Genomic DNA, 113,679 nt, shown 5'->3' on the forward strand with positions numbered 1-113,679 from the left:
GCTTCGCTCCACGCTTCCTCCCCACATTCGGTCGCCCTCGTGCAGTTGCGCTTCGCTTCGTTCGCTGTGATCAACTTACGGCGGGACTTGCACCCGCAAGAGTGCGCTCATGCTGAGCGCACAAGGAGAAAGGGCGCACGCGGCGCCCTTCGTCACTGCTACAGCGCCCTGTTCAATCGAGCTTGAGCTTTTGCTGCTCGACCACCTTTTTGTAGACTTCGAACTCAGCCTTGGTCTGGGCTGAGAACTGCTCGGGCGTGTTGGCCACGATCAGCGAGCCGGTGTCCTCGATGCGCTTTTTCACATCAGGCATCTCGACCGTCTTCTTGACCGCAGCGGCGACCTTGTCGATCACCTCCTTGGGCAGATTCTTCGGGCCATGGATGCCGTAGTAAGCCATGCGGTTGACAGGTTCCAGGCCCACTTCCTTGAAGGTCGGCACATTGGGCAACACGGCCAGGCGGTTAGGCGCCGCCACGACGATTGGGATCAGCCGACCGTCCTTGATAAACGGCAGGGCCGAGGGCAGGTTGTCGAAAATCATCGGCACCTGGCCGGCCACCGTGTCATTGAGCGCCGGGCCGGCGCCGCGATAGGGAATGTGCAGCACGAAAACATTGGCCAAGCTCTTGTAGAGCTCCATCTGCAGATGGCCGATGCCGCCGGTGCCCGAGCTGGCGAAGCTGTACTTGCCGGGGCTCTTCTTGAGCTCGGCGACAAAACCCTTGTAATCGCGCGCCGGGAACGAGGGGTGCACCGCGATCACATTGGGCGTGGCCGCCACATTGATGATGGAGGTGAAGTCGGTCAGCGGGTTGTAGGGGATCTTGGGGTTGATCGCCGGGTTCGACGCGGTGGTCGACACCGTGGCCATCCCCAGCGTGTAGCCGTCCGGCGCGGCCTTGACGATTTCGTTGGCGCCGATCGAGCCGCCGCCACCGGCGCGGTTGTCGACGAGCAGGTTCTGACCCAGATGCGCCTGGATCTTCTCTGCCAGCACGCGTGCGACGATATCGGTGGTGCCGCCCGGTGCAAAAGGCACGATCAGACGCACCGGCTTGGCCGGGTAGCTCTGCGCCAGGGCCAGCGGAGCGACCAGGGTGGCGGCGCTCAAGGCCACACAACGACGTATCCAGACTCGACGGCTCATCAGCGGTCTCCTTTTTGGGTCAATTCATTGATGTTTCTGGCGCGATGCTAACCACGCCCACCGGGGCCTATGCTAGCGGAACTACGTACAGCAACCGGCCATCACTCGCTCGCGCCGCCCAGCAAGCCGGCCTTGAGCCGCTTGTCCACCGGTCGCTCGCCGAGAAACACCTTCAGCAGGGCCAGATAGAACTCCGGCCCGGCAATCGCCGCACCGATGGCTTTACCGTTCAGGCTGATCACGGTGCCCTGGTCGGGAAGGTAGTCCATATCGATCAGGTCCTTGCTGCGCACCTTGGCGACTGCACGCAGCTGGGCGTTGAACTGCTCGATCTTGTCGGGCAGCGCGGCCTGCTCGGCCTCGCTGCAATTGCGCCGCACGCCCTTGGCGATGGCCTTGACGAACTCCTCGGTGCCGACGTCCAGCAGCATGCGGATGCGGATGCGCTTGGGGCCAGGTGTTGCATAGACCGCCGCCGGCGTGCTGGCGCTACGGCCCAGGTAGAGGGCCGCCAGATAGCCCTTCAGCACCGCCACCGCCCGCATGCCGACGCCGTTGAGCATCAGCGCGCTGCCTCCGAGCTGCAGCTTGTCATCGAAGTCATAGCCCTCGTAGCGGCGTGCGAGCGCAGGCGCATTGATGCCCAGGCACAGCAGCGCGGCCATGACCAAGCGGCGCTGTCGGTTCGGCACAGCCTTGCTGTGCGAACCTTCCTTTCGGGGAACCCCAGGGAAAAAAGCCATATCACTCTCCTTGCCTCAAGCCTAACGCAGCCGGCACATCACAGGCCGACAGCGCCCCGATGGCACACTGCCGGCCATGCCTGCCGTTCCCGCTGTTCCCGACTTTCTGCTTCTGTTGCCCGACGCGCTGCTGATACTTTGCGGTTTTTTACTGTGCCGCTATACGGCGCTGAACAGGCCGATCTGGGAGGCCACTGAGAAGCTGGTGTACTACCTGCTGTTCCCGGTACTGCTGTTCAACTCCATCGTTCGCACCCCGCTGGAACCGGCGCAGACCCTGAGCCTGGCGGGTGCCGGTGTGGCTGTGGTGCTGGCCGGCGTCGCGCTGGCCTATGGGCTCAGACTCTGCCCCGGTGTGGATGCTCGCGCCCATGCCTCTGGCGCCCAGGTGGCCTTTCGCTTCAACTCCTATATCGCGCTGGCGCTGGCCGAGCGGCTTCAGGGCGCGCAGGGCGTGGCCTGGGTGGCCCTGCTCGTGGCGCTGTGCGTGCCTATCTGCAATGTGGCCGCCGTCTACCCGCTAGCTCGTCACGGCGGCCAGGGCCTGCTGCGCGAACTGGCGCGCAACCCGCTGATTCTCAGCACCGTGGCCGGCCTGATCGCCAATCTGATGGGGCTGAAACTGCCCGATACCGCAGCACTGACCTTGAACCGCATCGGCCTGGCAGCCCTGCCGCTGGGCCTGATGGCGGTGGGTGCCGGCCTGCGCTTTGGTGCACTGCGCGATGCACCGCGGCTGGCCGCCGCGCTGCTGGCAATCCGCCATGCCGCCCTGCCCTTGCTGGCCCTGGGCCTGGGCCACTGGCTGGCGCTTCCGGCCGGCCAGCGCGTCGTGCTGCTGACCTTCGCGTCCTTGCCGACCGCCTCTAGCGCCTACGTGCTGGCCGCTCGCATGGGCGGCCATGCTGCCTTCGTGGCCGGCCTGGTGACTCTGTCAACTCTGGTTGGCATGCTCAGTCTGCCGTTCTGGTTGAGCCTGCTGTAGCGCCCACTCGATGTGCTCGGCCAGCATTTCGCTGGCGCTCGGCAGCGCGTCCCGCAAGGCCAGGCTGATGCCCTGGTCCGAGCCGGCCCGAAGCGCATTGCCCATCGCTACGGCCAGATTGCGCCGCCAGCGCGCATGGCCGATGCGGCGGATCGCCGAACCCTCGGTGAAGCGCAGAAACTCGGTCTCGCTCCAGGCCCACAGCGCCAGCAACCCGGGCGCACGCAGCGACTCGCGCTCGTCGAAGTCTGCCAGCGTGCTTTTGCCAGCGAATTTGTTCCAGGGGCAGATCAGCTGGCAATCGTCGCAGCCGTAGATGCGGTTGCCGATCAGCGGGCGCAGCTCGATGGGGATCGCGCCATCATGCTCGATGGTCAGATAGGAGATGCAGCGTCGCGCATCGACCCGGTAGGGCGCAACGATGGCGCCGGTCGGACAGGCGTCAAGGCAGGCCGTGCACTGGCCGCAGTGCGCGTTGACCGGCTCCGACTCGGGCAGCGGCAGGTCCAGATAGATCTCGCCGAGAAAGAACATGGAGCCACGTTCACGGTGCAGAGTCAGCGTGTGCTTGCCGCGCCAGCCGATGCCCGAGCGCGCGGCCAGTTCCACCTCCAGCACCGGCGCCGAGTCGGTGAAAACGCGGTAGCCGAAAGGGCCGATGGCCTGCTCCAGCCGGGTTGCGAGCTGCTGCAACCTCGCGCGCAAGACCTTGTGATAGTCGCGGCCCCGAGCATAGATCGACAGTTGTGCGCGCTGCGGATCGCCCAGGCCCTGCCACTCGACGGCTTGCCAGTCCTGCACACTGGCACGTGGCCGGTAGTCCATGCGCACGGTCAGCACGCGCAGTGTGCCGGGCACCAGTTCGGCCGGCCGTGCGCGCTTGAGGCCGTGGGCCTCCATATAGTGCATCGAGCCGTGAAAACCAGCCGCCAACCAGGCCGCCAGACCCGGCTCGGCGCTCGCGAGATCGATGCCGGCCACGCCAATCTGTGAGAATCCCAACTCAAGCGCCCAGGCGCGCAACTGCAGCAGCAGCGCTTGCGCATCCTTGTCACCGATTTTCTGTGGAGCCTCGTTCATTTGCGCATTCTAGAAAGCCGCCACCTGCTGTGGCCCGATGAAGCCGCCACCGAGGCCTTTGCCGCCCGGCTGGCACAGGCACCGGGCCTGATGAATTCCAGCATCGAGCTGCACGGCTCGCTGGGCGCCGGCAAGACCAGCCTGGTGCGCCATCTGCTGCGCGCGCTGGGCGTGACTGGCCGCATCAAGAGCCCCAGCTACGCAGTGCTGGAGAGCTATGAGCTACCGCAAGGCGAGGTCAGCCACTTTGACTTCTACCGCTTCGCCGACCCGCGCGAGTGGGAGGACGCCGGTTTTCGCGAGATCTTCACCCGGCCCGGTCTGAAGCTCAGTGAGTGGCCGGAGAAGGCCGAGGGCATGCTGCCCACGCCAGATCTGCGCATCTGGCTCGACACTCAGGACGACGACAGCCGCCGGGTCGAGCTGCAGGCCTGCACCGCCGAAGGTCAGGCCTTGCTGCAAGGGCTGCCGGCATGAGCCGCCGTCAGGCACTGCGCCATATGGGCGCCCTCGTCTTGCTCCTGCAGGCGCCTACCCTGCTGCGCGCCGCGCCGGGCAGCGCCAGCATCGTCGCGGTTCGGGTCTGGCCGGCGCCCGACTACACCCGGGTGACGCTGGAATCTGACCGCCCGCTGGCCGCCAAGCACTTCCTGGTCGACAGCCCGCACCGGCTGGTGATCGATATCGACGGGCTGGAACTCAGCGCCGGCCTGCGAGAGCTGCTGGGCAAGATCAAGCCGGACGACCCCTATATCAGTGCAGTGCGGGTCGGCCAGAACCAGCCGCGCGTCGTGCGCATCGTGCTGGACCTCAAGCAGCCGGTGGCGCCGCAGATCTTCACCCTGGAGCCGGTGGCAGCCTACAAGGACCGCCTGGTCTTCGATCTCTACCCTCAGCAGGAACGGGATCCGCTGCTGGCGCTGGTCCGTGAGAAGGAGCAGGCCGAGACCCAGGCCGCGCAGGCAGTACAGGATGCGCTGGGCGAGCTGATCGGCAAGATCGAGAAGCCGGCCGTGCTGCCCCCGGTCGCTGCTGCGCAGTCACCCGCGCCGCCCCCCACTCCCGCCACGCTGTCCGCCTCGGCCCCGTCGCTGCAGACGCCCGCGCCACCGCCAGCGCCGGGACCGATTGACCGCACCAAGCTGGACCGGTTGATCGTCATCGCCCTGGACCCCGGCCATGGCGGCGAAGACCCCGGCGCCATCGGCCCCAGCGGGCTGAAGGAAAAGGATGTGGTGCTGGCCGTGGCGCTGAAGCTGCGCGACCGGCTCAACAGCAACCCCAACATCCGCGTGATGATGACGCGCGATGCCGACTTCTTTGTGCCGCTGCAAGAGCGGGTGCGCAAGGCCCGCCGCGTGCAGGCCGATCTGTTTGTCTCCATCCATGCCGACGCCTTCTTCACGCCGAAGGCGCGTGGCGCCTCGGTGTTCGCGCTGAGTCAGGGGGCGGCCACTAGCACGGCGGCGCGCTGGATCGCGGCCAAGGAGAACCGGGCGGATCAGGTCGGCGGCGTCAACGTCGCCTCAGTCAAGGACCGCGAAGTACTTCGCGCGATGCTGGATATGAGCACCAGCGCCCAGATCAAGGACAGCTTAAAACTCGGCTCCGAAGTGCTGGGCCAGATCGGCAAGGTCGGGCGCCTGCACAAAAAGGCAGTCGAGCAGGCCGGCTTCGCGGTACTGAAGGCGCCGGATGTGCCCTCCATCCTGGTCGAGACTGCCTTCATCTCGAACCCGGAGGAAGAGGCCAAGCTGCGCGACCCTGACTACCAGGCACAGCTCGTGAATGCCTTGGCCACTGGCATCGCGCGCTACTTCGCGAAGAACCCGCCGCTGGCGCGGCACCGCTCGCTGTAGAGCGCCGGGCTCAGGCCGCCTGCTGGCGGCTGGCCTTCCAGCCGCCGTAGATCGCGATCAGGCCCGGGATGATGATCATGGCCCAGATGATCTTGCTCAGATGGGTCTGCACAAAGGGGATGTTGCCGAATATATAGCCGGCCACGGTGATACCGACCACCCAGATCAGGGCGCCAACCACGTTGTAGAGGGTGAACTTGCTACGGCTCATCTCGGCCACACCGGCCACAAAGGGAGCAAAGGTGCGGATGAAGGGCATGAAGCGCGCGATGATGATGGTCACGCCGCCATGTCGTTCGTAGAACTCGTGCGCCGCATTGAAGGCGCGCTTATTGAAAAAGCGCGACTGCTCCCACTGGAACACCTTGGGACCGAAGTAGCGCCCGATCAGATAGTTGGTCTGGTCACCAAGAATGGCCGCGATCAGCAAGACGGTGATGGCCAGCGGCAAGCTCATGACGCCGGTGCCGCACAGGGCGCCGACCACGAAAAGCAGCGAATCTCCCGGCAAAAAGGGCATCACCACCAGACCGGTCTCGACGAAGACGATCAGAAACAGCAGGGCATAGACCCAGGCGCCATAGGCCTGCACGAACGCAGCAATATGCTTGTCCACATGCAGGATGAAGTCGATCAGAAAGCTCGCGAATTCCATGGCGGCGGATTATGACCGGGCTTGATCCCGCCTCGATGACAGGACTTCTTACAATCAGCCCATGGATTTGTCTTCTCCCAGCGCGCCGGCGGCCCAGCGCCGCGCCATCCGCGAACTCCCCGATGAACTGATCAGCCAGATCGCCGCCGGTGAGGTGGTCGAGCGCCCGGCCTCGGTGGTGCGCGAGCTGGTGGACAACGCGCTGGATGCCGGGGCGGCCCAAATCACCGTCAAGCTGATGGCCGGAGGCGTGCGCAGCGTCGTTGTCGAAGACGACGGCCTGGGCATCCCGGTCGAGGAGCTCCCGTTGGCGCTCAAGCGCCACGCTACCAGCAAGATCCGCAATCTGGACGAGCTGGAATCGGTCGCGACGATGGGGTTTCGCGGCGAGGCGCTGGCCGCCATTTCCTCGGTGGCCGAGATGGCCGTGTCCAGCCGCTGCGATGGCGCGCCCCACGCCCACCGGCTCGACGCCCGCTCCGGAGAGCTGGCGCCGGCGGCGCGCGCCCGCGGCACCAGTGTGGAGGTGCGCGAGCTCTTCTTCAGCACGCCGGCGCGCCGCAAATTCCTAAAGACCGACGCCACCGAGCTGGCCCACTGCCTAGAGTCAGTGCGCCGCCATGCGCTGGCCCGACCCGATGTCGGCTTCACCGTCTGGCACGAGGGCAAGCTGGTCGAGCAATGGCGCATTGCCAGCTCCGAGCAACGCCTGGCCGATGTGCTGGGCACCGAGTTCATGGCCGAGAGCCGCGCGGTCTTCGCCGAAACCGGCCCGCTGCGCGTCTACGGCCGCGCCGGCCTGCCGGAGGCGGCGCGCAGCCGCGCCGACATGCAGTACGTCTATGTCAACGGTCGTTTCGTGCGCGACAAGCTGATCGCCCACGGCATCCGCTCGGCTTATGAGGATGTCTTGCACGGCCACCGCCAGCCTTGCTATGTGCTCTTCATCGAGATCGCGCCCGACCGGGTCGACGTCAATGTGCACCCGACCAAGATCGAGGTGCGCTTTCGCGATGGCCGCGAGATGCACCAGAAGGTGCGCTATGCGGTGCAGGACGCGCTGGCGCTCTCACGCAGCACCGAGGCCCCCGCCGCGATGGTCCAACAAGCCCAGCAGGCGGCGGCCGACGCGGCCGGTTTTCGCCCCGCGCCCGGCAATCCGCCGGCCTGGTTCGCTCAGCCGGCCGCCGAGCCCAGGCCGATCCATGGCGGCAGTACACCGAGCTGGCGCAGCCCCATTGCCAACAGCGCGCAAGTCTCGCTGGCCCTGGCCGAGGTGGCGACGCTGTACGGCCAGTCAGCAACACCTGCCCCCACCCCTGCGCCATACGCTGCAGCCCCTGCCCTGCCTCAGCACGACTGGCCGCTGGGACGTGCCATCGCCCAGATCCAGGGCGTCTATGTGCTCGCCGAAAACGCCCAGGGGCTGATCATTGTCGATATGCATGCCGCCCATGAGCGGGTGGTCTATGAACGGCTCAAGGCCAGTCTCGGCGCGGCCGCCATTGAGTCGCAGCCGCTCTTGATCCCGGTCACGTTCGCCGCGACCCCGCAGGAGATCGCCACCGCCGAGGCCCAGGGCCCTACGCTGGAGCGTCTGGGTCTTGATATCGCGCCGCTGTCGGCCAAGGTCCTGGCAGTGCGGGCCAGGCCGGCGGCGCTGGCCGGCGGCGATGTGGTGGAGCTGGCACGCAGCGTGTTGGCCGAGCTGGCTCAATTCGACGCCAGTCAGGCCATCGAGCGCGCACAGCACGAGATCCTTGCGACCATGGCTTGCCATGGCGCGGTGCGCGCGAACCGCCAGCTGACGTTGGACGAAATGAATGCCCTGCTGCGCGATATGGAGCGCACCGAGCGCGCCGATCAGTGCAATCATGGTCGCCCGACTTGGCGCCAGCTGACCATGCGCGAGCTCGATGCGCTGTTTATGCGCGGTCGCTGATACACAGCCGGCCGCCACCCCGAAGGAGCCGTCATGGCCACATTGAAACTGAACAAGAAAAACAGCAAACCCGGCCCCGTCGACAAGCCAGAGGGCGAGCGCCGCGGCCCCTTGCGCGGCAAAGGCGTCTCACGGCCGCGCCAGAGCCTGGCGGCGGCCCAGACCGAACGCGCCGAACGCCAGGCCGCTTTCGAGCAACGCCGGGCTTCCGAGGAGGCTCAGCAGCAACGACCCAACGCCGCTCGCCCGCCACGCCGCGACGAAGCGCCGCGCTTCGAGGATCGCCGCCCGCAGCGGCGCAGCGAGGGCGCACAACCGCCATACGAGCGACAGGACCGCCCCGTGCGCGGCGCCAGGCCCGAGTTTGCCGGTGAGCCGAGCCGACGCGACCCGCGTCAGGAGCCGCAGCGCTATGAGCAGCGCCCGGATGCCCGTCAGGACAACCGCCAAGAGCCGCGCCGCGATCAGCGTCGGGCCACCGGTCCGCGCCCCAATGTCCGCCCGCCCGAGCCGCGCGCCTTCTCGCAGCGCCCGGTGCCGCGTCACCGGGACGACGACGACGATGACGACGACAACTACCGCGATCCGAGCAGCGAAGGCGAGCGCCTGTCCAAGCACATGACCGCGCTGGGCATGGCCTCGCGCCGCGAGGCCGATGAGTGGATAGGCGCGGGCTGGGTCAAGGTGGACGGCAAGATGGCAGTGTTGGGCCAGCGCGTGCAGCCTGGGGTGAAGATCGAGATCGACCCGCGTGCCCACAAGGAGCAGGCCAAGCAGGTCACCATCCTGCTGAACAAGCCCATCGGCTATGTCTCCGGCCAAGCCGAGGACGGCTATGAACCGGCTTCGGTGCTCATCAAGAGCGCCAACCAGTGGAGCGAGGACCCCTCGGGCCTGAAATTTCACATCGGCCATAGCCGCGGCCTGGCCCCCGCCGGCCGCCTGGACATCGATTCGACGGGTCTGCTGGTGCTGACCCAGGACGGCCGTGTCGCCAAGACGCTGATCGGCGAGGACTCCAAGGTCGAGAAGGAATACCTGGTGCGGGTGGAGCTGGCCGGCGAAGGCGCGCCGATGGCGCGCTTCCCCGCGCAAGACCTGGCCCTGCTGAACCACGGGCTGGAGCTCGACGGTGTGCAGCTCAAGCCCGCCAAGGTCAGCTGGATCAACGACGACCAGCTGCGCTTCGTGCTGCGCGAGGGCCGCAAGCGCCAGATCCGCCGCATGTGCGAGCTGGTCGGGCTCAAGGTCGTCGGTCTGAAGCGGGTACGCATCGGCCGCATCAATCTGGGCCATCTGCCGCCCGGCCAATGGCGCTTTCTGTCGCCCTGGGAGCGCTTTGATTGAAAACAGCCCTTGCACCGACGCTGGGCTGGCAGATCGCCGCGCTGGCCCTGTTGCTGGGCCTGCAGCCGATCAGCACCGATCTCTACCTGCCGGCCCTGCCCGCGCTGCGTGCGGATCTGGCAGCGCCGATGGCGGCCACCCAGCTGACCCTGTCGGCGCTGATGCTCAGCTTCGGCTTCGGCCAGCTGCTGCTAGGCCCCCTCAGCGACCGCATCGGCCGCCGGCCGGTGCTGCTTGGCGGCCTTGCGCTGTATGCGGGGGCTGCAGTCGCCGGCGCGCTGGCGGCCGACATCTGGCTGCTGGTGATCTGCCGGGCTCTGCAAGGCCTTGCCTTGGCTGCGGCCGTGGTCGGCGCGCGCGCGATGTTGCGCGACTGGTTCGAGCCGCAGCAGGGCGCACGCGTGATGGCGCGGGCCCTGGGTGGCCTGGGTGTGCTGGCGATGCTCGCGCCTCCGCTGGGCGGAGCGCTCGCGGGCGCCTTCGGCTGGCGCTGGGCCCTGCTGGCCATTGCGCTGGCCGGCGCGGCGGCCCTGGCCCTGGTGGCACTGCGCATTCCTGAGAGCCTGGCAAGACCCGACCCCGAAGCGCTACGGCCGCGCCGGCTGCTGGCCAACTGGTCTTTGGTGCTTGCCCACCCCTCGTTTCGCGCCTACACCCTGCTGACCAGCCTGGCCTACGGCACGCTCTACACCTTTCTGGCAGCTTCGGCCTTCGTCTTCATCGACGTGCTGGGCTTGTCGCGCGGCCATTACGGACTGCTGGTGGGTCTGGGGGCGGCCATCTATGTGCTGGGCACCCTCCTGTGCCGGCGCTGGCTGGCACGGCTGAGCCTGGCCCGCACGGTGAGGCGCGGCGCATTCTTCACCTTCACCGGTGCTTGCGGTCTGGGTCTGGCCGCCTGGGTCTGGCCGCCCTCGGTCTGGGCGCTGATGATTCCCCATGTCTTCATCATGCTGGGCCATGGCGTGCTGCAGCCCTGCAGCCAAGCCGGTGCGGTCGGCCCCTTCCCCAAGCAGGCCGGCGCGGCGGCGGCGCTGTCGGGCTTCGCCTCGGCCCTGGTGGCCTTCGCACTGGGCGGCTGGCTGGGCCTGAGCCTGGACGGCACTGTGCGGCCGATGGCCGCGACGATGATGGTGCTAGGCCTGGCCGCTGCCGTCTGCGGCTGGACCCTGGTGCAGTCGCAGGAGCGGCACTTGCGGCCGGTGGTGCCTGCATGAGGCTCAGCCCGATCTGCCTGGCCGGCCCGACCGGCTGCGGCAAGACCGCCGGCGCGCTGGCGCTGGCCGAGGTGCTGCCCATCGAGATCATCAGCGTCGACTCGGCCCTGGTCTATCGCGGCATGGACATCGGCACGGCCAAGCCCACGCGGGCCGAGCTGGCCGCCGTGCCGCACCACCTGATTGACATCCTCGACCCGCTGGACAGCTACAGCGCCGCTCAGTTCGCCAAGGACGCGCAGCGCTTGGCCACCGAGATCCTGGCGCGCGGCAAGCTGCCGCTGCTGGTCGGCGGCACCATGCTTTATTTCAAGGCCTTGTTCGACGGCCTGTCGACCTTGCCGCAGGGCGACGAGACCCTGCGCGCGCGACTCGATGCCGAGGCAGCCGCGATCGGCTGGCCGGCCATGCATGCGAAGCTGGCGGCGGTCGACCCGGTCACCGCGACCCGCTTAGCGCCTGGAGATTCGCAGCGCATCCAGCGCGCGCTGGAGGTCTGGCATCTGGCAGGAAAACCAATGTCAGTGCTGCATGCCGAGCAGGAGCGCAGCGCCGGCGTCGACTGGCCGCTGCTTTCGCTGGAGCCAAACGACCGCGCCTGGCTGCACCAGCGTCTGGCGCGGCGCTTCGAGCAGATGCTGGACCAGGGCCTGATCGCAGAGGTCGAGCGGCTGCGCGCGCGCGGCGATCTACATCTGGGCCTGCCTTCGATGCGCTGCGTCGGCTACCGCCAGGTCTGGGAGGCACTGGACGCTGGCGACATGAAGACGCTGCCCGAGCGCGGCATCGCCGCGACCCGGCAGCTGGCCAAGCGCCAGCTCACCTGGCTGCGCAGCATGCCGCAGCGTCAGGTGATCGCCTGCGAGTCGCCCCAGGCGCCGCTGCATCTGCTGGCCGCCGTCCACCGGCTGCTCCATGATGGCCGTTCTTGACGCCCGGGGCCTGGCCAAGCGCTACGGCGACACCCCCGTGTTCGCCGGCATCGACTTGGCGCTGCAGGCCGGCGAGCTGGTGGCACTAGTGGGTGAGTCGGGCTGCGGTAAATCCACACTGCTGAACTGCCTGGCAGGGCTGGACAGGCTGGATCAGGGCCAGGTCTTGCTGGCCGGCCGGGACATTGCCGCGCTGCCCGAGCAGGCCCAGGCCTTGCTGCGTCGCCGCCATCTGGGCTTTGTGTTCCAGGCCTTTCATCTGCTGCCTCATCTGACGGTGGCAGACAACATCGGCCTGCCGCTGCTGCTGCTCGGTGCGCCCGACGCCGGCCGCGTGCGGCAGATGCTCGCGGCCGTGGGGCTGGACGGGCTCGATGCCCGCCTGCCGCGCCAGCTCTCCGGGGGGCAACTGCAGCGCGTGGCGATCGCCCGCGCGCTGGTGCACCGCCCGGCCCTGGTGCTGGCCGACGAGCCCACCGGCAATCTGGACCCGCGCCATGCCGCCCAGGTGCTGGACTTGCTGCGCAAGCAGTGCAAGCAGGAGGGTGCGGCCTGCCTGTTGGTGACCCATTCCGAACGCGCTGCCGCCGCTGCCGATCGCGGCCTGGTGATGAGCGATCAGCCCGGTCTGCAGCCATGGCACGCTGGCTGATCGCGCTGTCCTGGCCGGCACTCAAGGCCCAGTGGGGCCGGCAGCTGCTGGCCTTGCTGGCCATCGCGCTCGGCGTGGCCCTGGCTTTTGGCGTGCAACTGCTCAACAGCTCGGCTCTGGCCGAGTTCGGCGCGGCACAACGCAGCCTGGCGGGCACGCCCGATCTGCTGCTGCGCGGCAGCGACGGCCGGCCGATGGACGATGCCCTGCTAGAGAGGCTGATGCAAGAGCCCCAGGTCCAGCTGGCGGCGCCGGTCATCGAAGGGCAGGCGCAGGTCTTGACGGCAGGACGCTTCAATTTACGCCTGCTCGGGCTGGATGCCTTGCAGACCGCCCAGTTCAATCCGGCTTTGCTGCCGCGAGCATTCGACGAGAGCCAGACCCTGCAGTCCCTGCTGGCGCCAAACGCCGTATTTCTGAACGAAGCGGCGCTGCGGCGCCTGCCCAGCCCGCGCCCGCTGCACTTGCGGTTGCGGCTTGTGGGCGAGGATGGCCAAGCCCGCGATGCCGAGCTGCGCTTGGCCGGCAGCGTCGCCGCCCCCGGCGCACCACTGGCGGTGCTGGATATCGCAGCGGCCCAAGCCCTGCTCGGCCGGCTCGGCCGGCTCGACCGCATCGAGCTGCGCCTGCAACCTGGGGTCCAGGCCCAAGAGCTGACCCTACCGGACGGAACCATCTCCGCAGCGCCGCAAGACGAGGAAGATCAGATGGCACGGCTGACCCGCGCCTACCGCGTCAACCTTGGCGTGCTGTCGTTGATGGCCTTGTTCACCGGCGGATTTCTCGTGTTTGCCGTGATCTCACTGTCGGTGGCCCAGCGCCTGCCGCAGTTGGCGCTGCTAGGAGTGCTGGGCATGAGTGCGCGCGAACGCATGCAGCTGGTGCTGGCCGAGGCCGCGCTGCTGGGCGTGTTGGGCAGCGGACTGGGCCTGGCGCTGGGCGCCGGGCTGGCCGTGCTGGGACTGCGCCTGCTGGGCGGCGATCTGGGCAGCGGTCTGCTCGGCGGTGGCACGCCGGCCTTGCGGCTTGACCCCTGGCAGATGCTGTTGTTCGGCGCACTGGGACTGGCGGTCTGCCTGCTCAGCGCGCTATTGCCGGCCTTGGCCGTGCGACGCATGGCAGTGGCGCAGGTGCTCAAAGGGCTGGGCGCGGAGCTCCAGGCGCGGCTGCCGCGCTGGCTGGCGCCAGCCCTGCTGCTGGCCGGCGTGCTGCTGGCACTCTTGCCGCCGCTTGGCGGCGTGCCGCTGGCCGCCTATTTGGCGATGCTCTGTCTGCTGACGGGCGGTATCGCGGCCATGCCCGGCCTCGTGCGCCTGCTGACACGGCTGCTGCCGAGCCGGCGCAGCGCCGCTGTGATGCTGCTCAAGGAGCGCGCCCGCGACCAGGCCGGCGCGGCCACGCAGATGCTGGCCGGCGTGCTGGTGGCGCTGGCGCTGTCAGTGGCGATGCTGGTGATGGTGCACAGCTTTCGCGCCTCGCTGCAGGACTGGCTGCGCCAGATGCTGCCAGCGGACCTGTACCTGCGCAGCAGCTTGCAGAGCAAGGGAAACACAGCCCCGCTGGCGCCTGACTTCATCGAGGCGGTACGTGCCAGCGGCCTGGCACAAGACCTGGCTGCGCAGCGAAGCCGCCGCACCTGGGCCGTTGACCAGACCGAGCTGAGTCTGATGGCCCGACAGATACGCGATGAGCGCCGCCTGCCGCTGGTCGGGCCGCTGGCCGAGCCGCCGGCGCCGGGTTTGATGCCCATCTACATCAACGAGGCGATGCGCGACCAGCAGACGCTGCAGCCCGGCGCGCAGCTGGCGCTGAGCCTGAGCCCCGGTTCAGCGGCGCAGTCGACCCTGCAGTTCTTTGTGCGCGGCGTCTGGCGCGACTACAGCCGCCAAAGCGGCGCGCTGCTGATGTCGCTGGCCGACTACCAGCGCTGGAGCGGCGACACCCGCATCACCGAGCTGTCGCTGTGGTTGGCGCCCGGTTCTGACCCCGTACAGGCCCAGGCCGCGCTACGTGCGATGGCCGCCGATCCGGCCGATCTCGAGCTGGCCGCCACCGGCGAGCTGCTGGCTCTGTCGCTGCGCCTGTTCGATCGCAGCTTTGCGGTCACCTACTGGCTGCAGGCGGTGGCGCTCGGCCTGGGCCTGTTCGGCATCGCCGCCAGCCTGTCGGCCCAGTTGCTGGCACGCAAACGCGAGTTCGGCCTGCTGCGCCATCTGGGTTTCACCCAGGCCCAACTGCTGCGCTTGCTGGTGCTGGAGACGGGCCTGTTCACCGCAGCCGGCGCACTCGCCGGCCTCGCCCTGGGCCTAGGCGTCAGCGGGGTGCTGGTCTGGGTAGTCAACCCGCAGAGCTTTCACTGGAGCATGGAAATGAGCCTGCCCACTGCCCGTCTGGCCGCCCTGCTGCTGGCAGTGATCGCCGCCTCGCTGCTGACCGCCTGGCTCAGCTTTGCCAAGGCCGGCAGGGTCGATGCGGTGCAGGCGGTAAGGGAGGATTGGTGAGCGCCGCAACGCACCTGTCGGAGGCTTGTGCAGGTCAAGAGGGCCGTGTCGCAGTTCGTCATTCAGGCCGGCTGGCCAGGACAGCTCGCCCTGATACTGCGCGGCAGCCCTCACCGCTTCAAGGAGCATAAGAATGAAAAACATGCTGGCCACCTCCCTGCAATCGACACCCAATCCCTCTCCCGGCCCCGAGGCCAGAGTGTCGCTGCTGGCCCGCTATGCCTTGCTGAGGGTACTGCTGGGCGCCTTGATGGTGATCGCAGCGATGTCGGTCGTGATGGTGCTGGCCGAGAACCTGCCCAAACCCGCGCGCCTGCTGTGGCCCCAGTTGCTGGCGGCGGTGCTGATGGCGGCCGCCTTCCGTTTCTATGCTTTGCGCATCGATCGCCGGGCCGCCACCGAATTCGCCGGCGCCGGCGCAGCGCGCGAGCTGGGTCTGGGTCTGCTGGGCGGCGCGCTGCTGGTGGTCACAGTGTTTGGCGCTTTGTCACTGCTGCAAGTCTTTCATCTGCAGGGCGTTCATCCGGTCGGACTGGCCACGTTGAGATCATTCGCAGACATGACCCTGGTGGCCGTGTTTGAGGAGCTGCTGGTGCGCGGCATCCTGTTCAAGGCACTGGAGAGGGTGCTGGGCAGTGTGCCGGCCTTGCTGGCTTCATCGCTGGTCTTTGGCCTGGCGCATTTACCCAACGACGGCGCCACCCTGCTGTCGACACTCAACGTCACGGTCGCCGGCGTTATGTTTGCAGCCGCCTACCTGGCAAGCGGGCGGCTATGGCTTGGCATCGGCTTGCACCTGGCCTGGAACTTCTGTGCCGGCCATCTGTTCTCGGCGGTCGTGTCGGGGCACAAAGCCGAAGCCGGCCTGCTTTATGGCCAGCTGGCCGGACCGGACTGGTTGACCGGCGGCGCCTTCGGGATCGAAGGCTCGGTCATCACTCTGCTCACGCTGCTGAGCGCCTGTGCCTTGCTGTTGGCGTTGGCACGTCGTCGCAGCCGGCTGCTGCCACGACCATCCAAGCAGGCTGTGCTGTGACAGGCAGGCGCGGTTTGCTGCTATGGGCCCTGGCCACGATGCCGGTCATCGCCGCGGCCGCGCCGGCCGTGTCGGGTGTCAGCCGCCGTCCGCTGCAGTTCCCGCGCGACTTCGGTGCGCACCCCGAGACCGGCATCGAGTGGTGGTACCTGACCGGGCTGCTGGGCGCGGACGAGACGCAGCCGCTGTTCGGCTACCAGCTGACATTTTTTCGCCTGCGCAACCGCGATCCTGCCGTGCAGGCCCATCCCAGCGGGCTGGCGCCGCGCCAGTTGCTGCTGGGCCATGTAGCGCTGAGCGATCTGCGCGCCGGACGTCTGCACCATGACCAGCGGCTGGCGCGCATCAGCGCTGGTGGCATCAAGGCGACCGAGGCCGATTGCGATGTGCGCCTGCGCGACTGGAGCCTGCGGCGCAGTGCGGATGACGACCGCTACCGCGCCCGCTTTGGCAGTGCCCATGCCGGATTCGCGCTCGACTTGGACCTGCACAGCGCGCTGCCACCGCTGCTGCAAGGCGATGCCGGCTACTCGCGCAAAGGCCCCGAAGAGAGCCAGGCCAGCCACTACTACAGCCGTAGCCAGATGCACACCCGCGGCCGGCTGAGCCTGGACGGGCGCATGCTGACGCTGCAAGGCCACTCTTGGCTGGACCATGAGTGGAGCGACAGCCTGCTGGCGCCCGAGGCGGTGGGTTGGGACTGGCTGGGGCTGAACCTGCTGGACGGCAGCGCGCTGACGGCGTTTCGGCTGCGCCGCGCCGACGGCAGTAGCCTGTGGACCGGCGGCAGCTGGCGCGAGCCCGCAGGCCACGTCCGGAGCTTCGGCAATGGCCAGCTGCAGTTGCGGCCCGGCCGGCGCTGGCGCAGCCCCGTCAGCCAGGCCGAGTACCCGGTCGAGTGGGCGCTGAGCACGCCTGTGCAAGCCGGACTGCAAGTCAAGGCAATGTTTGATGCCCAGGAGATCGATGCCCGCGCCAGCAGCGGCCTGCTGTACTGGGAGGGCGCCAGCGAGCTGTTCGATGCCGGCGGCCGGCTGATCGGGCGTGGCTATCTGGAGATGACCGGCTACACCCGGCGCATGGTCTTGCCCTAGTAGGGAGCCCCTAGCCGCTGGTCACGCTGGAGCGGCCCGGCAGCAAGCCAGCGCCTGCCCGCACGCAATTGCGGCCGGCCGACTTGGCCACATAGAGCGCCTCGTCAGCGTCAGAAATCAGGTGGTCCAGCGTGATGTGCTCGGCATGCAGGGCTGCCACGCCGAGGCTGGCACTGACTGGCACCAGTTCGCCGCGCCAACTGAAGTCCAGCGCCTCGATGCGCTCGCGGATGCGTTCGGCCACATCCAGTGCTCCCAACGGATCGGTGTGCGGCAGGAACACGATGAACTCCTCGCCGCCGAAACGCGCCAGCACATCAGGCTGGCGCAGGGTCTCGCTGCTGACCTCGGCAATCTCGCGCAGCAGCTGGTCGCCGCACAGATGGCCGAAACGGTCGTTGACCTGCTTGAAATGGTCGACGTCCATCAGCAGCAGCGCGCAAGACATCTCGTAACGCTTGGCGCGCGACCATTCGCGCTCGACCAACTCAAGAAAATAGCGGCGGTTGAAGGTGCCGGTCAGCGAGTCCAGCGTGGCGTGGCGGGTCATGTTCTTGTGCGCCTTGTCCAGGTGCTGGACCAGGCTCAGGAATAGGTAGCCGAACACGCTGGTGATGCTGATCGCACAGGTGCTGGCGGCCAGTGTGGCGATCAGGCGGTTGCCCTCGCCGAGCATCGTGATGGCCAGCTGAGAGATGCCCACGGCCATCAGCCAGACCGCCCCCACCAGCAGGGCCAGCGCACGCCATATGCCCAGCTTGTGCACCCACTGGTTCAGGGCCGGCAGCCAGGCGGGTGCTTCGACATCGTATTGCTGCATCGCGGGCCCATCATTCTCGACAACCCCGCTATTCGAACACAGGCCGCCCCATCCGCAGCGCCCCACCCCCAAGAGCGGGGGCCCAATATTGGCTACACTGCCGCCCCATGCGCCGCATTGTGCTGATTCTGATGCTGACCTTGCTGCCGCTTCAGTGGACCTGGGCGGCCGCGGCCAGCTATTGCGAACACGAAACCGAGGCCAGCGCCGCCGCCCATTTCGGCCACCACCAGCATCAGCACCAAGACCCACATCATGGCGACGCGCTGGTCGATGTCGATGTCGATGTCGACGAAGGCGGCAACGGGATCGATGCCGATTGCCCGAGCTGCCATGGCGCGGTGGCCGGCATCATGATGGTGCATCCCCCCAAGCCGCATGACTGGCCAGCCGATGGCCAGGTCACGCCCTACCGGCGCTCGGTCACCGACGGCTTGCCCGAACGGCTGATACGCCCCCCTCACACGTCCCCGGTCTGACGCTACGACCGGGGCTGATCCAGCCCCGCGTCGACATCTGTTGTTGACCGGGCGGGCCCCTGCGCCCGTCCCAGACGAGGGACACCATGAAGATCACAAGACCCTGGATCACCCAGGGGGCGGGCTGTTGCGTCATCGCGATGGCCCTGAGCCTGCCCGCGCATGCGCAGACCGGCCTGGCCGAGTTGTTCTCGGCCGCCTGGCAGCGCCAGCCCGAGGCCCTTGCGGCTGCGGCCCATCGCGAAGCCGCCGAGGGGCGCCAGGCCAGTGCCCGTAGCTGGACGGCCGAACCCGCCAGCCTGCAAATTGGCAGCAAGACCGACCGGCTGCACCGCAACGACGGTGCACGCGAACTCGAGCTGGGCATCGCCGCGCCGCTGTGGCGGCCCGGCGAACGCGGCCGGGCGCAAGCGCTGGCCGTCGCCGAGCTCGGCGCACTGGACAGTCGCGTCGCGGCGGCCCAGTGGCGCCTGGCCGGCCTGCTGCGCGAGGCCTGGTGGGCCTGGCAGCATGCCGCGCTGGACCTGGGGCTGGCGCAGGCCCGGGTCGAGCAGGCCCAGCAGCTCGGACACGATGTGGCCCGACGCGTCGTGGCGGGCGATCTCTCGCGCGCCGACCAGCACCAAGCCGAGGCGGCAATCGCCGCCGCCCAAGCGGACCTGGCCGAGGCCAAGGCAGGGCTGGCCCAGGCCCGCTTCGGCCTGCAGGCCTTGAGCGGCAGAGTGCCCGAGGCTGCCAGCGGCGGCGAACCCGCGCCACCCGGTGAGGACCACAGCCTGGAGGCCCATCCGGCGCTGCGCGAACTGCAGGACCGCGCGCGCCTGGCCCGCCATGCCCGCGAACTGGCCGGCACGCAAGGTCGCGCCAGCCCCGAGCTGAGCCTGTCGACCGCGCGCGAGCGCGGCGCGCGCGGCGAAGCCTGGGGCCAGACCGTTACGCTGGGCCTGCGCATCCCCTTCGGCAGCGAGGGCCAGCGCAAGACGCAGCTGGCCACGGCCGCCGCCGCGCAGATCGAGGCCGAGGCCCTACTGACACTGGAGCAGCAGCGCCTGGCGGCCGAACTCGCCACCGCCCGTGCGCGACTCGATGCCTCCGAGGCCCAATTCCGGTCCGCAGCGCGGCGCGCCGAGCTCGCCCGCGAGACCCTGGGTTTTGTCGACAAGGCCTTCAGCCTGGGCGAGACCGATCTGCCCAGTCGCTTGCGCGTGGCCCAGGAGGCTTTTGAGGCCCAGCGCCAGAGCGAGCGCGCCCGCCTCGGCCAACAGCAAGCCCTGTCCACGCTGCGCCAGGCCCTGGGCCTGTTGCCGCAGTGAACGCCAAAAACACTCAAGGATTTACCATGTTTTTCACTTTCATCAGTCATCGCGGCCTCATCGCTGCGATGACCCTGGCACTGACGCCAGCCCTGTGGGCCGACGAGGGCCACAGCCATGATGCACCCGCCGCTGCTACTGGTACGGCCCTGCCCCGTTTCCACGCGGTGTCCGAGGACTTCGAACTGGTCGGCGTGCTGCAAGGCAAGCAGCTGACGCTCTATCTCGATCACGCGATCGACAACCGGCCGGTTAAAAACGCATCGTTGGAACTGGAACTCGGGGCGCTGAAGCTGCGCCCCAAGCCGCATGGCGAGGACGGCGAGTTCGAGGCCACGCTGGCCGAGGAGCTCAAGCCCGGCACGATCCCTGTGACCGTCACCGTCAGCGCCGGCGAGCAGAGTGATCTGCTCGCCGGAGAGCTCGACTTGCATGCGGACGAGCACACCACGGATGAAGCGGCACTCGCCTGGAAGCCCTGGGTGGCCGCCGGCTTGGTCACTGCGGTCCTGGCCGCCGTGCTGCTAAACCTGCGCGCACGCCGCCAAGGAGCTGCGGCATGAGCAAGAAGCATCTGTTCTTTTTGGCCCTGCTCGCGGCCTCACTGCTGGCCCAGGCCGGCCCCGGCCATGACCATGGCGACGCGCCGCCGGCCGCCAGCGGCAACGGCCCGCAGCGCCTGCCCGATGGCGCGGTCTTCCTGCCCAAGCCGGCGCAGCGCCAGATCGGCGTGCGCACCCAAGTCAGCAGCGCCGAGGCGCTGCCGCGCGTGAGCGCGCTGGCCGGCACCGTCGTGATGGACCCGAACGCCGGCGGCAAGGTGCAGGCCTTGATGGCCGGCCGCCTGGAAGCCGGGCCGCGTGGTCTGCCTTCGCTCGGACAGACCGTGCGCAAGGGCGAGGTGCTGGCCTGGGTGCGCCCGGGCGGGGAGGCGCTGGAGCGCGCCAGCCAGGCGGCGCAGATCGCCGAATGGCAGGCCCAGCGTAGCCTGGCCGAGCAACGCCTGGCGCGGCTGAATCAGCTGGCCGACAGCGTGCCGCGCAAGGAGATCGAGGCGGCCGAAAGCGAGCTGGCCAGCCTGCGCGCACGCATCGCGGCGGTCGGCGCAGGCCTGGCCTCGCGCGAAGCGCTGCTAGCCCCAGCCAGCGGCGTGATCGCGTCGGCCGCAGCGGTGGCGGGTCAGGTCGTTGACGCACGCGAGCTCTTGTTCGAGATCGTCGATCCGGAGCGGCTGCGTGTCGAGGCACTGGCCTACGACGGCGCCGCAGCGCAGGACATCGCCGGCGCGGCCTTGGCCGTCAGCGGCGTCAAGCTGAACTTCATCGGCGCCGCGCGCGCGCTTCGCGAGCAGGCGATTCCCTTGCTGTTCCGCGCCCAGGGCACGGGCCTGCAGGACCTGGCCCTGGGCCAGCCGGTGCAGGTGCTGGTGCACAGCCGCAGCACCGTGCAGGGCGTGCGCCTGCCGGCCGCGGCGCTGGTGCGCAGCGCGTCGAACCAGACGATGGTCTGGGTCAAGGCCGCGCCGGAACGCTTCGAGCCGCGAGTCGTGACGAGTACGCCCCTGGACGGCGCCACGGTGGCGGTCACTGCGGGGCTCAAAGCGGGCGAGCGCGTCGTCTCCGAAGGCGCTTTGCTGATCAACCAGATCCGATAACCGAGGCCACCAATCATGTTCAAGTGGCTACTCGACTACAGCCTGGGCAACCGGCTGCTGGTCATCATCGCCGCGCTGGCGCTGATGGCCTATGGCGCATTCACCTTGTCGCGCACCCCGGTGGATGTTTTTCCCGATTTGAACAAACCCACGGTCACGCTGATGACCGAGGCCGGCGGCATGGCCGCCGAGGAGGTGGAACAGCTGATCACCTTCCCGCTGGAAACGGCGATGAACGGCCTGCCCGGCGTCGAATCGGTGCGCTCGACCTCCAGCGCCGGTCTGTCCTTCGTCTACATCACCTTCGACTGGAACGCCGAGATCTTCCGGGCCCGCCAAATGGTATCGGAGCGGCTGGCAACGCTGGAGCAGGGCCTGCCCGACGGCGTGGTCGCGCACATGGGGCCGATCAGCTCCATCATGGGCGAGATCATGCAAATCGCCTTGCCCATCGAGTCCGATAAGGTCTCGGCGATGGCGGTACGGGAGTATGCGGACTGGGTGCTCAGGCCGCGCCTGATGGCAATTCCCGGCGTCGCCCAGGTGATCCCGATTGGCGGCGAGGTGCGGCAGTTTCAGGTTCAGCCGCAGACCGCGCGCATGGCCGAGCTGGGCATCACGCAGGACCAGCTCGCGGCGGCGCTGGAGCGTTATGCGGCCAACAGCTCGGGCGGCTTCCTGGAGCTCAATGGCCGCGAATACCTGATACGCCATCTCGGCCGCAGCAGCAGCCTCGATGATCTGCGCAGTCTCGCGCTGGGCGCGCGCAATGGTCAGCCGCTGCTGCTGCGCCAGGTCGCCGAGGTCAGTTTTGCGCCGGCGCTCAAGCGCGGCGATGCCGGCTTCGAAGGCAAGCCCGCAGTGATTCTGGGCATCCAGAAGCAGCCCGGCGCCGATACCGTGGCGCTAACGCAGACCATCGAGGCCGCGCTGGGCGAGATGAAGCGCTCGCTGCCATCCGGCATGGCTGCGCCCCAGGTCACCTTCCGCCAGGCCAGTTTCATTGAGTCTTCGATCTCAACCCTGCAGGGCAAGCTGATAGGCGCCTCGGTCTTTGTCGCGGTGATTCTCTGGGTCTTTCTGGGTAATTTGCGCACCACGGTGATCGCGCTACTGGCGATTCCGGTGTCCATCTTCATCACGGCACTGGTGTTCCGCTACTTCGGCCTGTCGATCAACACGATGACCTTGGGCGGGCTGGCCATCGCGATCGGTGGCCTGGTCGACGATGCGGTGGTCGATGTCGAGAACATCATCCGGCGCCTCAAGGAGGACCGTGCCCGCCATCCGGAGCACCGGCTGAACCCGCTGCAACTGGTGGCCAAGGCCAGCATGGAGGTGCGCTCGGGCATTCTGTATGCGACTGCCATCATCGTGCTGGTGTTCCTACCACTGTTCGCGCTGCCGGGCATGGAGGGACGGCTGTTCGTGCCGCTGGGCATCGCCTTCATCGTCTCGACCCTGGCCAGCCTGCTGGTCTCGGTGACGGTGACACCGGTGCTGAGCTACTACCTGCTGCCCAAGATGAAGTCGCTGGACCATGGCGACACCCGCCTGCTGGCGTGGCTGAAGGCGCGCTATGCAGTGGGGCTGCAGACCGTGCTCAGGCATCCCAAGCGCGCGCTGGCGGCAGGCGCCTGCGCGGCGCTGGCCGCGGCGGCGGCCGTGCCCTTTTTCGCCACCACATTTCTGCCGCCCTTCAATGAAGGCACGTTGCTGATCGGCCTGCGACTGAACCCCGGCGTGACGCTGGCCGAGAGCTCGGCGCTGGCACGCCAGGCCGAGCTGCTGGTGATGCAGGTGCCCGAGGTCGCGCATGTGGGCCGGCGCAGCGGCAGGGCCGAGCTGGACGAACACGCCGAGGGCGTGCATGTCAGCGAGCTTGATGTGGGTCTGAAGCCGCAGGCCGAGATCACGCGCTCCATGGACGAGATCAAGGCTGATATCCGCGCCAGGCTGGTCAATCTACCGGCCGCAGCGGCCATCGGCCAGCCGATCTCGCACCGTATCGATCACATGCTGTCCGGCGTGCGCTCGCAGATCGCGATCCGCATCTTCGGTGAGGATCTGGACACTTTGCGCGGCCAGGCCGATGGGCTGCGCGCGCGCCTGGCAGCCATCCCGGGCCTGGCCGATCTGGAGATCGAGAAGCAGGTGCTGGCGCCGCAGATCAAGGTGCGCATCGACAGCGCGGCCGCCGCGCGCTATGGCGTGCCGACGCCGCAGATTACGGCCGCCTTGCAGGCGCTGGTCGAGGGTCAGCAAGTCAGCCAGATCGTCGAGGACGGCCGGCGCTTCGCGCTGGTGCTGCGCCTGCCCGAGTCGGCGCGCTCAATGGAGGGCCTGGCGCAGATCATGATCGCCACCCCCTTGGGCCCGGTGCCGCTGTCCAAGCTGGCCAGCATCGAGGACGGCGACGGACCGAACCAGATCAGCCGGGACGACGGCAAACGCCGCATCGTGCTGTCGGCCAACGCGCAGGGCCGCGCCCTGTCGGACATCGTCGCCGACATCCGCAAGGCGGTGGCCGAAACGCCGCTGCCCGAGGGCTACTTTGTGACCTTGGGCGGTCAGTTCCAGGCCCAGGAACAGGCCTCGCGCCTGGTGGGGCTGCTGTCCCTGGTCTCGGCGGCGCTGATGTTCGTCGTGCTGTTCAGCCGCTACCAGAGCATCCGGCTGGCGCTGATCATCATGGCCAATATCCCGCTGGCCCTGGTCGGTGCCGTGCTGGGGCTGTGGCTATCGGGCCAGCCGTTGTCGGTCGCTGCCCTGGTCGGCTTCATCACGCTTGCCGGCATCTCGGTACGCAACGGCATCCTGAAGCTGAGCCACTACCTGAACCTGATGCGATTCGAGGGCGAGAGCTTCGAGCCCCAGATGATTGTGCGGGGCTCTCTGGAGCGGCTCAGTCCGGTGCTGATGACGGCCCTGGTAACCGCCTTCGCGCTGGCGCCACTGTTGTTCGAGGCAGAGCGCCCCGGCACCGAAATCCTGCATCCGGTGGCCGTGGTGATCTTCTGCGGCCTGATCAGCTCGACCCTGCTCGACACCTTTCTGACCCCGGCGATGTTCTGGCTATTCGGCCGCCGCGATGCCGAGCGGCTGCTGGACGACCGCGACGCTCAAGCTTTCTGATCAACACACCAACCCAAGTGAGAGGACTTCAACAATGATGACCATCAAGACTTTGGCCTGCGCTGCGGCGCTGAGCCTGGCGAGCCTCGCCGCCCATGCCGCCGGCGATCACAGCCACGCCCATGAGCACAAACCGCTGCACGGCGGCGTCGTGGTCGAGGCCAGCGATATCGACTTTGAGCTGGTGGCCAAGGCCGAGCAGATCACCCTGCATGTGCGCGACCATGGCAAGCCGACCCCCACCGCCGGCGCGGTGGCCAAGTTGACCCTGCTCAGCGGCGCCGACAAGAGCGAGATCGCACTGAGCCCGGCCGGCGACAACAAGCTGGAGGCCAAGGGCAGCTTCAAGACCGGTCCGGGCACCAAGGTGGTGGCCACCGTGACCTTGGCCGGCAAGAAGCCGGTCAATGTGCGCTTCAGCCTGAAGTAGGCCGGCTCGTCGGTCTGCGGCAGCCCTGCCTGAGCCCCTATAGTGGGGCCCATGCCGCAAGACCGTACCCTGCTGCACACCGGCGACCGCCTGCGTGTGGAGCGCGTTGTCATGCAAGCGCTGCCCGCGCAATGGAGCCCTCACTACCAGGTGGCTTCCGCGCGGCTGGTGCTGCCCGCCCAGGGTGCCACCGAATGCCGTCTGGCCGATCAAACATGCATGCTCGACGGCATGACCGTGCTGCGCCTGCCGACGGGCCAAGCCTATCGACTCAAGCCCTTCGGCGCCGCGACGCGCGCCAGCATCGTCGTCAGTGCTCAAGCGGACATGGATGACGGCTTGGCGCCGACACCCAGCGCCTTCTTGCTGGCGCCGCGCGCGCTGTGGCTGCTGCGCCGGCATTGGCGCGCACTGGCCCGCGATCCGCAGCGCGCCGGGCCGCAGACATCGGTGCTGCTGCAAGACGCCTTGCAACAAGCACTGCCTGCGGATCAGAGCCCGACGGCTGTGCTGCGCGCGCAGCGCTTCATCGTTGCGCGCACCGACACAGACGCACGCTGGCACTTGCAGGACGTGGCCGATGCGGCCTGCTGCTCGCTGTTTCACCTGGCCCGCTCATTTCGTCGGCACACCGGCCTGAGCCTGCATGGCTATCGCCAGCGACTGCGCCTGGCCGTGGCGCTGCAGCGCCTCGAAGACGGCGAACGCGACCTTGCCGGCCTGACCCATGATCTGGGCTTCAGCAGCCAGAGCCATCTGGGCGCCGCCTTTCAGCGGGGGCTGGGCGTGACACCAGCCCAGGCACGGCGCGAGCTCGGCTGCTGAGACCAAAGCTGCGCATCGACAGCGCAGGATTCTGATAGTCGCGCCCGGTCCTGCCGAGCAGACTCGGACCTCATGATGAATCGCCCATTCATGCTTGGCCTGCTGGCCGCACTGGCTGCCGCGCTGATCGCCAGTGTCTGGCAGCTCGCTTCGCGCCATGGCGTCAGCACCAGCCTGGGGCCGCTGGAGCTGAACGCGCTGCGTTACGGCCTGCCGAGCCTGGTGCTGCTGCCATTGCTGCTGAAAACGGGCTTGCTGCCGGCCGGGCTGCCGCGTCGTCGACTGGCCCTGCTGGTGATGGGCGGCGGGCTGCCGTTTGGTGCACTGGTAATGATGGGCGCGCAGTGGGCGCCGGCCTCTCATATGGGCGTATTCATGGCCGGCAGCATGCCGCTGTTCACCGCCCTCGGTGCCCGGCTCTGGCATGGCGAGCGCATCGGCGGCCAGCGCCTGTGGGGGCTGTTGCTGATCTTGCTGGGCCTGCTTCTGTTTGCCGCTGGCGGCCTGGCCGACGCGGCGCAGAGCTGGCGCGGCGATCTGCTGTTCATGATGGCGTCCGGGCTGTGGGCCATGTACACACTGGCCTTCCGGCACAGCGGCCTGACACCCTGGCAGGGCGCGGCCGTGGTTAACGGCTGGTCTTGCCTGCTGATGCTGCCGCTCTTGCTGAGCATCGGTGCGCCAAAGCTGCTGAGCGCGCCCTGGAGCGATATCGCCTGGCAGGCGCTGGGCCAGGGCCTGCTGGCCGGCATGCTAGGCCTGCTGGTCTACATGGCAGCGATCGAACGGCTCGGGGCGGCCCGCGCCTCGCTGTCAGCCGCCCTGGTGCCGCTCTTGACGGCCGGCGGTGCGAGCTGGCTGCTCAAGGAGCCGCTGGGCGCCGTAACACTGCTTGCCTGCGCCGTCGTCGCCGGCGGCGTGGCCTTGGCCAGCGGGGCGCTGCGGTTCAGGGTAGGCAAAAGAGACTTCAGCGCCCCAGCTTGAACACGCTGACCACCTCGGCCAGCTGTGCGGCCTGGTGCTTCAGGCTCTCGGCGGCCGCGGCGCTCTGTTCGACCAAAGCGGCGTTCTGCTGCGTGACCTGATCGAGCTGGTTCACCGCCTCGCCGACCTGGCTGATGCCGGTGGTCTGCTCGCCGGTGGCGTGCGAGATCTCTTCGATCAAGTCATTGACCTTGCGCACCTGGGCGACGATGCCTTCCATGCTCTGGCCGGCCTCGCCGACCAGGCGCGTGCCGGCCTGGACCTTCTCGGCGCTGTTGACGATCAGGCCCTTGATCTCCTTGGCCGCGTTGGCCGAGCGCTGCGCCAGGCTGCGCACCTCGGCGGCGACGACCGCAAAGCCACGCCCCTGCTCGCCGGCCCGCGCCGCCTCAACGGCGGCGTTCAGCGCCAGGATGTTGGTCTGGAAGGCGATGCCGTCGATCACGCCGATGATGTCGGTGATCTTGTTGGAGGCAGCGGAGATGTCCTGCATCGTCGCGACCACCTGGCCCACGACGCTGCCGCCCTGCACGGCCGACGTCGAGGCGGCGTTGGCCAGCGCTGCGGCCTGGCGGGCGGTGTCGGCATTGTTCTTGACGGTGCTGGTCAGCTCCTCCATCGAAGCCGCCGTCTGCTCCAGATTGGCGGCCTGCTCTTCGGTGCGCTGGCTCAGGTCGGCATTGCCGTTGGCGATCTCGGACGAACCGGTGGCGATGCTGTCGCTGCTCTGACGCACCGCGCCGACGATGCGCACCAGTGAGCTCTGCATGCGCTGCATCGAGCGCAGCATATCGGCCACCTCACCGCGCCCCTCGGCCCGGATCTCGCGCGACAGATCGCCCTCGCCGATGCTGGCCACCGCCTCGCTGGCCGCTGCCAGCGACCGTCGGATGCCAGCCACAACCACCCAGGCCAGCAGGCACAGCAGCGCCAATCCGGCCAGGCCGGCGCCCAGCACCGTCAGCCGGTAGGCTTTGATCATGCCGGCCGCCTCGGCGGCCTGCTCGGCTGAGCGCCGAGCCTGGAACTCCACCATCTTGTCGGCCGTCGCGATATAGCGCTCCATCAGCGGCGCAAAGCTGCTGCGGCCCAGCGCGCGCGCCTGCGCCATATCACCCTGCTTCTTCAGGGCCAGCGCCTTGTCACGGGCCTCCAGATAGGCTTTGCGCACACCGCCCAGTTCCTCCTGGATGCGTAAGCCCTCGGGGCTGGTTTCCAGTTCGGCGTAGCGCTTTTGCACGGTGCTGGTATCGGCGGTGACGGCGGCCATGCCGTCCTTGAAATAGTCCTGCAGGCTGTCGCCATCCGACTCGATGATGGCGAAGACCCGGGTCGCGTTGACGGCGATATTGCCGCGCCAGCGCTGCGCCAGCTGCAGCCGCTCGACCTGGTCGGTGGCCAGTTGTTCGACCGTCGCGCCCAGCGCCTGCACGCGCAGCAGGCTCAGCCCGATGATGCCCATCAGGATGGCGACGGCAACACCGACGATCAGCGAGAACTGCTGGGCAATGCTCAGCTGCGAACGCCATCCCAGGCCTTGGCTTGCTTGTGTCATATCAAGAGGTCCCAACACCAGACACTGGCTCCATTGCTGTATCGACAGCAAGCGGCGAAATCTTGAGCGCTGTTCGCACGCGCATCCAGGACAGGCCAGCCCGTGCTGCATGCGTTTTTGATCGTTGCCGGCCAAAGAGGCCACAATGCCTGCGCCACCACCCGCCTTGCCACGCATGCCCGCAGCCGATACCGCTCCCAAAGCCTCCCCCCGCGCCCTCTCCGGCCTCTGGCCCTTTCTTGCGCCTTATCGCGGCCGCATCCTGGCTGCCCTGATCTTCCTGCTGCTCGCCGCGATGGCCACGCTGGCCTTTCCCCTGGCGCTGCGCGGTCTGATTGATCAGGGCCTGGTGGCCAGCGATCCAGGCGAGCGGCTAATGGCGCTGCGCGGGCACTTTCTGGCGCTGTTCGGCGTCGGCGCGGCCTTGGGCCTGTTCTCGGCAGCACGCTTTTATGCCGTCACCTGGCTGGGAGAGAGGGTCAGCGCCGACCTGCGCAACGCGGTCTACAGCCATGTGCTGCACCAAAGCCCGGAGTTCTTCGAGCACACACAGACCGGCGAAGTACTGAGCCGCATCACGACCGACACCACCGTGGTGCAGACCGTCGTCGGCTCCAGCCTGTCGATGGGCTTGCGCAACAGCGTGATGGGCATCGGCGCGATGGTGATGCTGATCATCACCAACCCCTGGGTGATGACGCAGGTGCTGGGGCTGCTGATTCTGGTGGTGCTGCCAGCGGTCTATTTCGGCCGGCGCGTGCGGCGCCTGTCGCGCGCGAGCCAGGACCGCGTCGCAGACACCAGCGCGATCGCGGCCGAGGTGCTCAATGCCGTGACTGTGGTGCAGAGCTATGTGCAAGAAGGCGCCGAGACCCGACGTTTCGCCGACGCCAGCGAGGCCGCGTTCGACACCGCCCGCAAGCGCACCCGGGTGCGATCGATGCTGGTGGCCTTCATCATCACCGCCACCTTCGGCTCGATGCTGTGGGGCCTGTACCAGGGCACCCAGGCGGTGATTGCCGGCAATATCAGCGCCGGCCATCTGGGCCAGACCGTGGTCTACGTCATCCTGCTGGTCAGCAGCGTTGCGGTGCTGGCCGAGGTCTGGGGCGATGTCTTGCGCGCTGCTGGCGCCACCGAGCGGCTGATGGAGCTGCTGGACACCCGCTCGACCATCGCCGAACCGGCCGCGCCGCTGCCACTGCCGGCCACCTCCGGCGGCTCCGGACTGACGCTGCGCGGCGTGCAGTTCCATTACCCCTCGCGCCCGCAGCAACAGGCCCTGGCCGATTTCGATCTGGAGCTGCGCCCCGGCGAGACCGTGGCCCTGGTCGGCCCTAGCGGCGCCGGCAAGAGCACGGTGCTGCAACTTCTGCTGCGCTTTTATCAGCCGCAAAGCGGCACGATCGCGCTGGACGGCGTGCCCATCGATCGCGTATCGCTGCAGACGCTGCGCCAGCGCATCGGCCTGGTGCCGCAGGACAGCGTGATTTTCTCGACCAATGCGCTGGAGAACATCCGATACGGCCGCCCCGAAGCCAGCGACGAGGAGGTGTTCGCGGCGGCGCGCGCCGCCTTCGCTCACGACTTCATCAGCCAGTTGCCGGAGGGCTACAACACCTTTCTGGGCGAGCGCGGCGTGCGCCTGTCCGGTGGACAGCGCCAGCGCATCAGCATCGCCCGCGCGATCCTGAAGAACCCACCGCTGCTGCTGCTCGACGAGGCCACCAGCGCGCTGGACGCCGAGAGCGAGCGCGCGGTGCAGGCGGCGCTGGAGGTCGCCATGCAGGGTCGCAGCACTCTGGTGATCGCACACCGGCTGGCCACCGTGCAACGCGCCGACCGCATCGTCGTGATGGAGCATGGCCGCGTCGTCGAGACGGGCACCCACGCCGAACTGGTGGCCGCCGGCGGGCTGTATGCGCGGCTGGCGGCGATGCAGTTCGAAGGCTGATCAGCCCTCCCCGCTGCCGTCCCCCTGCAACACCTTCAGCACCTCGGAGCGGAACTCACGCTGGTAGAGGATGTAGATCACGCCGACGGTGCCGCCGATGAAGGCCCAGGGCGAGAAGAACCAGGCAATTGCGGCAAAGGCCAGGTAGTAGGCGCGCAGGCCGTCGTTGAAGGTCTCGGCCGCCAGGCCGACGACGCGGCCGGCGCGGTCGGCGAAGGCCTCGCGCGACAGACCGCCGCTCTCGAACAGCTTGTGGTCCGGGGCCGAGGCCACCAGCAGCGCGCCGAAGGTGTACTGGCGCATGCTCCAGGTGAAGCGGAAGAAGGCATAGACAAAGATGCCGGCCAGCAGCACCAGCTTCAGATCGAAGACCAGGGTCGAGGTGCGGGCCGCGAACGGGATCTCGCGCACCAGCTCGCTGGCCTGGTCGCTGGCGCCCAGCACGGCCAGCAGGCCGCCGATGATCAGGATGGTGGTGGAAGCGAAGAAGGAGGGGCTCGTGGACAAGCTTTGCACGACAACCCCGTCGATCACTCGCACCTCGCGGTAGGTGACCTGCAGCATCCAGAGCCGGCGCTCCCGGTTGGTCGCGGCCAGCACCGAGCCCTTGCTGACCGCCTGGTGCTTGGCGAACTGGGCATACCCGACCCAGCCGCCAAAGAACAAGACAAGCGCCAGCCAGTCGATGGCGGGCAGAAAGGTCAGCACGGTCCACAGTTTTTCCATGGCCGTGAGTCTATCCAGTCTCAGGGGGCGAGATCGAAGACGAGAACCTCTGCGTCGCTACCCTGGTCCAAGACCAAGCGCTCGGTCCCGGCCAGCTTCAGCGCGTCGCCGCCGGCCAGGGTTTGGCCGTTGACGAGCAAGCTGCCGCGCACCAGGTGCACATAGGCCAGACGCCCGGGCGCCAGCGTCAGCTCGGCCGATTCATCACCGTTGAACAGGCCGGCATAGAGCCTGGCGTCGGCGTGGATGGACACCGAGCCCTCGGCACCGTCGTTCGAGGCCACCAAGCGCAGGCGGCCGCGCTTGTCCTCGGCCGGGAAATGCAGCTGCTGGTAGCTTGGCGCCACACCACGCTGGTCGGGCATGATCCAGATCTGCAGGAAGTGGGTCTGCCTGCCCTGCGCGTTGTTGAACTCGCTGTGCATCACGCCGGTGCCGGCACTCATGCGCTGCACGTCGCCGGGCTTGATGACGCCCGCATGAGCGCCGCCCTTCTCGCCGTTGCCCATGCTGTCCTTGTGGGCCAGTTCGCCGTCCAGCACATAGCTGATGATCTCCATATCGCGATGACCGTGGGTGCCGAAGCCGGTGCCCGGGGCGATGCGGTCCTCATTGATCACGCGCAGCGCGCCAAAACCCATGCGCTCGGGGTTGTAGTAGTCGGCGAAGGAGAAACTGTGAAAGGACTTCAGCCAGCCATGATCGGCATAACCGCGGTCAGAGGATTTGATCAGTTCAAGCATCGTGAGCTCCTGTTTGTTGAGCGCCTCGTCGGCGCCATGGATCCAATGTAGGAGCCGCGACCTTCAATAAAGCCCCCTCTCCGATGAAGTCAACATTCAAATAAGATGAAGTCCCACGCCTTTGCCCTCTGCACATGCACGCCAACCACGACAAACGCCGCGTCCTGACCCCGGAGGCCTTGACGATGATGGACACCATCGCCCGCACCGGCAGCTTTGCTGCCGCCGCGCGGGCCATGGGCAAGGTGCCCTCGGCGCTGACCTATAGCGTTCGCCAGTTGGAGGAGGCGCTGGACGTGCTGCTGTTCGACCGCCGCTCACGCCAGGCCGAGCTGACCGCCGCCGGCCAGGAACTCCTGGTCGAGGGCCGGCGCCTGCTGCAGGAGATGGACGCGGTGGCCAACCGGGTGCGGCGCGTCGCCACCGGCTGGGAGAGCGAGCTGACCATTGCGATCGACGATGCGGTGGCGCGGCGCGCCCTGTTCGATCTGATGGAGGCCTTCTACCAGCTGCCTGTCGATGACACGCCCGATGCGGATGGCGCGATCGCCAAAGGGCCGCCGACCCGGCTGAAGTTGCGCGTGGAGGTGCTGTCCGGCACCTGGGAGGCCCTGCTCTCGGGCCAGGCCGATCTGGCCATAGGCACCTCGGCCCAGCCGCCGGGCAGCTCGGTGTTCTGCGAGCTGCTGGGCGATATGGAGATGGTGTTCTGCGTGGCCCCGCATCACCCTCTGGCCCGTCACGACGGCCCGCTGTCGGCCGCCACGATCTCGCAGCACCGCATCATTGCGGTGGCCGACAGCGCTCGGAGCCTGGCGCCGATGACGGTGGGCGTGATGCCAGGTCAGGAGGTGCTGACTGTGCCCTCGATGGCCACCAAGCTGGAGGGCTTGATGCGCGGTCTGGGCTGCGGCTCGCTGCCGGTGTCCATGGTGCGGCGCCACGTCGAGGCCGGCCGCCTGCTGCAGCTACCGACCTTCCAGGAAAAACGCGTCTTCCCGATGCACTACGCCTGGCGCAACACCGGCCAGCCGCCCGCCAAGGCCCTGTCCTGGTGGCTGGGCCAGTTGCAGAGCGCGGCGACGCGGCGTTCGCTCCTGGAGCAGCATGAGGGGCTGCTGCTCTGATGGCTGTCGACCATCGCGGCCCTTACGTCGGTCGGTTCGCACCCTCGCCCACCGGAGCGCTGCATGCCGGCTCGCTGGTCGCGGCGCTGGCCAGCTGGCTCGATGCGCGCGCCCACGGTGGGCGCTGGCTGCTGCGCATCGAGGATGTCGACACGCCGCGCTGCCAGCCGGGTGCCGACCAACTGATCCTGTCCCAACTCGCCGCCTTGGGCCTGCTGCCCGATGCACCGCCCGTCTGGCAGTCGCAGCGCAGCGCGATGTATGCGGCCGCGCTGCAGCGCCTGATCGAAGCCGGCCAGGCCTACCCCTGCGCCTGCTCGCGCCGCGATGTCGCGGCCGCCGCCGGCCCGCAGCCCCGCCACGCCGAGCTGGTCTATCCGGGTACCTGCCGCCCCGCCAGGGGCGGACTGCATGGTAGATCGGCGCGAGCCTGGCGAGCGTTGACCGAGGGCGCGGGTCGCATCGAATGGCAGGACCGGCGCCTCGGCGCCCAGACCCAGCAGCTGGAGACCGAGGTCGGCGACTTCGTGCTCAAACGCGCCGACGGGCTCTGGGCCTATCAGCTGGCCGTTGTCGTTGATGATGCCGACCAAGGCGTCAGCGATGTGGTGCGCGGCGAGGATCTGGCCGACAACACGCCGCGCCAGCGCTGGCTGCAGCGACTCCTGGGCCTGCCAACGCCGCGCTATCTCCACACCCCGCTGGTGCTGGGTGCCAACGGCGAGAAGCTGTCCAAGCAGAGCGGCGCCGCCGCGCTGGACCTGAGCGATCCCCTCGCCGCGCTGCGCGAGGCGGCCGCCCATCTGGGTCTGAGGCTGCGCGCCGGCACGCCGGCCGATGCCCTGGCCGAAGCCGTGTTGCTCTGGCGCGATTTATGATGCCGGCCATTCCAATTCAAGGATCCATCATGATCACCACCGCCAGCGGCTTGCAGTTCGAAGACACCGTCGAAGGCAGCGGCCCCGTCGCCAAGTCAGACCAAGAAGTCACCGTCCACTACACCGGGTGGCTCTACAAGGACGGCCAAAAGGGCAGCAAGTTCGATTCGAGCAAGGACCGCAATGACCCCTTCCAGTTCGATCTGGACGCCGGTATGGTCATACGCGGCTGGGACGAGGGCGTGCAAGGTATGAAGGTCGGTGGCAGCCGCACGCTGATCATCCCGCCCGAGCTGGGCTATGGCGCCCAGGGCGCCGGCGGCGTGATCCCGCCGAACGCTACGCTGCTGTTCGAGGTGGAGTTGCTGGGCGTGGCCGGCGGCGAGGAGCCGGTCGAGCTGACCCTGCAGACCACCGCCAGCGGCCTGCAGTACGAGGACGTGGTGGTGGGCGACGGTGCCGAGGCCAAGAGCGGCGCCAACGTCACCGTGCACTACACCGGCTGGCTCTACAAGAACGGCAACAAGGGCAAAAAGTTCGACTCCAGCAAGGACCGCCGTGACCCCTTCAAGTTCAAGCTCGACGCCGGCATGGTGATACGCGGCTGGGACGAAGGCGTGCAAGGCATGAAGATCGGCGGCACCCGCGTGCTGATCATCCCCTCGGAGCTCGGCTACGGCCCGCGCGGCGCCGGCGGCGTGATCCCGCCGAACGCCACGCTGATGTTCGAGGTCGAGCTGCTGGGGGTCTAAAGCCGTAGTGCGGTGGCGGCCGCAATGCCGCCCAATCGAAAGACTGCCCCAGGCGCCCGCCTTGGCTCACCCGCCACTGGCAAGTGGTGGCAGCAGAGCCTTTGCGCTCGAATCGGGGCATTCCGTGTCTATGAGGCTTTGTTCAAGTTTTAGGAAACTTTGAGGCTGGGCCGCGCCACGGTCCTGATGATGGCGGCACCGCTGATCCGACAGCGCGATCAGCGGCGCTGAGCCGGCGGTCCAAACCGGCAAGCGCCAACCACCCTCATCAGGAGCCTTTCATGAACCCTACTTTGCGTCGAGCCATCCCCCTCGTTGCCGCTCTCTTCGCCACCGCCATGTCGGGCCAGGCCTCGGCCGCGCTCGTCACGATGACAGGTCAAGCCCTCAGTTTCGTGGGCGTCGGGCCGGCAGCAGGCACGCCCGTGTCCGCCACTTTCGACCTCGATTTCGACGGCGAGGCCAACGTGTTCGTGCGCCGGGACGCGGTGCGCTCGTTCTCGGTCCAGTTCTTCGACATCAACTTCACCAGCAACGACCTCACGAACTGGGATTTCGTGATGTTCACCAACGCTTCTGGCCAGGTAGGCGGGTTGCAGTTTCTGGCGAGCTTCGGCGGCGCCACGCCTGACGACCTCGGCGTCTCGGTGGATCTGCGGGCGGACCAGTGGTGGACGTCCTACAACGGGATTTGCGACAACAACGCAGGTCTCAGGGGGCCTTGCGCCATCGACCAGACGGGGGCGTTCAGCTCGTATGGCAATTTCCAATGGGGCAGTGCTGCGTTCACCGTGACGCCGCAGGCCGAGGCCGTGTCCGAGCCGGCCTCGCTGGCGCTGGTCGGCGTCGGGCTTCTAGGGGCGATCGCGCTGTCTCGCCGCTCCGGCAAGTCCGGCCGCAAGTTCTGAGATAAAACGCAAACGCAGGAAACGGTGCCAGCGGCGATGACGCTACGGCGCCTAGCCGACGATCAGCGCCTGCGCCGCCTCGTCATCCAGCATCCGCCCCTGATCTACCAGCGCCTGCGCGCGCCCCGAGCCCAGCGCCGCGCTCACTGCATTCAACACCTGCCCCAGTCCGATTTCCTCCGCGGGCTCAAACGCCATGTTGCGAGACTCGTAGCCCTGGCGCGCATAGCCGAGCAATTGCGCCGCGGCGACGAAGCGTTGCTCGGCCGCCGCCAGCGCGCCGAACTGGATCGCCAGCGTCGGCGTGGCAAAGCGCCGCGCGGCAGCGAACATGCGCGGCAGCAGGGCCCGTGCCTCAGGGAGTCGGCCCAGCACCACCAGCGCATTGAACAACGCGCCAAGCACCCACGGCAGGTTGCCGTTGCGGCCGCTGCCGTCGGCATCCAGGCGCGCCAGCAGGGCCAGTCCGCGCTCGGCCGCTTCGGCATGCCGGTGGAGGTCGGTCAGGGCGCTGGCGATGTTGGACTCGGTCACGTCTACCATGTCGCGGTCGCCAAGTTCGCGCGCCAGTACAAGTTCGGCCTCGCGGCCCGCCAACACCGCCACAGCATCACCGCGAACCGTCGCGGCTCGAATCAGGGCGCCCAGCACGCCCAGGCGCTGGCGCGGCGCCAGGTCGGGCATGGCGTCCGCCAAGGCCTCCAGTTCGGCGCACGCCTCGTCCAGCTCGGGGCCGGCTACCTGGATGCTGCGTACCCAGGTCAAGGTGGCACGAAGCGACTGCTGCGGCTGCCCCAGGGGCCGCCACAGCGCCATCGCGCGCCGCCCGGCGACGTGCGCGTTAACGTCGCGTCGGATCGCGCCGATGCGCGTGCGCTCCGTCCACCACTCGGCTTGCACCAACGCCGGCAGAGCCGCGCCCGCGGGCTGGCTCATCAGTCCTTCGAGCGCCAACAGCCAATTGCCCGACTCGTACCGCCACACGCTGAAGGTCGTGGCGGGCGTGACCTTGGCGGTCAATTGCGCGGCCATGGCGAGGTCGTGCTCACGTGCCCACGCGATGGCGTCGCGAGCGTTCTCCATCTCGGCCAGGCACAGCGCCCCCGTTTCGGCATTGCCCACTGTGTGGCTGGAGAAGAGGGCAAGAGCGGATGCGGCGTGGCGCTGCCGGGCGCCATCCAGTTCGCCCTGCTCCACCAGGTGCTCCAGCGCGAAGGCGCGCATCGATTCGAGCAAACGGTAGCGCGGCGGGTCCTGCGGGCCGACCACGAGCAGCGAGCGGTCGGCCAGCGAGGCCAAGCCGTCTATGACGTCCCAGCGCGCCGCAGGCTCGTCCGTCATCTGCGCGACCGCCAGGTCTAGCGTGAAGCCGCCGGCGAATACTCCCAAAGCGCGGAACAGCCGCTGCTCGGTGAGGCTGAGAAGCTGGTAGCTCCACTCCAGCGCGCTGTACAGCGTACGATGGCGCGTGGACGCGTCCCGGTGGCCGCGAGTGAGAAGCGCAAAGCGCTCGGCCAGCGCGTCGTGCACGCCGCGCAGGCCCAGAAGTGGCACGCGTGCCGCCGCCATCTCCAGCGCTAGCGGCAGACCGTCGAGCTGCGTGCAGACTGCGCGCAGCAGCGGTAGCGCGGCCGGCACCACCGCGAAGCGGTGATCGGCGGCCACGATACGCTCCACCAGCAAGGCCAACGCACCGTTCGCGGCCGCGGCCTCCAGGCTCTCCTGCGGTCCCGGCAGGGCCAGGGGCGCCAGGCGAAGGACACGCTCGCCAGCCACCGCAAGCGGAACCTGGCTCGTCACTAGCAACTGCGTGCCTGCCAGCGGGCGCAGCAGCGTTGCCAGCGCCGCACTGGCCTGGATAAGATGTTCCGCGTTGTCCAGCACGAGGAGCAGGGCCTCGCCGCGCAAAGCGGCTAGCAGCTGCGCGGGTGCGTCGACATCGCAGCCGGTCAGCTGCAACTCCAGCGCCCGGGCCAACGCGCCGGTCATCTGGCTTCCATCGGCCAAAGCGGCCAGGTCTACCCAAACGCACCGACCTGGCCAGCGCGCCGCTGCGGCGCGCGCCAGCATTGTCTTGCCCACGCCAGATGGCCCCACCAGAGTAACGCTGCCGCTGGCCAGTGCCTCCTCCAGGCACCTGAGGTCCTCATCACGACCAATCAAGGAATGCGGCGCGGCGCGCGGCGCGGCGGGCGGGGCCGCCGCGGCGGATGACGGCGCCGCATCGGCCGCACCCACATCCGCCGTAAAGCGGTAGCCGCGCCCGGGCACCGTGGCGATTGCGTCGCCCCCGAGGATCTTGCGCAGGTTGCTGACCTGCATCTGCAGGTTCGCCTCCTCCACCACCAGGCCGGGCCAAACACGCTCGAGCAACTCGTTCTTCGTCAGCAACCGGTCAGGCCGCTCAGTCAGTGCCACCAGCAGATCGAAAGCCCGCCGGCCCAGCGCTGCAGGCCGGCCGTCCACCAGCAGGCGGCGCTCGGCAGCTTGCAGCTCGAAGCGCTGCGCCGGGCCAAAGCGCAGCGCAGAGGCGATAGACGGAGGGGGCTCGGTTTTGGACAAAGGAGGGTCTCGAGGGCGGCGGGGGCCAAGGCGTCAGAAGCCGCGCGCGGGCTGTAGCTTAACCGCACGGCGGCAGCCCCCGTACACCGGGACTGCACTGCAACAGCTCAGCGTGAAGAACCCGTCAACAGCCTTCGGTCATCGAGGCCGACGCGTAAGCACCGGGCCGCCGGCGCAGCGCAGGCATTGGCCGAGGAACGCTTGTGGCGGGCGCAGCGGGGACCATCGGCACGCTAGGGTCGCGGCGGCACGGCTTTTGGGACAGTTTTAGGGCCGATTGGGGACGGCAAGGCAGTCGGGGCGTGACAGTCACCGCTCCAACAACTCCCGGAAGCTCCCCATGATTGACGTCAACTGGACGCTCTTCGTCACCGCGTCACTTGTGCTCATCGTGGTACCTGGACAGGACATGATCCTCGTCATGTCGCGTTCGATCGCGCAGGGCGCTGCAGCCGGCGTGGCCACGGCCACCGGAATCTGCAGCGGCCTGGTGGTCCACACCCTCGTGGCCGCGCTTGGCGTGGGCGCGCTGATCCAAGGTTCGCCCTGGCTCTACCTCGGGCTCCAAGGGGTCGGTGCTGCGTACCTGGCCTACATGGGTATGCAGTTGTTGCGAGCACCGCAAGGCCCGCTGCGGCTGGCCGGGGCGGTCCACCAGCGGCCGACGCGGATGTTCTTCGATGGCGCCCTATCCAACATCTGCAACCCCAAGATCGCCGTCTTTTACCTCGCGTTTCTGCCCCAGTTCGTGGCTCCCGACGCCACGCATGCCACCTTGTCGCTGCTGGTACTGGGTCTGACGTTCGCGGGGCTCGCCCTGCTGGTGAAGGGCCCTATCGGGCTGGGCGCTGCGGCGCTCTCCGGATGGCTGCGCTCGCATCCCCAGGCCCTCGTGTGGCTGTTCCGCGCCAGCGGGATTGTGCTGCTGGGTCTGGCGCTGCAGTTGGCACTGCAGCAGCGGTTGGGTCAGTAACTAGCGAGCAGCACGAAGGTCAGCTCTGTGCGAGGGTCAGCACCGATGGCAAGAAGGACAGAAAACTGGCCGGCAAAGGGCACTTGGGGCTGAGGATTGCGCACCAGTCAGACAGGGCTTGTCGCCTGACCCGATGACTGCCTGATGTCGGCGCTCAGCAGCAGCGCACGCCGCCCATCACGGGCCATCCCCGGCTCGACTCGCCCCAAGCGCCTATCCCGCTTATCGCCCAGCATCCGAGAGTGCCGGCGCCCGCTGCAAACCCAGGCGCACCATGCCGAGCAACTCATTGCTGGGATACTCCAACAGCTGGTCGAGAACGCGACGCAGGGCGTCGTGGTCTCCAGGATCAACCCTCGCGCCCCTGCATCCCGCCCTCGCCAGGCCCCTGATGGAACAGCAGATCCTCCACTGGGCGGCCACCGACCAGGTGCTCGGTGATGATGCGGTCCAGGTTATCGCCGCGGGCGTTGTAGTACCAACTGCCGTCGGGCTGCACGCACATGACCGGTCCGCCCTTGCAGGCCGCGAAGCAGCTGACGCGGCTGCGCTTGACACGCAGTTCTCCTTCGTGGATACCAGCCGCCTTGAACTTCTCGCCCAGGCTGTCGAAGATGGCCTGGGCCTCGCCGTCTTGAGTGCAGCGCGCGCCAGTGCAGACCAGCAGATGGCGTCGGTAGGGCAGGATGCTGGGCTTGATAATGGTGTTGCTGTGGTCTTCGCTCATGAGGGTTTCCGTTCGTTCCGACGCCCGCTGCTTTGCAGGCGCCGCCAGGCCAGCACACAGCCGGTCAGCGACAGCGCCACGCCCAACGAGCTCAGTCCCGTGACCACCACATCGCGAACCAGCACCGAAGCGGCCAGCGGCGGGAAGTCCCAGCGATGCAGCGCATTGAAGAGCCAGCGGTTCCAGCGCCCGGCCTGGTCCACGCGCAGCGCCACCCGGGCCGTGCGCGGCTCCAGATAGTAGACGCTGCCGGCGGCATCGTCGAAGGCCACACGATAAACGGGAAATGCACGGGTCTGGTGGCGCAGCGAGTAATAGTGCAAGTCAGGCTGACGTAGCCAGCCGGCCTCGACAATACGGGCCGCCGGCTGCAGTCCGGCGGCGGCCGCGCGCAGCCGCGCCTCGTCCAGCCCCTGGGGCAAGACCTGGCCCTGCATATCCAGCAGCAGGCTGCCGGCCGGAGCCGAAGCCAGCCACAGATGCTGCCCCTGGAGCCGCTGCGCGGCCAGCTCGCCAACGCCGTCAGGCACGCTGAGGGGCAGCACAAGCGAGCCCGGCTGCAGCGCGCCGCCGCGCCAGCGCTGCTGCTCGCCGGCCGCTGCGCGCTCGCCGCCGGGCCAGCCCCAGGGCGCCATCGACAGCCAGCCGCTGAACAGCCAAGTCAGCAGCACCAGGCCGCCCCCCAGCCCCAGCAGATGGTGCCAGCGCTGCCAGCGCCAGCGATAAGGGCTGACACTGCCGCTGGCATAGCGCCCGCGCAAGCGCAGGCGCTGAACACCCAGCACCAGGCCCAGCAACACCAGGGCCAGGGCGGCCCCGCTGCTCCACAGCACCACACCGCGCCACAGCCCGCCGTTGGCGCGAAGCGGCGTGAAGTAAAGCCAGTGTGTCACTGTGCCCAGCCAGTTCCAGCCGCGCTCCCAGGCGCGCGTGTCCAGCACCAGCTCGCCGCTGCCTTGGCCGATATAGAGCTCCAGCCCCTCGTCGGCATCGGCCAGGGCCACGCGGTACAGCGGGCGCTGCGCATTGAAACGTCCGTAAACGCTCCACTGGTCGCGCTGCAGCAGCTCGACTTCGGCCACCGCAAACGTGCGGCCACTCAGACGCTGGGCTTGCTCGATGGCCAGCGCCCGCGCCTGGGCCACGGTCAGCGGCGGGCGCCGCTGACCGGTCAGGCCGTCGACCGCGTGCCAGGTCTGTCCAGCCTGCAGCAGCCAGACCGGCCGGCCCAGCTGCTGCTGCAAGCGCAGGCCCTCGGGCGCACCGGCCAGCGCAAGCGCAGCCCAGGCCTGGGCCGCGCTGACCGGCGGCGGCTCGGCGGGCAACGCAGCGAGCGCCTGCAGCCGCTCGCGCTCGTGCAGCGCCGGCCGGGCCACGAACAGCATCACCAGGCCCGAGATCAGCCACAGCAGGATCAGCAGGCCCAGCGCGATGCCCAGCCAGCGATGGAGAAGATGGAGCCAGCGTTTCATGTCGCAGCCACCCTTACTGGACGCGGTAGTCCAGCACCAGATCGGCGCTGCGCGGCTTACCCAGCATCGCCTGTGTGGCCGTGTAGGTGCCAGTGGCGTAAAGCTCGTCGCTCAGATTGCGCAGATGCAAACGCAACGTGGCCCGGGCATTCAAGCGCCAACCCAGCGAGGCGTCGATGACCCGGTAGCCGGGCAGGCTTTGGCTGTTGGCCGCCGCAGTGTAGCGGCGGCCGACATGGCGCAGGCCAGCGCCGATGTCGTAGGCACTTTCGCGGTAGCCGAGCCAGAGATTGGCCAGGCGCTCAGGCACATTGGCCGGCCTGTTGCCGGCCAGCGACTGACCCTGGCTGTTGAACAGCGTCGTGTAACGCGCCTGCAGCAGCGTGGTATTGGCCTCGACACGCCAGCCCGCCGCTGGGACCCAGACAGCGCCCAGCTCGATGCCGCGCGAACGCTGGCTGCCGCCCTGCACGCTCTCACGCGGGCGCAGTGGGTCGGGCGTCAGGATGTGGTCCTTGTCGATCTGGAACAGCGCGGCCGTCCACTCCAGCTGCGCGCCGGCGCGCTTATAGCCGAGCTCGACCTGGTGGCCCTCGGTCAAGCGCAGCCGGGTACTGGCCTTGCTGAGCGTCGCGATCGTGCCGACCGGGTCGGTGCCGCTGCTGGCCTGGGCATAGAGGCTTTGCCGCGCATCGGGCTGGAACACCGCCCCCAAGCGCCAGGAGCTCGGGCGGTAGCGCGCGTCCCAGCCATCAGGCTTGGGCGACACAATCTGGCGTGCGACCCGGTTGCGGTCATGGCGCAAGCCCGCGCTGAACTGCCATCGCGGCGCCGGCTGCCACACCGCCTCGGCGAACAGGGCGTGCTGGCGGGTCTGCGAGCGGCTGCGCGGCTGCAGCGGCGCGGCGGCCAGGTAGCGGCCCGGGTCGAAGCCGTGCAGCGGCAACTCCGTCACGGTGTCGTACTCGTACAGGTCGTTGGCATGCTGGAACTGCAGCGACATATGCTCCAGCCCGGTCGACCAACTGAGCGCCCCCGCCTTGCCGAGCAGCTCAGCGCGCAGGCCCGACTGGCGCAGCCGATGGGCGATGCCCAGATAGCCCTGGCGCAGCACTGACTTCTCGTCGGCGGCCAGCGCGTACTCCTCCAGATTGCGCCACTGCCGGTCGGCATGAAAGCGGTAGGCCACGGCACGGGCACTCAGGCCGTCGCCGAGCTGCCAATCGAGCCGGGCGCGGGCACGCTCCTGGTCCATGCGCCACAGCGCATCGGCCACGTTGTAGTTCTCGCGCTGCAGATCACGCCACAGGCTGCCGTCACTTCTCAGCGGCGTGCCGAAGTAGGCGGTCGGCCGGTCGCGGTGGATGTCCAGGCTCAGGTCTAGGCGCACATTGGGGCTCGCCTCCCAGCGCCACGTGCTCAACAGCTTGCTGTTGCGATGCCGCCCGCGCTCGACGAAACCGTCGCCGCCTTTGGTCAGTGCATCGATGCGCAGCGCGCTACTCTCGCCCAATGGCCGATTCAGGCCCATGCCCAGCCGGTAGTCGCCATAGCTTCCCAAGCCAGCCGTCAGCTCGCTACTGGCCAGCGGGCCCGGTGCCTTGCGCACCAGATTGATCAGGCCGCCGATGGCGCCATCGCCATAGAGCACCGAGGCCGGGCCGCGCAGCAGCTCGATACGCTCGTAGCCGAAACTGTCCGAGGGGCTGGACTGGGTGCCCGAGGCGGTGGCCATGCGCAGGCCGTCCTCGGCCTGGGCCACCGAGTCGTTACCCGTGAAGCCGCGGCTGGAATAGGTACTGCCCGAACCGGGCGAACCCATCGCGCTGATGCCGGTGCCGCGTGAGACCAGCTCGGACACCAGCGCATCACCCCTCGCTCGCGCCCGCTCGACGTCGAGTAGCTCGATGCTGGCCGCCGTGTCCAGCGCACTCAGCTCAAGCCGAGAGGCGCTGCTCTGGATGGCCTTCAGGCCCAGGGACTTCTTGTTGATGGCCGAGCCTTCGACGGTGATGCGCTCGAGGCTGGTCTGGGCGCTCTGCTGCCCATGGGCGAGCGGAGCGAGCAGCAGGCAGGACAGCAGCAGCGGGAGACGGGGGGTGGCTGAGCGAAACGTCATGGTTTGCAAACACAACAGGACGCGCGCGGGCATGCAGCGGCCACGGCCGGTGGCGGCGCGTCAGAAAACAGGTGGGCAGGCGGCCCAGGCGATGTATGGCAGGCGCGGTCGAGCGCGCAGCAGCAGGCTCAGTGAGCTCCGGGCGGGGGATGAATCATGATGAAGAACACCAGCAGTCGTGCCCGTCCGCCTCCCCGCAGACACGCACCTCATGACTCAGCAGCAATCCCAGGGGTTGCTTGCGAGTCGCCTTGTTGGCCGGTATCCGGGCTGACGGCGCGACTCATATGCCCTTCCCAGACGCCGGGGCATCCAGTGGGCTGCGTATATGAGCTGCAGGTTTCTTGCGACGAAACCTGCGCCGTTTGACCGTTGCGGGGGCAGCTCAGGCAAGGATGGGGCCGCGTGGCCCTGCTCCCTCCTGATTCCCGTTTAACTGCGGCATCAATGACTGATCCCGCGAGCACCAACAGCGTGCATTCTATGCGAGGCCGGCCCGCCGCGAGGGCTCGCGGGCAAGACCTGGCCCCGGCCGTTCAGTCGTAGATTGACTTCTCCGGGCGCCGCGTGATCACCGCGATCGGCGGGGCCCAGCGCTCGCCGCGCGGCTTCTTGCTGGTCACCAGGGTGATCTCGCTGGGCTCGAAGACCTCGACGTTATGCGTGATAGGCGTGGTCAGCAGGTACTGCGCGCGGGTTGAGCGCAGGAAGTGGCCCACCAACTGGATATTGCGCACGTCCAGGTGGGCGAAAGGCTCGTCGATGAACACGAAGCCGCCTGGGGTCTCGTCGTCCTTCATCAGGCCCACCAGCAGGATCAGGCTCTTGAGCACCTGCTGGCCGCCCGAGGCCTCGCCGTCGTTCAGGCCCACCTCGCCCTTGCCGTCGAAGTTGAAGCGCACATGCAGGCCGGCCTGGGCCAGCACCATATCGTCGTTGTCCAGGTGCGGCAGCTCGGCCTGGGCCATCACGCCGGCCAGCTCGCCGAGCTCCTGGACATTCTTCTTGTAGCGCCGCACCGTCGCGCGCAGCACATCGATATAGCGCTCGCGGGCATTGAAGGCGGCGATGCGCGCCATCTCGTTGCTGGCGCGCCGGTCCTCCAGCTGGCTGCTCTGCTCCAGCACCGAGACGTTCATGCGCGCATGGCGCTCCTGCACCGCAGGATCGGTCTCCCACACCCCGGTGTCCAGCTCCTGCTGCACATGGCGTGCCGCGATCTCGGCCTGCTTGGCGTTCTCGAACTCGTCGCGCAGGGCCTGGACTTTGGCCGGCAGCGTCCAGCTGGGCGGGAAGCGCTCGCGCGCCTCGCGCGAGGCCTTGGCCGCCAGGGCCAGGTCTTGCCGACGCGACTCATGCTCGCGCAGCACGCGCAGCACGTTCTCCTCGCTGGCCTTGAGCCCGCCCTGGGCGGCCTCGTAGTCGCGCTCGCTGCGGGTCGCGGCGGTCAGCGCGCGGTCATGCTCGGCGTCGAGCGCGGCCATGCGGGTGGCGGCTTCGATGCGGGCCTGGCGCAGGCCGGCCAAGCGGGCCCGGCCTTCTGCGAATTCGGCCGCCCGCTCAGCCAGCTCGCGCGCGGCCTTGTGGCCTTGCGCGGCACGCTGCACGTCCTTGAGCTGGCGCTCGACCTCGGCCTGCTCCTTGACAATACGGCTGAGCTCGCTGTCGTAGCGACTCAGCTCACGCTCAAGCGAGGCGCGGCGCGATTCCAGCGCCGAAGTGCCGAACTGGTAGTCGCGCGCCTCCACCCAGAGGCTGCGGCCACCACGGCCGTCGCGGTAATAGGCTTCGGGCGTGATCCATTCGCCACCGGCCTTGGCACCTGTCTCCGTGTCCTTGACGCAGCGTATCGTCGCCAGCTGGCGCAGCAGCCAGCCGGGCAGCTTGGCATTGATCTTCAGCGCCGCCAACAGCGAGTCCTTGGGCGCCTGGGCCGGCGCGTTCTCGCCGTCGGCGACAACGTAGTGGCGGTAGCGCTCTTTCGCCGCCAGGCCGAAGGCGCGGCCCTCATCACCGCTGTGGGCCAGCACCACCACCCATCGCGAGGGCCGCAGCAGGCCCTCGGCGGCAGCTCGCCACGCCTCGTCGGCGATGTCGATGCAGTCGGCCAGCACATGATGGGCGATGCCGGCCTCATCGAGCGCGCGCCGAAAGCGCGTCACCTCGGGCGGCGGCGGCGGCAGGCGCTGGCCGCTCAAGGCCTCCATAGCCGCCTGGGCCTTGCGGCTCTGGTCGTTTTGGCGCGTGAAGCTCTCGCGCAACGTGTGCTGGCGGCTGCTCAGCTCCTCCAGGCGCTGGGTCAGCTCCTGGCCGTCGGACTCCACCGCCGCCAGCGCCTTGAGCTCCTCCTCGCGCTTGGCCAGCAGCTCCACCGGGCGCTCAGCCTCACGGGCCGCATCGAAGGCGCTGCGTGCCAACTTGCGCTCGGCCTCCAGGTCCACCAACTTCTGTTTGGCGGCCTCATGGCCCAGGTGCAGCGCATGCAGCTCGGCGCGCTTGGCCGACATCTGGCGCTTGTCGCTGGCAGCGAACAGGCGCTGGCGGTGCAGATCGCGCAGGTTCTGCGCGGTGCGGGCGCGCGACTCGGCCCATTGCAGCACCGGCACCACCTCGGTGGCCAAGCGCTCGCGCTCCTTGAGCCGCAGTTGGTACTGCTGATAGCTGTTGACGCGGTTGGCCAGGTCCGACAGCTGGGCCTGGGTGTGCGAGAGCTCGTGCGCGGCCTGCTCGACCTCCTTGAGAAGGCTCTGCTGGTGGCTGCGCGCCTGGTCATAGCGGTCCAGCACCTCCTGGTCGCCGAAGACCTCGAACACCAGGCGCAGCAACTCCTTGGGCGAGAGCTCGCACAGCCGGTCGGTCTGGCCCTGCTCCAGCGCCAGAACGCGGCCGATCGCGCGGGTCAGGCCGGCGGCCTCCAGGCGGCGCTTCCAGGCCTCGATGCCCAGCCAATCCTTCTCCGCCTTTTCGGCCAACGCCTCGATCTCGTGCACGCCGTCCAACATCACATAACGGCGCTGCCAGTCGCCGCCGTGGCGCTCGATCCGGCAGGCCAGCGTCACCTGGTCGGAGTACAGCAGCGAGCTGGCGAAGGGGCGCGAGCTGTTCTGGCGGCCGCGCGCGCGGTTGTCCACCAGCGCGCGCAGCCATGCCGTCTCGGCATTGGCGTGCCGAGCGTAGGTCTTGTAGGTGCGCCCGCCCGAGCACTCCAAGCCCAGAAGGGTGCGCATCGCGTCTAGCAGCGTGGTCTTGCCCGAGCCGTTTGGGCCGGCAATCGTGATGATGGCACCGTCCAGTGGCATCGAGACGCGCTGGCAATAGTCCCAGTGCAGCAGTTCCAGAGATTGCAGATGAAACATAGATAGGGTCAGGTCTCGCTGTCGAGTTCGGCTTGTTCGCCGGCCTGCAGCCGGGCAACCAGCGGCGCGGCGGCCGGGTCGGTCGAGCGGGCCAGTACATCGGCAAGCGCGCCGTCGAGGATGCGCGGTGCCAGCGTGTCGTAGTCCAAGAGCAGGTCCAACAACGGCCCTTCGGCGATGTCCTCGCCGCGGCGGATGATGAAGCCGTTGCGCTCCAGCAGCTTCAGGTTCGAGTCCAGCCGCATCTTCTTGCCCAACTGGTTGCCGAAATCGGCAAGCAAGCTTCGATAGGACACGGTGGGCGAGACGCTGGCGGCCAGCGGCAGCGGTTTGTCGGTGGCAAAGAACTCGCCCTGCCCCTCTTCTTTGGCCTCGGCCCGCGCCACCTGGCGCTGGCGCTTGGGCAGCACGATCAGCGACCACAGAACGATCAGCAACGCGACGCCGTCGCGCGGCAGGTCCAGATTGTTGTTGGCCGCCAGGCCCGTCTCTCCGAACACCGAGACCTCGGCCGGGCGCAACATCGCGACACTGATATGGTCGGCGTAGAGGTTGTCAATCACTTTGAGCCCGACCTGGGCCAGCCGGTCGCCCAAGGCGGCCCACAGCTCGGTGTCGATCAGCGCGCGGCGCACCAGCGCATGGTTGCGGGGCAGCCAGCGGCGCGCGATCAATTGCGCCGCCAGGTGGGCGGCATCATCCAGGGCTTGGCTCATGAGGAAGAGGCTTCTTTCGGGGAATCGGGGGCCGGGTTGTAGAGCACACCGCGGCTCATCCACTTGACGAATTCATCGCTGGTCTCGCCCTGTTCGGCCGACCAGCGCACGCGCCAGGGCTGGCGCGCCATGTCGCCGGTGGCGCCGCTGAGGTGCTGGGCCTGCGGGTCGCCCAGCAGCGGCAGCAGCTGGGCGCGGTAGGCGCTGCGCGCGTAGCTGCCGCCCAGCACGGCCGGGGCCACATCTTGCTCCAGCGCCTGGCCCGGCTCGCCGGCGGCCAGCCAGCGCGTCAGCAGGGCCTGCAGCTCGCCCATCTCGGGCGGCAGGCTCAGCACTGCCAGCTGGCCCGGCGGCGCAGCCTGGCCCGGCGGCAGCGGCTCCAGCTCCTTGGGTTTGGGCCGGTCGCGCTCGAACTCGGCCTCGGCCAGGTCCAGCAGCTCGTGCTGGGACACCAGCACCGGGTGCACCGGCCTTGACAGCGCGCCCAGCGACAGATTTTCGAGGAAGGGCACGTTCTGCAGCCAGCGGCGCACATCGGTGGTCGTGATGCCGGTAGAACCCAGAGTGACGCGCTGGCGGTCGGCCTGCTGAAGCGCGCGGTTGAACTGGCTGGCCATCGCCAGCAGCCGCGCCTGGGCCAGGCCCAGCTCGCGCGCCAGCCGTTCCAGACGCGCGTTGCCGTCGGCCTCGGCCTGCTCGATGATCGCCTTCAGCGCCTCGCTGGCCCGCTCCACCAGTTTCAGCGCGCGCTCGAAGCGCTGGCGCGCACGCCGCAGATGGAACTCCGAGCCGCTGGCGATCGCATCGGCGAATTCGTCGTAAAGCCGTGAGAGCTGGGCCTGCAGATGGTGCAGTTGGGCCGGGTCCAGAGTGCCCATCTGGTGGGCACCCGCCACATTCGCCAACAAGGCCGCCAGGTCAGCATCCTGCTCGGCCGCCTGCGTCAGCGGCGACAGCAGGCCCAACAAGCGCTGCGCCAGCGGCGTCACGCTGTACTGCTGGTTCGAGCCATCCCAGGCCAGCAGCTCCGCCTCGCGCAGGCGCTTGAGCACCAGCTCCAGCGCCTCTTCGCGCAAGCTGTGGAAATGGCGGTTCAGCGTGTCGCGCGCCACACGCGACTCCGGCAACGCCATCAGCTCCATGAACACCCAGATCCGCAGGCGCACCAGAGCCGCCGGCCCATGGCACAGCGCCCGCAGCGCGGCCAGCAGGCTCTCGTTGCGCTCGAGCTGCCACCACAGCAGCGCCTCGGTCGGCGCGGATCCCTCGCGGAAATAGTCTTCGAAGCGCAGCTCGACGGTGTCGTCGGCGGCGCTTGCCTCGTGATCGGTCATGGGGGGATTATCCCAGGGCGCAAAAGCCCCCTGCCGCAGAGCAAAGAACATCAGCCCATCGGGGAGAGCTCGCCGAAATACCGCGCACACGGTCTGCCGAACAGACCGGCGCTGCGCTCCACATCAGACGGACGCACCTGTGCCTGTAGAGTCCAGCGGTCCGTGTCAAAGTCTGATTCAGATGTCACGGCAACACGGACCTACTCAGGAGGCCAATGTCATGGGATCTGGCACCAATAACGGCACGAAGAAACCAACGCCGGAGGAAGTAGCGAAGCTCTGGATGAACGAGAACTCGGTGGTCAATACCAAGGTGGCCTATTTCACCGCGGTGAATGCAGCGCTCGGGGCTGCACTGACCCAGACCAAGAACGATCTTCCGCCGGTCCTTGTGGCGATTGCCGGCCTTCTCGTCGCGCTGGCTGCCTTCTTTTCCATTGCCCGCACTTGCGCTTACCGACGCCACTTCAGGCAGTTGCTCGATCAGGATCCGGATTACAAGCGCCTGTTCGTCGTCGAGTTTGCGTTCTACGAGAAGTTGAAATCCAACAAGCTGCTGACATTGGCGCCATTTGCGGCGATCGCGGGGTGGCTGCTCGTTCTCGTGCTCGCTATCAACTATGGTGCACCCCATCGCTGGTAGCGCCTGCCGCAATCAGCGCTGATTGCGGCGCAAGCCGTCGTGGCCCACAAAACGCGGGGCCTGGTCCTGGCCGCCCATCAGACCACCCAGTCCAGCTTCGCCGCCTCCTGCGCCGGCGTCGCCACCGGCTGCCGCGCCAGCGCCATTCCCTCGCGCAGCTCCAGGGTCGCCATCTGGTACTTGCCGGCCGGTCTCAGCCTCGGCTCGATCTGGCGCAGGCGCTGGCCCTGCCAGAAACCGAACAGCAGGCGCTGCGGCTCGATGAGTATGAGCACCACCGGTTCTCCGGATGCATTGAAGTAGACCAGGCGGCCCCACTTCAGCCGCTCCTGCAGCTGCGGGGCCGCTCTGGCGCACCACCTCGCGCACCACCTCGCGCACCACCTCGCACACCACCGCGCACAGCGCCTTGGCATAGGCGGCTGCCAGCTGCCGGGCTGATGGCAGGCGATGTCCTCCTCGGGCGTCCGCGCTGCGGCCCGTATCATTTTCCTGTGAGTCAGCGATGTGGTCGCGGCCTCGTCGGCAGCCGATTTGGGCCGCTCGGTTCTTCCTCAAGTCGGGCAGCGTGCGCCCCGGGCACCGCTGCGCCGCTGCTATCCTTCCGCGATGAAATCGCCCGACCAACACAATTCCCAACTCAGCACCGACAACATCCACGCCGATCGCCGCTTCGGCGTCGAGCACGGCGGGGTGCACAAACCCATCCACACCTCGGTGCAGTACGGCTTCGATCGCGTCGAAGATCTGATAGCCGTGTTCCAGGGCACGCTCAAAGGCGGCTTCAACTACGCCCGCCAGGGCACGCCGACCACGGCCGCGTTGGAGGCCAAGATCACCGGTTTGGAGCAAGGCATTGGCACAGTGAGCTTTGCCACCGGCATGGCAGCGATCACCGCGACCTTCATGACCCTGCTGCGCGCTGGCGACCACATCGTCTCCAGCCGCTATGTGTTCGGCAACACCAACAGCCTGCTCGGCACGATGCAGGACCTGGGCGTGGCTGTCAGCAAAGTCGACGCCGGCTCGGTGGCCGCCGTCGAGGCCGCGCTGCGGCCCGAGACCCGCTTGGTCTTTGTCGAGACCGTCTCGAATCCCGGCACATTGATTCCGGACCTCGAAGGCATAGGCGCGCTGTGCCGCAAGCGCGGCCTTGTCTATGTGGTTGACAACACCATCACCTCACCCGCGCTGTTCCGTCCATCCGCAGTGGGCGCCAGCCTGGTGATCAACTCGCTGACCAAGACCATTGCCGGCCATGGCGACGCGCTGGGCGGCGCGGTCACCGACACCGGCTTGTTCGACTGGCAGACATATCCCCATATCTTCCCCGCCTACCGCAAGGGCGACCCTAAGCAATGGGGCTTGCAGCAGATCCGCAAGAAGGGTCTGCGCGATATGGGCGCAACGCTGTCCTCGGACAACGCCCACCGCATCAGCGTCGGCGCCGAGACCCTGAGTCTGCGCGTGCGCCAGAGCAGTGCCAGCGCTTTGGCGCTGGCGCAATGGCTGCAGGCCCATCCCAAGGTTGCCGCCGTGCACTACCCGGGCCTGACCACGCACCCGCATCACGAGCGCGCGGCGAAGCTCTTCAAGGCCAGCTCCTGGCTGCTGAGCTTCGAGCTGCGCGACAGTGCAGCCCTCAACGAGGTGCTGAACCGCCTGCAACTGCCGATCAAGGCCACCGGCCTGGGCGACACCCGCACATTGATCATCCCGGTTGCGCCGACCATCTTCTGGGAAGCCGGCGCCGCGGTGCGGGCCGAGATGGGCATTGCAGACGGGCTGGTGCGGCTCTCGGTCGGCTTGGAGGACGAGGCCGACCTGATTGCGGACTTCGCACAGGCGCTGGGCTGAATCGATGCCAGGCCTGCGCAGCGTCTCGCTTGTGGCCGCCCTGCTGCTGGGAGCCTGCGCCCACGCGCCGGCGCCACAGACCGCGCCGATGAGCTTCTTCATCACCAGCATCGGCCCGGGCCGGGGGGCGGATCTGGGCGGCTTGGCGGGGGCCGATGCGCATTGCCAGGCGCTGGCCACGGCGGCGGGTGCGGGCCAGCGGAGCTGGCGTGCCTATCTGAGCCAGCAGTCCAACCAGCGCCAGCCCAGCATCGACGCGCGCGAGCGCATCGGTGCCGGCCCCTGGCATAACGCGCGCGGCGAGCTGATAGCCGCCGATCTGGACGCGCTGCATGGCGGCGGCAACCGCATCAATCGCGACACCGCGCTGTCCGAGCGCGGCCAGCCCACCCCGGGCCGCTGGCACGACATCCTGACCGGCACCCGCGCCGACGGCACCGCCCCCTCGCCGCTGGACCCCGATCTGACCTGCAAAAACTGGACGAGCGCGGCCGACGACGGCGCCGCGCTGGTCGGCCACCACGACCGCGCCAGCGCGATCAAGGAATCCTGGGCCACGTCTTGGCTGTCGGCCCACCAGAGCCGCGGCTGCAGCGCCGCCAAGCTGGCAGAGCTCGGCAGCGGCGGGCTGTTCTACTGCTTCGCCAAGTAGGCGGGCATGAAAACCCTGCTGCTCTTCCTGGCCACCGCGCTGGCCGAAATCGTCGGCTGCTATCTGCCCTGGCTGTGGCTCAAGCAGGGCCGCTCGGCCTGGCTGCTGCTCCCGGCAGCGGCAAGCTTGGCGCTGTTCGCCTGGCTGCTGAGCCTGCACGAGACGGCGTCCGGGCGGGTCTATGCCGCCTATGGCGGCGTCTACATCGGCGTGGCCATTTTGTGGCTATGGGCAGTGGACCAGATCCGGCCGACCGCCTGGGATCTGGCCGGTGCCGGTGTGGCGCTGCTGGGCATGGCCCTCATCATGTTTCAGCCGGCACGCTGACCCAAAAGAAGAAAGACGGTAAGTCAGGCAAACAAAGTATCTTGCAATTAAATCGCACACGATTTAATATTCGTCCCATGGCACGCAACACCACTTCCACGGCAGTCATCAAGTCGGCGCAGCAGCAGCCCAAGGCCGTGCTGCTCGACCAGCAACTGTGCTTCGCGCTGTACTCGACGATGCTGAGCTTCAACAAGGTCTACCGCGAGCTGCTGAAGGCGCTAGACCTGACCTATCCGCAGTATCTCGTGATGCTGGTGCTGTGGGAACGCGACAGCCTGACTGTCGGCGAGATCAGCGAGCGGGTGTTCCTGGAGTCGCCAACGCTGACACCGCTGCTCAAGCGCCTGCAGGCCGCCGGCCTGATAGACCGGGCCCGCTCGGCCACCGACGAGCGGCAGGTGCTGGTCACGTTGACCGAGCCAGGCCGGGCGCTGCAAGCAACGGCGCAGGTGCTCCCGCAGTGCATTGCGACAGCCGCCGATACGCCGATGGCCGAGATCAACGAGATGCGCGACCGACTGCTGGTGCTGCGCGGCCGCATGCTCAAGGCCGGCGGCTAAGCCCGCCACCCGACTTTCTTCCTCTCACCCCAAGCACCACGGACGAAGCTGACCGATCCAAAATCAAATCCATTACATCGCACACGATTTACTTGTTTGCAATCAATAACACATCCCTGTCCCTCCACCTCAACCACCGTCCACCTCAAAAAGGAACTGCTATGAAAGCCTTCGCCAAGCAACTGATCGCCCTGTCCACGCTGAGCCTCGCCGCTGGCGCCGCGCTCGCCGCCAGCACGCCCGCCAAGCCGGCTGCGGCCCAGCCCAGCGGCAGCTACGTCACGACCCAGCAAGGCGTACAGCTGTACTACAAGGACTGGGGCCCGCGCAGTGGCCAGCCCGTCGTGTTCAGCCATGGCTGGCCCCTGAACTCGGACAGTTGGGAATCACAAATGCTGTTCCTGGCCGACCAGGGCTACCGCGTGATCGCCCATGACCGCCGCGGCCATGGCCGCTCCAGCCAGCCCTGGGAAGGCAACGACATGGACCACTACGCCGACGATCTGGCCGCCGTCATCGACGCGGTGGATCTGAAAGGCAAGAAAGCCGTGCTGGTGGGCTTCTCCACCGGCGGTGGCGAAGTGGCGCGATACATCGGCCGCCATGGCACGGGCAAGGTGGCCAAGGCCGTGCTGGTCAGCGCCGTGCCGCCGCTGATGCTGAAGACGGCGGCCAATCCGGGCGGGTTGCCCATCGAGGTGTTCGACGGCATTCGCGCCGCGCAGACGGCCAACCGCGCCCAGCTCTACAAGGACATCCCGTCCGGCCCCTTCTACGGCTTCAACCGCCCCGGCGCCAAGGTCTCGCAAGGCCTGATCGATGCCTGGTGGACGCAGGGCATGCAAGGCGGCCACAAGAACACCTACGACTCCATCAAGGCCTTCTCCGAGACCGACTTTACGGCTGACCTGAAGAAGTTCGATGTGCCGACTCTGGTCATCCACGGCGACGACGACCAGATCGTCCCGATCGACGCCTCCGGCCGCGCCTCGGCCAAGCTGGTCAAGAACTCCAAACTGATCGTCTACCCGGGCGCGCCGCACGGCCTGACAGACACGCACAAGGATCGCGTCAACCAGGATCTGCTGAACTTCATCAAGAACTGAGGCTTATAGACGGCCCGTCGAGCCGGCGCTGCGCCTTGTGCGGGCGCCGGCTTTCTTTTCGGCAACAGCGTCTTGCGCCACCACCCAGTCAAGGAACTCTCGGTACCAAAGTCTTGAGTTCTGCGGCTTCAGTACCCAGTGGTTCTCATCGGGGAACCACAGCAGTCGGGCATCGACACCGCGCGCCTTCAGGGTGTTGTAGTAGGCCAGGCCGTTGCAGTCGGGCACGCGGAAGTCACGGGCGCCGTGGATCACCAGCGTGGGCGTTTGCATCTGCTGAGCGAAGTTGGCCGGGCTCTGCGCGAGCACGCGGGGCAAGTCTTCCCAATAAAGCGCGCCGAGGTCGCGCGGGCGCTCGGGGTAAGAGTCGGCACTGAAGGTCGCGACACGGTCGAACACGCCAGCATGGCAGACATAGCTGCGGTAGCGGCCGGGCTTGATGTGGCCGTTCATCCACGCGACCATGAAGCCGCCATAGCTGCCGCCGGTGGCCGAGAGCCGCCTGGCATCGGCCCAGGGCTGGGCCAGCAGCCAGTCGCTGCCGGCCTCAATGTCCTGCAGCTCCAGTTGGCCCTGGCGGCCCATGATGCTGTTGCGGAATTCGAAGCCGAAGCCGCTGGAGCCGTGGTAGTTGACCTGGGCGACAACATGGCCGCGCGAGCTCAGCACATGGGGGTTCCACCGGTAGCCAAAGGTGTCTCCGGCGGCCGCGAATGGGCCGCCGTGGATGACCTGCATCAGCCCGTGCTTGCGGCGTGGATTGAAGTCCACCGGCAGGGTCAACCACATCTGCACCGGCTCGCCGAGCGCACCGATGACAGACACCTCGCGCACCTCGCCAAGCCTGCGCCGAGCAAGCAGCGCATCGTTGAAGGCATCCAAGCGCTGCGGCAGCTCGCGGTTGATCGAGAGTCGGTGCGCATGCAGTCGCACCGGATGGCGGGCGCTGTCGCTGGCCGTGACCAGCCGATCGCCAGCCACATCGAAGCCCTGCACCCAGCCGCCCCGGGCAACCACGCTGGCCTCCCCCCCGGCCAAAGGTTGGCGCCATAGATGGCAGCGGCCGCGCTGCTGGGCCGTGAACAGCAGTGCCGCACCGTCACCGGTCCAGCGCAGCGGCGCGTCGACGTGCAGGTCTGGGCCCGATTCATCGTCGCCGAGCAGGCGCCAGCCCGGCTGGGTACGGCCACCGCAGTCCACCAGCGCCAGCTTGGCCAGCGCCTTGTGGCTGCGGCCGATATGGGCGGCGGTGCAGGCCAGGGTCCGACCACCGGGCCCGTAGCGCGGCGCGCCGAAGTCCCAGGCCGGGTCGTCAGCCAGCGACTTGACCCGCCTGCTGGCGACCTCGATCTCGGCCAGGGCTTGGCGGTTGCCCAGCAGCTGGACGTCGGCTGGATCATGGGCGAAGGCAATGCGGCGGCCATCGGGACTCGGGTCATAGACTTCGTTGCCGCTGGCATCGCGGGGCAGCTCCAGCGCCGTACCCTCGAACAGATCGCTGATGCGGCCGCTGCCGACATCGAGCAGCAGCAGGTGCAGCACGCGGCCCATCGGCAGATTGTCGTCCCAGTAGCGGTAATAGGCCTCGCTCGTTGCGTAGCCGCTCTCCTTGCGTTCGCTGACCTCGGTTGTGTAGCGGCGGGCCTGGGCGGCTGCGCCCTTAAGCTCGGGCCAGACCCAGGCCGCGAAAACGATGCGCCGCCCGTCAGCCAGCCATTTGAAGGACTCGACGCCCGGCGCGAAATTGCTGATGCGGCGGGCCTCGCCGCCGTCGGCGTTGATCAGATAAAGCTGCGGCGTCAGGTCTTTGCTGCCCTGCTGCTCGCGGCGGGCCAAAAATGCGACTTGCCCGCCGCTGGGCGACCAGGCGGGCGCACCGTCCTTTTCGCCGCATTGCGTCAGCGCGCGCGGCGGGAAGCTTGCGTCGGTGGACACGAGCCAGAGCTGGCTGGCGGACTTGTTCGCCGTCATATCGCCCTGCGTGACGGTGCAGACCAGGCGGCGGCCGTCGGGCGCAAGGGTGGGCGATCCGATGCGCTGCAGGGCCCAGAGGTCGTCGGCGCTGAGCGCGGGAAGAGATGAGGATGTGGCGGCTTGTCGCATGGCCCAAGTGTCGCAAACACGAGAGCCTGTCCTGCAAGCGCCGCAGCCGTGGTATTTTAGATCGCATGCGAAACGCGAGGGCTTGAAGCGATGAGGCTGACAACACGGAACGTGGTGGCCGCGACGGTCAGCCTGGGGGTGCTGGCGGTGGCCTTGATTGCCTGGCAGGTTGCCAAGCAAAGTCCGGCCAGCGATGGCACCACGACGGCCTCGGGGGTCGTGACGCGGGCGCCTTTGCGCGAGGCCGCGCCGACCGCTGTTGCAGCCGCAACCCCGGCCAGTCCAGCCGTCTCGACGGCGGCCAGCGAGCCAAGCCCCCCAGCGAGCCCCATAGCAGCCGCGCCCGCGCAGACGGCGCCCAAGGTCCCGGTCGAGTCCCGCACCGTCGCCGCGCCGAGCGCCCCGGCGATCAAGCACAGTGTCAGTGCCCGGGCCACACAACCGCCCATCCTGCCCAATGAGGTGGACCGCGTCGTAGCTCAGACCCTGGGCCCCAAGACGATGGCGCGCTACTTCTACCTGGAACCGCTGGCGCGCCGCTTCGTTGCCAGCGTGGACCAACTGGGCGAGCGCACCCCGGCCACCTCGCAGTGGCTGCTGAAACCGGCCCGCGGCGAGCTGTTGCTGGCCAAGAACCGGCGCGCCCAGAACGGCCAGCCGATCGCGGCCGCCAACAGCCAACGCTATGCCGACTTCCTGCGTTGGTTTGAGCGCACCGACAACGCCCGGCTGCTCTCTTTGTATGCCCGCATGTATCCGCTGCTGCAGCAGACCTATGTGGAGCTGGGCCATCCACAGGGCTATTTCAATGACAGGCTGATCGCGGTGATGGACCAGATGCTGGCCACGCCGGTGCAAAAGAGCGCGCTCAGAGTCAAGCCGGCCAGTCCCGAGACCTTGGCTGCCGCCGCGCAAACAAGCACCCCGACCACGCCGCGTTACGAATTCGCCGATCCCGCATTGGAAGCACTGAGCACCGGGCAGAAGATGATGCTGCGCATCGGCCCGTCTCAGGCGGCGCGGCTCAAGATCAAACTCAAGACCTTGCGCGCCGGTCTGGTGCGGCTGGGACGCTGAATGCCAGGCTGGCGTACCCTTGCCCTGCTGCTGGCCGTCTTGCTGCTGCAGGCCTGCAGCACGGTCAAACTGGCCTACAACCAGACGCCCACGCTGCTGTACTGGCGCCTGGACAGCTATTTGGACTTCAGTGACGAGCAGGCGCAGCAGGTGCGCGAGAGCCTTCAGCGCCTGCAACTGCGGCATCGGCGCGAGCAGCTGCCGCGCTATGCCGAGCTGCTGCAGCGGGTTCAGCCCCTGCTGGCTGAGAGCATCTCGGCGCAACAGGCCTGCGCCGTCGTCGAGCAGGGGCGCAGCCTGCTGGGCGAGCTGGCGGATCCGGTGCTGCACACGCTGCTGTGGTTGGCCGGTGATCTGAGCACCGAGCAGCTCAAGCATCTGGAGCGCAAGCAAGGCACGGCCAGTATCGAGTGGAAGCAGAAGTGGGTGGACATCAGCGCCGAGCAGCTCGCGCGCCTGCGTTATGAGCAGGTGCTGTCGCGCAGCGAGATGCTGTATGGCAGCCTGGACGAGGCGCAGAAGAACGCGATCCGCGCCGGGCTGGCCTCGGCGGTGTTCGATCCGCAGCGCAGCTATGCCGAGCGGCTGCGCCGCCAGCAAGACCTGCTGCAGCAGCTGCGCCGCATCCAGGCCGAGCTGCTCGGCCCCGAGGCAGCGCGCGCGCTGTTGCAGGCCTGGCTGCAGCGGGTGATGGTCTCGCCAGACCCGGCCTACCAGCGCTACCAGCAGGCACAGATCCGCGAGGGCTGCTCCACCTTTGCGCGGCTGCACAACGCCACGACACCGGCCCAGCGAACCCGAGCGCAGCAGACACTGAAGAGCTACGAAGAGGACTTCCTGCAACTTGCCGCACAACCCTGAAACGGCAGCATGAACCTTGTTTGGGGCTCGCCGAATCGATGCCGCTTTCCGTATGCTCGCACCAGCACATCAACAGGGAGCCTGCAGATGGCCACTCGCCCCGGCTACGACAGCGCACAGCTGGCAATCGAACTCGACGGCAAGGTCGCCGGCCCGGTGCAAAGCCTGCAAATGCCCGCCTACCGGCTCGAACCGGTGGTCGCGCCGATAGGCCCGGACCGCCGGCCGGCGTTGGGCAACAACACCCGTATCGAGCCGATGCAGGCCGAGTTCGAGCCGCTGCAGGCACCGGCCCTGCTCGATTGGGCGCTCTCGCTGCCCGAGCACAGGCCCACCGAGTTTGCCGGTGCCGCGCTGGTGCTGGACCACAGCGGAAAGCTGCAGCGCCGGGTCGAATGGCGCGAGGGCTTGCTCACCGAGCTGCGGCTGCCCATCCTGGACGCCGCGTCCAAGCAGGGCTTTGGCATCGGCATCAGCTGGCAGCCCGGCAGCGTGGTCTATGCGAAGCCGGACGGCTCGCCCAGGCTGCCTGCCGCTGCGCGCGGCAAGGGGCCAACGCTGGCCAACTTCCGCGTCTTGGGCCTGCCTTTCGACGCCAGCTTCATCACCCGCGTCGGGCTGCCAACGGTGAGCAGCCGTAGCGTCGACGAGCGCCACCGCTTTTACGAGCGCATTGATCTGGGCGAGCTCACGCTGGAGTTCTCGGCGCGCTCGCGCGACGCGGTACTGGCCTGGGCGCAGAAGATCATCGATGACGGCCGCATCCTCGAGGAGGAGTATCTGGACATCGTCATCGACCTGCTCGATACGGCGATGAAGAAGGTGCTGCTGAGCCTGCGCCTGTCGGGCTGCGGCCTGCTGGCCTATGAGGAAGCCCGGCTGGAGAGCATGGCCGACCAAGCAACGACCGTGACGCTGCGCCTGAGCATCAGCGAGCTGCAGCTCAAGCTCGGCGGCTGAGCCGGCGGTTCAGCCCAGACACTGCCCGCTGCGCCGCTCGGTGGCCGGCAGGGCCAGGCCGGGCAGCTCCAGCGCATAGTGCAGCGACAGCAGCTGCCAGCCTTCCGGGCCGAGCTGCCACTGCATGCTGTTGACGCCGCTGTAGTCGGGCCGAGCCTGGGCCGGATCGCGACGAGTCTCGACCACGCTATAAACCTGGGCATGTGCGCCGTAGCGGCGCTGCTCGCGGTGGATCTCGCACTCATGCATGGCCGGCCCCGGCCGGGGTTTCAGCAGGGCCAGAAATTCCGCGGCCGACCAAGCCCGGGCCCCGGTGCTGGCGGCACGCAGGCTCTGGCCGAACACCATGGCCTGCGGATGCAGCAAGGTGCTCATGCGAGCGACATCGGCGCCCTGGTCCGCACCGTGGCCGAAAGCGCGCCACAGCGCGCCGACCTGGGCGTCCAGCGCCGCCTGGCTGTGGGCCTGCGAGGCCGGGCCTAGCGCGGCCAGCACCGCCGGCCAGCTGACCCGGTACATATGGGCCAGGCCCGGCGCGCCACCGGCCAGCGGCCGGGTCGAGGCGAACAACAACCACTGGCCATCGGCGCTCACCGAGGGAGTGAACTCGAAATCGGGCCCGTTGATCGGCGCCGGCAGGCGCATCGCCGGGCCGAAGCCGGCGCCGACCCGCTCGGCCAGGTAGAGATCGCCACCTTCGCTGCCGGCGCGGCGGCTCCACCACAGCGCATGACGGCCGTCCGGCGTCAGGCTGAAGTCGCTGTTGAGTTCGCCCTCGTTGATCGGCGCCGGCAGGGCCACGGGCGCGGCGCTGCCGGACTCGACCGCATAAACACTCAGCTTGGCCGGCCCGCCGGCGCGGTAGGAGGCGAAGTACAGGCGCTCGCCATAGCGCTCCGGGCCCAGCTCATAGGCCGGGCTCTGCCAGGCCTCGGCCAGCCGGGTCGGCGGGCCGGCCCAGCGGCCATCGACCAGGGAGACCTCGTACAGATCGAGCTGGCCCAGCGCAGCGCCGGTGCCTTGCGTCGGCCGGTCCGAGACTAAGCTCAAGGTCTTGCCATCGGCGCTTAGATGGGGGTCGGAGTCGCGCCAGCGCGGGTCGGCAAACGGCAGGGGCTCGGCAGCCAGCCAGCGCTCCACATCGCGCTTTTGCGTATAGATCTGCGAGCCCTTGAAGCCGGCGGCCGAGCGGGCGAACACACGGGTGTCGCCGCGCTCCTGCAGGTTGTAGGCCTGCAGGCCGCTGCTGCCCAGATCGCCCAGATCGATGATCTCGACGCTCAGCGTCTGGGCCTGTACGCCGGCCAACGCCAGCCAGGAGGACAACACAAGGAAGGCGTAGCGTGACATCGGGATGATCAGAGAGTGGGCCAGCGCGCGATGCTAGCCAGGGCCGCAGGCTCGGCCGGCGCCATCCGACCAAGCCCGGCCGGCGTCGGATGAAGCGGGCTATCGCAACGACGAAAGCGTCTTGGCCGTCGCCGCCGGCACGGCCAGGCAGCCCAGCCCCGCCAGCGTGGCCTCCACCGCCTGGTCCAGCGGCGTGTGCGGCTCGTGGCCCAGCACCGCGAGCAGTCGGGCGTTGCTCATGCGCACCGGTTCCCGCCACAGATAGCGCATCTCGCGCAGCTCGCGCAGAAAGCCGACGAAGGGGGTGGCCAGCGCGACCAGCCACCAGGGGAAGGCGCGCAACCGCGGTGCGGCGCCGCCGTGCCGGACCACCGCCGCGCGGATCGCTTCGCCCATCTGCCGGCCGTCGCCGTCCCAATGGCCGGCCATATGGAAGCTCGCAAACGCCGGCAGCTCGGCGCGGCGCTGCAGCAGCTCGACCATGGTCGCCGCAACATCGGGCACATAAGACCATTGGTGACCGACACCCGCTGCACCCGGCAGACTGACGGTTGTGACCGTACGGCCTGGCTTGATCAGCCCCTGCGCGAACCAGCTGTTGCCGACCCTGGGACCGAAGAAATCGCCGGCCCGCACGATGATGACGCGACAAGGCCCACCCTCGCTGGCCGCCTGCAGCCGCCGCTCCAGCTCGACACGGATCGCGCCCTTGCGCGTCTGGGGACGCTGCGGTGCATCCTCGGCCAGCGTGGAGGAAAAGGCATCAGGGCCGTAGTTGTAGACCGTGCCCGGCAGCACGATGGTGGCGCCCTGGGCCTGGGCGGCGGCGATGGTGTTGTCCAGCATCGGCAGCACCAACTCGGCCCAGCGGCGGTAGCCGGGCGGATTGACCGCATGGACGATCACCGCGCAGCCCTGCGCGGCGGCCATCACGTCCTCGCGCTTCATCGCATCGCCGCGCAGCCAGGTGATGCCATCGCGCTGCTCGCTCGCCTGGGCCGCGCCGCGCTGCAGCGCCCGCACCTGCCAGCCCCGGTTGCGCAGCTGGCGTGCCAGCTCGCCGCCGATGCCACCGCTGGCGCCCAGCACCAGCACCGTGTTGTTCCTGTTGCCCTTTTGCATACCCATCTCCTGAAAGCCTGTTGCGATGGCCGCAGTCTCGGCGGCGCGCCGCTTTAATGGAATTAGCGAACACAAGCGAGCGGCTATACATTTATGTATGGATCAAGAGATTGGCTGGGAGCTTTACCGGACTTATCTGAGCGTGCTGCAGCAGGGCTCGCTGTCGGGCGCAGCACGGGCGCTGGGCATCGCCCAGCCCACCGTCGGCCGGCATGTCGAGGCGCTGGAAAAAGCCCTGGGCCTGCCGCTGTTCACGCGCTCGCAGCTGGGCCTGCAGCCCACCGAGGCGGCGCTGGCGCTGCGGCCCCATGCCGAGGCGATGAGCAGCCATGCGGCAGCGCTGCAGCGAGCGGCGGCCAGCCAGGGCGAAGGCATCCAGGGCACGGTGCGCATCACGGCCAGCGAGGTGATGGGCGTCGAGGTGCTGCCGCCGATCCTGGCGCGGCTGCAGGCCCAGCATCCGGCGCTGACCATCGAGCTGCTGCTGAGCAACCAGTTGCAGGACCTGCTGCAGCGCGAGGCCGATATTGCGGTGCGCATGACCGCGCCGCAGCAGGCGCAGCTGATCGCGCGCCGGGTCGCGCCGATCGAGCTGGGCCTGCACGCCCATCCGCGCTATCTGGACGCCCAGGGCACGCCGGGCTCGCTGGCCGAGCTGGGCCGGCACCGGCTGATCGGTTTCGATGTCGAGACGCCCTTCGTGCGTGCGGCCCGCAAAAGCGTCGGCATTCCCTGGCAGCGCGAGGCCTTCCGGCTGCGCAGCGACAACGATCTGGCCCAGCTCGCGCTGATACGGGCCGGTGCCGGCATCGGCATCTGCCAGGTGGCGCTGGCCCGGCGCGAGCCGGCGCTGCAGCGGGTGCTGCCCGATCAGCTGTCTTTCGTGCTGGAGACCTGGGTCGCGATGCACGAGGACCTGCGCGCCAGCCCAGCCTGCAAGCTCACGTTCGAGGCCCTGTGCCAGGGCCTGGCGCCGCCTGCGCAATCTCCTGTGCCGCCGCATTGAGCAGCTCGCGCAGCCAGCGCTGGCCCGGATCCAGCTCGTGGCGGGCGTGCCAGACCTGGCTGATATCGATGCCGACCAGTTCGAAAGGCAGCACCCGGCTGGCCAGCTGAGGCAGGAAGCCGGCGGCTGGCACGAAGCTGCTGGGCAGCACGGTCAGCAGCTCGGACTGGCGCACCGTCAGGCCGGCGGTGAAATAGCTGTTGACCGTCATCACGACCTCGCGCTCGCGGCCGATCAGAGCCAGCGCATCGTCGACGAAGCCGCGCGCGCGGCCGGCAAAGCTGACGCGCAGATGCTGGGCCTGGCAGTAGGCGTCCAGCGTCAGCGCGCCGGGCGCGGCCAGTGGGTGATCGCCGCGCATCACGCAGATGTACTCGGTGGCGTAGAGCGGCGCCAGCCGTATCAGCTCGGCCTCGCCTTGAGAGGCCAGCAGGCCCGGCAGCTCGGGAAAGAAACCGACCGCGACATCGGCCCGGCCCTGTTCCAGCATCTCGCGAGGGTCGCGCGAGGTCAGCGGCACGATCCGCAGCGCCACCCGGATGCCCTCGCGCTGAAAGCGTTTGGCCAGCGCCGGCACGAACAGCGCCGCGGTCGCGTCGGCCATCGCCAGCGTGAAGGCACTGCCAGGCTCGCGGGGATCGAAGGTCTGGGGCTCAAAGGCGCGCTGCAGATGGCCCAGCGCGGTGCGCACGATGGGCCACAGCACCTCGGCATGCTCGGTAGGCACCATGCCCGAGGAGCTCGGGATGAACAGCTCCTCGTTGGTGGCCTCGCGCAGGCGCCGCAAGGCATTGCTGACCGCCGGCTGGGTGATGGACAGCCGCGCGGCAGCCCGGGTCACATTGCGCTCTTCCATCACCACATCGAATACCCGCAACAGGTTCAGATCCAGGGTACGGAAGTTCAGGGGGCGTGGATTCGACATGTCCGGATGCTAAATCCATCACGGGTCATTCGCGACAGTGATACCGCGATTCGGATTCGCAATTGGCGGGTTCTACGTAAAAACCGCAATATCCCACCCATGGATACGGAGCGCTTGTGCTCTGTCCATACGCAAGAAGGGAAACACCATGTCCACCACCAGCCTCAACCTCCCGCTTCATGTGATGCCGTCCGACGTCGCCCGCGCCAACAGCGCCCAGGCTTCCGGAGCCCGCCTGATCGCGGCCGGATCGGCGGTGTGGCGCTTCCTGAGCGCCATCGGCGAAGCCCGCGGTCGCCAGACCATCGAAGAGCTCATCAAGAGCACCGAGATCACCCGCCCCGAGCTGTCGGCCGCGCTGCGCCGCGCCAACAACGGCAACTGGTCCTGAGCCTCAGCGCCTCACGCCTTGCAGCACATGGTCCAGCAGGGCCGTGCTGCAGGCCTGAACGGATGCGGTTTCGGTGTCCAGTGTCAAGGAGGGTGCCTCGGGCGCCTCATAGGGCGCCGAGATGCCGGTGAACTGCGGGATCTGGCCACTGTTGGCCTTCTTGTAGAGGCCCTTCACATCGCGGGCCTGGCACACCGCCAGCGGGCAGCGAACAAAGACCTCGACAAACTGCTGCGCCCCGACGATGTTGCGCACCATCGCGCGATCGCTGCGCAGCGGCGAGATGAACGCGGCAATCACCAGTTGCCCCTGCTCCAGCAGCAGCCGGCTGAGCTCGGCGGCGCGCCTGAGATTCTCGCGGCGCCCCTGCGGCGAAAAGTCCAGATCCGCGCACAGCCCCTGGCGCAGCCGATCACCATCGAGCAGCACGACAGGCCATTGGGCCTCGCGCAATTGGTGCTGAAGGGCCAGGGCCAGCGTGGACTTGCCCGCACCGGACAGGCCGGTCAGCCAGAACAGCCGGGCGCTCAGCGGCGAGGGCGTGCTCATCGCTCCCCCATTGACTCGGCCAAGGTCTTGCGCAACGGCTTGAGCAAATAGTCCATCAGCGAGCGGTCGCCAGTCCGGATATCCACCTGGGCCGTCATGCCCGGCAACATCTCCAGCGCCCGGCCAGTGCTGCTGCGCAGCGGAAGCTGCTCCGGCCTAATGCGCACCCGGTAGAAAGTCTCGACGCCTCGGCTGCTCTCTTCCTTCAGGCTGTCCGCGCTGACATAGGCGACGCGGCCGGCCACCGTGCCATAGATCGTGTAGTCGAAGGCATCGAAGCGGACACTGGCTGCCAGACCGGGTTGCACCCGGGCGATGTCGGCCGTGCTGACCTTGGCTTCAATCAGCAGATCGTCGTCGACCGGGATGATTTGCATCAGTTCCTCGCCGGCACGCAGCACACCGCCCACGGTGGTCACGCGGATGTTCTTCACGATGCCGGGCACGGCAGCGGTGAACACGCTGTCCTGCTGTTCTTGGCGGCGTCGGTTCAGCACCTGGCTCACCTGGGCCATCTCGTCCTCGGCCTTGGCCAGGTCCACCCGCGCGTCCTCGAGAAACTTGTTGCGGCGGTTGATCAGACGGGCTTCTGCCTCATTGAGGTTGCGCTGCACCCGGATCAGATCGCTGCCGCTGGCATCGCCGTCCTTGTGCAATTGCTCGATCAGATCCAGCTCGCGCCGGGCCAGTTGCACCGCCACCGACAGGGTGCGCAACTCCTCGCCCAGCCCGGCCATGCGCTGCACAAACAGCGCACGCTCAACCCTCGCAGTCTCGGGTGCGCGGGTCGGCAGTTCGGCATCGAAGTCCGGCGCCTTGGCGCCGATGACCTCGGCGCGCAAGCGCGCCGCCTTGGCGCGCAGCCCATAAAGCCGTGCTTCGGTCTCTCCCACCGAGGCGCCCAGGCGGCTCGGGTCCAGCCGTGCCAGCACCTGACCGGCCACCACCTTGTCGCCCTCTTTGACCAGCAAGGCCTCCACCACGCCGCCGTCCACCGCCTGGATCAGTTGCACCCTGCTGCTGGCGATCACCTCGCCGCGCGCCTGCGCCACCTCATCGACCCTGAACACCGCAGCCCAGACCAAGAAGCCCAGCACGGCAAGCAAGGCCGCGATGATCAAACCACCAGAGCCTCGCCGGTGATAGTTCTCCAGCTTTTGTTGCTGGCTCTTCCCCTCAAACCACATCAAGCTCTCCTCCACGCCGGATCGGCCGCAGCTGCGCGCCGGCCGGCGCCAACAAGCGCGGCAACACGGCAGACGGCGGCCCGTCGGCCTCGATGGCGCCTTGCCTCATCAATAGCACCCGGGTGGCCAGCTGGGCCGCCTGCAGGGGCCGGTGCGTGGCGACGACCAGGATGTCCTCGGGCCGCAGCAGGCGCTGCAGTTGGGCCCACACGGCCGCTTCGCTCTGTGCGTCCAGCGCGGCCGTGGGCTCGTCCAGCAGCCAGATGCGGGGCCGCACCAGCATCACCCGCGCCAGGGCCACCAACTGGCGCTGGCCGCCCGACAAACCCTCGCCGCCCTCGCTGATCGGCAACTCCATGCCCAGCGGGCTGGATGCGGCCAAGCGGTCCAGACCCAACTCGCGGCACAGCGTCAGTAGCTCGGTATCGCCGGCCGCACCGGCCAGGCTCAGATTGCTCAGCAGGCTGCCCTTGAACAGCTGGGGTGTCTGCGGCAGGTAGCCCAACACGCCGGCCAGCACCTGGGGATCGAGCTCCCACAGATCGGCGTCGCCCAAGCGCACCCGACCCTCGCTGGGCCGGTAGATGCCGGCCAGCACCTTCAACAAGGTGGACTTGCCGCAGCCGTTAGGGCCAACGAGCAGCACCCGCTCGCCGGCCTGCAAACGCAGCGCGCTGGGCTGCAACTGGCGCTGCGGCGAGTCCGCATAGGCAAAACCGGCCTGCTCCAGCTGCAGCGAAGCACGCTCCAGAGCCGGCGCCAGCAGGCGCGCGTCGGGCCGGCGCTCGGTGCGCAGTGCCAGCACCTGGTGTACCAGCTTGAGCGACTGGGCCACCGACTGCCACTGGCTCAGATACTGCACCGCATGGGCGATCGGCGCGATCACCCGGCCGCCCAGCAGGCTGCAGGCGATCAAGCCGCCCATGCTGAGTCGGCCGGCCTCGATCTGCCAGACCCCGACGACGACCGCCGCCACATAGGCCAAGGTCGAGAGGCTGGCCGTGGCGATGGCGCTGCCGCTGCTGATGGCTTTTTGCCGGATGTTGTAGCCGTCGATCGCAGCGGTAATGGACTGCCACTCCTGCGCAAAACGCCAGCCCGCATGGCTGGCGCGTATGGTCTCCGCGCCGCGGATGGTGTCCACCAGCAGACCTTGACGTTCGTGGCCGCGCTGCAGCTGCAAGCGCATCAGCTCGCGCAAGCGCAGCTGGGTCACCCAGCCCAGCAGCAGCGCCAGCGGCAACAGCGCCGCATAAACCCAGCCCACATGGCCGCCGACCACGGCGATGAAACCGAGGAACAGCAGCACGAAAGGCAGGTCGGCCAGCGCGAAGACGATGCCCGAGGTGAAGAACTGCCGCACCGCGTCGAGCCCGCCGATCTGGGCCGCCAGCGTGCCCAGGCTGCGCGGCTGCTGGTCCAGCTGCAGGCTCAACACATGCTCGAACACCTGCTGGGATACCTGCTTGTCGACTGCGCAGGACAGGCTGTCGATGATGCGCGAGCGCAGGTTCTTCAGCAGCCAGTCCAGCGCGATCACCAGCAGCATGCCGACCACCAGCGTGGTCAGCGTCGCATACGCCAGGGTCGGCACGACACGGTCATAGACCTGCATCGCGAAGATCGAGGTGGCCACCGCCAGCAGATTGACCAGCACGGTGGCCACGACCACCTTGAACAACCAGCGCTTGTCGCGCATCAGTGCCTGCCAGACCATGCGGGCAGCCAGATTGCCGGCCAGCGGCGCCCTGCCCTCGGCCGCGCGAGCCGCTGCGGCCTCGACCCGCAGCCACAGCACCGGCGCGTCGGCTGGCAGCGCGTCGGCCACGCCCGCAACGGCGCCCTGGGCGTCGAGCAGTTGCACCTGGCCGTCGCCACCGCGCAGGGCCAGGCACCAGCGCTGGCCGTGGCAGACCAGCACCGGCAGGCGGCGCGGATCGAGCCGTCCCCAGCTCAGGCGCACCGGCGCCACACCGCTGACGCGCGCGCGCTGCAGCTGCTCGCGCAGCGCCTGCGGGCTGGCATCCACCGGGCCTAGCGCGGCCGCTGCCTGAACAAGTTCAGGGGGCAAGCCCAGCGCCTGCAACAGCCGGCCCAACACAGCCGCGTCGACCGGCGCTTCCTGTTTCATCGTTTCATCCCTCATGCAATGGTGCGCCGCTCTGTGCAAGGCCGGCCAGCGCATCGAGCGCACCGGCGATGGCCTGGATCTGCAGCGCCTGCGTCAAGCGCTCGGAACGCACCTGGGCTTGCTGCAGGCGCTGCTCGAACAGCTCGCGCTGGATGTTCAGCACATCCAGCCAGCTCTTGGTGCCGGCTTCGAACTGGCGTTTGTACGACTGCAGCAGGGCCGCGAGCTCGGCCACCGACTCAGCCTGCAGGTCCAGCAACTCGGTCTGCAGGCGATGCTGGGCCAGCAGGCGCTGCAGCCGGCGTTGGACCTCGCTGCGCGCTGCCGCCAGATCCTGGCGCGCGGCTTCCAGCTGGGCCGAGGCCTGAGCGCTGCGGCTGCGCGTGGTCAGGCCCATGCCGTCCAGGCTGGCCTCGAACACCAGGCTGAGCTGCTGGTCGTTGCGCCCTCCTGCCGGGCGGGCGGCCTCGGCCTGCAGATAGATCGTCGGCATGGCGGCGCTGCGCGTTTGCAGCATGGCTGCTTCGGCACGGGCGATCTGGGCCTGGCGCAGGCGCAGATCGGCACTGGCCGACAGGCCTTGGGACAGCAGCTGCTCGGCCGGTGCCAGCTCGGCCAATTCGGCTGCGGGCGGCAGCTCCGCAGCGATCTCGTCCTGGGTCAGTGCGCTCAACTCGGTACGCGCGATCGCCAGCTCGGCCTGCTGGGACTGCTCACGCGAGCGTGCCTGTGCCAGGCGGGTGGCAGCCAGGCCGACATCGGCGCGCGAGGCCAATTGGCCCCGCTCGCGGCGCTGGATCTGTTCGTGCAGGGCCTGGTGAGCCTGGGTGTTGTCGCGCGCGATCTGCAGGCGTTCACGCTGGCCCAGCACCAGCGCATAGGCCGCCGCCGTCTGCTCGAGCAGCTGGCGCTGCACGCGCAGCAGGTCGGCCCGCTCGCTGTCGGTGCCGGCATCGGCCAGGCGGATGCCGTCCTCGATGCGACCGAAGCTCCATACCGGCTGGCGCGCCCGCAGGCTGTAGGGCAGTTGGCCGCCGGCATTGCCGCGCCCCTCCTGGCCCTGGGCCTGCAGCGTGAGGCTGGGGAAACGCTGCGCACGGGCAGCGTCGGCTGCATGGCCCTGGGCCTGAAGCTCGGCGCTCTTGCCCGCCACCGAGGGGTGTCGGCTCAGCGCCAAGCGCAGGGCCTGCTCAAGACCGTCGGGACCCAGGGGCTGTGCCATTGCGGGCGCGCAGCCCAGCGCCGCCGCCAGAATCAGCCACAGAGCTCTCATGCCTCGTCCTCTTGTTTGGGCACCGGCTGGCGCCAGCGCTCGGCGCGCTGCGCATCTCCAGCCAACTCGCAAGCGCGCAGCAGATCGCGGCGCCAGTTCTTGTTCCAGGGGCAGCGCTGCAGGGCCTTCTCCATCAATGTAATGCCATCGGGCAGATGGCCCTTGCGCACATAGATCAGCCCCACCATGAAATTAGCGGCGGCGTGCTCTGGCAGGTGGTGCAGCAACTGCTGGAAGCGGTACTCGGCCTCGTCGAGCCGATCCTCGCGATACAGCGCCACGCCGCTGTCGAGCAGACCGGGCTGCGGCAGCGTCACCATGTCGGTGATCGGCTGCCACTCGATCTTGGCATTGGTGCTGCGGATCAGCGGCCCGAGATGCTCGCGATAGCGCTCCCACCGGGCCTTCGATGTGGCGTAGATCGGCTGGCGCACCTGCCAGACGCTGGCGGTCTTGACCGGCCGCTCCAACTCGCTGAAGTTCAGCACCTGCGGCTCCCATGCCACGCCGATGTAGTCCAGCATGCGCCGCGCCTGGGCCTGGGCATCGGCGACGACATCCTCGTAGTTCACCTCCAGGATCTCGCCGGGGAACAGCTGTTGCCAATGGTGCATCAGCAGATTGTGATCGGCGAGCTGCTCGCCGATCCAGCCCAGGTCGTAGGCGAAGCCCATGCCGCCGTGCTTGGCGGCGTAGTCGGTGAAGAAGTTGGAGATCGCGATATCGCGCGGATCGCGCCGTACAGAGATGATGCGAGCCTTCGGAAACAGCAGCTTGATCAGGCCGATGTTCTCGAAGTTGTGCGGCAGCTTGTCGATCACATGGCGGGCTTCAGGCGCGTAGTCCTGCAACTCCTTGAGCATATTGGCGCTGATGCCTTTGACCACCTCGACGCTCAGGTCGTCTACACAGTCCGGGTAGTGCCGGCCCGAGCCGGCGCGGCGCTCCCAGCGCTCCAGCCCGGCGATCACGCCGGGGATCAGGCCCAGCTCACCGGCGCCGTGGATCTGGCTGTGGCCGGCGAGGATCTGCTCGACCAGTGTGGTGCCTGAACGCGGCATGCCGAGCACGAACACGGGCAGCGTCGAGCTGTCGCCCAGGCCAGGGCGGTCGTCGTACAGCGTGCGGCTGAAGGCATGGCGGATGCGAGCGCAGTACTGGCGGTGTGCTGCAGGGTCGTAGCTCAGCAACGCACGGCTGGCGGCATTGGATTCATCGGCCAGGGCGAAGGCCTTGGCATGTTCCTGCCGTTGTTCCCAGGCTGTGGCCAGTTGCAGCAGTGGGCCCGGCTGCACCGGACCCTCTGCGCTGGGGCGGCGGGCCAGCGCTTCCAGCCGCTGCAGGGTCGCCTCATCTTCCGGAAGGCGTCGCGCATTGATCAGCGCCGAATACCCGCGCGCCGGATCCAAAGCCTTGACCTGCTCGAACAAGGCCACGGCCTCGTCAATGCGCCCCAACTGCATCTGCAACTGCCCCAGCCCTTGCAGGGCAGACAGCATCTGCGGTTGATCCCGCAGTGCCTGGCGATAACTCGCCTCGGCCTGGGCGAACTGCTGCTGCTGCGCCTGTACGGCCGCCAGTGCCACCTTCACCTGCGCCTGCCAGTCTCGGATTTGCCCGGCCTCGGCATCCTCGCCGGGCCTGAGACCGTTCAACTCGTCGAGCGCCTGCTGTACCACCTGTTGCGCCAGCGCCGCATCGGTCGGGGTGGCCATGCCGGCCAGTCGCAGACGCAGCGCCACGCTAGGCTGCTGCGCCTTTCTGGCCGCAACGATGGCGCGGCGCAATAGGCTCATGGCCTGAGATGTTCGGCCTTGCAGCATGGCCAGTTCGGCCAGTTGCTGGCAAGTCCCCAGGTGATCGGGGTAAAGGCCAAGTGCGCGCCGCAACAGGTCCTCGGCCTGCACATGAAGGCCGCGTTCGGCCAGACGCAGGGCGGTGCCCGACACCAGGGCGCACCAGGCGTCCTGGTGCAGTTGCGGCTGCTGCTCGTCCAGCCACATCTCGGCCGCGGCCAGATTGCCTTGGGCCAGATACAGATCAAGGCGCACACCGCCCAGCCGCTGGGTGTGCACGCCGGCCTGCGCTTGCGGCCAATCGTTACGCTCGCCTGCCCAGAACGCATCCGCCTGAGCCAAAGTGCTTTCGGTGCGCTGAAGATCGCCCGCCTGCAGGTAGATGCGCAACAGCTGCTCGAATACCAGCATGCGCGGTTGCAATGCCAGACTCTGCTCGTACAGGTGCTGAGCTTCCGCGAGGTCGCGGCGCTGCAGATGGCAGGCCGCCAGACGGGCCAGCAAAAGTGCATGCCCGGGCGCCTGGGTGCAGGCGTGCGTCAGCAGGGACTGGGCCGCATCCAGGTCCCCCATCAACAGGTGAACGGCGGCGAGATCAACGCGGGTGTCCACATCCAGCGCGTCAACGTCGGGCACTGCCGCGCCCAGCGCCGCAAGCACATCCCGGGCCGCCTGTACGTCCCCGAGATGGGCACAGGCCATCGCTAGCATCACCTGCTCGGCCGGGCTTGGTGCGGTGGCCGCGTTACAGGCTTCGCGCAGAAGTTCAAACTGCCGTTGTTCAGCCCAACGGCGCAGCAGAAGCATGGGAGTCACGGCGGGCGCAAGTGTCGGCAGGGTTCGGCCGGCAGGCGTCAGGCCAGGCCTTGAGAGGTCAGTACATTGGGAGCGCCAGCGGCGGCAAAGGAATGGAAATAGACCTGGTTGAGCGTATGGTCCAAATTGGGGTTGGCGCCCCAGACGCCGTTCCAGAGGTCGATTGCCGAAGTCACGAAGTTCGGCGTGACGCGACCGAGTCGTCCTGTATTCCAGAGCGTTGCGGCAAAATAGCCGCCAGCCGCCCAACTGCTGATGTTGGCGCGCTGGAACAACGCATCGACGGGACCACTGGCCCCAATCACGGCGGAGCCTGTTCCCACCAGCACGATCTTGTCGTCAGCGCCCAGGTTGTTCGCGCCCGACCAGAGGCCCCAACTGTCACTCGCGCCCGGGCCGTTGCCGTCGGTACTGAGCGCGTTGCTGTTGCTCTGGACCCGAATGTAGATGGTGTACGCGGTGCTCGCATCGAAGGCGCGCCCGCTGTGGCTGGAGTTCACCCCTTCCACCAGATCAAACACCACGATGCTGGTGTTCACGGGCGGTGCCGAGGTGTCGATCGCAATGGCCTCATTCGCCCCCAGCGAGCCGGCCGCGCCCGGGCTAGGCAGGGTCAGGGTGGCGTTGTTGCCGGCCGCGTCGCGGATCGAACCGCCGTTCAAGGCCAGCGCCCCGGTGCTGAGGTAGTCCAGATCGGCACTCGTATCGCCGGCCTGCACCGTGTAGCTGAAGGTCAGCGTGTTGGTGCCGGAACCGCCGCTGTAGTTCACGGCCCGGTCGGTCGTGCCGGTTTCCAGGGTCAGCTGCGGCGTGCCGGTCACGGTCACCGATTCACTGAAGACGACCTGGATGCTGATCACCTGGCCGACGCCATAGGAGCCGGCCGCGGTCGTGCTGCTGACGCTGCTGACCGTGGGCACCACGCCGTCGACGGCCAACGCTTCGTTGGCACCCAGCGAGCCCGCCGCACCCGGCGTCGCCAGAGTGAGCGTGGCGTCATTTCCCACCGCATCGCGGATACTGCCGCCGTTCAGGCTCAGCGCGCCGGTGCTCAGATAGTCCAGATCCGCGTTGGTGTCGCCAGCCTGCACGGTGTAGCTGAAAGTCAGCGTATTGCTGCCCGAGCCGCTGCTGTAGTTGACGATGCGGTCGGTCGTGCCCGTTTCCAGGGTCAGCTGCGGCGTGCCGCTGACGGTGACCGCTTCGCTGAAGGCGACCTGGATGCTGATTGCATCACCCACCTTGTAAATGCCGGCGGCCGTGCTGCTGGTGACGGCGGCGACCGTCGGCCCAGTGGTGTCGATCACGATGGCCTCGTTTGCTCCCAGCGAGCCGGCCGCACCTGGTGTGGCCAGGGTCAGCGTGGCGTCATTGCCCACGGCATCACGGATGCTGCCGCCGTTCAGGCTCAAGGCGCTGCCGCTCAGATAGTCCAGATCAGCGCTTGTGTCGCCGGCCTGCACGGTGTAGTTGAAGGTGAGCGTGTTGCTACCCGAGCCGCTCGCGTAGTTGACCACCCGGTCAACGCTGCCCGTTTCCAGCGTCAACTGCGGTGTGCCGGTCACGGTCACAACTTCGCTGAACGACACCTGGATGCTGATCACATCGCCCGCCTTGTAGCCGCCGGCGGCGGCGGTGCTGCTCACGCCGGTGACCGCCGGCAAAACACCGTCGATCACGATGGCGCTGCTGGCGCCCAGCGAGCCCGCGCCGCCGGGGCTGGCCAGGGTCAGTGTGGCGTTGTTGCCGGCGCTGTCGCCGATGCTGCCGCCATTCAGACCCAACGCAGCGGTGCTCAGATAGTCCAGGTCCGCGCTCGTATCGCCGGCCTGCACCGTGTAGTTGAAGGTCAGTGTGTTGCTGCCCGAGCCGCTTGCGTAGTTGACCACCCGGTCGATGCTGCCGGTTTCCAGCGTCAACTGCGGCGTGCCGGTGACGGTCACCGATTCGCTGAAGTCAACCTGGATGCTGATCACATCGCCGACCTTGTAGCTGCCCGCTGCGGTGTTGCTGCTCACGCCAGTGACGGTGGGGACGGTGCCGTCGATGACCACGGCTTCGTTGTCGCCCAGCGAACCGGCGCTGCCCGGGGTGGGCAGCGTGAGCACGGCGGCATTGCCGGCCAGGTCGCGCAGGGTGCCGCCGTTCAGGCTCAGGGCGCTTGTGCTCAGATAGTCCAGATCGGCCGTGGTGTCGCCCGCCTGCACCGTGTAGTTGAAGCTCAGCGTGGCGGTGCCAGAGCCGCTGCTGTAGTTCGCGACCCGGTCGGTCGTGCCGGTTTCCAGGCTCAGCTGCGGCGTGCCGGTCACATCCACCGCTTCGCTGAAGGTGATCTGGATGCTGATCACATCGCCCACCTTGTAGCTGCCGGCAGCGTTGCTGCTGCTCACGTTGAGCACCGTGGGCGCGGTCTCATCGACGAGGTCGTTGATCGCCAGCGTCACCGCCTGCTCGCTGGCATTGCCGGCCGCATCCGTAGCCACGACGGTGAAGCTGTAACTGCTCTTGGTCTCGAAGTCGGGATTGCCCGTCAGGCTCACCGCGCCGGTGCTGGTGTTGATGCTGAAGGCCGCATGATCACCCGCCGCCTTCAGGCTGTAGCTGGTGCTGCCCGTGGCGATGTCGCCCGCATCGGTACTGGTGGCCGTGTAGACCAGCTGACCTGCGCCGCTGTTCTCGTTGATCGCCGCTGCCACCGCGCCCGAGGTGATCGTGGGCGCCACCTCGTCCAGGTCGTTGATCGCCAGCGTCACCGCCTGCTCGCTGGCATTGCCCGCCGCGTCGGTGGCGATCACCGTGAAGCTGTAGCTGGCCTTGCTTTCATGGTCCGGGTTGCCGGTCAGCGTCACCGCGCCGGTGCTGGTATTGATGCTCAGCAGCGCATGGTCGTCCACCGCCTTGAGGCTGTAGCTCAGCGCCGAAGCGTCGGTGGCGGCGGCCGTGTAGACCAGTTGGCCCGCACCGGCGTTCTCGTTGAGCGCAGTCGCCACCGCGCCCGAGCTGATCACCGGCACGCCGTTGTCGACCCGGTAGCTGGCGTTGTCGGCCACCGCCCCGTGGCTCAACAACGCGTCGTTGTTGTCGACGTCCTTGAGCGTGCCGCCGTTGAGCGCCAGTGCGTCGGCTGCGATGCTGATGCCATTGGCGTCGGCATCGCCCGCTTGTACCGTGTACTGGAACACCAGCGCCGTGCTGCCGCTGCCAGAGACATAGTCGGCCTGCACCGTGACACCACCCACGTTCAGCGCCAGGCGCGGCGTGCCCGTCACAGTAGTGGCCTCGTTCATCGTCACCGTCACGCTGACGACATCCCCAGCGTTCAGATGGTTGTTAAGCGCTCCTGTCGCGCCGCTGATGGCCACACTGCTGATCGCCGGGAAGCCATCGGCCACATCGGTGATGGCCAGACTCACCGCCTGCTCGCTGGCGTTGCCCGCCGCGTCGGTGGCGATCACTGTGAAGCTGTAGCTGGCCTTGCTCTCGAAGTCAGGGTCGGCAATCAGGCTCACCGCCCCGGTGCTGGCGTTGATGCTGAAGGCCGTGTGGTCGCCCACGGCCTTCAGGCTGTAGCTGGTGCTGCCCGAGGCGATATCGCCCGCGTCGGTGCTGCTGGCCGTGTAAACCAATTGGCCCGCGCCGCTGTTCTCCGCGATGGCCGCGGCCACCGCGCCAGAGGTGATGCTCGGCGCGACCTCGTCGAGGTCGTTGATGTTCAGGCTGACATCGCGCTCGCTGGCCAGTCCGCCCGCATCGGTGGCGATCACTGTGAAGCTGTAGCTGGCCTTGCTCTCGTGGTCGGGGTTGCCGTTCAGACTCACCACGCCGGTGCTGGCGTTGATGCTCAGCAGGCCATGGTCGCCCACGGGTTTGAGGCTGTAGCTCACACCACCGCTGCCGGTGGCCACGGCGCTGTAGATCGCCTGCCCCGCGCCGCTGTTCTCATTGAGCGCATTGGCCACGCCGCCCGAGCTGAAGCTCGGCGGCGCCTCGGCCACATCGGTGATGGCCAGACTCACCGCCTGCTCGCTGGCGTTGCCCGCCGCGTCGGTGGCGATCACCGTGAAGCTGTAGCCGGCCTTGCTCTCGAAGTCGGGGTTGCCGATCAAGGTCACCGCGCCGGTGCTGGCGTTGATGCTGAAAGCCGCCTGATCACCTGTGGCCTTCAAGCTGTAGCGGGTGCTGCCCGTGGCAATGTCGCCCGCGTCGGTGCTGGTGGCCGTGTAGACCAACTGCCCCGCCCCGCTGTTCTCCGCCACGGCGACGGCCTGAGCGCCCGAGCTGACGGTGGGTGCCGATTCGTCCAGGTTGTTGACCGTCACGCTCAGCGTCTGTTCGCTGGCATTGCCCGCCGCATCGGTGGCGATCACCGAGAGGCTGTAGCTGGCTTTGGTCTCAAAGTCCGCACTGCCCACCAGGCTCACCGCTCCGGTGCTGGCGTCGATGCTGAAGGCCGTGTGGTCGCCCACCGCCTTCAGGCTGTAACGCACGGGACTGGGGTCGGTCGCACTGGCCGTGTGCAGCAGACGGCCAGCGGCCAGGTTCTCGTCCACACTCAGCGCCTGCGGCGGCGCGCCGAACTGCGGCGCGACGGTGTCGACAATCACCGAGACCTCGTCCCCCAGGTCAAGCCCCGTGTTCTCCACGACCACTTTGCCGCCTTCGATCAGCCCGGCTTGGGCTGTCGGCGCCAGCGTGGCGGTGCCGCCGCTGAGCGTCAGTCCGGCCAGCACTTGGTTGACGGTTTGCTGGCTGTTGCCGCCGTTGGCCACATCGGCACCGGAGAACGCGGCCAGGATCAGTCCATAGGTCTCGCCCTGGCTCAGTCCGTCGATCGCATTGAAGGCGCCCCCATTGGTCGGCTGGACCGCCGTGCCATGCAAGGCATCAAGGCCGAACAGCGTTGCGACGGACTCGTTGACACCATCGACGACTGCCGTGGTCAGCGCTGCGCTGCCGGCCTGCTCGATGGCCTTGTGGTAGGCCAGTGTGGTCAGCACATTGAGGTTGACGGTCACCGTGGTGTTGGGCGTGCGCACCACCTCGATGCTGAACAGGTCGGCATTCAGGTCCTTGCCCACCGCAGAGGCTTCGTCCAAATAGTCAGCCCCGGCATCGCTGTCGATCACCCGCGCGATCACAACGCCGATATAGCTACCCACGGCGATCGTGAAGCTACCGTCCGGATTGACCTTGGCTTCGCCGAGCTTGCTCACACCGTCGGCCGCAAAGACCGCCACCGTCAGACCGTTGCCCGCAATCACCGGACCGCCGACGATGGTGCCCTTGACGAAGTTGGCCACCGCGACCGGCGGCTCCGGCTCGGGCGCCGCGGGCGATGCGCCGCCGCCGCCATTCGCAGCCAGCCCCAGGCCCAGCAGGCCGCCACCGATCAGTTGGGGAAGATAGCCCGCCGCGTCATCGGAGGCCGCGCTCCAGATCAGTTGTTCGCCCGAGGCCAGCGTGGTCTGCGGAGGTGACATCGGCGTGATTGCCGCGGCCACGGCTCCTTCGCTCCCCGGCGTACCGGTGGGCAAGAACTCGACCCCGGTCTCGCCGTAGAAATTCTCGATCTCGAGCTGCTCGCCCTCCAGCTCAACCAGCAGCGCACTGCCCTTGCGCTTGAGCAGCAAACCCGGCACCGGCTTGCCGCTGGCCGGATCCAGCAAGGCGTACTGCGCCCCTGACTCGGCAGTGACCTTCAACAACAGGGCCGTCGACTGCTTGCTCAAGCTCCCGTCAGCGGAGCGCTTCATCAAGTCTAGGCTTGACAGCTTGTTTTTGTGCCCGACAGGTTTGGCTTGCTGGGTCATGGCTTCCCTTGATGAAAGTTGTCTCGGATCTGGGCTTGATACTTCTTGCCACATTTGATCTTACGGGGTGGCCTAGCAATCCCAGTTGCGGATTGCCGCGGGCAATGACTTTTATCACCCAACAGGCGACATAGCGCACAAACAGTGCCGAATTTGAGACGGTCCATCAGGCCAAGCGACCAGCACACCGAGCAGGCCGGAACAGACCTACAGCAACTGCAGCGGCGCTAGACTTCGAGCATGCCCAGCCACTCCCCCCGACCTGCCCTTGCCGCCCGTGGGCAAGCCAGCGCCTGAACCATGGCCTACAGCGCCTCGGTCGGCACCGCCAGCTATCGCTTTGCCGATCTGCGGGAGTTGCTGGCCAAGGCTTCGCCGGAGCGCTCGGGCGACCAGTTGGCAGGCATCGCGGCTGCGACCGCACGCGAACGGGTCGCCGCCCGCTTCGCGCTGGCCGAGCTACCTTTGACTCGCTTCCTCAACGAGGCCGTGATCCCCTATGAACAGGATCAGCTGACCCGGCTGATCATTGACGGCCACGACGCGGCTGCGCTGGCCCCGCTCGCCCATCTGACGGTCGGCGGCCTGCGCGACTGGCTGCTGTCCGACGCCGCCACGCCTGCGGCGCTGGCGGCCCTGGCCCCGGGACTGACGCCCGAGATGGCGGCAGCGGTCAGCAAGCTGATGCGCAACCAGGACCTGATTCTGGTGGCCAGCCGCTGCCGGGTCGTCACCCGCTTTCGCTCGACTCTGGGTCTGCCCGGCCATCTGGCGGTGCGGCTGCAGCCCAACCACCCGACCGACACCCCCGCCGGTATCGCCGCCAGCATCCTGGATGGGCTGATGTATGGCGCCGGCGACGCGGTGATCGGCATCAATCCGGCCGCCGACAGCGTGCCGGCGCTGTGCCGGCTCCTGGGCCAGCTCGACGAGCTGATCCAGCGCCACCAGATCCCCACCCAGAGCTGTGTGCTGAGCCATATCAGCAACACCCTGCAGGCGATCGCGCTGGGCGCACCGGTGGATCTGGTATTCCAGTCGATCGGCGGCAGCGAGGCCTGCAACCGCAGCTTCGGTGTCGACATCGCGCTGCTCGACGAGACCCATGCGGCCGCTCGCTCGCTGGCGCGCGGCACGGTCGGCGATAACCTCATGTACTTCGAGACCGGCCAAGGCAGCGCGCTGTCGGCCGGTGCTCATCACGGCGTCGACCAGCAGACCTTAGAGGTCCGTGCTTATGGTCTGGCACGGCGCTATCGGCCGCTCTTGGTCAACACGGTGGTCGGCTTCATCGGGCCCGAGTACCTGTTTGATGGCAAGCAAATCATCCGCGCGGGTCTGGAGGACCATTGCTGCGGCAAGTTGCTCGGCCTGCCTATGGGCTGCGACATCTGCTACACCAACCATGCAGAGGCCGACCAGGACGATATGGACAATTTGCTGGTGCTGCTGGCCAGCGCCGGCGTGAACTTCATCATGGGCGTGCCGGGCGCCGATGATGTCATGCTGAACTATCAGAGCAGCTCCTTCCACGATGCGCTGTTCCTGCGTCGCCTGCTCGGACTCAAGCGCGCGCCGGAGTTCGAAGTCTGGCTGCAGCGCATGGGCATCAGCGGCAGCGACGGCGCGCTGCTGCCGCCGACCGCGCACCCGCGCCTGATGCCGCCGAGGGATGGGACATGAGTGAGGACGACGAGCCCTGGGCCGAGTTGCGCCGGCACACGCCGGCCCGTATCGCGCTGGGCCGCAGCGGCATCAGCCAGCGCACCGCCGACTGGCTGCACTTCGCGGCCGACCATGCCCAGGCCCGCGATGCAGTGCATCTGCCGCTGGACGAGGCCGCGCTGAGGGACGGCCTGATCGAGGACGGCTGGCCCGAGCCAATGACCGTACACAGCCGCGCCGGGACACGCATCGAGTATCTGCGCCGGCCCGACCTGGGCCGACGTCTCGACGCGGCAGATGCCGCCGCGCTGCGCTCACGCGCCGGCACGCCGGTCGACATCGCCCTGATGCTGGGCGATGGTCTGTCGGCGGCGGCACTGCAGGCGCATGCCCGCCCGCTGCTGCGGGCGCTGCGCGAGGCGCTGGCTCAGCGGGTGAGCGTGGCGTCGCCGGTGCTGGCCCTGCAGGCCCGCGTCGCGCTAGGCGACGAGATCGGCGCGCTGCTGCGGGCTCGACTGGTGCTGGTGCTCATCGGCGAGCGGCCGGGCCTGAGCTCGGCCGACAGCTTGGGCGCCTACCTGACGCATGGTCCGGAGATCGGGCGCAGCGATGCCCAGCGCAACTGTGTCAGCAATATCCGCCCTGCGGGCCTGGCACCGGCATTGGCGGCTCAGCGCCTGGCCTGGTTGATCCAGGCCTCCCTGCGGCGCGGCCTCAGCGGCATCGCGCTGAAGGACGATAGCGAAGGGGCGCTGCTGCTGGATCAGAAATGAGGGCCTTCAGCTCGACTCCCGCGTGATGGCGCTCGCGCTGACCACCCGGTTGCGGCCGCTGCGCTTGGCCTCGTACAGCGCCTCATCGGCCTGGCCATAGGCCGCATCGAAGCTGCTACCCCGCGGCAGGCAGGCCACGCCGAAACTCGCACTCACCGCATGGCCGCCGGGCAGGCCGAAGTCGTGGCCGGCGACCTTGCCCCGCAGGCGCTCGGCCAGCGCGACCGCCGCCTCGCAGCCATCGTCGCGCAGCAGCACAGTGAACTCTTCCCCGCCGACCCGGCCAATATCGGCACCGGGCGGCACCTCGGCCTGCAGGCAGGCCACCACGCCGCGCAGCACCGCATCCCCGGTCGGGTGGCCGAAGCCGTCATTGACACGCTTGAAGTGGTCAATGTCCAGCACGATGAGCGCGACACCGTGCTGTGTCAGATAGCGGTTGGCGCGCTCGATGATGGCCGCACGATTGAGCACACCGGTCAGTGAGTCGTGGGTTGCGCGGTATTCCAGCTCGCCGGCCAGCTCATGCAGGCGCTGGTTGAGCCGGTTCATCTCCAGCTCCTCTCGGTCGCTACGGCGCACCAGACGGCGCGTCTCACGCAGCAGCCGCTCATAGGCCAGTATCAGCTCGCCCAGGGCCTGGTGATGCCAAGCCCCCTCCTCGGCATAGGCATTGCGGGCCGACGCCAACGCGCGGATCTCCAGTTCGAACAGATCGTCTTCGGGCTGCGGCATGCGGTACATCATCGTTGTCGCACCCAGCTGCTGACGCGCGTTCACACCGTGCCTACCGGTTGCATCACGAACTCGATGGCCGGGAAGTCATCGGCCAGTTCTTGGCCGAACTCGTGGATGGTGTCGTCCTCGGCGTCGTGGAACCAGTGCAGCGTCACCTTGTTGCCCCCGGTCTCCACCGCCTCGGCCAGCGCCTCGATGATGTTGAACAGCATCTTGGTGCTGGAGCTGTTGAAGTAGGCCAGCGCGATATTGACGGTGATGGTGCGCTGCCTGCAACTGCCCAGGTAGGCGCGCAGCTGGCGGATGATGTCGCCGTAGAAGGCGGCCGCGTTCTCGGGATAGGACTCGCCTCGCAGGCTCAGTACGCCCTCGCCGAAACGGAAGTCCACCTCGGGCGAGCTGGGGCTGGCGGCGATATAGAGGGTGTTCTCCATGCCTGGGTTCTCGTGGTGGGGAGTGGGCACGGGCATCAGATGACCGCCCGCAGGGAGAGGACCTGGGTGTCAGGCCGGTCGTCCATTGGCTCGATGCTAAACGCAAGAGGCTCGCTGGCGTCGCGTGCCATGGTCAGAAAGCCCATGCCCGCGCCCTTGCTGCCTTCGGGCGTCTCGGCGCGCAGACCTTCCCGGTAGGCTTTCTTGATCTCGTCCAAGGTCATGCTGCGCAGGCGCTCGAGCTTCTCGCGCAGACCCTCGGCCACGCCGGCCTCGACCGGGTTGGCGCACAGCAGCAGATAACGGCCGTCGCGCTCGCTGATGCAGACCGATCCGTGGCGCAGCTCGCGATCGGTCTGGCTGCCTGGGGTCAGTGCGTCGGCCGAGTAGTGGATGATGTTTTGCGCCATCTCGATGAAAGAGGAGAACAGCTTGCGCCGGGTCGGTCCATCGACGCCGCTGATCTCCAACTGCAGCTTCACCGCCTCGGCCATCGCCGCGATGATGTTCTGCGAGAAATAGCCGACGTAGTAGAAGATCACCCGGTGGCGTTGCGCCAGATCGAAGAAGGCTCCGTACTCTTGCACGATGGGAGCGGGGGAGGACATGATGACAAAGACTCCTAGACGCGGAAACAGAAGAAGCTGAGGTCGTCGCGGCGATGGTGCGGGCCTTGCCAGGCTTGCAGCGCGTCCAGCAGCGCACGGTTGATCTCGGCAGTCGGCTGCTCGCGCCGCGCCAGCAGCAGCTCACGGATGCGCCGCTTGCCGAAGGCAATGGCCTTGGGGCCGCCAATCTGGTCGATCAGGCCGTCGGTGGTGACGAAGACCAGGCTGCCGGGCTGCAGCGGCACGCAGCGGTTGGTCCAGGCGAAGTCGAGATCGCTGTCCACATAGCCGACGCCCTTGCGTTCGCCATCGATCATCTCGACGCCGGCCTGGCCCGGGTTGAGCAGAAACAGCGCGATCTTGGCGCCAGCGAAATGCAGGAGGCGAGTGCCGGCGTCGAACCAGAAGCAGGCCGCGTCCATGCCGTCGTCCGAACCGGGCGTTTCATCCTGGCCGTCCATCTGGCCCAGCATCTGTTTGATGCTGCGGTTGACGCTGGCGAGCAGCCGCGCCGGGTCGCGCGGGCCGTGCTGCTCGATCGCTTTGGACAGCGTGATCGAGGCGATCAGGGTCATGAAGGCACCGGGCACGCCGTGGCCAGTGCAGTCGGCTACCGTCGCGAACCAGCCCTCGGGCATCGCGCTGAACTGGTAAAAATCGCCGCCGACCACATCGCGCGGCTCCCATACCAAGTCAGCGTCCAACCGGGTCTGAGCCAGGGCCTCACGCGAGGTGCGCAGCATCGAGCGCTGGATCACGCTGGCGTACTCGATGCTGTGCATGACCTGACGATTGCGCGCCTCCTGCATATCGGCGACCACACGCATCAGAGGCAGGCCCTGGCCGACCCCGGCGAAGGCGCCATCACGGGTGATGATGAAGCCGTCGGTCAGCGCCTTCTCGCCAAAGGCCACCGCGCGCTGGGTCAGCTCCTCGATCGCCATTCCGGCATCCACCACCAGAGGCTCCTTGTCCATGAAGGCGATACAGCTTTTGCGGTTGTAGAGCTCCCGGTGAAAGGGCTTGCTCATCTGCGAGAGAAAGATATTGCGGTTGATCAATCCAATCGGTTGGCCGTTCTCCACGACCGGCAAGCTCATCAGCTCGCGGTGCCGGGTGAACACCTCCATCACCTGCTCGTTGTTCTGATCAGTCCCGATGGCAGGCACGTCGACGCACAGATCGCCCGCGCTGGGCTCGCGAAATCTGGGGCGGCACTCTTGCAAATAGGTGGCGGCAGCGGCGTCGGACATGGCAGGCGCAGAAAAGCACAAGGTCGGGATGCTAGGCAGACCAGATCACACGGCTGTGACAACTGGTCACAAACTGGGCACCGCCCGCCGCAATGCGCATTTGCGTGACTAATGTCGCAGCCCGGCCGCCCGGCTGCGGCGACTGCGCAACGCTTCAGTGCAGCGCCGACAGGAACTGCTTGAGCTCGGGGGTCTGCGGCGCGCCAAAGATCGCCTCGGGTGGCCCCATCTCGTGGATACGCCCGGCGTGCATGAAGACCACCCGGTCCGCCACTTTGCGCGCGAAGTTCATCTCGTGCGTGACCATCAGCAAGGTCATGCCCTCGTCGGCCAGACTCTCGACCACCCGCAGCACTTCGCCGACCAGCTCGGGATCCAGCGCCGAGGTGATTTCGTCGCACAAGAGGATGCTGGGCTGCATCGCAAGCGCGCGCGCGATCGCGACGCGCTGCTGCTGGCCGCCGGAGAGCTGGTCGGGGAAGGCATCGAACTTTTCGGCCAGGCCGACCCGCTCGAGCAGTTGGCGGGCCTGACGCTCGCCCTCGGCCGTGCCCTGCTTCTTGACCAGGCTTGGCGCCAGCATCACATTGCGGCCCACGCTCAGGTGCGGGAACAGATTGAAACTCTGAAAGATCATGCCCACATGCTGGCGCAGCTCGCGCATCGCGCGGGCATTGCCATGCAGCAGCGGCAGGCCGTCCACCAGCAGCTCGCCCTGCTGGAACTCCTCCAAGCCGTTGACACAGCGCAGCAAGGTGCTCTTGCCTGAACCGCTCTTGCCGATGATGGCAATCACCTCGCCGGGCTCGACCTCCAGATCGATGCCTTTGAGCACCTCGTTGGCGCCGTAGGACTTGCGCAGCGCGCGGATGCTGGCGGCGCAGGTGCGATCAGTGTTTGTTGACATTCAATTTCCTCTCCAGTGAACGGGCATAGAAGCTCACCGGGAAACACAGCGAGAAGTACATCAGCGCAACGCAGCTGTACACCAAAAAGGGCTGGAAGGTGGCATTGCTGATCATCGTGCCGGCCTTGGTCAACTCGACAAAGCCGATCACCGAGGCCAATGCCGTGCCCTTGATGACCTGGACCAAAAAGCCGACCGTCGGCGCGATCGCCATGCGGCCGGCTTGCGGCAGCACGATGTGGCGTAGCTGCTCGCCAAAGCTCATCGCCAGGCTCTGTGCGGCCTCCCACTGTCCCTTGGGCACGGCCCGCACACAGCCTTGCCAAATCTCGGCCAAAAAGGCGCTGGTGTACAGCGTCAGTGCCAGCGCAGCCGCCGTCCAGACCGAAGTCTCAAAGCCCAAGAGCGCCATCCCGAAGTAGGCCAGGAAGAGCTGCATCAGCAAGGGCGTGCCCTGGAAGAGCTGCACATAGCCCCCCACCAGTGCCTGGGCGCCGGGCCAGCGCGCGGTGCGCGCCACCAGCAGCGCAAGACCCACCACGCCGCCGCCGACAAAGGCGATCAGCGAGAGCACGACGGTCCAGCGCACGGCCATCAGCAAATTGCGGACGATGTCCCACAGACTGAACTCAACCACGACGATGTCCTCCGAACAGGAAACGCGGCCCCAGCCAGTTCAGCAAGCTGCGTAGCGCGATGGCCAGCAGCAGATAGATGGCAGTGGCGACAATGAAGGACTCGAAGGCGCGGAAGTTGCGGCTCTGGATCAGATTGGCGGCGTAGCTCAGCTCCTCGGTGGCGATCTGACCGCAGACGGCCGAGCCCAGCATCACGATGATGATCTGGCTCACCATCGAGGGCCAGACTCGGCGCAGCGCCGGCGGCAACAGCACATGGAGAAAGACCTGGGGCCGGCTCAGCGCCAGGCTCAGCCCGGCCTCGGTCTGGCCGCGCGAGGTCGACGCGATGCCGCCGCGCACGATCTCGCCGGCATAGGCGCCCAGGTTGACCACCATCGCGATCACCGATGCGGTCTCCGGCGTCAGCTTGACGCCGGCCGCCGGCAGGCCGAAGAACACGAAGAAAAGTTGGACGATGAAGGGCGTGTTGCGGATCGCCTCCACATAGCCGGTCGCCAGCCAGCGCAGCGGCCCCGGCCCGTCCAGCCGCGCCCAGGCGCAGGCCACGCCCAGGCCCACGCCCAGCAACGCCGCGATCGCGGTCAGGCCCAGGGTCCATGCCACCCCGGTCAGCAGCAGCCGCCACTCGGCCAGCACGGCCAGGAAGTCAAACGTGATCATTCAGCACCGATCACAGCGGCAGGTCACCGGCGCCACGACCCAACCACTTCTTGGACAGTGCCTCGATGCTGCCGTCCTTCTTGGCCGCTGCGATGATCTCGTTGACTTTGACCAGCAACGCATCCTCGCCCTTGGCCACGCCGATGAAGCAGGGACTGTCCTTGAGCAGCAGCTTGTACTCGGCGCCCAGCTGCGGATTGCGCTGCGCCATCAGAGCAGCGGCCGAAGCGCTGGTCGCGATCAACTGGGTCTGGCCAGCCACATAGGCCGCCACCGTGGCGTTGTTGTCCTCGAAGCGTTTGATCTGGAGGCTGGCCGGCGCCACCTTGCCCAGCTCCTGGTCCTCCATCGCGCCGCGGGTGACTGCGACAGTCTTGCCGGCCAGATCTTCCCAGCTCTTGACGGCCATGGCCTTGGGCCCGAACACGGCCTGGTAGAACGGCGCGTACGCGGCGCTGAAGTTGATCACCTTCTCGCGCTCCGGGTTCTTGCCCAGGGTCGAGATCACCAGATCGGCCTTCTTGGTCTGCAAATAGGGAATGCGATTGGCGCTGGTGACCGGCACCAGTTCCAGCTTGACGCCGAGCTTGGAGGCAATCAGCCGGGCCATTTCGATATCCAGACCCTGGGGCGCCATATCGGTGCCGACAAAGCCGTAAGGTGGGTAGTCGGTCGGGATCGCGATATTGATCTGCTTCTTGGCCAGGATGCCGTCCAGCGCGGTCTGCGCCTGGGCCGAGAATGCACCAAAGAGGGTCATGAGGGCCAGGCTGGTGTGCAAAAAGGGGCGGCGTTGCATGCAATGGACTCCGGGTTGGTGATGACTGTCACAACCTTGTGCAAAACCCATGCCACGGCTTTGGATTTTTTGAACGTTGCGATCAATCGCGGCCAGTCTCTGAGGTCGCAGCAAGGCACACACTGCTGGCATGGCCCCTACCCGACTTCCCACCTACTTCCTGTCCCATGGCGGCGGCCCTTGGCCCTATATGGAAGGCCCCTTCCGCGAGAACTTCCACCAGTTGGAAGCCTCGCTGAAGGCCATCCCGGCAGAGCTGGGCTGCAAGCCCCATGCGGTGCTGATGATCTCGGGGCACTGGGAGGAGCAGCAGTTCAGCCTGATGGCGGCTGAGCGACCGCCCATGGTCTATGACTACGGTGGCTTCCCGTCGCACACCTACTCGATCCGCTACCCGGCACCGGGCGACCCGGCACTGGCTGCGCGGGTCATGACCCTGATCGAGCAGGCCGGTCTGCCCAGCGCGCTGGACGCGCAGCGCGGCTTCGACCATGGCGCGTTCACAACCATGTTCCCGATGTATCCGGCTGCCGAGGTGCCGCTGGTGCAGCTGTCCATGCTGCAAGGCTATGACCCGGCCATCCATCTGGCGCTGGGCCGGGCGCTAGCGCCGCTGCGTGACGAGGGCGTGCTGATCATCGGCAGCGGGCTGAGCTATCACAATCTGCGCGCTTTCGGACCGGCGGCCAAGACGGCATCGGGCCAGTTCGACGCCTGGCTGCAGCGGACCTTGTTGCAGACCCCGCCGGCCGAGCGCAGCACGCTGCTGACGCAGTGGAGCGTGGCACCGGCGGCCCGCCAAGCCCATCCGCGCGAAGACCATTTGATCCCGCTGATGGTCGCAGTCGGTGCCGCCGAGAGCGAAGCCGGCGCGCTGGTCTATCACGAGAGCGCCTTCATGGGCGGCGTCACCGCCTCGAGCTTTCGCTTCGGCGCCCTGCCCGGCTGAGTCGCGCTTGGCTCAGGCCAGCGATCGCTGCATGAATCGGGCCTCGGGCCCGAAACTGGCCAGCTTGGCGGCCAGCGCGGCGGGGAGCTGCTGCAGCGAGCGATAGCCCTGGCGCTGCCAGAAAGTTTCGGCCCCCTGCACGGCGACTAAGCCCAAGGTCGTCAGCCCCAGATCGACCGCCCGGCGCTCCAGGTGCTCGACCAGGCGGCGCGCCAGCCCCAGGGAGCGGCCGGCCGGCGCCACGGCCAGGTCGTGCAGGTAAAGCAGACGCGGCTCGGCCGGCAGCGTCAGGCTTTGCGCATTCAGCGCCGGCAGGCTGTCATGGCATAGCGGCAAGCTCACCAGATAGGCCAGCGGCTGCTCGCCACGCCTGGCCATCCAGCAGGTCCGGTAAGGCTCAGCGGCGTGCAGCTTGGCGGCGAAGGCTTGCGCATCTTCCAGAAAATCGGCGCCATAGCACTGCGCTTGCAAAGCCAGTACGGCCGGCACATCAGCCGCGGACAGCGGCTGCAGAGTGAATTCAGACATTGAAGTAGGCCAGTAAACGCGCGCCGACCGGCGTAAAAATCACGATAAACCCCAGCACATTGACAATCACTGTCAGCCAGAACAGGCGCAAGAACTCCGGCTTGTTGGACTTGTGGCGCAGGATGTGTTGGGCCAGCAATGCGCCGGGCCAGCCGCAGGCCAGGGCCAGGCCATGCAGGGTGCCCTCGGCGACCCGCCACTGATTCAGGCGCGCGGCCCGCTTGTCGCCGGCGTAGACGATGAAGGTCGCCAGGCTCATTGCCAGATAGGCGCCCCACAGCGCACGCGGCAGCTCAAAGGCCAGCTGGCAGATCAGCACCAGCGCGGCAAAGCCGGGCACCAGCCATAGGCTCAGACCACGCCGGGCCTCGCGCCGCGAGCGCTCGCGCTCCAGCGCGGTCGGCCCGGCTGGGGCAGCCGGCTTGGGCTCCAGGCTTTGCACCTTCAGCGCGCGCGGCTTGCCTTGGGCGTCCTCGCCCGGCTGATAGCTCAGGCGTTCGCCGACAAAAGGCCGGCGTGCGCGCAGACCAAAGGCTTTGATATGGACGAAGAGCTTCGCCCCCCCGGCGTCCGGGGCGATGAAGCCATAGCCCTTGGCGTCGTCCCACTGGATCAGTTTTCCGTTCGCTCTCATGACGCTGTCATTAAAAAAGCCCGCTGACGCGGGCTCTTGCCTTACTGGAGTCTATCTGCGTTCAGCGGCCGAAACCGCTGCGGCGCGGCGCACCGGCCGGCGGGCCGTTGCGCTTGGCACCCGGGCCGCCAGGGCCGCGGCGATCGCCACCGAAGGAGGGACGCTCGCTGAAGCCGGCGCCACCACGCGGCTCGAAGTTGCCACCGGTACGGGGGGCAAAGTCGCGGGCCGTGAAGTTCGGCTTGTTGCCGAAGCTGGGCTTACCACCGAAGGCCGGCTTGTCGCCATAGCTCGGGCGGTCGCCACGCGGGGCGAAGTTGCGATCGGCATTGTTGCCACGGAACTCGCCGCGCGGCTCGAAGCCTTCCGAACGCGGGGCGGCGTCACGGTGCTGGAACGGCTTGCCGCCTTCACGGGCGAACGAAGGCTTGGGGCCGTCGCGATGGAAGGGCTTGCCACCACCAAAGGTCTTGCCGCCGCCACCGAACTTGTTACCCCAAGCCGGACGGCTGCCACGGTCTTCGAAGCCACCACCGGCACCAGCCGGGCGCGGCGGGAAGATGCGCGGTTCTTGCGTCTTCGGCTCCAGGCCGGCGATCTGCGCCACCGGGATCGTCTGGGTCGTGAATTGCTGGATGCGGCGGATCATCGACACGTCGTCACGCACGGCCAGGGTCACGGCCAGACCGGCGCGGCCAGCACGGCCGGTACGGCCGATGCGGTGCACATAGTCCTCGGCCTTCATCGGCAGACCGTAGTTGATGACGTGGGTGATGGTCGGTACGTCGATGCCACGGGCAGCGACATCGGTGGCCACCAACACGCGCACTTCGCGACGGCGCAGCGCCATCAACACGCGGTTGCGACGGCCTTGCGGCATGCCACCATGCAGCGGAGCGACCGAGTGACCGATCTCCTGCAGGCGCTCGGCCAGCCAGTCGGCATCGCGCTGGGTCGATGTGAACACCACGGCTTGGTCCAACTCGGGCTCGGCCAGGATGGCCTCCAGCAGCTGATCCTTGTGGTTGTTGTTGTCGGCCCAGTGCAGGCGCTGGGTGATGTTCTCGTGGGTGTCGGTGTGCGATGCGACATCGACGCGCAGCGGGTCACGCAGCAGGTCGTGGGCCAAGCGGCCGACATGGCCGGCGAAAGTGGCGCTGTACATCACGGTCTGGCGGGCCGCCGGGATGCGCTCGGCGATCACCTTGATGTCGTCGATGAAGCCCATGTCCAGCATGCGGTCAGCTTCGTCGAGCACCAGCATCTCGACATTGTCGAGCACGGCCTTGCCGGATTGCAGGTGGTCCAGCAGGCGGCCGGGTGTTGCAATCAGGATGTCCAGCGGACCGGACAGTTGCTTGATTTGCAGCGCATAAGGCATGCCGCCCAACACGGTGGACAGCTTCAGGCCCGGCACATGGCGGCCGTAGGTCTGAGCGGCTTTGGCCACTTGCATGGCCAGTTCGCGGGTGGGCGTGAGCACCAAAATTCGGGGGCCGAAGATTTTGCCCTTTTCACGGCGGGTGTTGTTGTCACCACGGGTGTCCAAAATCTTCTGCAGCGCCGGCAGGATGAAGGAGGCAGTCTTGCCCGAACCGGTGCGCGATGACACCATCAGGTCTTGTCCGTTGAGGCCCGGCGGAATCGCCTGGGCTTGCACTTCGGTAGCGGTTTCGTAGCCGGAGTCTTTCACGGCGCGCAACAGGGACTCGTGCAGGCCTAGATTTTCAAAGCTCATATCTTCTTTCAACAAAGCCGTGCCCTGCCCCGGTCTTGGCGGGACAAAAGCACGCGCTCGCCGCGCCAAATAGAGGACGCGGTCAAGCCAGTAAAGTCGCTGGGAGAAAGCTCGCGTCGCACACCTTCTTTTCGCGCGGCCCAACAGATGAGCCAGGCCTGGTGCGGCGCCGGGGAACAGTCATAGCGACGGCATCGCCGCCGACCGAACCCGAAGGGTGCTCAGCGCGTCGTATGAAGCCCGGTGGCGATCACCGGATACGGCCTGAACGTGGTCAGAGGAGACGAACGAACCGTTGCAAACAACGCTGCAACGAAGCCGCGACTATAGCACGCTAGGGAAAATACTAGCAAGCGCGGCTTGACTATTTATTGGCGGGGCGGCGGTTCACGTGAAGATGGCACGTCGCCCCACACCATCACATCAGCTCAAGCAGGGCCACCAGGGCCTGCATGAAACGCTGCAAGGCCTCGCCGCCCAGCAACTGCAGGCTGAGGTCGCCATCCAGACCGCAGGCCGGCATCTCCGGCCAGCTGTCCTGCAGTGCCAGCATGGCGCTCTCGATGCCGCCCTGGGAAAGCAGTTGCAACAGCGGCAGCCCGTGGGTCTCTTCGCCGGCCACCAGGCCCAGGCGCTGCTCCAGCAAAGCCTCGCCCCAGGGCAGTTCCAGGCTGATCAGGCCCACGCCGCTCACGCGCAGATCAAGGCCGGCGCCAGCTGCATCGCTGCACAGCAGCAGCGGGCTGTTTGCGTCGTCGCGCCATCGCGCCGCCAGCGAGCGCCGTTCGGCCAAAGCAGTGGAGGCCGACAGCTGCACGCACGGCAGACCTGCGGCCTGCAGCCGACCAGCCAGCAAGGCCAAACCATCTTCCCACTGGCTGCACACCACCAGCTTGCTCGTTGCCCCGGCAAGCAGCTCGCGCGCCAGCGCCAGCACCGCATCCATACGCGGCGCCGGCCCCTCGGCCGCCTCGTCAACCAGCGCCGGACTGATAGCAAGACGGCGCAGCGCCTGCAAGCCGCGTAGCAACTGCAGCTGATCCGCGTCGGCCAGATAAGCGCTGCGATGCCAGCGCGCAACGACGCGGCGCAGCGGCGTCAGCAGCTCGGCCTGCTGGCTTTGCTGCCGGGCACTCAGCGGCTGAGCCCGCAGTTGCACCAGCGCGGGCGGCAGCGCCAACTCGCTGCCGGCACGGCTGAGCATCACCCGCTCCAGGCTTTGTGCCAGCCGAGCCGGCGCGGCCAGCGCCAGCAGCTGGCCCTGGGCGTCGTGGCGAAGATGGCGCTCGTGCAGGGCCGCCAGCGCGCCGCTGCGCTTGTGGTCGAGCAGCTCAACCAGACGCAGCAGGGTTGCCGGCTGCTCCTGCGGCAACTGGCTGGCCAGTAACAGCAGGAAACCGTCCGGCAATTGCTGCAACCGGGCCACAGCGCCCTCACCCAGGCGCTGGGCTTCGTCGACGATGACCAACTCGGGCGCCCAGGCCTGCAGTGCAACCAGGTCTTGCTCCAGCGCGCCCAAAGCGGCGATCTTGATCTCGGTCGGCGTCTGCCATTGCTGGGTCCGCTGCGCGGCATCGCCCCAGACCAGTGCAGTGCTGCGCGTGCTCAGCGACTGTGCCTCGGCCAGCCAACGGCTCTGGGCCGACTCGGCACACAGCAGCAGCACTCGCTCGACGCCGAAATGGCGCTGCATCAGCTCGGCCGCCGCCAAGCCTGTGGGCTGCATGCCCAGCTGCAGATCGTCAGCCACCAGGGCGCGGCCGGCACAGGCCGCGAACAAGGCGGCCTCCAGTTGGTGCTGTGGCAACGGAAGCTTGAGCAACTGGCGCAAGGTCGGGCTGGCCATGCCTTGCTGATACGCCTCGGCCAGGCGCAACATACGCTGGCGGGCATCGCGGCCCTCGGCCAGCTGGATCCACACGGCGTCGTCGACCCGCAGCTCATGTCCATGCTGGGCGGCCTGTGCCAGCAGGCCCGGCAGGGCATCACCCTGCTGATTCTGCGGCAGCGCGATCAAGGCCTCGGCGGCTTGGCGCAGCGGAGCCGGGCAGTGGCGGCCGGCGTGCCAGTGCAATTTGCGGCGCAGCCCGTACTGCAACCAAAGCTCGCTGTGCTCGGTCTGCCAGCCCTCGACCAGCGCGGCCTGGCCCTCTGGATCGTCTTGCAAGGCGAGCAGCGCAAAGCCCAGATGCTCGCAGCTGCCTTGCTGGGCATAACCCGTGCAGCTGCAGCTGGCCGCCGACACACCGCCGCCACGCAACAACAACTGCCAGCGCTGGCCGGTGGCCAGCAGCTCGACCTGCAGCGTGCTGCCGAACCAGGAGCCTTGCCGGTGCAGCGCAAACCGGGCTGGCGGGGCTGGAGGGGCTGGGGGCACAGCAGCCGCGGCCGGCGGCGCCGCGTGCTTGCGGGCCGCCGGCTTGGTGGCTGCCTTCTTTTCGGCCGCTGGTTTGATCGCCTTCGCGACCGGCTCGGTCACCACGGGCGGATTGGCCGCTTCTTTCTTGGCGGCAGGCTTCGCCACGACCTTCTTGGCTGCAGCCGCCTTCTTTGTCGGTGCACTTACCGTCACCACGGGCTCGACCGTTTTTGCGGCGGCCTTCTTGACGGCCACCTTCTTGGCGGCAACCTTCTTGGCGGGCGCTTTCTCTGCGGGCGCTTTCTCGGCGGGGGCCTTCTTGGCGGGGGCCTTCTTGGCGGGGGCTTTCTCCGCAGGCGCTGCCTTGGGTGCAGGCTTTTTGGCCGGGACAGGCGCAAGCACCGCTTCGGCCTTCTTGACGGCCTTCCCCACGGCCGCCTTAGCAACCGTCTTCACGGCCTTGGCCGCGATTTTGCTGGCTGTCTTGAGCGGCGCTGTCGGAGTTTTCTTCGCAGCTGGCTTCTTCTCGATGGCCGCTGCCTTCTCAACCGTTTTCAAGGCTGCGGATGTCGTCTTGGCTGCGGCCTTTACAGCAGATTTTTTAGCTGCCGTCTTCTTGACCGGCGCCGTTTTGGCAACAACAGGGGTAGCGGCGCTCGCAGTGCGGCGCGTCTTCGGTGGCGTGGCCATGGCTTTGAATGAGGTTCAGGGTTGGACGGCAGAGCTGCCATCATGATCGGGAAGGAGCATGCGCGCCGGACACCAGCCGCGCAAGCTGTTGAAGAAAGCCAGCGCCTGAGCGCGGGCCAGATCGGTCTTGAGCAGCCGGGCTTCAGACAAGCGCCCCTGCTGCAGCAACTCTTCGCGCAGCACGCCGGGCAGCAGCCCGGCCGCCAGACGCGGCGTCAGCCAGCGGCCGTCGAGTTGCAGCGCAATATTGCCGAAGGTGCATTCGGTCAACTCGCCGTCGGCATTCCACAGCAGCATATCGAAGGCCTCGGCCGGCTTCGTCGCTGCGAAGGCCTCATACGCCTCGCGGCGGGTGGTCTTGTGCTGCAGGAACTCGGCGCCCGGCCCATCGGTCGTGATGGCCGATGCCGCCAAGGCCAGAACTACAGGCAGCGGTGTCGGCGCCAGCGGTGCGATCTCGGTGACGACACACCCCTGCGCATCGCTTCTCAGCCGCACCCGCCATTGGCCCTGATTGTGGCTGTCGGCCAGCCGGGCCAATGCCTCGCGCACCGCGCCCTGCGACAGGCGCAGGCCAAAGTGCAGTGCCGTGCGCTGCAGACGGGCCAGATGGCCGGCCTGGCGGGGATAGTCGCCGTCGGACAGCAGCAGGGTTTCGAGCGCCGCGATCGGGGACTGGGCTCGCAACAGGAAGCGGGTCTTGGCGCGCCACTCGGCCACCTCGGCGGCCGGTTGAGAGTCCAGCGTGATTCCGCTGCCGATGCCGCATTGCAGCGCCCCGTCGGGGCGCTGCTCGACCGTGCGGATCGGCACATTGAAAGTGGCCGCCCCGCCTGGCTGCAACAGGCCCAGCGCGCCGCAATACCAGCCGCGCGCCTCCGGCTCCAGCTCGGCAATGATCTGCATCGCGCGCACCTTGGGCGCGCCGGTCACGCTGCCACATGGAAACAGCGCCGCGAACAGCTCGGAGAGTTTCAGGCCCGGGCGGCTGACCGCGGTGACAGTCGAGGTCATCTGCCAGACCGTCGGCAACCCGTGCAGCTCGAACAGGCGCGGCACCCGTACCGAGCCCAGGCTCGCGACCCGGCTCAGATCATTGCGCAGCAGGTCGACAATCATCAGGTTCTCAGCGCGCTCCTTCTCGCTGGTACGCAGGTAGGCTTGCGCGGCCTCATCGCTGGCGCGGTCATGGCCGCGCGGCGCGGTGCCCTTCATCGGCTGGGCCCCGAGCAGCCAGGTGTGACGGGTATCGGGCAGCGGCCGCCAGTCGAAGAACAGCTCCGGCGAGACACTGGCCACGCCTTGCCCCCCCTCGCCGCGCATGAATAGCGAGAAGCCGCCGGGCTGGGCCGCATGCAGGGCCAGGAACAACTCAGCCAGATCGACGTTTTCCGCCAGCGCGGCGTTCAGGCGTGTAGTCAGATTGACCTGGTAGCAATCGCCGCTGCGTATCCATTCGCGGATGCGCTCGATGTCAGCGCGCGAGCGGGCATCGTCATGGCGATCCAGCCAGTCACCGCAGAGTCGTCCCGCAGAGCCAGCCTCAGGCCAGGGCTGGGGCGCTTCGCTGTAGACGGCGAACTCGGCCAGCGGGCCGCCCGCAGCATGGGTCTGCAACGCGCCGTCGAGCGCGCCGGCCGCCTCGTAACGCAGGCCGCCCAGCACCCAGTTGCCGGCGCGCGAGGCCGCATGGGCGGCGTCCAGCACAGCAGGCAGCTCGGCCGCATTCGCGGCGCGCAGCCAGCGCTCGGGCGGGGCGTCAAAGGCGCCACGCAGACGTTCGCCGTCCTCTCGCGCCAATGGGTGGCGCGGGAAATCAAAAGCGGCCCAGAGCACGGAGCTCTCTCAGAGGCTCAGCAGATGCTCGCGGTAATAGACCAGCTCGTCGATGGACTCGTGGATGTCAGCCAGTGCGGTGTGGGCCTGAGCCTTCTTGAAGCCGTCGATGATGCCGGGCTTCCAGCGCCGCGCTAGCTCCTTCAGGGTCGACACATCCAGATTGCGGTAATGGAAGAAGTCTTCCAGGCTGGGCATGTAGTTGGCCAGAAAACGACGGTCCTGGCAGATGCTGTTGCCGCACATCGGCGATTTGCCGGCCGGCACATACTGCTTCAAGAAGGCAATAACTTCGGCAGCGGCCTGCTCTTCGCTGACAGACGAGGCCTTGACGCGGTCGATCAGACCGCTCTTGCCGTGAGTGCCCTTGTTCCAGTTGTCCATTGCATCCAGCGTTGCATCGCTTTGGTGAATCGCGAATACCGGGCCTTCGATGCGGGTTGTCAGATTGGCATCTGTAACGACTACGGCCACCTCGATGATGCGGTCACGGTCGGGGTACAGACCGGTCATCTCGAGATCGATCCAGATCAGGTTTTGCTCGTGGCTGGCCAGGGTGGCAATGTCGCTCATGGGGAATCCTTGTCTTTCTTTGCTCGCGCATTGTGATGTCAATGTGCGCCGCTAATGCGGTGCGCATTGTCGCAGCCCCGCAGCCCTACACTTACGAGCCATGTCAGCCATTCCCTCACTCTCTCCGATCTCCCCTGTTGCGCTGAGCCTGGCCTTTGCCGCCGCCCTGCTGCTGTCGCTGGCGCTGAAGCTCTGGCTGTCGACCCGCCAGGTGCGACATGTGATGCGACACCGCAACGAGGTTCCGACCCCCTTTGCCGCCACCGTGCCCTTGGCGGCGCATCAGAAGGCGGCCGACTACACGGTGGCGCGCAGCCGTTTCGGTCTGCTGGCTATGGCCTTCAATGCCGCCGTGCTGTTGGGCTGGACCCTGCTGGGCGGGCTGGACGCGCTGAATCTGCGAGTCTACGAATGGGTGGCGCCGCACTGGGGCAGCATGGCCTACCAATTGGCGCTGCTGCTGGCCTTCGGCGTGATCGGCGCGCTGCTGGACCTGCCCTTCGAGCTCTACAACACCTTCCGCATCGAGCAGCGCTTCGGCTTCAATCGCATGACCTGGCGGCTCTATGTGGCCGACGCCGCCAAGAGCGCCCTGGTAGGCGCGCTGATCGGCCTGCCGATCGCGGCCCTGATCCTTTGGCTGATGGGCGCGGCCGGCGAACTGTGGTGGTTGTGGGCTTGGGGCGCCTGGATGGGCTTCAACCTGCTGATTCTGGTGCTCTACCCCACCGTGATCGCGCCGCTTTTCAACAAGTTCGAGCCGCTGGCCGACGAGGGGCTGCGCAGCCGGGTCGAAGGCCTGATGCAGCGCTGCGGCTTCGCCGCCAAGGGTCTGTTCGTGATGGACGGCAGCCGGCGCTCGGCCCATGGCAATGCCTACTTCACCGGCATCGGTGCGGCCAAGCGCGTGGTCTTCTTCGACACGCTGCTGCAGCGCCTGAGCGGGCCCGAGGTCGAGGCCGTGCTCGCCCACGAGTTAGGGCATTTCAAGCACAAGCATGTGCTCAAACGCATGGTCCTGATGTTTGCCTTGAGTCTGGCCGGCTTCGCGCTGCTGGGCTGGCTGTCGCGCCAGGTGGGCTTTTATCTGGCCTTCGGCGTGCAGCCGAATCTGGCAGGACCCAACGACGCGCTGGCCCTGCTGCTCTTCATGCTGGTGCTGCCGGTGTTCGGATTCTTCTTCACGCCGCTGGCCAGCCGGCTGTCGCGCAAGGACGAGTTCCAGGCCGATGCCTATGCTTGCGCCCAGGCCAGTGGCGCCGATCTGGCCGCCGCGCTCTTGAAGCTGCACGAAGACAACGCCGGCACCTTGACGCCGGATCCGATATATGCACGCTTTTACTACTCCCACCCGCCGGCCAGCGAACGCCTGGCCGCGCTGCAGACCACATGACCATGAATCTTCTTCTTGCCCAATGCACGCCCCAACGCGAGGCCCTGCCGCTTGAACAGCTGGCCGATTGGCTGGCGCAGACGCCCGGCTGGTCGGCCGACACCGAGCACAAGGTGATTGGACGGCGCTTCGATTTTGAGAACTTCTACCAGACCATGGCCTTCGTCAACGCGGTGGCCGAGATCGCCCATGCGCAGGACCATCACCCGGAGATGATGGTCGGCTTCGATGCCTGCACCGTCAGCTTCAGCACCCATTCGGCCCAAGGCCTGACCTCCAACGATTTCATCTGCGCAGCCCAGGTCAGCGCCCTGCCCGAGGCAACGGCCGCATGAGCCGTTTCAACGCGCTGGACCTCGGTCTGGTGGTGCGCGGCCATGGCCGGCACTACATCGTCGAAGACGCGCAGGGCCGTCGCCTGGTCTGCCATCCGCGCGGCAAGAAAAGCGACTGCGTGGTCGGCGACCAGGTGCGCTGGGCGCCATCGGGGAGTGACGAAGGCGTGATCGAAGCCGTCGAGCCGCGCCGCAATCTGCTGTTCCGCCAGGACGAGTGGAAGACCAAGAGCTTCGCCGCCAATCTGGATCAGTTGCTGATTCTGGTCGCGGTAGAGCCGGTGTTCAGCGAGAGCCAGCTGTGTCGCGCGCTGATCGCGGCCGAGAGCGCCGGCATCGCGGTACGCATCGCTTTGAACAAGACCGACCTGCCGGGCACCGAGCACGCCCGCGAACGCCTGCTGCCCTACCGCGAGATGGGCCTGGAAGTGATGGAAGTAGCGCTGAAGGCCGACCCAATCGGCTCCAGCGCTCTGCTCTCGCCCTGGCTGGAGGGCAAGCGCACCTTTGTGCTGGGGCCTAGCGGCACCGGCAAAAGCACGCTGATCAATCTCTTGATCCCCGATGCCAAGGCGCAGATTGGCGAGATCTCGCAGGCGCTGAATTCGGGCAGACACACGACGACGACGACGCAGTGGTACTGGGTTGACGCACAACGCCAGACCGCGCTGATCGACTCACCGGGCTTCCAGGAATTCGGCCTGCAGCAGATCACGGCCGAGCAGCTGCCACTATTGATGCCGGATTTGCGCCAGCATGCCGGCCATTGCCGTTTTTACAACTGCACCCATCAGCATGAGCCGGACTGCGGCGTCCGCGCAGCAGCCGCAGCCGGCCTGATCAGCCCCTCGCGCTTCCGGATCTATGGGGAAATCCTGCAGGAGCTGGGCGCCAAGCGCTGGTAAGAGCCCGGTAGCGTGCGCGCTCAGCGTTCCAGACGCGGCGCCGGATTCTTGACTTCGCGTACCTCGACGTCGACGACCTCGCCCGGCGCCCTGGCTGCGGCCCCACGGCGGAACTGCTGGCGCGCACGGGCAAAGCCCGAGACATCGATGACGGGCTTGCGACCCCGCACCAGGCTCCACAGCATCAAGCCCAGCATCGTCACCAAGGCCACAGCCATCAGGCCCAGCACCAGCACGATGGTGGCGACCGCGAGCAGCAGACGAACGGCAAACGTAACAACAGCAGACAGCAAAACCTATCCTTTACGAAGTCAACCGCGGCCGACAAAGGGCATCTTCGTCGCCATCACGGTCATGAACTGCACATTGGCCTGCAGCGGCAGGCCGGCCATATAGAGCAGTGCGCTGGCCACATGAGCTACGTCCATTGTCGCCTCAACGGCGATCTCGCCGTTGGCCTGACGTACGCCCTGGGTCATCGGCCGGGCCATCTCGGTCAGCGCATTGCCAATGTCGAGCTGGCCACAGGCGATATCAAACGGCCGGCCATCCAAGGACAGCGATTTGGTCAGGCCCGTGATCGCATGCTTGGTTGAGGTGTAGGGGGCGGAGTTGGGACGCGGCGCATGTGCCGAGATCGAGCCATTGTTGATGATGCGGCCGCCCTGGGGCTGCTGTTGCCTCATCAGACGGAAAGCCGCCTGGGCGCAGAGAAAGCTACCGGTCAGATTGACGTCTACCACCGCCTGCCATTGTTCGAACGGCAACTCGTCGATCGAGACACCACGCGCAGACATGCCGGCGTTATTGAACAGCAGGTCCAGCCTGCCGAACGCTTCACCTATGCGCTCGAAGGCCTGGGCCACCGCCTGCGGCTGGCTGACATCGGTGGGCAGCAGCAAATAGCGCTCGGGCGCCGCTGCGGCAGTTTCCTCCAGCGCCTCCATACGCCGGCCCAGCAGGGCAACGCGGTAGCCAGCGTCGGCCAGGGCGTGGGCACAGGCCCTGCCGATGCCGCTACCGGCGCCGGTCACGGCAGCGAATTTTTGCGTTGGAGCTGTCATCGCTAAATTGATCAGGCTTGCAGGATTGCAAAGGCAGATGATGGCATCAATTGATATCCGGTGCTGCGAGCACCCTCAGGGGTTGGCCAGCACACCCAGACAGCGTGCCGCCTGCATCAGCTCATGATCGAGCGGCACCAAGCGGCTTGCCCCAGCCACGTCGGTCAGACTCACGGACACGCAGCGATCACCCTGCAGGGCCACCATGTGGCCATGGCGGCGTTGCAGCACCAGCTGCGCTGCCTGGACGCCGAAGCGGGTGGAGAGCACCCGGTCGAAGGCGGTAGGCGCGCCACCGCGTTGCAGGTGGCCCAACAGGGTGTAGCGCAGCTCGGCTTCTGGCCCCAGACGCGGAGCCAGGTCTTGCATGAGGCGCTGCCCCACCGTCTCGCCTGCGCTCGCGGCGGCGAGCTTGACGCCCTCGGCAACGCAGACCAGCGCATAGCCCTGCTCGCGGCAGCGCCGCTCGCACAGCGCAGCCAGCGCCTGGCCGTCATAGGCAAGCTCGGGCAGCACGATGGCGTCGGCACCGCCAGCCAGCCCGCCCTCAAGCGCGATCCAGCCGGCATGCCGCCCCATGGTCTCCAGCACCATCACGCGGCCATGGCTTCGCGCGGTGGTGGTCAGCCGCTCCAGCGCATCGGCCACCACCGCCACCGCGCTGTCGAAGCCGAAGCTGCGCTCGTTGTGCATCAGGTCGTTGTCTATGGTCTTGGGCACGCCCACCACGGGCACGCCCAGACGCGCAAAGCGCTCGGCGATCGTCATCGTGCCATCGCCACCAACGGCCACCAGCACGTCGATGCCATGGCGCTGCAGGCAGTCCAAAGCACGGGCCGAGCAATCGGCGCCACCTGCGCCGAAATAGGCAAAGGGATCGGCCCGGTTATGGCTGCCCAACAAGGTGCCACCCTCGTTGATCAAGCCGCGCAGCCGGACGGCGTCGAGCGGCTGCACCCGATCTTCCAGCAGGCCCAGAAAACCCTGCCGTATGCCGCTCACGCGTACGTCGCCGGCCTCGGTCAGCGCCAGAGTCAAGGCCCGGATCACCGCGTTCAGGCCCGGGCAATCGCCGCCACCGGTCAGAATTCCCACATGCATGTCATCACTCCCAAGAATGGGTCCATGCTGCCATGTCTGGCGCTACATTTGTAGCCGTAGCCCCGGAGACCCGCGAGTGACAGAGTTCAGCACCACCAGACCCATCCCCCAAGGCCAGCCTGCCGGCGCCGGCAAGCTGCTCTACATCGAGGACAACCCGGTCAATCAGCTGGTGGTGCAGGAGTTGGTGGCGCAGCGACCGCTGCTCCAGCTGGTATGCGAAGAGGACGGCGGCCGCGGTCTGGCGCGCGCTCGGGCCATGCAGCCCGACCTCATCCTGCTGGACATGCAACTACCGGACTTCAATGGTTACGAGGTATTGCAGCAACTGCGCGCCGACGCGCTGACCGCAGCCATCCCGTGCATCGCGCTGTCGGCCAACGCAATGCCTGAGGACATCCGGCGCGCCCGCGAGGCGGGCTTCACCGACTACTGGACCAAGCCGATCGACTTCAAGGCTTTTCTGAGCGGCCTCGACGCCCGCTTTGGCAAGGCCTGACCCCGACCTCACCTGATCCAGGACTATCAGGCCGGCAGCAGACCCCGACCCCGCAACATCGGCGCCACCACCGCATCGCGGCCCCGGAAGGCACGGTAGGCCTCTCGCGGCTCGCGGCTGTTGCCGCTGGCGTAGATATTGTTCAACAAGGCCTGTGCGACCGTGGGATCGAAGGGGCTGCCCGCCTCGACAAAGGCTTCGTAGCCATCGGCATCCAGCACCTCGGCCCACATATAGACGTAGTAGCCGGCGGCATAGCCGCTGCCTGCGAACAGGTGCTGGAAATGCGCGAGCCGGTGGTTCATGCCGATCGCGGCCGGCAAGCCGTAGGCCGACATGGTCTGGGCCTCGAACTCGGTGATGTCGGGGCCTTGCGAGTCGGTCAGCGAGTGCACAGCCATGTCGACCAGGGCGCTGGCGGTGTAGCGCACCGTTTCATAGCCCTGATTGAAGAGCTCGGCGGCCTTCAGCTTGGCCAGCAGCGCGTCGGGGATCACCGCGCCGGTCTGGTAGTGGCGGGCGTGCTTTTTCAGCACCTCGGGCTCGCTCATCCAATGCTCGAACAGCTGTGAGGGCAGCTCCACAAAGTCTCGCAGCACCTGGGTGCCCGATAGGCGCTCGTACTCAACATTGGACAGCAGGCCATGTAGCCCATGACCGAACTCATGGAACAGCGTACGCGCGTCGTCGAAGCTCAGCAGGGTCGGCTCGCCGGGCGCGCCTTTGGCGAAGTTGTTGTTGTTCAGAATGACGGGGATCGCGCCAATCGCATTGCGGGCCTGCCAGCGCAGCGCATTCATCCAGGCGCCACTGCGCTTGGTCGCGCGGGCGAAGTTGTCCTGCATAAAGACACCGCGCAGCCCGCCGTCAGCGCCCAGCACCTCGTAGACCTTGACATCGGCGTGGTAGCCGGCGACCTCGGGCTTGGCGACGAAGCGAAGGCCGAACAGTCGGCCGGCACAGTCGAACAGCGCCTGCACCATCGCGTCCAGCGGGAAATAGGGCTTGACCTCGGCCTCGTCGAGCTCGTAGCGAGCCTTGCGCACCTTCTCGGCATAAAAGCGCCAGTCCCAGGCCTGCAACTCGAAGCGGTGGCCCATCGAGGCCATCATGCCTTCGAGCAGCTGGCGCTCGCCCTCGGCGGCGGCCTTGGCCGGCTCCCAGACCTGGGTCAGCAAGCCTTGCACCGCCTCACGCGTGCCAGCCATCGTATCGGCCAGCGCATAGTCGGCATAGCAGGCGTGGCCGTGCAGGCGCGCCTGCTCGTTTCGCAGGCTTAGGATCTGCTGGGCCACAGCGCGGTTGTCGGTCTCGCCGGCTGTTTCTCCGCGGCCGACCCAGGCGCGCCAAGCCTGCTCGCGCAGATCGCGGCGTTCGCTGAAGGTCAGGAAGGGCACGATGTGCGAGCGCGACAGGGTGATCGCATGAACGCCCTCGCCCAGGCCGCGATCGACAGCGGCCTGACGCGCAGCGGCGCGCACGAAGTCGGGCAGGCCGGCCAGTTCGTCCTCGCCCTGCAGCAGCAGTTGGTAGCCGCTCTCGTCGGCCAGCACATTTTGGGCAAACAGCGTGTGCAGCTCAGCCAGACGCTCGACCACCTGGGCATAGCGCCGTTGGGACTCGCCCTGCAGCTTGGCGCCGGCACGCACAAAGTCCAGGTGCACACGCTCCAGCAGGCGCAACTGTTCGGGGCTCAGGCCCAGGGCCTGCCGCTCGGCATGCAGCGCGTCCACGCGCTTGAACAGCTCGGCATGCATGTAGACGGCGTTGCCGTGTGCAGCCAGCGGGGCGGCCAACGCGCGCTGGGCGGCCTGCAGCTCGGGCGAGGTAGCAGAGGCGGCCAAAGTGTAAAAAAGATGCTCGAGCCGGGTCAGCAGGCGGCCGCTGCGGTCGAATGTCGCCAGGGTGTTCTCGAAGCTCGGCGTAGCGCCCTGGTGGGCAATCGCATCAAGCTCGGCGCGGTGCTCGGCCAGCGCCGCCTCGAATGCCGGCGCGAAATGCGCGGCCTCGATCTGGGCAAAGGGCGGCAGTCCGTAGGGGGTGTTCCAGTCTTGCAGCAGGGGGTTGCTCATGCCTTGTCTCACTGTGATGACGGCAGGGGTGGCGCCGCCATGATGTTGTTGGGGTGACACGATTGTAGAAACGGCGCCAGCCCGCTGGGGGTGGCGCCGTTCAAAGACCGTGCGGTCCGGTGAATTACTTCAGGCCCAGCTCTTTCTTGACGGCGATTTCGTCGGCTTCGTCGTAGGGCTTTTTGCTGCAGTCCTCCTTCCAGTCGTCAACCTTGTCCAGATGCGCCTCGGCGCGAGCCTGCAGGGCCTGGGTATCGGCATTGTGCTTCTCGACCTTGGCATCGAAGGCCTTGGCATCGGCGCTGTACTTGTTCTTGCTGGCGTTGAAGGCGTCGATCCGGGCGTCGTGCGCCGCCGCCTTGGCCTTGTAGTCGGCCAGCACCTTTTCGGCGTCCGGGCGCTCCATCTTCGGCAACTGGGCCTTGATCACTTCCTGGCCCTTGATCAGCTCTTCGCGTTCGGTCTTCAGCTCTGTACCGGTGGTAGTCAGCGCCGCGCCCTGCTGGGTCAGCTCCTCCTTGGCCTTGACCATCTCGGCGCGCTCCTGGGCATTCGCGGCCTGGGCGGCCTTGATTTCCTTGGCGTCGGTCTCATTCTTGTCGAAGGTGGTCAAGCAGGCGCGCAGCTCGTCGCGCGTCATGAGCTTTTGCTTGGGTTTTTCGACGACGGGGCGGCTGACCTTGTTGTTCTTGGGGTCGACCTTGGCGTTCGGATTGGCCGTCTGGGCCAGCGCCAGCGCGGGTAGCAAGGCGGCGACGCAGGCGGAAAGCAGGAATCGTTTCATGGCAGGGCTCTTCAGCGCGGAGGGTGAACACAGCGGCGCCAGCTTAGCGGCGCCAGGGCGGCATCATGCCATGCTGCACAACAAGCCCGATAATGCGCCGCTTTGCCGCTCCCGAGACTCCCGCCATGGCGCTCAAAGCCACCATTCACAAAGCTCTTGTGCAGATCGCCGACATGGACCGCCATGTCTACGGCGACCACAACCTGACCATTGCGCGCCACCCCTCGGAGACGGACGAGCGCATGATGATCCGCGTGCTGGCCTTTGCACTGCACACCCCGGCCGACGATCTGAACGGCCGGCTCGAGTTCACCAAGGGCCTGTCCGACGTCGACGAACCCGACCTCTGGCAGCTCAGCCTGACCGGAGAGGTCTTGCACTGGATCGACTTGGGCCAGCCCGACGACCGCCGCCTGATGAAGGCCCATGGCAAGGCCAACAGGGTCACGGTGATCGGCTTCGCCAGCAGCACGCAGGTCTGGTGGGCCGGCATAGAAAACAAGCTGACGCGTGCGCCGCGCCTGTCGGTTTGGCAGATTCCTCACGAGCAGTCGCAGGCCCTGGCCCGGCTGGCCGAGCGCAGCATGCAGCTGCAGGTCAGCGTGCAGGACGGCGGCATCTATGTCTCGACCGCTCAGGCTTCGGTCGAGATCACCCCGATCGCATTGAAGGTGGCCACCGAATGAAGGCACTGCTGTTAGCCTGCGGGCTTGTTCTGACTTCCTTGAACACCATGGCTCAAGACTCCGACCCCTACCAATGGCTTGAAGAGGTGCAGGGCGAGCGCGCACTGGCCTGGGTGCGCGAGCGCAACACCCAGAGCCTGAAGACACTGCAGGCGCGGCCCGAATACGCCGGCATCCGCCGCGAGCTGCTGGATGTACTGAACGCCAAGGACCGCATTCCCTTCGTCAGCCGCAAGGGCGAATGGCTCTACAACCTCTGGCAGGACGAGCAGCACAAGCGCGGCCTGTGGCGCCGCACCAGTCTGGCCGAGTACCGCAAGGCCGAGCCTCAGTGGGAGACCGTTCTGGACCTCGATGCGCTGGGCAAGGCCGAGGGCGAGAGCTGGGTGTTTGCTGGCGCCAGCTGCCTGGCACCTGACTACCGGCGCTGCTTGCTGTCGCTGTCGCGCGGCGGCGCCGATGCCCATGTGGTGCGCGAGTTCGACCTGGTCGACAAGCGCTTCGTGGTCGGCGGCTTCACGCTGCCCGAGGCGAAGAGCCAGGTCGAATGGATCGATGCCGATACGATTTTTGTCGGCACCGACTTCGGCCCCGGCTCGCTGACCGACTCTGGATACGTTCGCATCATCAAGCGCTGGCAGCGCGGCATGCCGCTGAGTGAGGCCAAGACCGTGTTCGAAGGCCTGGCCAAGGATGTGGCGGTGTCGGTCAATGTCGACCAGACACCGGGCTATCCCAGAACCCTATTCACCCGGGCGCTGGATTTCTACAACCAGAGCAGCTTCTTGTTGCAGCGCGAGGACAAGCTGCTCGCACTGGACCTGCCTAGCGATGTGCAGGAGCAGTTCTGGGGCCCGCGCCTGATCCTGAGCCTGCGTAGCGACTGGACCGTCGGCGGCCAGACCTACCAGGCCGGCGCGCTGCTGGTGACCGATGCGGCCGCCTATCTGCGCGGCGAACGGCACTTCCAGACCCTGTTCACGCCCACCTCGACGCGCTCGCTGGCCGGCTACAGCCTGACCCGCTCGCACCTGATCTTGAACATCTCTGACAAAGTGGCCAGCCGCCTGGAAGAATGGGACTTCTCCGGCGAGCGTCCCAAGCACCGCCCCGTGCAGGCCCCCTTCCCCGGCACGCTGAGCCTAGCCAGCCTCTACGACAGCGAGCTGCCCGAGGACGAGCTGGGCGACCGCTACCTGCTGAACTACGCCGACTTCTTGACCCCCGACACCCTGTTCCTGGCCCGAGCGGGCACCGACGCGCGCGAGGCGCTAAAGAGCCGCGAACCCAAGTTCGTGGCCGAGGGCATGCGTGCCGAGCAGTTCTTCGCCAAGAGCCGTGACGGCACTGAAGTGCCCTATTTCGTGGTCTGGCCGGCCGGCGCCCGAGCCGATGGCAAGAACCCGACCTTGCTCTACGGCTATGGCGGCTTCGAGGTCGCGATGCAGCCGTGGTACTCGGGCGGTTTCGGCCGCGCCTGGTACGGCAAGGGCGGCGTGCTGGTGCTGGCCAATATCCGCGGCGGCGGTGAGTTCGGCCCAACCTGGCACCAGGCCGCAACCAAGGCCAACAAGCAGCGCAGCTACGACGATTTCATCGCGGTGGCCGAGGACCTGATCGCGCGCAAGATCAGCAGCCCGCGCCATCTGGGCATCATGGGCGGCAGCAATGGCGGGCTGCTGGTCGGCGCCACTTTCGTGCAGCGCCCCGAGTTGTTCAATGCGGTGGTCTGCCAGGTGCCGCTGCTAGACATGCGCCGCTACCACACGCTGCTGGCCGGCGCCTCTTGGATGGCCGAGTACGGCAATCCGGACGACGCGGCCGAATGGGCCTACATCTCAAAGTACAGCCCGTACCACAACGTCAAGCCGGACGGCAAGTATCCCAAGGTGCTGTTCACCACCTCGACCCGCGACGACCGCGTCCACCCAGGCCATGCCCGAAAGATGGCAGCGCTGATGCAGGCCCAGGGCCATGACGTGCTGTACTACGAGAACATCGAGGGCGGCCACGGCGGGGCTGCCGACAACGAGCAGCGCGCCACCTTGCAGGCGCTGGAATACAGCTATCTGTGGCAGCAACTGGGACGTTGATGAGCATGCTGGATATTCGCCACGACGAGCACGCCCAGCGCTTCGAAGCCCGGGTCGACGGGCTGATCTGCGAAATCGACTATCTGCGAGAGGGTGAGCAACTGATCATCACCCACACCGGAACCGATCCAGCGCTGCGCGGTCGTGGCTTGGCCGCACAGATGGTCGAGCGGGTGTTGGCGTGGCTGGCGCCGCAAGGGGTGCAACTGGTGCCGGCCTGCAGCTATGTGCAGACCTATTTGGCCCGGCATTCGCATTGGCAACGGTTGTGCGAGCCGGCCGCCGTGCAGGCGGTATTGAACTTTTGGTTCGGTCCGCTCGGTTCGACCGAGGATGGCCAGGTCCGCAGCGTATGGTTCCAAAAGAACGAAGCATTCGATGCCGAGATCGCTGCCCGCTTCGGCGCGACGCTGCAGTCGGCCCAGCATGACGGGCTGCGCACCTGGCAGGCGACACCACTGGGCCGGTTGGCCCGGATCGTTGTGCTGGACCAGTTCAGCCGCAACGCCTTTCGGGGCCAGGCCGCCGCTTTTGCCGGCGATGCGCTAGCACTGCAGCAGGCTCTGGACCTGCTGGACAGCAAGGCCTATGCCGGCCTGAGCAGCCTGCAGCGCTGGTTCGTGCTGATGCCACTGGAGCACGCCGAAGACCTAGCGCTGCAGCATCGCTGTGTGCAAGAGTTCGAGTCCTTGGCAGCCAGCGATCCGCGGCTTGCCAGCCCGCTGGACTATGCGAGGCGCCATCTCGACGTCATCGCCCGCTTCGGCCGCTTTCCGCATCGCAATGCGGTGCTGGGCCGCACCAGCACCGCCGCCGAGCAAGACTATCTGGCCCAGCCTGGCGCCGGCTTCTGAACCGATTCAGCGCCGCTCCTGCTCCTGCAGCAGCCGCCACATCACCTTGCCCGAGCCGGACTTGGGCAGGCTGGCGACGAACTCGACAAGGCGCGGCGCCTTGTAAGGGGCCATATGTTCGCGCGCCCAGCCGATAAGGTCTTCGGCCGTGGTGGCCTCGGCCCCGGCGCGCAGCACCACTACGGCCTTGACGGTCTCCCCGCGGTAGGTGTCACGGGCCGCGATGATGCAAGCTTCCTGCACGGCAGGATGCTTGTAGAGCAGCATCTCAACCTCAGAAGGCCAGACCTTGTAGCCGCTGGCATTGATCATCCGCTTGAGCCGGTCGGTGATGAAGAAATACCCCTCCTCGTCCATGCGGCCAAGATCGCCGGTGCGAAAAAAACGCTTTCCGTCGATCTCGACAAAGGCCGCCGCCGTCGCCTCGGGCTGGCGCCAGTAGCCCTTGAACACCATAGGCCCGTGACTGATGATCTCGCCGACCTCGCCGAGCGGCATCTCCTGCAAGGTCACCGGATCCACCACTCGCGAGTCGACGCCGAAGATCGGAATGCCCAGGCATTGCAGCTTGGCCCGCTCTGGCGGGTTGGCATGGGTTGGCGCGGCGGTCTCTGTCAGGCCGTAGCCTTCAGCAAAGGTCAGACCGAACTCAGCGCGTAACCGCTCGGCGACTGCCTGTGGCATCGCAGCCCCACCGCCGCTCAGATAGATCAGGCTGCCCAGGTCAAAGCTCTGGTAATTGGGGCTGCCGAAAAGATCGATGATCATGGTCGGGATGCAGGTCCAGTGCGTGACTTTGTGGCGCGAGATCAGGCGCCCTGCCAGCTCACGGTCCCAGCGCGGCATGATCACCAGGCTCATTCCCTGATAGATTGGACCCAGCACGCCGTACAGCAAGCCGGTGATGTGGAACATCGGCACCACAGCCAGCCCCACTGACTCGGGCGAGGCATAGCCCCAGAGTCCACCGCCACAGGCATTGGCCATCAACGTGCCGTTGCTGTGCATGCAGCCCTTAGGCAGGCCGGTCGTGCCCGAGGTATAGGGCAGCAGGGCTAGATCGTCGGGGCCGACGCTGTGCGGCCCCGGCACCAGGCCGGCCTCCAGCGCCTCAGTCCAGCGTGAGGCACCGGCAGGCAGGGTCGGGTCGGCCATCAGCCACTGCTGCAGGGCTGGGGCCAGCGCCAACTCGGCGTCAACACCCGCATCGGGCAGCGCCTGGGCATAGCGGGTCACCAGCAAAGCCTTCAGGCGCCGGTCAGGCGGCAAGGCGGCATTGGCCGCATCAACCACGGCGGCCAGGTCAGCGCTGCAGATCACGACTCGGGTTTCCGGGTCACTGATGTAATGGCTGAACTCCTCAGCCCGGTTCATCGGATTGACCGGCACAACCACCGCATCGGCGCGGTTGATCGCGTAGAAGGCGATCAAGAACTGCGGGCAGTTCTGCATGAACAGCGCGACGCGGTCACCCTTGCCTACACCCTGGGCCTGCAACCAGCCAGCCAGCGCCTCGGCCTGGCGCCTGAGCTCGGCATAAGTCATAGAACGACCGCAAAAAAGGGTGGCGGCCTTGTCGGGGTAGCGGGTGGCCGCCACCTCCAAATTGAACCAGAGCGAGGTCCGCGGAATCTCCAGCAGGCGGGGCAGGCGCCGGGGCCATGACACATGCTGGCGGGTGTGGGGCACGGGCGGATCGGCGGCTGTCATCGCAAAGTCTCCATCGGCGGGTCGACCGCATCATGTCGCGCCTGAGCCGCCGGGCTTGTCACCGCAGCGACAAGCGCCGCCGCTGATGTTCGGCACATCTACTCGCGGGGGTTTAAACCGGAGCGGCCACCGCGCATCAATAGAATGCAGGACAACGCAATTGAAGCGCAACAGCAATGGCCCGGCCTCGAACGGGCGCCGAATCAGCACTGGAGTGCCATGTTTTGCCCGATCTCCTTGAGCCGCCGCGACTGGCTGTGTAGCGCCGCCGCTACTGCGTTCGCCGGTTCCGCCCGGTCCAACACCGAGGACAAGGTGCTGCTGAGCATCGGGGGCAAGCTCGGCCGCCCCGACCGGGACGGGCGTGCCCTGTTCGACATGAAACGGCTGCAGGGTTTTACGCAGCACAACCTGACGCAGAAGACGCCCTGGTACCCCGGCCCGCGCAAGTTCAGCGGCCCGCTGCTGCGCGAGGTCCTGGCCGCCGCCGGGGCCCAGGGCCACAGCATCGAGGCCGTCGCCATCAATGACTACAAGGTGACCATCCCGATGGAAGATGTCAAGCAGCATGATGTGATGCTAGCGCTGCAAATGGACGACCGGCCGATGCCGCTTCGCGACAAGGGCCCGCTGTTCATCATCTACCCCTTCGACAGCGATCCCCGCTTGCGCACGAGCATCTACTACGCCCGCTGCGCATGGCAGCTCAAGGCGCTGGAAATCCGTTGAGCGCAGCCGCGACCATCCCAAGCAGGCAGCGCCGGCTGCGTCTGCTGCTGGCCTCGATGGGCGTGCTGCTGGTGATGGCCTTCGGCGCCGTCGGCGTGCTGCAGTCGCGCCAGTTCGAGCTCCTCAACACCACCAGCCGCTACCAGGGCGACTATCTGGTCTGGAGCCTGTTCCAGTTCGAAGTCGAGTACCTCAAGCTGCGCCTGGCGCTGGCCCAGGCGCGACAGGACCGCAGCCCGGAGGCGGCCGAGCAGGCGGTGCAGCGCTACGAGATCTTCGTCAGCCGACTCAGCCTGATCGAGGGCGAGTACGCGGCCAAGGTGCTGAGCGCCAGCCCCGACTATCAGCGCACCTTGGACCGCACCAAGGCATTTGTGCAATGGGCCGACGCGCAGCCGCTGAACACGGCGCTGATCCAGCAGCAATCGCAGACCATGGAGGCCCTGCTTGACCGCATGGACGGCCTGGCCGATGCGATTCGCGAGCTGTCGCTGACGGCTTCTCACCATGTGGCCAACCAGGTCAGCGGCCGCCATGAGCTGGTGCGCTCGCAGAGCAGCCTGAGTCTGTGGCTGACCGCGCTGCAATGCCTGCTGTCGCTGGGTGTGGCCTTGATCGTGATCCGCCAGTTTCGCAGTCTGGACCGCCATGGTCGCGAGCAGGAGGCGCTGGCCGAAACCCTGCGCCAGGCTCGCCAGGAGGCCGAGGCCGGCAGCCGCGCCAAGAGCATCTTCCTGGCCAATATGAGCCATGAGCTGCGAACACCCATGCACGGGCTGCTCGGCATGCTGAGCCTGCTGCAGGAGGGTCAGTTGCAGCCCACCCAGCGCGAGCAATTGCTGGCCGCCCATGAATCGGCTCGTCATCTGCTAGCCATCCTCAACGACGTGCTTGATGTCTCAAAAATGGAGGCGGGTGGCATCACGATACAGCCCGAGCCGATGCAGCCGGCCCGCCTGGTGCAGGAGCTGGAGGATCTGCTGTGGCCGCAGGCCAGCGCCAAGGGGCTCGACCTCAGCCTGCGCCTTGATACCGAGGTACCGGCCTGGGTCAGCGCCGACCCAACGCGGCTGCGCCAGATCCTTTTGAACCTGCTCAGCAACGCAATCAAGTTCTCCGAGCGGGGCCGTGTGGGTCTGCGCGTGAGCAGCGCAGCCGAGGCCCTGGTCTTCGAGGTGAGCGATACCGGCCTGGGCATGGATGCGGCCACCCAGGCCAAGCTGTTCCAGCGCTTCAGCCAGGGCGATCAGACGCGCTCGCGCCGATTCGGTGGCACTGGCCTCGGCCTGGAGATCTCGCGCAATCTGGCCCGAGCCATGGGCGGCGATATCGAGGTGCGCAGCGAACCCGGCCGCGGATCGGTGTTCACGGCCAAGCTGCCGCTGGCACCCTGCCCAGCAGCCGCAGAGCCCCCCACCCCCCCCTCGCCCCCCACGGCCGCCATTGGCGCGCCGTCACGGCGGTTGCAGATCCTAGTCGCTGAGGATCATCTGACCAACCGCAACTTCCTCGAAGCGGTGCTGGAGCGACTGGGGCATACGGCGGTGTTCTGCGAGAACGGCTTCGATGCGCTGCAACAACTCAAGGCCACCGACTTCGATCTGGTGCTGATGGACCTACACATGCCGATGATGGACGGCTACCAGGCCGCTCAGGCGATGCGCGAGCTGCCCGGGCCGAAATCGCGCACCCGCATCATCGCGCTGTCGGCCGACGCCTTCGAGGAGTCGCGCGAGCGCGCGTTACAGGCAGGCATGGATGACTTCCTGGCCAAGCCGGTCGGCATTGCAAGGCTGGCCGCCCTGCTCGACGAGCAGGCGCGAACGCTGCCGCCGGCGGTGACTGACAGCGGCTTTGACGACAGCGTCTTGCAGGAGCTGCGCCGCAGCCTGCCGCCCGACAAGATCGCGCCGCTCTACCAGACTTTTGTGCGCGGAGTCCCTGCCAGCCGGCAGCGCTTGGAGGCCGCCGCCGAAGGCAAGGACGCCGGCATGCTGCGCGCCGAGGCCCATGCCTTAAAGGGTGCCAGCGCTAGCCTGGGCCTGACCCGCGTGACCGGCGCCGCGCGCGAGTTGGAGCTGCTGGCCAAGTCGGAAAGTACCGACGCATCGGCCTTGCAGATGGCGATTCAGGCCCTGTTGAGCGCCTTGCAACACAGCGCCGAGCTGTGTGCCCGACGCGGCCTGGGCTGAATCAAAGCAAGATGGGCTCCGGCTCCAGCCGGATGCCGAAGCGGCCGTAGACGCTCTCCTGGATCGCGCGTGCCAGCGTCACGACCTCCGCGCCGCGCGCCTGGCCGCGGTTGACCAGCACCAGAGCTTGGCGTTCGTAGACCGCCGCGTCGCCGACCGACTTGCCCTTCCAGCCGCAGGCATCGATCAGCCAGCCCGCCGCCAGCTTTACCGTGCCGTCGGGCATCGGGTAATGGACGATGCCAGGGTCGCGGCCGATGATGTCGCGGCACTGTTCTTCGCTGACCACCGGGTTCTTGAAAAAACTGCCGGCATTGCCGATACGGGCCGGGTCGGGCAACTTGGCGCTGCGAATCTCGCAGACCCAGTCGAAGATTTGGCGGGCGCTGGGCGCGCTGATGCCGGTTTCGGCAATCTTTCGCTGCAGATCCAGGTAGTCGATATGCGGTTGCCAGGGTTTGGGGCAACGCAGCCTGACCTTGGTGATGACGCTTTTGCCAGCCAGGCCGCCAAAGCCGGTCTGCTTGAATACGCTGTCGCGGTAGCCGAAGCGGCAGACCGAGGCCGGCAGATGCACGGCCCGGCCGGTCACCAGATCCACCGCATCAAGGCTGTCGAAGCGGTCCTTCAGCTCGATGCCGTAGGCGCCGATGTTCTGCACGGGCGCAGCGCCGACCGTGCCGGGGATCAGGGCCAGGTTCTCCAGCCCCGGATAACCCTGCTCGACAGACCAGCGCACCAGCTCATGCCAGGGCACGCCAGCGCCAGCCTCGATAATCCAGGCATCGTCCCGTTCTTCCAGCAGGCGCAAACCAGGAATCTCGATCTTCAGCACCACGGCCTCGATATCGCGAGTCAGAACCATATTGCTGCCGCCGCCAAGTACAAACTTGGGCGCACGGCCCAAGCTGGGGTGATCGACCACGCGGCGCACATCTGCTTCCGAGCGGATGCGCACCAGTTGGCGGGCCGTAGCCGGCAGGCCGAAGCTGTTGTAGGGCTTCAGATTGACGTCACGCTCCAGCAGCCATGCCGGCGCGGTCGGCCCGTTTGGGGGATTTACAGCTTGTTCCTGCATGGCAGAATTTTCACCGATCGAGAGACCGAACCCGGTCTCCAACCCCCAACAGCAGACAAATAAACATGCCCAGCTTTGATACCGTCCTAGAACCCGACATGGTCAAGATCAAGAATGGCGTCGACAACAGCGCCAAAGAGATCGCCACCCGATTCGACTTCAAGGGCACTGGTGCGCGCATCGAACTCAAGGACAAGGACAAGGAAATCCAGGCCTTTGGCGACAGCGAGTTCCAGCTCGAGCAGATCGAGGCCGTGCTTTACGCCAAACTCACCAAGCAGGATGTTGTCATCAGCTTCCTCGACAAGGCCGAGAAGATCGAGAAGCTCGGCGGCGATAAGGTCAAGCAGGTCTATAAGATCAAGGACGGCATCGAGTCCGATCTGGCCAAGAAGATCGTGGCCGCCGTCAAGAAGAGCGCATTGAAGGTGCAAGCATCGATCCAAGGCGACACTGTGCGCATCACCGGCAAGAACCGCGACGATCTGCAAGTCGCGATCGCGATGCTGAAAAGAGACATGGCCGACACGCCGCTGTCCTACAACAACTTCCGGGACTGAACGTCGTGCCGCCGCTCTGCCCCGCCGCACTGTGCGCCCTGCTATTGACGGTCGGCGCGGCCTGGGGCCAGAGCGTGAGCTTCAACGGCAGCCTGGGTGCTCAATCGGCCCTGCTGCTGATCGATGGCGAGGCGCGCACTGTGGCGCTGGGTCAGAGCGTGCGCGGTGTCAAGCTGCTGGCGCTCGAGGACGGTCGCGCAACCGTCGAGTTCGGCGGCCGCCGCCAAGTCCTGGTGCTGGGCGCTTCGCCGGGCCGCATCGGTGACGGCACGGCCGCCGCTGGCGCGGGCCGCAAGATCGTACTTGCCTCTGGGCCCGGTGGGCATTTCGTGACCCAGGGCAGCATCAACGGCCAGGCCACACAGTTTCTGGTCGATACCGGCGCCACCACTGTCGCGATCGCCCAAATCGAGGCCGAGCGCATGGGCCTGAAGTTCCGCGAAGGCCGCCGCGTAATGACCCAGACCGCCAACGGTACGGTGCCGGCCCATCTTTTACAGCTCGCATCGGTGCGCGTCGGCGAGGTCGAGGTGCGCAATGTAGACGCCATCATCTTGCCCGGCAACATGAGCCATGTGCTGCTGGGCAATAGCTTTTTG

General features: G+C 67.3%; 98 protein-coding genes, 1 pseudogene and 1 riboswitch (1 of these 100 only partly in view). Of the genes and pseudogenes, 52 read left to right on the plus strand and 47 right to left on the minus strand.

Features of this window, described 5'->3' with window-relative positions; genetic code table 11:
• Positions 1-172: 172 nt before the first annotated feature.
• Positions 173-1,150, minus strand: a complete 978-nt coding sequence (locus tag OOZ63_RS14930; protein ID WP_266006336.1) for a tripartite tricarboxylate transporter substrate binding protein BugE — start codon at positions 1,148-1,150, stop codon at positions 173-175.
• Positions 1,151-1,251: 101 nt separating this feature from the next.
• Entirely contained in the window at positions 1,252-1,893 is a 642-nt protein-coding gene (locus OOZ63_RS14935) for a chalcone isomerase family protein (RefSeq protein WP_266006337.1), read from the minus strand.
• Positions 1,894-1,969: 76 nt separating this feature from the next.
• Here OOZ63_RS14935 and OOZ63_RS14940 point away from each other — a divergent pair, with 76 nt between their 5' ends.
• Positions 1,970-2,878 (plus strand): AEC family transporter, encoded by a 909-nt coding sequence (locus tag OOZ63_RS14940; protein ID WP_266006338.1) that lies wholly within the window; start codon positions 1,970-1,972, stop codon positions 2,876-2,878.
• Here the strand turns inward: OOZ63_RS14940 and queG are convergent.
• Positions 2,828-3,958 (minus strand): tRNA epoxyqueuosine(34) reductase QueG, encoded by a 1,131-nt coding sequence (gene queG / locus OOZ63_RS14945; RefSeq protein ID WP_266006339.1) that lies wholly within the window; start codon positions 3,956-3,958, stop codon positions 2,828-2,830. The two genes, OOZ63_RS14940 and queG, sit on opposite strands and share 51 nt — an antisense overlap.
• On the opposite strand from queG, the gene tsaE reads away from it, so the two are divergent.
• Positions 3,959-4,435, plus strand: coding sequence for a tRNA (adenosine(37)-N6)-threonylcarbamoyltransferase complex ATPase subunit type 1 TsaE (gene tsaE / locus OOZ63_RS14950; protein WP_266006340.1), 477 nt, complete (start codon positions 3,959-3,961; stop codon positions 4,433-4,435).
• Positions 4,432-5,817, plus strand: a complete 1,386-nt coding sequence (locus OOZ63_RS14955) for an N-acetylmuramoyl-L-alanine amidase (protein ID WP_266006341.1) — start codon at positions 4,432-4,434, stop codon at positions 5,815-5,817. Before tsaE ends, OOZ63_RS14955 begins: the two co-directional genes overlap by 4 nt.
• A gap of 10 nt (positions 5,818-5,827) precedes the next feature.
• Here the strand turns inward: OOZ63_RS14955 and OOZ63_RS14960 are convergent, their stop codons facing one another.
• The gene (locus OOZ63_RS14960) at positions 5,828-6,472 is read right to left on the minus strand and encodes a DedA family protein (protein ID WP_266006342.1); all 645 of its coding nucleotides are present in this window, start codon (positions 6,470-6,472) and stop codon (positions 5,828-5,830) included.
• A gap of 61 nt (positions 6,473-6,533) precedes the next feature.
• Here OOZ63_RS14960 and mutL point away from each other — a divergent pair, with 61 nt between their 5' ends.
• The 8 genes from mutL to OOZ63_RS15000 all read left to right on the plus strand — a co-directional run bounded on the left by mutL (position 6,534) and on the right by OOZ63_RS15000 (position 17,193).
• A complete protein-coding gene (gene mutL / locus OOZ63_RS14965; protein ID WP_266006343.1) occupies positions 6,534-8,414 on the plus strand; it encodes a DNA mismatch repair endonuclease MutL in 1,881 nt (626 codons plus the stop codon).
• A 33-nt stretch (positions 8,415-8,447) separates the two neighbouring features.
• Entirely contained in the window at positions 8,448-9,761 is a 1,314-nt protein-coding gene (locus OOZ63_RS14970) for a pseudouridine synthase (RefSeq protein WP_266006344.1), read from the plus strand.
• Positions 9,758-10,978, plus strand: a complete 1,221-nt coding sequence (locus OOZ63_RS14975; RefSeq protein ID WP_266006345.1) for a Bcr/CflA family efflux MFS transporter — start codon at positions 9,758-9,760, stop codon at positions 10,976-10,978. Before OOZ63_RS14970 ends, OOZ63_RS14975 begins: the two co-directional genes overlap by 4 nt.
• Positions 10,975-11,910 carry a tRNA (adenosine(37)-N6)-dimethylallyltransferase MiaA gene (gene miaA, locus OOZ63_RS14980; protein WP_266006346.1) on the plus strand — a complete coding sequence of 312 codons (936 nt, stop codon included), beginning with the start codon at positions 10,975-10,977 and terminating at the stop codon, positions 11,908-11,910. The genes OOZ63_RS14975 and miaA overlap by 4 nt, the downstream gene beginning before the upstream one ends.
• A complete protein-coding gene (locus OOZ63_RS14985; RefSeq protein WP_266006347.1) occupies positions 11,897-12,562 on the plus strand; it encodes an ABC transporter ATP-binding protein in 666 nt (221 codons plus the stop codon). Before miaA ends, OOZ63_RS14985 begins: the two co-directional genes overlap by 14 nt.
• Positions 12,547-15,063: an ABC transporter permease gene (locus OOZ63_RS14990; RefSeq protein WP_266006348.1), complete on the plus strand. Its 2,517-nt coding sequence runs from the start codon at positions 12,547-12,549 to the stop codon at positions 15,061-15,063. The genes OOZ63_RS14985 and OOZ63_RS14990 overlap by 16 nt, the downstream gene beginning before the upstream one ends.
• A gap of 133 nt (positions 15,064-15,196) precedes the next feature.
• The gene (locus tag OOZ63_RS14995) at positions 15,197-16,099 is read left to right on the plus strand and encodes a CPBP family intramembrane glutamic endopeptidase (protein WP_266006349.1); all 903 of its coding nucleotides are present in this window, start codon (positions 15,197-15,199) and stop codon (positions 16,097-16,099) included.
• Positions 16,096-17,193: a lipocalin-like domain-containing protein gene (locus OOZ63_RS15000; RefSeq protein WP_266006350.1), complete on the plus strand. Its 1,098-nt coding sequence runs from the start codon at positions 16,096-16,098 to the stop codon at positions 17,191-17,193. Before OOZ63_RS14995 ends, OOZ63_RS15000 begins: the two co-directional genes overlap by 4 nt.
• Before the next feature lie 10 nt (positions 17,194-17,203).
• On the opposite strand, the gene OOZ63_RS15005 is transcribed toward OOZ63_RS15000, so the two are convergent.
• On the minus strand, positions 17,204-18,013 hold the full coding sequence (locus tag OOZ63_RS15005) for a GGDEF domain-containing protein (protein ID WP_266006351.1): 810 nt from the start codon (positions 18,011-18,013) through the stop codon (positions 17,204-17,206).
• A gap of 107 nt (positions 18,014-18,120) precedes the next feature.
• Between OOZ63_RS15005 and OOZ63_RS29100 the strand changes: the two genes are divergently transcribed.
• The 8 genes from OOZ63_RS29100 to OOZ63_RS15045 all read left to right on the plus strand — a co-directional run bounded on the left by OOZ63_RS29100 (position 18,121) and on the right by OOZ63_RS15045 (position 26,833).
• A complete protein-coding gene (locus tag OOZ63_RS29100) occupies positions 18,121-18,492 on the plus strand; it encodes a hypothetical protein (protein WP_323055754.1) in 372 nt (123 codons plus the stop codon).
• An 86-nt stretch (positions 18,493-18,578) separates the two neighbouring features.
• Positions 18,579-19,805, plus strand: a complete 1,227-nt coding sequence (locus OOZ63_RS15015; RefSeq protein WP_266006353.1) for a TolC family protein — start codon at positions 18,579-18,581, stop codon at positions 19,803-19,805.
• 26 nt (positions 19,806-19,831) lie between these two features.
• Entirely contained in the window at positions 19,832-20,368 is a 537-nt protein-coding gene (locus tag OOZ63_RS15020; RefSeq protein WP_266006354.1) for a hypothetical protein, read from the plus strand.
• Positions 20,365-21,459, plus strand: coding sequence for an efflux RND transporter periplasmic adaptor subunit (locus OOZ63_RS15025; RefSeq protein WP_266006355.1), 1,095 nt, complete (start codon positions 20,365-20,367; stop codon positions 21,457-21,459). The genes OOZ63_RS15020 and OOZ63_RS15025 overlap by 4 nt, the downstream gene beginning before the upstream one ends.
• Positions 21,460-21,474: 15 nt before the next feature.
• Positions 21,475-24,594 carry an efflux RND transporter permease subunit gene (locus OOZ63_RS15030; RefSeq protein WP_266006356.1) on the plus strand — a complete coding sequence of 1,040 codons (3,120 nt, stop codon included), beginning with the start codon at positions 21,475-21,477 and terminating at the stop codon, positions 24,592-24,594.
• 37 nt (positions 24,595-24,631) lie between these two features.
• Positions 24,632-25,024, plus strand: coding sequence for a hypothetical protein (locus tag OOZ63_RS15035; protein WP_266006570.1), 393 nt, complete (start codon positions 24,632-24,634; stop codon positions 25,022-25,024).
• A gap of 51 nt (positions 25,025-25,075) precedes the next feature.
• On the plus strand, positions 25,076-25,849 hold the full coding sequence (locus OOZ63_RS15040) for a helix-turn-helix transcriptional regulator (protein WP_266006357.1): 774 nt from the start codon (positions 25,076-25,078) through the stop codon (positions 25,847-25,849).
• 72 nt (positions 25,850-25,921) lie between these two features.
• On the plus strand, positions 25,922-26,833 hold the full coding sequence (locus OOZ63_RS15045) for a DMT family transporter (protein ID WP_266006358.1): 912 nt from the start codon (positions 25,922-25,924) through the stop codon (positions 26,831-26,833).
• On the opposite strand, the gene OOZ63_RS15050 is transcribed toward OOZ63_RS15045, so the two are convergent.
• Positions 26,817-28,388 carry a methyl-accepting chemotaxis protein gene (locus OOZ63_RS15050; protein ID WP_266006359.1) on the minus strand — a complete coding sequence of 524 codons (1,572 nt, stop codon included), beginning with the start codon at positions 28,386-28,388 and terminating at the stop codon, positions 26,817-26,819. The two genes, OOZ63_RS15045 and OOZ63_RS15050, sit on opposite strands and share 17 nt — an antisense overlap.
• Positions 28,389-28,563: 175 nt before the next feature.
• Here OOZ63_RS15050 and OOZ63_RS15055 point away from each other — a divergent pair, with 175 nt between their 5' ends.
• A complete protein-coding gene (locus tag OOZ63_RS15055; protein WP_266006360.1) occupies positions 28,564-30,342 on the plus strand; it encodes an ABC transporter transmembrane domain-containing protein in 1,779 nt (592 codons plus the stop codon).
• Here the strand turns inward: OOZ63_RS15055 and OOZ63_RS15060 are convergent, their stop codons facing one another.
• Both OOZ63_RS15060 and OOZ63_RS15065 read right to left on the minus strand, forming a co-directional pair.
• The gene (locus tag OOZ63_RS15060; RefSeq protein ID WP_266006361.1) at positions 30,343-31,068 is read right to left on the minus strand and encodes a DUF599 domain-containing protein; all 726 of its coding nucleotides are present in this window, start codon (positions 31,066-31,068) and stop codon (positions 30,343-30,345) included.
• A 20-nt stretch (positions 31,069-31,088) separates the two neighbouring features.
• The gene (locus OOZ63_RS15065) at positions 31,089-31,811 is read right to left on the minus strand and encodes a pirin family protein (protein ID WP_266006362.1); all 723 of its coding nucleotides are present in this window, start codon (positions 31,809-31,811) and stop codon (positions 31,089-31,091) included.
• A 185-nt stretch (positions 31,812-31,996) separates the two neighbouring features.
• Between OOZ63_RS15065 and OOZ63_RS15070 the strand changes: the two genes are divergently transcribed.
• The 5 genes and pseudogenes from OOZ63_RS15070 (at position 31,997) to OOZ63_RS15090 (ending at position 35,476) form a co-directional block, all read left to right on the plus strand.
• Positions 31,997-32,938, plus strand: a complete 942-nt coding sequence (locus tag OOZ63_RS15070) for a LysR family transcriptional regulator (protein WP_266006363.1) — start codon at positions 31,997-31,999, stop codon at positions 32,936-32,938.
• Positions 32,938-33,816, plus strand: a complete 879-nt coding sequence (gene gluQRS / locus OOZ63_RS15075; RefSeq protein ID WP_266006364.1) for a tRNA glutamyl-Q(34) synthetase GluQRS — start codon at positions 32,938-32,940, stop codon at positions 33,814-33,816. The genes OOZ63_RS15070 and gluQRS overlap by 1 nt, the downstream gene beginning before the upstream one ends.
• A 29-nt stretch (positions 33,817-33,845) precedes the next feature.
• Positions 33,846-34,190 (plus strand): annotated as a pseudogene (locus OOZ63_RS15080) (FKBP-type peptidyl-prolyl cis-trans isomerase); the annotation flags it as partial.
• A 24-nt stretch (positions 34,191-34,214) separates the two neighbouring features.
• On the plus strand, positions 34,215-34,568 hold the full coding sequence (locus OOZ63_RS15085; RefSeq protein WP_266006571.1) for an FKBP-type peptidyl-prolyl cis-trans isomerase: 354 nt from the start codon (positions 34,215-34,217) through the stop codon (positions 34,566-34,568).
• Between the two features lie 281 nt (positions 34,569-34,849).
• Positions 34,850-35,476: a PEP-CTERM sorting domain-containing protein gene (locus OOZ63_RS15090; protein WP_266006366.1), complete on the plus strand. Its 627-nt coding sequence runs from the start codon at positions 34,850-34,852 to the stop codon at positions 35,474-35,476.
• Between the two features lie 51 nt (positions 35,477-35,527).
• Here the strand turns inward: OOZ63_RS15090 and OOZ63_RS15095 are convergent, their stop codons facing one another.
• Positions 35,528-38,038, minus strand: coding sequence for an ATP-binding protein (locus OOZ63_RS15095; protein ID WP_266006367.1), 2,511 nt, complete (start codon positions 38,036-38,038; stop codon positions 35,528-35,530).
• 340 nt (positions 38,039-38,378) lie between these two features.
• Here OOZ63_RS15095 and OOZ63_RS15100 point away from each other — a divergent pair, with 340 nt between their 5' ends.
• Entirely contained in the window at positions 38,379-39,011 is a 633-nt protein-coding gene (locus tag OOZ63_RS15100; RefSeq protein ID WP_266006368.1) for a LysE family translocator, read from the plus strand.
• Between the two features lie 349 nt (positions 39,012-39,360).
• Here OOZ63_RS15100 and OOZ63_RS15105 read toward each other — a convergent pair whose 3' ends face one another.
• From OOZ63_RS15105 to OOZ63_RS15130, 6 genes are all read right to left on the minus strand, one after another.
• Positions 39,361-39,738 carry a (2Fe-2S) ferredoxin domain-containing protein gene (locus OOZ63_RS15105; protein ID WP_266006369.1) on the minus strand — a complete coding sequence of 126 codons (378 nt, stop codon included), beginning with the start codon at positions 39,736-39,738 and terminating at the stop codon, positions 39,361-39,363.
• The gene (locus OOZ63_RS15110; protein WP_266006370.1) at positions 39,735-41,210 is read right to left on the minus strand and encodes a PepSY domain-containing protein; all 1,476 of its coding nucleotides are present in this window, start codon (positions 41,208-41,210) and stop codon (positions 39,735-39,737) included. The genes OOZ63_RS15105 and OOZ63_RS15110 overlap by 4 nt, the downstream gene beginning before the upstream one ends.
• Positions 41,211-41,223: 13 nt before the next feature.
• Positions 41,224-43,329 (minus strand): TonB-dependent receptor, encoded by a 2,106-nt coding sequence (locus OOZ63_RS15115; protein WP_266006371.1) that lies wholly within the window; start codon positions 43,327-43,329, stop codon positions 41,224-41,226.
• A 238-nt stretch (positions 43,330-43,567) separates the two neighbouring features.
• A riboswitch (cobalamin riboswitch) is annotated at positions 43,568-43,815 on the minus strand.
• Positions 43,816-43,865: 50 nt separating this feature from the next.
• Positions 43,866-46,685 carry an ATP-binding protein gene (locus tag OOZ63_RS15120; RefSeq protein WP_266006372.1) on the minus strand — a complete coding sequence of 940 codons (2,820 nt, stop codon included), beginning with the start codon at positions 46,683-46,685 and terminating at the stop codon, positions 43,866-43,868.
• An 8-nt stretch (positions 46,686-46,693) separates the two neighbouring features.
• Positions 46,694-47,401, minus strand: a complete 708-nt coding sequence (locus tag OOZ63_RS15125; protein ID WP_137942149.1) for a hypothetical protein — start codon at positions 47,399-47,401, stop codon at positions 46,694-46,696.
• Entirely contained in the window at positions 47,398-48,735 is a 1,338-nt protein-coding gene (locus OOZ63_RS15130; protein ID WP_266006373.1) for a hypothetical protein, read from the minus strand. Before OOZ63_RS15130 ends, OOZ63_RS15125 begins: the two co-directional genes overlap by 4 nt.
• A gap of 220 nt (positions 48,736-48,955) precedes the next feature.
• Between OOZ63_RS15130 and OOZ63_RS15135 the strand changes: the two genes are divergently transcribed.
• Positions 48,956-49,378, plus strand: a complete 423-nt coding sequence (locus OOZ63_RS15135; protein WP_266006374.1) for a hypothetical protein — start codon at positions 48,956-48,958, stop codon at positions 49,376-49,378.
• A 77-nt stretch (positions 49,379-49,455) separates the two neighbouring features.
• Here OOZ63_RS15135 and OOZ63_RS15140 read toward each other — a convergent pair whose 3' ends face one another.
• Positions 49,456-49,653, minus strand: coding sequence for a hypothetical protein (locus OOZ63_RS15140; protein ID WP_266006375.1), 198 nt, complete (start codon positions 49,651-49,653; stop codon positions 49,456-49,458).
• A 334-nt stretch (positions 49,654-49,987) separates the two neighbouring features.
• Between OOZ63_RS15140 and OOZ63_RS15145 the strand changes: the two genes are divergently transcribed.
• From OOZ63_RS15145 to OOZ63_RS15165, 5 genes are all read left to right on the plus strand, one after another.
• Positions 49,988-51,235: a cystathionine gamma-synthase family protein gene (locus OOZ63_RS15145; RefSeq protein ID WP_266006376.1), complete on the plus strand. Its 1,248-nt coding sequence runs from the start codon at positions 49,988-49,990 to the stop codon at positions 51,233-51,235.
• A 4-nt stretch (positions 51,236-51,239) separates the two neighbouring features.
• A complete protein-coding gene (locus tag OOZ63_RS15150; protein ID WP_266006377.1) occupies positions 51,240-51,887 on the plus strand; it encodes a hypothetical protein in 648 nt (215 codons plus the stop codon).
• Positions 51,888-51,893: 6 nt separating this feature from the next.
• Complete coding sequence (locus tag OOZ63_RS15155; protein ID WP_266006378.1) at positions 51,894-52,214, plus strand: YnfA family protein; 321 nt, start codon at positions 51,894-51,896, stop codon at positions 52,212-52,214.
• A gap of 77 nt (positions 52,215-52,291) precedes the next feature.
• Positions 52,292-52,777, plus strand: a complete 486-nt coding sequence (locus tag OOZ63_RS15160) for a MarR family winged helix-turn-helix transcriptional regulator (RefSeq protein WP_266006379.1) — start codon at positions 52,292-52,294, stop codon at positions 52,775-52,777.
• Positions 52,778-52,938: 161 nt separating this feature from the next.
• Positions 52,939-53,883, plus strand: a complete 945-nt coding sequence (locus OOZ63_RS15165; RefSeq protein ID WP_266006380.1) for an alpha/beta fold hydrolase — start codon at positions 52,939-52,941, stop codon at positions 53,881-53,883.
• Between the two features lie 3 nt (positions 53,884-53,886).
• On the opposite strand, the gene OOZ63_RS15170 is transcribed toward OOZ63_RS15165, so the two are convergent.
• Positions 53,887-55,986, minus strand: coding sequence for an alpha/beta hydrolase family protein (locus tag OOZ63_RS15170; RefSeq protein ID WP_266006381.1), 2,100 nt, complete (start codon positions 55,984-55,986; stop codon positions 53,887-53,889).
• A 90-nt stretch (positions 55,987-56,076) separates the two neighbouring features.
• Here OOZ63_RS15170 and OOZ63_RS15175 point away from each other — a divergent pair, with 90 nt between their 5' ends.
• The 3 genes from OOZ63_RS15175 to OOZ63_RS15185 all read left to right on the plus strand — a co-directional run bounded on the left by OOZ63_RS15175 (position 56,077) and on the right by OOZ63_RS15185 (position 58,884).
• Complete coding sequence (locus OOZ63_RS15175) at positions 56,077-57,063, plus strand: DUF3014 domain-containing protein (protein ID WP_266006382.1); 987 nt, start codon at positions 56,077-56,079, stop codon at positions 57,061-57,063.
• Entirely contained in the window at positions 57,064-57,924 is an 861-nt protein-coding gene (locus OOZ63_RS15180) for a DUF6279 family lipoprotein (protein WP_266006383.1), read from the plus strand.
• Positions 57,925-58,011: 87 nt separating this feature from the next.
• The gene (locus OOZ63_RS15185) at positions 58,012-58,884 is read left to right on the plus strand and encodes a hypothetical protein (protein WP_266006384.1); all 873 of its coding nucleotides are present in this window, start codon (positions 58,012-58,014) and stop codon (positions 58,882-58,884) included.
• A gap of 9 nt (positions 58,885-58,893) precedes the next feature.
• Here OOZ63_RS15185 and OOZ63_RS15190 read toward each other — a convergent pair whose 3' ends face one another.
• Both OOZ63_RS15190 and OOZ63_RS15195 read right to left on the minus strand, forming a co-directional pair.
• Positions 58,894-60,234, minus strand: a complete 1,341-nt coding sequence (locus OOZ63_RS15190; RefSeq protein ID WP_266006385.1) for a hypothetical protein — start codon at positions 60,232-60,234, stop codon at positions 58,894-58,896.
• A 99-nt stretch (positions 60,235-60,333) separates the two neighbouring features.
• Positions 60,334-61,356 carry an NAD-dependent epimerase/dehydratase family protein gene (locus tag OOZ63_RS15195; protein ID WP_266006386.1) on the minus strand — a complete coding sequence of 341 codons (1,023 nt, stop codon included), beginning with the start codon at positions 61,354-61,356 and terminating at the stop codon, positions 60,334-60,336.
• 97 nt (positions 61,357-61,453) lie between these two features.
• Here OOZ63_RS15195 and OOZ63_RS15200 point away from each other — a divergent pair, with 97 nt between their 5' ends.
• The gene (locus OOZ63_RS15200) at positions 61,454-62,362 is read left to right on the plus strand and encodes a LysR family transcriptional regulator (RefSeq protein ID WP_266006387.1); all 909 of its coding nucleotides are present in this window, start codon (positions 61,454-61,456) and stop codon (positions 62,360-62,362) included.
• On the opposite strand, the gene OOZ63_RS15205 is transcribed toward OOZ63_RS15200, so the two are convergent.
• The gene (locus OOZ63_RS15205; protein ID WP_266006388.1) at positions 62,298-63,287 is read right to left on the minus strand and encodes a LysR family transcriptional regulator; all 990 of its coding nucleotides are present in this window, start codon (positions 63,285-63,287) and stop codon (positions 62,298-62,300) included. The two genes, OOZ63_RS15200 and OOZ63_RS15205, sit on opposite strands and share 65 nt — an antisense overlap.
• A gap of 148 nt (positions 63,288-63,435) precedes the next feature.
• On the opposite strand from OOZ63_RS15205, the gene OOZ63_RS15210 reads away from it, so the two are divergent.
• Positions 63,436-63,678 carry a hypothetical protein gene (locus OOZ63_RS15210; RefSeq protein ID WP_266006389.1) on the plus strand — a complete coding sequence of 81 codons (243 nt, stop codon included), beginning with the start codon at positions 63,436-63,438 and terminating at the stop codon, positions 63,676-63,678.
• A 3-nt stretch (positions 63,679-63,681) separates the two neighbouring features.
• Here the strand turns inward: OOZ63_RS15210 and cysC are convergent, their stop codons facing one another.
• From cysC to OOZ63_RS15240, 6 genes are read right to left on the minus strand one after another with little or no spacing between them, the layout of a single operon-like run.
• Entirely contained in the window at positions 63,682-64,227 is a 546-nt protein-coding gene (gene cysC / locus OOZ63_RS15215) for an adenylyl-sulfate kinase (RefSeq protein ID WP_266006390.1), read from the minus strand.
• Positions 64,224-65,414 carry an HlyD family type I secretion periplasmic adaptor subunit gene (locus OOZ63_RS15220; protein ID WP_266006391.1) on the minus strand — a complete coding sequence of 397 codons (1,191 nt, stop codon included), beginning with the start codon at positions 65,412-65,414 and terminating at the stop codon, positions 64,224-64,226. The genes cysC and OOZ63_RS15220 overlap by 4 nt, the downstream gene beginning before the upstream one ends.
• Positions 65,404-67,545, minus strand: a complete 2,142-nt coding sequence (locus OOZ63_RS15225) for an ATP-binding cassette domain-containing protein (RefSeq protein ID WP_266006392.1) — start codon at positions 67,543-67,545, stop codon at positions 65,404-65,406. The genes OOZ63_RS15220 and OOZ63_RS15225 overlap by 11 nt, the downstream gene beginning before the upstream one ends.
• A 4-nt stretch (positions 67,546-67,549) precedes the next feature.
• Positions 67,550-68,818, minus strand: coding sequence for a TolC family protein (locus OOZ63_RS15230; protein ID WP_266006393.1), 1,269 nt, complete (start codon positions 68,816-68,818; stop codon positions 67,550-67,552).
• Positions 68,815-71,421 (minus strand): tetratricopeptide repeat-containing sulfotransferase family protein, encoded by a 2,607-nt coding sequence (locus OOZ63_RS15235; protein WP_266006394.1) that lies wholly within the window; start codon positions 71,419-71,421, stop codon positions 68,815-68,817. Before OOZ63_RS15235 ends, OOZ63_RS15230 begins: the two co-directional genes overlap by 4 nt.
• Positions 71,422-71,468: 47 nt before the next feature.
• Positions 71,469-77,183, minus strand: a complete 5,715-nt coding sequence (locus OOZ63_RS15240; protein ID WP_266006395.1) for a beta strand repeat-containing protein — start codon at positions 77,181-77,183, stop codon at positions 71,469-71,471.
• Positions 77,184-77,540: 357 nt separating this feature from the next.
• Between OOZ63_RS15240 and OOZ63_RS15245 the strand changes: the two genes are divergently transcribed.
• Entirely contained in the window at positions 77,541-78,923 is a 1,383-nt protein-coding gene (locus OOZ63_RS15245) for an ethanolamine ammonia-lyase subunit EutB (RefSeq protein WP_266006396.1), read from the plus strand.
• Positions 78,920-79,678: an ethanolamine ammonia-lyase subunit EutC gene (gene eutC / locus OOZ63_RS15250; RefSeq protein ID WP_266006397.1), complete on the plus strand. Its 759-nt coding sequence runs from the start codon at positions 78,920-78,922 to the stop codon at positions 79,676-79,678. Before OOZ63_RS15245 ends, eutC begins: the two co-directional genes overlap by 4 nt.
• A gap of 6 nt (positions 79,679-79,684) precedes the next feature.
• Here the strand turns inward: eutC and OOZ63_RS15255 are convergent, their stop codons facing one another.
• From OOZ63_RS15255 to OOZ63_RS15290, 8 genes are all read right to left on the minus strand, one after another.
• Positions 79,685-80,425, minus strand: coding sequence for a GGDEF domain-containing protein (locus OOZ63_RS15255; RefSeq protein WP_266006399.1), 741 nt, complete (start codon positions 80,423-80,425; stop codon positions 79,685-79,687).
• Positions 80,426-80,454: 29 nt separating this feature from the next.
• Positions 80,455-80,850 (minus strand): DUF1987 domain-containing protein, encoded by a 396-nt coding sequence (locus OOZ63_RS15260; RefSeq protein ID WP_266006572.1) that lies wholly within the window; start codon positions 80,848-80,850, stop codon positions 80,455-80,457.
• Between the two features lie 35 nt (positions 80,851-80,885).
• Complete coding sequence (locus tag OOZ63_RS15265; protein ID WP_266006400.1) at positions 80,886-81,458, minus strand: SiaB family protein kinase; 573 nt, start codon at positions 81,456-81,458, stop codon at positions 80,886-80,888.
• A 14-nt stretch (positions 81,459-81,472) separates the two neighbouring features.
• Complete coding sequence (locus OOZ63_RS15270) at positions 81,473-82,711, minus strand: SpoIIE family protein phosphatase (protein WP_266006401.1); 1,239 nt, start codon at positions 82,709-82,711, stop codon at positions 81,473-81,475.
• 154 nt (positions 82,712-82,865) lie between these two features.
• Complete coding sequence (locus OOZ63_RS15275) at positions 82,866-83,618, minus strand: amino acid ABC transporter ATP-binding protein (protein WP_266006402.1); 753 nt, start codon at positions 83,616-83,618, stop codon at positions 82,866-82,868.
• The gene (locus OOZ63_RS15280; RefSeq protein WP_266006403.1) at positions 83,602-84,255 is read right to left on the minus strand and encodes an amino acid ABC transporter permease; all 654 of its coding nucleotides are present in this window, start codon (positions 84,253-84,255) and stop codon (positions 83,602-83,604) included. The genes OOZ63_RS15275 and OOZ63_RS15280 overlap by 17 nt, the downstream gene beginning before the upstream one ends.
• Positions 84,248-84,919 (minus strand): amino acid ABC transporter permease, encoded by a 672-nt coding sequence (locus tag OOZ63_RS15285; protein WP_266006404.1) that lies wholly within the window; start codon positions 84,917-84,919, stop codon positions 84,248-84,250. The genes OOZ63_RS15280 and OOZ63_RS15285 overlap by 8 nt, the downstream gene beginning before the upstream one ends.
• Positions 84,920-84,929: 10 nt before the next feature.
• Positions 84,930-85,718: a transporter substrate-binding domain-containing protein gene (locus tag OOZ63_RS15290; protein ID WP_266006405.1), complete on the minus strand. Its 789-nt coding sequence runs from the start codon at positions 85,716-85,718 to the stop codon at positions 84,930-84,932.
• Between the two features lie 130 nt (positions 85,719-85,848).
• Between OOZ63_RS15290 and OOZ63_RS15295 the strand changes: the two genes are divergently transcribed.
• The gene (locus OOZ63_RS15295) at positions 85,849-86,667 is read left to right on the plus strand and encodes a DODA-type extradiol aromatic ring-opening family dioxygenase (protein WP_266006406.1); all 819 of its coding nucleotides are present in this window, start codon (positions 85,849-85,851) and stop codon (positions 86,665-86,667) included.
• Positions 86,668-86,679: 12 nt separating this feature from the next.
• Here OOZ63_RS15295 and OOZ63_RS15300 read toward each other — a convergent pair whose 3' ends face one another.
• The 4 genes from OOZ63_RS15300 to OOZ63_RS15315 form a co-directional block, all read right to left on the minus strand.
• Positions 86,680-87,195, minus strand: coding sequence for a GNAT family N-acetyltransferase (locus tag OOZ63_RS15300; protein ID WP_266006407.1), 516 nt, complete (start codon positions 87,193-87,195; stop codon positions 86,680-86,682).
• Entirely contained in the window at positions 87,188-87,829 is a 642-nt protein-coding gene (locus OOZ63_RS15305) for a cold shock and DUF1294 domain-containing protein (RefSeq protein ID WP_266006408.1), read from the minus strand. Before OOZ63_RS15305 ends, OOZ63_RS15300 begins: the two co-directional genes overlap by 8 nt.
• 61 nt (positions 87,830-87,890) lie before the next feature.
• Entirely contained in the window at positions 87,891-89,567 is a 1,677-nt protein-coding gene (locus tag OOZ63_RS15310; RefSeq protein ID WP_266006409.1) for a DEAD/DEAH box helicase, read from the minus strand.
• Between the two features lie 418 nt (positions 89,568-89,985).
• Positions 89,986-92,382: a helicase-related protein gene (locus tag OOZ63_RS15315; RefSeq protein ID WP_266006410.1), complete on the minus strand. Its 2,397-nt coding sequence runs from the start codon at positions 92,380-92,382 to the stop codon at positions 89,986-89,988.
• 4 nt (positions 92,383-92,386) lie between these two features.
• Between OOZ63_RS15315 and OOZ63_RS15320 the strand changes: the two genes are divergently transcribed.
• The gene (locus OOZ63_RS15320) at positions 92,387-92,662 is read left to right on the plus strand and encodes a hypothetical protein (protein WP_266006411.1); all 276 of its coding nucleotides are present in this window, start codon (positions 92,387-92,389) and stop codon (positions 92,660-92,662) included.
• Here OOZ63_RS15320 and OOZ63_RS15325 read toward each other — a convergent pair.
• Together OOZ63_RS15325 and orn are read right to left on the minus strand one after the other, a co-directional pair.
• A complete protein-coding gene (locus OOZ63_RS15325; RefSeq protein WP_266006413.1) occupies positions 92,632-94,452 on the minus strand; it encodes a chorismate-binding protein in 1,821 nt (606 codons plus the stop codon). The two genes, OOZ63_RS15320 and OOZ63_RS15325, sit on opposite strands and share 31 nt — an antisense overlap.
• Positions 94,453-94,461: 9 nt before the next feature.
• Positions 94,462-95,025, minus strand: a complete 564-nt coding sequence (gene orn / locus OOZ63_RS15330; RefSeq protein WP_266006414.1) for an oligoribonuclease — start codon at positions 95,023-95,025, stop codon at positions 94,462-94,464.
• Between the two features lie 100 nt (positions 95,026-95,125).
• Here orn and OOZ63_RS15335 point away from each other — a divergent pair, with 100 nt between their 5' ends.
• From OOZ63_RS15335 to rsgA, 3 genes are read left to right on the plus strand one after another with little or no spacing between them, the layout of a single operon-like run.
• Positions 95,126-96,418, plus strand: coding sequence for a M48 family metallopeptidase (locus OOZ63_RS15335; RefSeq protein WP_266006415.1), 1,293 nt, complete (start codon positions 95,126-95,128; stop codon positions 96,416-96,418).
• Between the two features lie 2 nt (positions 96,419-96,420).
• The gene (locus tag OOZ63_RS15340) at positions 96,421-96,753 is read left to right on the plus strand and encodes a 4a-hydroxytetrahydrobiopterin dehydratase (RefSeq protein ID WP_266006416.1); all 333 of its coding nucleotides are present in this window, start codon (positions 96,421-96,423) and stop codon (positions 96,751-96,753) included.
• A complete protein-coding gene (rsgA, locus tag OOZ63_RS15345) occupies positions 96,708-97,658 on the plus strand; it encodes a ribosome small subunit-dependent GTPase A (RefSeq protein ID WP_266006573.1) in 951 nt (316 codons plus the stop codon). Before OOZ63_RS15340 ends, rsgA begins: the two co-directional genes overlap by 46 nt.
• Before the next feature lie 20 nt (positions 97,659-97,678).
• Here rsgA and OOZ63_RS15350 read toward each other — a convergent pair whose 3' ends face one another.
• From OOZ63_RS15350 to OOZ63_RS15360, 3 genes are all read right to left on the minus strand, one after another.
• A complete protein-coding gene (locus OOZ63_RS15350) occupies positions 97,679-97,951 on the minus strand; it encodes a hypothetical protein (protein ID WP_266006417.1) in 273 nt (90 codons plus the stop codon).
• A gap of 18 nt (positions 97,952-97,969) precedes the next feature.
• The gene (locus tag OOZ63_RS15355; RefSeq protein ID WP_266006418.1) at positions 97,970-98,722 is read right to left on the minus strand and encodes an SDR family oxidoreductase; all 753 of its coding nucleotides are present in this window, start codon (positions 98,720-98,722) and stop codon (positions 97,970-97,972) included.
• A gap of 75 nt (positions 98,723-98,797) precedes the next feature.
• Positions 98,798-99,823 carry a 6-phosphofructokinase gene (locus tag OOZ63_RS15360; RefSeq protein WP_266006419.1) on the minus strand — a complete coding sequence of 342 codons (1,026 nt, stop codon included), beginning with the start codon at positions 99,821-99,823 and terminating at the stop codon, positions 98,798-98,800.
• 76 nt (positions 99,824-99,899) lie between these two features.
• Between OOZ63_RS15360 and OOZ63_RS15365 the strand changes: the two genes are divergently transcribed.
• Positions 99,900-100,322 (plus strand): response regulator, encoded by a 423-nt coding sequence (locus OOZ63_RS15365; RefSeq protein ID WP_266006420.1) that lies wholly within the window; start codon positions 99,900-99,902, stop codon positions 100,320-100,322.
• A 26-nt stretch (positions 100,323-100,348) separates the two neighbouring features.
• On the opposite strand, the gene OOZ63_RS15370 is transcribed toward OOZ63_RS15365, so the two are convergent.
• The gene (locus OOZ63_RS15370; RefSeq protein WP_266006422.1) at positions 100,349-102,394 is read right to left on the minus strand and encodes a M3 family metallopeptidase; all 2,046 of its coding nucleotides are present in this window, start codon (positions 102,392-102,394) and stop codon (positions 100,349-100,351) included.
• Positions 102,395-102,518: 124 nt separating this feature from the next.
• Complete coding sequence (locus tag OOZ63_RS15375) at positions 102,519-103,178, minus strand: hypothetical protein (RefSeq protein WP_266006423.1); 660 nt, start codon at positions 103,176-103,178, stop codon at positions 102,519-102,521.
• A 125-nt stretch (positions 103,179-103,303) separates the two neighbouring features.
• Here OOZ63_RS15375 and OOZ63_RS15380 point away from each other — a divergent pair, with 125 nt between their 5' ends.
• The 3 genes from OOZ63_RS15380 to OOZ63_RS15390 are packed head-to-tail and all read left to right on the plus strand — an operon-like array spanning position 103,304 to position 106,811.
• A complete protein-coding gene (locus tag OOZ63_RS15380; RefSeq protein WP_266006424.1) occupies positions 103,304-103,864 on the plus strand; it encodes a YaeQ family protein in 561 nt (186 codons plus the stop codon).
• Positions 103,865-103,911: 47 nt separating this feature from the next.
• The gene (locus OOZ63_RS15385; RefSeq protein WP_266006425.1) at positions 103,912-105,957 is read left to right on the plus strand and encodes a prolyl oligopeptidase family serine peptidase; all 2,046 of its coding nucleotides are present in this window, start codon (positions 103,912-103,914) and stop codon (positions 105,955-105,957) included.
• A complete protein-coding gene (locus OOZ63_RS15390; protein ID WP_266006426.1) occupies positions 105,957-106,811 on the plus strand; it encodes a DUF924 family protein in 855 nt (284 codons plus the stop codon). Before OOZ63_RS15385 ends, OOZ63_RS15390 begins: the two co-directional genes overlap by 1 nt.
• Before the next feature lie 6 nt (positions 106,812-106,817).
• Here OOZ63_RS15390 and OOZ63_RS15395 read toward each other — a convergent pair whose 3' ends face one another.
• Positions 106,818-108,521 (minus strand): long-chain fatty acid--CoA ligase, encoded by a 1,704-nt coding sequence (locus tag OOZ63_RS15395; RefSeq protein WP_266006427.1) that lies wholly within the window; start codon positions 108,519-108,521, stop codon positions 106,818-106,820.
• Positions 108,522-108,740: 219 nt separating this feature from the next.
• Between OOZ63_RS15395 and OOZ63_RS15400 the strand changes: the two genes are divergently transcribed.
• A complete protein-coding gene (locus OOZ63_RS15400; RefSeq protein ID WP_266006428.1) occupies positions 108,741-109,250 on the plus strand; it encodes a molybdopterin-dependent oxidoreductase in 510 nt (169 codons plus the stop codon).
• Positions 109,247-111,442 (plus strand): ATP-binding protein, encoded by a 2,196-nt coding sequence (locus OOZ63_RS15405; protein WP_266006429.1) that lies wholly within the window; start codon positions 109,247-109,249, stop codon positions 111,440-111,442. The genes OOZ63_RS15400 and OOZ63_RS15405 overlap by 4 nt, the downstream gene beginning before the upstream one ends.
• A 1-nt stretch (position 111,443) precedes the next feature.
• On the opposite strand, the gene murB is transcribed toward OOZ63_RS15405, so the two are convergent.
• Positions 111,444-112,520, minus strand: a complete 1,077-nt coding sequence (murB, locus tag OOZ63_RS15410) for a UDP-N-acetylmuramate dehydrogenase (protein ID WP_266006430.1) — start codon at positions 112,518-112,520, stop codon at positions 111,444-111,446.
• A gap of 65 nt (positions 112,521-112,585) precedes the next feature.
• Here murB and OOZ63_RS15415 point away from each other — a divergent pair, with 65 nt between their 5' ends.
• Together OOZ63_RS15415 and OOZ63_RS15420 are read left to right on the plus strand one after the other, a co-directional pair.
• Positions 112,586-113,080: a YajQ family cyclic di-GMP-binding protein gene (locus OOZ63_RS15415; protein WP_266006431.1), complete on the plus strand. Its 495-nt coding sequence runs from the start codon at positions 112,586-112,588 to the stop codon at positions 113,078-113,080.
• A gap of 5 nt (positions 113,081-113,085) precedes the next feature.
• Positions 113,086-113,679 carry the 5' portion of a retropepsin-like aspartic protease family protein gene (locus tag OOZ63_RS15420; RefSeq protein ID WP_266006432.1) on the plus strand. 57 nt of this gene lie beyond the right edge of the window, so 594 of the gene's 651 nt are visible here — the first part of the coding sequence; it begins with the start codon at positions 113,086-113,088; the stop codon falls past the right edge of the window.

It is taken from the genome of Paucibacter sp. PLA-PC-4, from assembly GCF_026241155.1.
In the GTDB taxonomy this organism is placed as follows: Bacteria; Pseudomonadota; Gammaproteobacteria; order Burkholderiales; family Burkholderiaceae_C; genus Roseateles_E.

Coding starts and splice junctions, on each gene's coding strand:
- OOZ63_RS14930 (WP_266006336.1), bottom strand. CDS start 1,150: ATGAGCCGTCGAGTCTGGATACGTCGTTGTGTGGCCTTGAGCGCCGCC.
- OOZ63_RS14935 (WP_266006337.1), bottom strand. CDS start 1,893: ATGGCTTTTTTCCCTGGGGTTCCCCGAAAGGAAGGTTCGCACAGCAAG.
- OOZ63_RS14940 (WP_266006338.1), top strand. CDS start 1,970: ATGCCTGCCGTTCCCGCTGTTCCCGACTTTCTGCTTCTGTTGCCCGAC.
- queG (WP_266006339.1), bottom strand. CDS start 3,958: ATGAACGAGGCTCCACAGAAAATCGGTGACAAGGATGCGCAAGCGCTG.
- OOZ63_RS14955 (WP_266006341.1), top strand. CDS start 4,432: ATGAGCCGCCGTCAGGCACTGCGCCATATGGGCGCCCTCGTCTTGCTC.
- OOZ63_RS14960 (WP_266006342.1), bottom strand. CDS start 6,472: ATGGAATTCGCGAGCTTTCTGATCGACTTCATCCTGCATGTGGACAAG.
- mutL (WP_266006343.1), top strand. CDS start 6,534: ATGGATTTGTCTTCTCCCAGCGCGCCGGCGGCCCAGCGCCGCGCCATC.
- OOZ63_RS14970 (WP_266006344.1), top strand. CDS start 8,448: ATGGCCACATTGAAACTGAACAAGAAAAACAGCAAACCCGGCCCCGTC.
- miaA (WP_266006346.1), top strand. CDS start 10,975: ATGAGGCTCAGCCCGATCTGCCTGGCCGGCCCGACCGGCTGCGGCAAG.
- OOZ63_RS14985 (WP_266006347.1), top strand. CDS start 11,897: ATGGCCGTTCTTGACGCCCGGGGCCTGGCCAAGCGCTACGGCGACACC.
- OOZ63_RS14990 (WP_266006348.1), top strand. CDS start 12,547: ATGGCACGCTGGCTGATCGCGCTGTCCTGGCCGGCACTCAAGGCCCAG.
- OOZ63_RS14995 (WP_266006349.1), top strand. CDS start 15,197: ATGAAAAACATGCTGGCCACCTCCCTGCAATCGACACCCAATCCCTCT.
- OOZ63_RS15005 (WP_266006351.1), bottom strand. CDS start 18,013: ATGCAGCAATACGATGTCGAAGCACCCGCCTGGCTGCCGGCCCTGAAC.
- OOZ63_RS29100 (WP_323055754.1), top strand. CDS start 18,121: ATGCGCCGCATTGTGCTGATTCTGATGCTGACCTTGCTGCCGCTTCAG.
- OOZ63_RS15015 (WP_266006353.1), top strand. CDS start 18,579: ATGAAGATCACAAGACCCTGGATCACCCAGGGGGCGGGCTGTTGCGTC.
- OOZ63_RS15020 (WP_266006354.1), top strand. CDS start 19,832: ATGTTTTTCACTTTCATCAGTCATCGCGGCCTCATCGCTGCGATGACC.
- OOZ63_RS15025 (WP_266006355.1), top strand. CDS start 20,365: ATGAGCAAGAAGCATCTGTTCTTTTTGGCCCTGCTCGCGGCCTCACTG.
- OOZ63_RS15030 (WP_266006356.1), top strand. CDS start 21,475: ATGTTCAAGTGGCTACTCGACTACAGCCTGGGCAACCGGCTGCTGGTC.
- OOZ63_RS15035 (WP_266006570.1), top strand. CDS start 24,632: ATGACCATCAAGACTTTGGCCTGCGCTGCGGCGCTGAGCCTGGCGAGC.
- OOZ63_RS15040 (WP_266006357.1), top strand. CDS start 25,076: ATGCCGCAAGACCGTACCCTGCTGCACACCGGCGACCGCCTGCGTGTG.
- OOZ63_RS15045 (WP_266006358.1), top strand. CDS start 25,922: ATGATGAATCGCCCATTCATGCTTGGCCTGCTGGCCGCACTGGCTGCC.
- OOZ63_RS15050 (WP_266006359.1), bottom strand. CDS start 28,388: ATGACACAAGCAAGCCAAGGCCTGGGATGGCGTTCGCAGCTGAGCATT.
- OOZ63_RS15055 (WP_266006360.1), top strand. CDS start 28,564: ATGCCCGCAGCCGATACCGCTCCCAAAGCCTCCCCCCGCGCCCTCTCC.
- OOZ63_RS15060 (WP_266006361.1), bottom strand. CDS start 31,068: ATGGAAAAACTGTGGACCGTGCTGACCTTTCTGCCCGCCATCGACTGG.
- OOZ63_RS15065 (WP_266006362.1), bottom strand. CDS start 31,811: ATGCTTGAACTGATCAAATCCTCTGACCGCGGTTATGCCGATCATGGC.
- OOZ63_RS15070 (WP_266006363.1), top strand. CDS start 31,997: ATGATGGACACCATCGCCCGCACCGGCAGCTTTGCTGCCGCCGCGCGG.
- gluQRS (WP_266006364.1), top strand. CDS start 32,938: ATGGCTGTCGACCATCGCGGCCCTTACGTCGGTCGGTTCGCACCCTCG.
- OOZ63_RS15090 (WP_266006366.1), top strand. CDS start 34,850: ATGAACCCTACTTTGCGTCGAGCCATCCCCCTCGTTGCCGCTCTCTTC.
- OOZ63_RS15100 (WP_266006368.1), top strand. CDS start 38,379: ATGATTGACGTCAACTGGACGCTCTTCGTCACCGCGTCACTTGTGCTC.
- OOZ63_RS15105 (WP_266006369.1), bottom strand. CDS start 39,738: ATGAGCGAAGACCACAGCAACACCATTATCAAGCCCAGCATCCTGCCC.
- OOZ63_RS15110 (WP_266006370.1), bottom strand. CDS start 41,210: ATGAAACGCTGGCTCCATCTTCTCCATCGCTGGCTGGGCATCGCGCTG.
- OOZ63_RS15115 (WP_266006371.1), bottom strand. CDS start 43,329: ATGACGTTTCGCTCAGCCACCCCCCGTCTCCCGCTGCTGCTGTCCTGC.
- OOZ63_RS15120 (WP_266006372.1), bottom strand. CDS start 46,685: ATGTTTCATCTGCAATCTCTGGAACTGCTGCACTGGGACTATTGCCAG.
- OOZ63_RS15125 (WP_137942149.1), bottom strand. CDS start 47,401: ATGAGCCAAGCCCTGGATGATGCCGCCCACCTGGCGGCGCAATTGATC.
- OOZ63_RS15130 (WP_266006373.1), bottom strand. CDS start 48,735: ATGACCGATCACGAGGCAAGCGCCGCCGACGACACCGTCGAGCTGCGC.
- OOZ63_RS15135 (WP_266006374.1), top strand. CDS start 48,956: ATGGGATCTGGCACCAATAACGGCACGAAGAAACCAACGCCGGAGGAA.
- OOZ63_RS15145 (WP_266006376.1), top strand. CDS start 49,988: ATGAAATCGCCCGACCAACACAATTCCCAACTCAGCACCGACAACATC.
- OOZ63_RS15150 (WP_266006377.1), top strand. CDS start 51,240: ATGCCAGGCCTGCGCAGCGTCTCGCTTGTGGCCGCCCTGCTGCTGGGA.
- OOZ63_RS15155 (WP_266006378.1), top strand. CDS start 51,894: ATGAAAACCCTGCTGCTCTTCCTGGCCACCGCGCTGGCCGAAATCGTC.
- OOZ63_RS15160 (WP_266006379.1), top strand. CDS start 52,292: ATGGCACGCAACACCACTTCCACGGCAGTCATCAAGTCGGCGCAGCAG.
- OOZ63_RS15165 (WP_266006380.1), top strand. CDS start 52,939: ATGAAAGCCTTCGCCAAGCAACTGATCGCCCTGTCCACGCTGAGCCTC.
- OOZ63_RS15170 (WP_266006381.1), bottom strand. CDS start 55,986: ATGCGACAAGCCGCCACATCCTCATCTCTTCCCGCGCTCAGCGCCGAC.
- OOZ63_RS15175 (WP_266006382.1), top strand. CDS start 56,077: ATGAGGCTGACAACACGGAACGTGGTGGCCGCGACGGTCAGCCTGGGG.
- OOZ63_RS15180 (WP_266006383.1), top strand. CDS start 57,064: ATGCCAGGCTGGCGTACCCTTGCCCTGCTGCTGGCCGTCTTGCTGCTG.
- OOZ63_RS15185 (WP_266006384.1), top strand. CDS start 58,012: ATGGCCACTCGCCCCGGCTACGACAGCGCACAGCTGGCAATCGAACTC.
- OOZ63_RS15190 (WP_266006385.1), bottom strand. CDS start 60,234: ATGTCACGCTACGCCTTCCTTGTGTTGTCCTCCTGGCTGGCGTTGGCC.
- OOZ63_RS15195 (WP_266006386.1), bottom strand. CDS start 61,356: ATGCAAAAGGGCAACAGGAACAACACGGTGCTGGTGCTGGGCGCCAGC.
- OOZ63_RS15200 (WP_266006387.1), top strand. CDS start 61,454: ATGGATCAAGAGATTGGCTGGGAGCTTTACCGGACTTATCTGAGCGTG.
- OOZ63_RS15205 (WP_266006388.1), bottom strand. CDS start 63,287: ATGTCGAATCCACGCCCCCTGAACTTCCGTACCCTGGATCTGAACCTG.
- OOZ63_RS15210 (WP_266006389.1), top strand. CDS start 63,436: ATGTCCACCACCAGCCTCAACCTCCCGCTTCATGTGATGCCGTCCGAC.
- cysC (WP_266006390.1), bottom strand. CDS start 64,227: ATGAGCACGCCCTCGCCGCTGAGCGCCCGGCTGTTCTGGCTGACCGGC.
- OOZ63_RS15220 (WP_266006391.1), bottom strand. CDS start 65,414: ATGTGGTTTGAGGGGAAGAGCCAGCAACAAAAGCTGGAGAACTATCAC.
- OOZ63_RS15225 (WP_266006392.1), bottom strand. CDS start 67,545: ATGAAACAGGAAGCGCCGGTCGACGCGGCTGTGTTGGGCCGGCTGTTG.
- OOZ63_RS15230 (WP_266006393.1), bottom strand. CDS start 68,818: ATGAGAGCTCTGTGGCTGATTCTGGCGGCGGCGCTGGGCTGCGCGCCC.
- OOZ63_RS15235 (WP_266006394.1), bottom strand. CDS start 71,421: ATGCTTCTGCTGCGCCGTTGGGCTGAACAACGGCAGTTTGAACTTCTG.
- OOZ63_RS15240 (WP_266006395.1), bottom strand. CDS start 77,183: ATGAAGCGCTCCGCTGACGGGAGCTTGAGCAAGCAGTCGACGGCCCTG.
- OOZ63_RS15245 (WP_266006396.1), top strand. CDS start 77,541: ATGGCCTACAGCGCCTCGGTCGGCACCGCCAGCTATCGCTTTGCCGAT.
- eutC (WP_266006397.1), top strand. CDS start 78,920: ATGAGTGAGGACGACGAGCCCTGGGCCGAGTTGCGCCGGCACACGCCG.
- OOZ63_RS15255 (WP_266006399.1), bottom strand. CDS start 80,425: ATGATGTACCGCATGCCGCAGCCCGAAGACGATCTGTTCGAACTGGAG.
- OOZ63_RS15260 (WP_266006572.1), bottom strand. CDS start 80,850: ATGGAGAACACCCTCTATATCGCCGCCAGCCCCAGCTCGCCCGAGGTG.
- OOZ63_RS15265 (WP_266006400.1), bottom strand. CDS start 81,458: ATGTCCTCCCCCGCTCCCATCGTGCAAGAGTACGGAGCCTTCTTCGAT.
- OOZ63_RS15270 (WP_266006401.1), bottom strand. CDS start 82,711: ATGTCCGACGCCGCTGCCGCCACCTATTTGCAAGAGTGCCGCCCCAGA.
- OOZ63_RS15275 (WP_266006402.1), bottom strand. CDS start 83,618: ATGTCAACAAACACTGATCGCACCTGCGCCGCCAGCATCCGCGCGCTG.
- OOZ63_RS15285 (WP_266006404.1), bottom strand. CDS start 84,919: ATGATCACGTTTGACTTCCTGGCCGTGCTGGCCGAGTGGCGGCTGCTG.
- OOZ63_RS15290 (WP_266006405.1), bottom strand. CDS start 85,718: ATGCAACGCCGCCCCTTTTTGCACACCAGCCTGGCCCTCATGACCCTC.
- OOZ63_RS15295 (WP_266006406.1), top strand. CDS start 85,849: ATGGCCCCTACCCGACTTCCCACCTACTTCCTGTCCCATGGCGGCGGC.
- OOZ63_RS15300 (WP_266006407.1), bottom strand. CDS start 87,195: ATGTCTGAATTCACTCTGCAGCCGCTGTCCGCGGCTGATGTGCCGGCC.
- OOZ63_RS15305 (WP_266006408.1), bottom strand. CDS start 87,829: ATGAGAGCGAACGGAAAACTGATCCAGTGGGACGACGCCAAGGGCTAT.
- OOZ63_RS15310 (WP_266006409.1), bottom strand. CDS start 89,567: ATGAGCTTTGAAAATCTAGGCCTGCACGAGTCCCTGTTGCGCGCCGTG.
- orn (WP_266006414.1), bottom strand. CDS start 95,025: ATGAGCGACATTGCCACCCTGGCCAGCCACGAGCAAAACCTGATCTGG.
- OOZ63_RS15335 (WP_266006415.1), top strand. CDS start 95,126: ATGTCAGCCATTCCCTCACTCTCTCCGATCTCCCCTGTTGCGCTGAGC.
- OOZ63_RS15340 (WP_266006416.1), top strand. CDS start 96,421: ATGAATCTTCTTCTTGCCCAATGCACGCCCCAACGCGAGGCCCTGCCG.
- OOZ63_RS15355 (WP_266006418.1), bottom strand. CDS start 98,722: ATGACAGCTCCAACGCAAAAATTCGCTGCCGTGACCGGCGCCGGTAGC.
- OOZ63_RS15360 (WP_266006419.1), bottom strand. CDS start 99,823: ATGCATGTGGGAATTCTGACCGGTGGCGGCGATTGCCCGGGCCTGAAC.
- OOZ63_RS15370 (WP_266006422.1), bottom strand. CDS start 102,394: ATGAGCAACCCCCTGCTGCAAGACTGGAACACCCCCTACGGACTGCCG.
- OOZ63_RS15375 (WP_266006423.1), bottom strand. CDS start 103,178: ATGAAACGATTCCTGCTTTCCGCCTGCGTCGCCGCCTTGCTACCCGCG.
- OOZ63_RS15380 (WP_266006424.1), top strand. CDS start 103,304: ATGGCGCTCAAAGCCACCATTCACAAAGCTCTTGTGCAGATCGCCGAC.
- OOZ63_RS15385 (WP_266006425.1), top strand. CDS start 103,912: ATGGCTCAAGACTCCGACCCCTACCAATGGCTTGAAGAGGTGCAGGGC.
- OOZ63_RS15390 (WP_266006426.1), top strand. CDS start 105,957: ATGAGCATGCTGGATATTCGCCACGACGAGCACGCCCAGCGCTTCGAA.
- OOZ63_RS15395 (WP_266006427.1), bottom strand. CDS start 108,521: ATGACAGCCGCCGATCCGCCCGTGCCCCACACCCGCCAGCATGTGTCA.
- OOZ63_RS15400 (WP_266006428.1), top strand. CDS start 108,741: ATGTTTTGCCCGATCTCCTTGAGCCGCCGCGACTGGCTGTGTAGCGCC.
- murB (WP_266006430.1), bottom strand. CDS start 112,520: ATGCAGGAACAAGCTGTAAATCCCCCAAACGGGCCGACCGCGCCGGCA.
- OOZ63_RS15415 (WP_266006431.1), top strand. CDS start 112,586: ATGCCCAGCTTTGATACCGTCCTAGAACCCGACATGGTCAAGATCAAG.